Origin of the sequence: Endozoicomonas sp. NE40 (assembly GCF_040549045.1) — a bacterium.
Classification (GTDB): domain Bacteria; phylum Pseudomonadota; class Gammaproteobacteria; order Pseudomonadales; family Endozoicomonadaceae; genus Endozoicomonas_A; species Endozoicomonas_A lisbonensis.
In genome coordinates, this window is the sequence record NZ_JBEWTB010000003.1 from 1 (window position 1) to 87,477 (window position 87,477).

Sequence of the window (87,477 nt, forward strand, 5' to 3'; positions counted from 1 at the left end):
TTTGCAGTTAGCCAGGGTTCTCCCGGGTAAGCCTGTTCGTACCATTGCCGGGGAGTCTGACCACTGACTTTGATAGCCTTGGCACACTCCGCCAGCACCTTATCCCAGTGCTTTTTCTTAGCCGACATCAACAACCACTCCTTATCCCAGATTAATCCGGTCTAAAAGCTGCTGATAACGTTCATTCAGCGCACGGTTATCACTCTCAAGGGTCTGGTTGCGACTCTCCAGACTGGCTATCTGATCCCGCTGCGAACGGATAACAGATTCCAGCCCGTTAATACGGCTCTCAAGGTTCTCAATGGTGCGTTGTGATGACGATTTGATGGTTTCTAATTGTTCTTCCAGCTCTTTACGCAGCATGGAAGCAATTTCATTGTGTCGCTGGACGGCTAACAGTGCCGATTCGTCACGGATGCGACTGGCTTCAGCCTCCACAATGGGCTGCTTTAGTCGTTTAGTCATGTGCGTCCAGAAGCCGGAAACGCCGACACCAATAGCCACACCCATGCCCGTCATTTGGACGGGTGTAGCCGGTAAAGAAAGTAGTTGGGAAAGGAAGTCCATAAATAAGCCACTGATCTCGAATCAGGGCTTATTTGATGGGGAGTGTGGTGGGTTTGCTCTTAAATAAAATTATTGATGCCGGATCGGGATGATTGCGCTATGACGATCCGGCCAATCTGGCGCTCTACATGGTCGTCAACTGAATCAGGAAATTCAGCATTACTGTCACGAAGCCATTTCGCCTCAGCTTCCAAAACAGCTATTTCCTTTTGAGTTTCTTTGAGCCTGATTCCATTTTTCTCTCTCTGCGCTGTTACTTTGTTGTAGGCACACAGAATGTCATCAATTGGAGCGGAGTCGTATAAGAGGTTATGAAGCTCGTCCAGATTAATATTGTGATCTTTAGCCACTGGTTAGCCCGTCCTGATATTCAAGATATTGCCAAACAGCTCGGGTTGCCATTGTGTCCGCAAGAGCCCTGTGTGCAGTACCTTCCCAGCGATAACCAATATGACGGGCGGCGGCGGTCAGCTTTTGCCAACGGTAATCATCACGATAGTCATCCCACTCGCCATAGTGCCGAGAATATTTCAGCATACAGCACTGCACACTCTTTGCTGCTTTAAGCTCATCTTCCAGGAACATGCTGTCGTAACCGGCGTTGTAAATAATTACATCATGACCGGCCACCAGCTCATGTATTTTTGACCGAATATCGTCGTATGCTGGAGCATCCTTAACGTCATTAGGCGATATGCCGTGTATAGCCTGAGCTTCCGGCCATGCTGTTGCTCGTACCGGTTTAACCAGTGTGTTCAGCAAGGTTTGATGGTCATCAATGATGGCAATCTCAACAACCTCATCACTGTGATTCAGGCCTGTTGTTTCAGTGTCGATGTAGACGGTCATATTACTAACTTTCCTCAAGCACCAGCGTTTCCGGTGTGACTTGCTTCCCAACAAACGATTCACGCACAAAGACAATGCGGGAACCTGGCGTCATATCCTTGTATTCACCCTTGTAATAGCGTTCATGGGTTAGCTGTCGGTAATGGAATGACCGCATGTGATCTTTGGGGCTGGATTGTTGTTTGCCCACCAGCCCAAACGTTTTGGGAGAGTAGTTACCCTGAATGACTGGCTCGCCCTTTGATTTTGCATACCGTGAAGGGAATCCCGCTTTCAAGGCGGACGGTTCAGCTGCGGTATAAATAATTAGAGCGGCCACCAGCTTAAACAGCCGGTATTGCTGTTCCAGTTCTTGATCGGTCAGGCCGAAGGTTTGAACGCCAGACTTCTTCTGACCGGGTTGTGGTTGCTGCAATGAAAAATTGCCGCCAGATGAAGCTATCGCAAAAAACTCATCAACATTTTTCGCACTCACCGCTTGAATGAAGTCGTTCAGCTCAAAGGTCAGCTGCATGGTCATCGTTGTGGAGTAAGTAATGGTGATGGAGCGTGTTTGTGGTTTATAAACCGTTATGCCCTTTCGGTTGCCAAGGCTGTCCGTCACTATGACATCCATGGTGTGATCTGGCTTTAGTCCGTCGCTGTCCAGCTTCACGCCAATCGACTTATCCAGTACCTCACTCCACGTCTGATAATTCTGCGTAAACTTACCGATACTGACCAAACAGGACGGCATTACATAACCATCAATGCAATAGCCTTTAGGTGTGGCTAACACGAACTCCATGCTATCTTGCGGGATAAAATCCCCATTCTTCACGGAATACTTTGCCTGATATAAACGATCCAGAGCATCAGCACTTTCAGGAAAAACGATATTGCGGTCGTGGCTATAAATCCAACAGTACTCATTGAAAGCCTGAACCGCATTAATAGCACTTAACAGAGCCCTGATATCTTTGGCTTCGTGGTACATTGCCTGATAGATGACGGACAGGGCTGTAATGTGCTTTTCCTTTTCTGTCTTACGCCCTTTCAACAGATCAGGCATGAGCTTTTTAACGGTTAAGACACCCTCATCAATAGCACTGCTGTAAACGTTATACAGCTTGCGTTTACTCGACTTCATTCTGGTGATGACTCCTATTTTTTATCTGTCTTCATTGACTAAGTTCTATTTTTACAGCTGCTTTAACTGCGTCCACAATCCGGCAAAGATAAACGTAATCAGGGTTATCAGTGGTTGGTAGCTCTTCCCACCATTCATCCCCATAAGCGATAAACAACTCATCAACAAGAAATGGCAGTGATTCACGATTAATTCCAACACCTATTTTTTTACCTACCTGCTCATAATCAGTAATCGTGCTGTCGATATTCGATAACTTGCCTGCCAGATAGTAGCGGTCGCATGAATCGATAAATTCTGCAACCGAATCACACCCCATTGCTCCCCAGTAAGCAGTCCAAGCCTCACCGAAGCAATCAACGGTTAACTTGCCTCGCTGATTGCCTAAATCCTCAGTGATGAATGTTACCGGGTCTAACCGTTCCAGATCGGTGAGTAACCTTTTAGTCACTTTGCTTTCTGTGATTTTCATAGCTCTACTGCTTTATATCTTCTACACAACAGAGTTTGCTTTGTTGTGCTCGTCCAGAGTATCTACAGCTTGTTTAAGCTGCTTATGAGCGGCGGCAGTGCGCTCTTTGTGGATGCCCTGGTAGCGGATCAGGGTACGGGCTGCCCAGTGGACATCGTTATAAAGGGCTTCACGCTCTTTCATGCGTACAAGGTCAGAGTTTTCTCCGCTCAGCTCTGACATTTTTTTATCAATGGCTCGCAACAGGTAACGGTCACATAACGGATTGCCTTCAGGCTGGAATAGCCATTCGCCCAGTTCGGTACGGACGATATTACCGACTTTACGATCATCAGGAAGCATGACGGCATAGCTGTTTGATTCAGTGCAGTGAACAAACTCAGCGATAACTGTCTTGTAATATTCGTCACGGCTTGCTGTCCACACGTCATACGCTGCGTGAAACTCTCCTGACCACAGTTCGTGTACTGCTGCTTCAGCGGTAATGACAACAAATCGGCTGTCTCTGGCACGATATAGCACCAGACCGGTGGGTTTGAAATTGTCACCTTTCAGGCTCAACTCGTTGTAGTTGTGCTTGCTAATTGCGCTAACCGGCTTATCGATGACCAGACGGTTATCATGCTGGTCGGTCAACAGTGTGCCAAATGGCATATATCCATGCTCTTCACACTTAAAGCGGGCCTTTTCGCTGGCCTCACGTCCAATCATTTAATTCTCTCTCTCACGACAAACTGGCTCGAATTTGCTCTAACTCTTTTTGATAGCGATTCATTGATCGCCCATAGGGCTTATCTGGATGCGTATACACCAGCCAGTAACCTAATAAATCCAACAGACCATCAGGCATATCGGTTGGTTTACTACTCCTCCAGGTATCAACGGCCGGTGGGGTTACACTGCAAATCTCTGATATTTTGTATTTGTCCAACTGGTGCTTTTGCATCAGTACTTTCAGGACTTCGCCATTAGTAGCCATATTTGCCTCCACATAAGCAAAAAGGAGCCGGATTATAAAATCAGGCTCCCTATGACTAGCTCTTAACTTTTGGAGTCAATCCAGCCTAAAACTGACTTCAGGGCGTGCGCCTTGAAGGTCATGTAAGCGTATTCTCTTACATGGGGAACCAGCTCTGCGGGAATCTGCTCACTTAACTTTAAGTTACGAACTCGGTTATAATTGATAACTGTCACGGGTGGTTTCTCCTATTTTCTACTTCGTGATGCGTAGATGCGGGACGGCAATCCCTCTCTACACTTGCCTTTCGGGGGTGAGTCGCTTCATTTCCCCGAAAGGCAAAATCATTATAACCAAATTAGTAAATTTTACAAATTATATTTGTAAATATTATTAATAACTATTACTCCTACCCCTCCCAGAATTCCTCTGTACTCTTGTCCGCATATTGTTGCGGTGCTGCCTGTTGCTGATAGCCGCCTGCCTGATTAGGGTTCGGGTCTAACAACTGGATATCCCTGGCATTAATCTCTGTCGTGTAGCGATCCATGCCCTGTTGATCCTTCCATTGCCGGGTTTGTAGCTTACCCTCGACGTATAATTTAGAGCCCTTGCCGATCATCGGCGCCAACACCTCGGCCAGCTTCCCGATAACAACAACCCGATGCCATTCAGTACGATCCTGCCGGTTGCCCGTCTGCTTATCGATCCAGCTTTCTGACGTTGCCAGGTTGAAGTTCATAACCGGCGTGCCGTTGGTCGTCGCTCTCAGCTCTGGTACGTTGCCGGTATGTCCAATCAGAAATACCTTATTTACGCCTCTACCCATCTTCAGACTCCCCGGCAGCAAACACCTGGCGCATAACCCGGCAAGTAGTCAGGTACGCTGCAAACACCACCAGCACCGCAAGGCAATAGCGATACAGTGGAACGCTTCCCGTCGCAAACAGGCCAACAGAAGCCAGGACAAACAGGCAGTAACCGAGCCAACTGTTATCCGCCATCCATTTCAAAACTCTTAACACTCAGACTTTCCCTTAATTAACCGACTTAACTCTTTACACTGTTTTCGCACTTGTCCGAGTATCATGGCGTTGGCTCCAGTCACGACAATGACCGTCATTGCCAGCACGCCACCAGCGACCTTACCCATTTGCCAACCCGTTACTACGGTATAGATCAGCCTGAGATACAGGGCGCTGTTTACCACGCACAATGCGGCCACCAGCCTATTCACAAACAGGATTGACCGCATTGAAGAAAAATATTTAACGATGCCTGATCTGATCATCTTCGCAGAACTCAATAAATTGCCGCTGAAATTCTCGCCAGTCAGACCACGACTGCCTGAAAATTAACACGGCATAGGTCAGGGTCGGGATATACAACAATGCAAGACAGAAACGGATTGCCTGCTCCTTTGGGCCGACGACTTCAATGAATACAAACAGCTCCACCAGCAACAGAATGACTGTCGTACCCAGCACAGCGGCGAGTACGACGAACAGCAAGCTAATTATCTTTAGCTTTCTTAACTTTTTTTGAAGGTCGTGCAAAACTGGGTAGCTCCTCTAAAGTCTTTTTCAGGTTTTGACGGGCTTTAATGCGCTCCTGGAATGCCATGAAGAAGCCAACCGTTGCTAACAGGTAAAAAGCTCCCATAATCAGCTGACCTCCAATCTCGGTGACATCGGTAATATCCTGCTTTGCGATGCCCACCACGGCCAGCGAGGTATACAGCCCCATCAATACGCAGCCTGCCAGGTTTATGTTGTTCAGAATGTTGCTTCGTCTTGTTTTCAGATACAGCTCATACATACGGTTATGCCCTGTTACCTCTGTTTTGAAACCACTCAAGGGCTTCGTTAATTAATTCGTCTTCCCACCAGTCATCAATTTCCCGCCTCCGATGGCGGTCGTGGTAGAAGGTTGGCCCCAGGTAGCTGTGCCACTCCATAAACACACGTCTTCCGTCTGCTAGTGGCAACCGGTAAAACGGATTGTTAACGCCACAGACAATGGCCCGGACTCTGCTGGACTCAACATAAACACAACCCATTAACTCACCTCTAAACCCCTGTACCTGAGCACTGCCACAAGATCGTCCAGTGCTTCACCGTTATTCACCATCTTGCTGTCCGCTTTGACCACCAGCCAGCCCTGAGCGGCAGCGGCGTTATATTTGCGACAGTCACCGTTATAGCCTGTTGGCGTTAAGTGCCGTGATTTCTGTTTTACGCCGTTTTTGTATTTGCCGTGCTGGTATGTACCACCCTCCACTTCCAGGGCTACTTTCTGCGTTTCCCAGGCAAAATCGAACCGCCACCCTCTGACAGGATGGAACCGTAATTCTTTCGTTGGTGGTGGAATCTTTAACGCTTTGAGCTGCTGCTCCATAGCTGATTCCAATTTAGACGGAGAATAAAGCTGTTTGAGCGTGTTTTTGGGCTTTTCCTGAGCCTTACCCTTGCTGTAGCAGTAAACGCTGCTCTGGCGCAGTTTTTGGAACTCTGCTTCCGTTAATCTCACACGACCTCAGTGCATCGTTTCCGTTTTTGTATGAAAACGACGCTCACCGCATTTCTGACACTTCGATTCATAGTGGACGACACTGGGTTCGTATTCACTGCGTCTCTGGCTACCCTTTACTTCGATGAACGGACAGTCACGCAACAATCCACCCGCTTTGGAGCAAAATGCTTTACTGTCAGTCTGGTAGGCGGTCAGGGCATCGCTGATAGCCTTTACCGCCTGCTCCGGCGATTCGGACTGGATGGATTGGCCGATCATGTAAAACAGGCACTCAACCTGTTCATAGTGAACATCAGCCATATCGGCCGCTTGCTCCAGACCGGATATGGTTCCGGTGCGCACTTTGCCGGAGTCGCCTTCGGTAGCCGTTACATTGGCGAACCTGCCAGCCAGTGACCGTATCTCATTACCCAGCTTTGACGGGCTCATGCGTGCAGTCTCCTGCTCATAACGTTGTGTACCCATGCGCCAAAGCTGGCCTCCACCTTGGCATTCCGGGTAGCTACCCTGGACCGACACAGTTTTTTCATCAGCCCTGCCGCTTCAGCGGCTTTTGTCGGGGCAATCTGCAGCTGACAATCAGGCTTTACCAGTAACACCTCATTGCAACCGGAACACAGGAACATTTCGCTCGGGTTATGTTTGGCTGACTGGACGGCTTTGCAGGTTGGGCAACGTCCGGCTCTTACTTTTGGCACTGCTGCTCTCCTAACCTGGCTACGGTTTTTTTGGCTTTGAACTGCTCTTTCAGCCAACCGCTTGCGAGTAGCTGGTGACAACTGGCACACAGGAAGCTGTCGCCGCCGCCCACGTAATCAACAATCTCACGACAACCCATACAGGTACGGGCTGCTTTCAGAAAGCCCGGGTTGCTCTCAACACTCACCCGGTAATAAAAATCGGACACAAGACTCTCTCAGTAATTTGCTAACTGTCAGGTAAACAGGATTTCAAATGGTCAGGCCGCCGCCTTCAGGGATCGGCTACTTGATTTTTTGGGAGCCACCAGCCGTGACCAGTCACCAATCAACAACACCGCACAATCCTCCGGACAGGGATTGGGAAATTTGTTGAACAGTGTTGCCGCTTTGCGCTTCACCCATGAAGTTTTCGGACGCACCACACCTTTTGGAAGCCAGCCGCCTTCGTCGTCCAGCATTTCCTTCATCGTTTCACATAACGCCCAGGCAAATTCAGCAAAATCTGTCTCAACAGCGGGAACGTCTTTTTCAGTAGTAGTTGTAGTAGTGTTTCTTCTTTGGTTTCTATCTTTGGTTTTCCTTGTCAGTGGTGACAAGGGGGTCTTGTCAGTGGTGACAGGGGGGGGTGTCACTGGTGACAACCACGACATCCTTGTTTTTGCTGTAGCGCAAGTCCTCATTTGTCATGCCCGAATCGTCCTCTTCACGACCCTCAAACATGACCACAACAACGTTTGATGTTTGAACCTTGGTTTCATCGTCATCGCTGCGCTGTTTGTAGCGCCTGTAACGGGCGACCAGGTTCTTTGCTTCGAGCCGTGCGATTAGTCGGGAAACGGTGCGAACGGAAATACCGCACTTATCAGCGATCTTTTCACGACCATGCCAGGACAGACCGTTATCACCGGCACGGTCAGCCAGATAGAGCAAAACATTCAGGAGATTACCGGATAAACCTTGATTCCAGGCCCAGTTGGTAGCTGCTACGGACATTACTGCACCTCCTGTAAGTGTTTGTTTTCTAAACAATTCAGGTTTAAAGCAGGTTTTTTCGTAGTTTTTTGCGTGGGCGATGGTTGCCCTACAGAGGTGTGATCAACTAACATAGTAGATACCTTCTGGGTGTAGGCAGGGCATAAAAAACCCTACCCACGAAGTTGAGCAATCAACTTCAGGTTAAAAGGGGCGGTGTGCTGACCAAATCGCCAAATTTTCTCAGCACATCGCTTGTTACTCTTCCGCTTCTTCAGCGAATCCCTTTTAGCCTACCACTAAATTCATTTTCCTATCAAAAACAAGTGTCAATCTTTTGACCGCTGGTACTCGGTCATCTGGTCAACGTTTACCGGTTGTTCTGCCGGGCCTTCCAGCCCGTTAAACGACAGGCACACCTTATCGAATATTTCTGCAACGACCTGGGCGTTAATCAGCATTTCAGCATGAAAGCTCTCGTCGGTGGTTTCAGCTTCTAATGCCGGTTCTGTCACTACGTCGTCCAGATGAATGCGCTTGATGTAAAGCTCACTGGTCAGGACAAAGCTGCATTTGTGCATTATCAAAAGCTCAAGCTCTGAAACTTTCATGCCAGACTCTATATGCTCGATCACGGCACTGCTGGTAACGTCCTCGTTTTTTACTGTTACAGCACTGTTGTCGATGTTCAGCTTACAGTTGTTTCCTAAAATCATGGACTCAGGTGCTTGCATGGTCAGCCAGTTAGTCATAACCGGCTCAGGATGACTCTTAGTAACCGGCAGAGCGACCGGCAGAGAGCCACAAGACAGACGCAAGGTTTTGATAAACAAATCTGCCTGTTTGTTGCTGCTGGCTGCGACCACCAGCAAGCCCTTGTTTGGCAAAATCAGCCCGTAAATCTGCGTAGTGACCGGTAGCACGTTGGGAGCCGTTACAGCCATCACGTCGTCGCTGATTTGCTGCTTCTCAGCCCTGAAAATCTGTCTGTCCTGCTCTTGTTCCAGCACCGCCACACGGCGAGCCACTTCCTGTTTGACTGCCTTGCTGTTGATTGGGCGTTCCTGGTGCTGCAGACACAGTACAATGGCGTCGTTACTGATCGGCAGAGCAAGAAAGTTTTCACTGGCCTTGCTGGGTGGAACCCAACCGGTGCTTTTCAGGTCGAAAGCATTACACTCAACGAACCGCTTTTCTTTCAGACCTTTAACCATTGCCAGAAGATCAAAGTCTTTCTGGAAGCAATAAATTCGTGCGTTTTTGAACAGCATTTTCTTAACTCTTAAATTCCGTGTTGTAACTCATGTTTCAATAACGCTAATTCAATGCGCTTAATTCTCAGGTTTAAATTTTGATTCGTCAGAACGTTGGTAACTGATTGAATTTCTTTTTCCAGCAAACGTTTATCTTTTGTCTTTTTTCTTGCGCCAGGCAAAAACAACGTACTGTGCTGCTGTAACACGGTTATATGCGGAGAGCTTTCATCAATGTGTGCCGCTTCGACGGTCAACCACCTGTACGCCTCGGGGTTGTGCCGCTTACAGTAACGGTGCAGGGCTTCTCTGCACTGGATATAGTCCATTGCAAATGCCGCTGAGGTGTCAACAACCTTCGCCCCTTTCAGAATCGTCTCAGCAATTTCCCGCTCTTTATCTTCATCAACAAAACCCGGCATACGAAACCCCAATTGAATATTACGGACTTTCATACCCTCCCCTCCGCAAGACGCAACTATGCAACAGCGATAATAATCACTCAAAGAATTAAACGGTTTGGATTGATTAAATACTGTTGAACAGTCGTATTTAATTAACGAGATACAGGATACTTCCTTGTCAGGCTTTCCTTAAACTGTTGATGTTACACGTATATCAATAGCGCATACTGAACGAACTTATTTCCGATAAGTATATGATGTTTTTCGATAGGTGTTAGCCTTCAGGTTCTACGGGGTGGTTACTCGGTTGCCGTAACGTTTGCCGCCCTTTTTGTCGTCAACTACGGCATCTGAAGCCCACTGGAACGGAATTGTACGTTAAGGCGTGTCCACTAAGTCGATTTGGAGAAAAACTGTCTATTAACTACCCGAAAGCGATTAAATAGGCAGCATTCCAGCCCATTTTCAGGTGTCTACGATGTTTTGAATTTGTGGAGCCTGAGAATGCGACGCTGGATATAACATCCTGCTCTATGCCTTTATTTCCGTGGCTTGCAGTAGAGTGGCACTATCCCTCAAATCCACTAACGTACAGTTTCGTTCCAGTGGGCTATAGATGCCACTACGGACCAGGGCGGCAATGGTCAGGAAAGGTTAACCAGTAGCTCGGTCAACCTTTCCAGCTGTTCACTCATGCTCTGAAGCTGATCTTTCTGCTCATCCACCAGCTTCCTGAGTTCCTTCACCTCAAGTAACAGCTCAGGTTCATCAAAGAGTGACGATTCCAACCGGGACAGATATTCAGAGTTAATGGATCGCCTGTTGCGTGTAGCACTTTCCTGCATTTGATCAATAACATCCTGCGTTAATCGCAGAGTCAGGGTGGGCCAGTGACGGGACATAATAGTTTCTTGCAAATAATACGAGTCTCCATTGTCCAGACTTACTACGAATTTAAGGTATACATACTGTATGTATACGCCTGCATGATCTGGTAAGGTCTACCAGACAATTCAGGCTGAAATATTACCGCTTTAACCGCAACAATAATAAATGAAAAACCTTTTGTTTTAAGGGCTTAACTTAGAATTTATTTGTAAAATTTATTTGTAAAATTTATTTGTAAAATTTATTATACCCCTGAAGCGACAGCCAAGATAGGTGTACTCATGGGGTCTATTATTTCGCCCTGCATACAGGCGTTACGAGACGCTAAACAACAATTTAACGAAATAGCGTTAGCTCAAAAGCTGGTCACATTTAGCGAAGAGGCACACTTTGCCAGAGAGCTGATCAGGGCAAGCGTTCCGGGGGATATCAGCAACCCCAGGGATCAGCGGAATGCCCGGTACTGCCTGTACCAATGCACCCCGGATTCTATCCGCAATGCGATAGTGTCAGTGGCCGCCGTAGGCTTATCGCTTAACCCTGTACTAAAACAGGCTTATCTGGTTCCACGCTGGAACAAAAAGAAACGGATTCTTGAATGCTGCCTGGAGCTGAGTTGGCAGGGAATGATTAATTTAGCCAAGGAGGCCGGCGTTATTGAGTATTGCGCCGCTGAGCAGGTCTACGAGGAGGACATTCAAACCGGCTCGTTTGTGTACCAGGGGGCTCTAAAGCCTCCTGTTCATCAGGGTAATCCGTTTTCACCCACCCGGGGGAAATGTGTCGGTGTTTACTGTGTCGCCGTATTGCCCGGCGATAAATACATAACCACCGTCATGAATCGTGAGGAACTGGACATTATCGCCAGTATGTCACACAGCTCTGTCAGGGATACATGGCAGGGCGAAATGGATAAAAAATCCGTCATCAAGCGTGCTTTCAAAACATGGCCCAAACCCCGCAACAACCTTCAGGTTAATTCCCTCCACCAACTGATTAACCACGGACAGGTAAAAAATTTTTTAAGAGTGCCGGACGTTGGCGCTGTGTCAGATTCCATTGTATCGAACGATTCACCAGCCAGGTTAGCCCACGACGCCGCTAGTCCTGCAAAAACGCAATGGAATAACCTGGTGCAAAATGGGCTCAATGACTCATGTTTAACACCAACAGACTTACAGCAAACTTCTGCAACTACCAACGTCGTCACTTTAAGGAAATGATGAAAGGCTCTCTGTCACATTTAAGCGAAATGAAGCCAATCCCTTACCGGTCAAGGAAAGAGGCACAAAATCGCTACGCTTACGCTGAAGTGGCTTAATTCAGCGCATCAACCGCACTTCGGTACGGTTTCGGAACGGCCGCACTCAGGCCGTTCCGGTCAAACCATTCCATTACCCTGACTGGGTTGGCTTCCCGCATACTGGTGACACCAATCGCATCACGCAGTTTTTCCCACGTCCACCGGCGCAGGTTATGAGCGGCGGCCTTATCAAACCACTCCCTTGCTTCCGTGACCGTAGTGACTCTTTTGCCGTAGTGCAGCAGGCAGGACAGCTCACCGTTCTGGTGCTGTTTGCGGTGTACTTCAGACGCCAGGGGAACGCCGGAAAACAGCGGTTTATAGCCGATGCCACTGTTATACGCCCGTCTAACGTGGGCATACTCTACCGGTTCCTGCTTGGTAACGATGCAGGCCTGTAGCCTGGTCCATGCCTGATAGTCATCGTCATGACCCAGAGCGGCGGCCACTGTTGGCAGTTGCATAACACCGCTCTGGTACAGGGCTTTTGCCAGCTGGCCGTAAATGGGTGGTGCTTCCAGTTTGGCAACGGCAATTTCTTCACCGGGAGACACCGAAAAACCCGGGTAAACGATGACTTCTATTTTCAGCTTGCCGCAGGGCTGTTTTAAAGCGTGTTTTACCCGTCCCAGTGTTGCACGCTCATTCGTTTGTGAATCCATCACACAAGATATCCCTGGCTGCTTTACGGGTATTTTCACTGAGCTTGTAGCGTCTCACTATACGGGCCTTGTCGCATGAGAAGCTGAGTTCGTGATGCTCACAGTCCGGGTCTGTACGCAGCTCCCCAATGGGTTCCACTTCATACACATCGCCCTTTTTCACACCACTGGCGTACATCAGTGCTGCACCGTACTGGGTCGTGACGTAAACCTGGTTCGCATCATGGTGGTGGTTGCCAAACTCGCCCATGTGCTTTGCGCCGGTAATCGACGGCGGCAAAATCATCTGTCCCGGCTTCATGCCACCTTTGCCACCGTGCCAATAAACTTTATTGCTCAACGTCCATTACCTCCATACAGGCTTTCTTTGCAGCGGCCAGAGAAACACCGGCCACCAGCGCAATACTTTTCTTACTGGCGACTTTCAAGTCCCAGGCTGAATACGTGACTTTACCCGCCAGGCGAGCGACCGATAATTGAAACCGGCCACACTCTGAACGGGCATAGTACTGATCTTTTTTGATGAACTTCATCAGTAGGCGGACAGTTCTGGCACGCTATCCATGGAGCCATAAACCGGGTCGATGTTTTTAGACATTTTCTGTCGTTTGTACTCCCGCTCTTTCTTCCATACCTGGTCGTCGTTGACCGTGTGTGTCTGACCATCGCCAAACAGCTGAGTTACAGCACGATCCATACCCGAGGCAGAATCCAGCACAGCCTTAAAGCCGTTCATATCTTCCGGTTTTTCAGCCCTTGCCAGGCTAATCAGTTTTTCAGCGTCAAACGCCAGGCTGCTCTTTACGGCAAATTCTCGCAGCATATCGTCACGACGGTCGGCGCTGTCGTGGATCGCCTGCACCTGGTCCTGTAATTCCCGGTTAAGTTTTCGTTGTTGAATCAGCTCAGCCTCAATGCTGGAGATTTCATCCTGATAATCAGACAATTCCAGGGCGGTTGATGACCACCAGCTTTGCAAGCGTTCCTGAGCGGCTTCCGGCTCCAGGCCGCACGATGTCATGTTGTCGAGAATCATAGCCTCAGAGACGCCATCGCCATCGGCAGAGTCCAGCACATAGCCACGGTTCTGAATAAAATTAGGGTTGGTCACATAGTCAAAGCCGAAAATCTTATCGACCAGGGTACGACCGATACCTTTGGCGCCATTACTTGCCCAGGAGAAACCGCCGACACGGCTTTTGTGCAGACCAAGCAGGGTTTTGCCTTCCTCGTTGTCCAGAACCTCCTGAGTGTGGCTGATGTTACCCTCGTCATCGATGGTCAGGTCTGTGGTGACGCACGCCGGGATCGCTTTAACGACGGCTTTTTGTCCACCACCCAGATTGACCGATTCAACCTCGCCAAGGTCGAGTTTACCGGCGAGGGATCGCAGACCATGACCGACATAGCCAACAGCCTCACGCAGCTTTATGCGCTCCTGAGTAAAGTCACTGTTTACCGCCTTTTTGATGTTGTCCAGGATATAGCCCCGGTCAATGCCTGATGCTACACGTCCATTGTCGAATATATTGAACGTGCAGCTAATTGTTTCCAGTGCCTTACTCATTTTCAAAAACCTCTGCGATGCACTTATAAATCAGTTGTTTAATCTTTTCGTCTCCCTCCCCAAGAGCCGAGTCCATTAAGGGGTCGTCATAGTCGTCATTGCCTTCAGTATTCGCTTTGTTGGCATTGATCATGGCCTTGAATTTTTCTTCATCGACTTTCATCAGGTCAGTAAATATCCAATTGAAGAATTCGGGCTTGTTAACGGTCTGTAGTTCCTGGTCCAGTAGTTGAATCAGACCGGCGACAGATGACGCAAAATTGATACGGGATTCCCTGGCGTCTGCTTCTTCTCGTTCGATGGCGCTGTTCAGGCTGTTAAACATGATGCGCCAGGGCTTTTCCCCGTCCGGGTAAACCTTGCCGTGTTTAGCGGCGACGTGAACTTTGAATAGTTTGTCCAGCCCTTCCAGCATGGCGGTACGGATAAGGTTGGCTTTGATGGCTGCAAGGATACTGACCCGGAAAAAACCGCCTTCGCCGAGGCCACCGGACATATCTTGCGTGTAGCCCATCAGTGATTTATCAACGCCAAGAGCGGCACATAGACGACTGGTGTGGTATTCAATATCGGCTATTGCGGTGATATCGACGGTGCTGTCTTCGGTGTGTATTTCAAGGCGGCCACTGCCGGTACTGGCAATGGGATACATTTTTGTATCAGTGGTGCTTATGTAGCCTTTGCGCAGTGCTTGTGCGGCACGATCCTGTGTTGTGCGCTTGAACTGGTCTGCGATGGCGTTGAAATATTGCGCCGCTTTTTTCGGGTTGTCTTTGCCGATATTGACGCCGACAAAACGTTCTTTCTTACTTGAATTACGACGGGCGGCGTTTATTGCGATTAACGCCTCTTGCAGGTCTATCCACGGACTGTACGCACGTAATACAAGACTGGAGCCGTAATCTTGTGTTTCGACAGGCGACTCTGACATAAACTCATCGTCGTCTATGTCAAACAGCTCGCCATTCAGGCGCATGGGTTCGGTTTTATCGGCAACAGCGTATTGCGGGATTTTGAAACCAATAAACTTCCATGGTTCCATAAGTTTGATGTTGCCCCGCTTCTCTACCGAGCGCTGGTGTTCGCAGGTGTACCCAATCAGCTGACCGGCTCGCTCAAACTCTTTAACGTGGGATGGATGCGTGTAGTAGTCGTGCCGGACGTGGACTACCCCCTCGCCCTGCTTAACGTAGGGTCGAATGTAACTGACACCGTAAAGTGCTGCCTGGTAGGCCCAACGCTGGATATTGTTGTTCACCAGGTCTTTGAAGGTGTTGCGCAGGTCTTCGACGATGGGATCATCAGCATCGGATACACTTTCGATGAATATGATCTCACCGGTATCAGTCTTTGCTGACAGAGCGTGAGACAGGTGCATCTTGATCGCTGAATCAATGGTGCTGTCATGACTCATGTACGAAAGCAGGTCGTAGGCAAGCTGTCGGAACGTCGGGCTTTCGTGAATGAACGCACCCAGCTCCATGATCAGGCCACTGGCAGAGTGGACATCATCGTTATCCGGACGACCTCCGGGCAGGAATGGCGTGATTGATCCGTGTGAGCTGCTACCCTCTGGCAGACCCGCCGCTGATTCCGGGTCTTCTTTTTTCCAGCCGCTAAACAGTCGTCCCAGCAATCCGGGCTTAATGCCTGGACTGCCGTTTTTTTGCTCTTCCGTTTTCGTTTTTGCCATGCCGACACCCTAAAAATTAAGGGCATTGTCGGGGGCTTGGGTCGGGATATCCTTTAAATAAAATTTTTAACGGGCATCAAAAGTACATCATTTTTCAATGTTAAAACGTGTTTAAAAACTTTATAAAACTTATAAATAATGAAACTTAGTATAAACTTGATAAGTTCATGATGACTTTATGATGTAAATAAATTTATTAATGATATTTTTAAGTTTGTTTTTACTAAGACAATGGTTTAATGTGTCGATAAACATCATGCTTGTGATGTTTTAGTTAAATAGGAGATTTTAAAAAATGGCTAACAAACAAGCCGCTCAGCTCGTCGTGGTTGATGAAGGGTCACGTCAGGTTAAGGTTTGCTGGCAAGATGCAGACGGGAAAATACAGACGAAAGTCATCCCCTCAAACGTGAACGACCAACAGGAAGGAAACGACTTCCTGGGCAACCCGCACGACTCCAATTACCTGATCAAGAACAACGAAGGCACTGACGTTAATTACTTTGTCTTTGACTTTGAAAGCGTGCTTGACCGTGTTGACACCAACACCGAGCGGTATCAGGTTAGCCATGCCAACCGGGCGCTGGTACATGAGGCACTGCGTCAGGCTGGCTTTGAGGGCAAACCGGTAGAAGTGGTCTGCACGTTACCGCTGAGCCAGTTTTTCATTCACAATGGTCAGGGCCGCCGTGATGACAGCCGCATCGACGAAAAGAAAAAGAACCTGATGGGCGAAATCGCCAACGTGAACAGCATTCCAGCGGCAAAAATTACAGACTGCCGGGTGGCTCCCGAGTCTATTTCTGCCTGGTTTAACCTGCTGTTTAAGGATGATCTGACAGTTGACGCTGAAAAGTACCAGGCCACCAGCGTCCTCATTGTGGATATTGGCGGCACAACCACCGATATCGCCATGATCAACGGCAAGGGACACCCCACCAGTCGTAAGACGGAAGATGTTGGCGTGTTCAACGTGATTGATCGCATTCGTGAACTGCTCCCGAGCAAGATCAAGGACGTTAAAACCATCAACGATGTGCAGATGGAAAACCTGCTGCGTACCGGACGTTTCCGTAACCAGGACGTGCAAGCCATCATCAAGGAGGCTGTAAGGCCAATCCAGACCAAACTGGTCGCCGCAATGGACAAGTTTGAAAAAGACTCTATGAGCCTGGATTACATTGTTCTTGTGGGTGGTGGCGCTGCATTGTTCGGACAATCCCTGTCAGACGAATATGCTAATAGTGGTAGTCGGGCTAACGTGATTCTGCCTGAAGACGCCGAATTTTATGTCGCTAAAGGCATAATGAAATCCGAACTGTTCCAGTTAGCCCAGAAGGCTAAAACCCCCACTGAGCAATCGACTGAAACAGCCTGAGACTGAATGATCATGAGTACTACCTCTTACCAGAAAACCATCACCCTGCGTAGCAATCACAGTGCTACTGAAAAAAGGGCGGCACAGCTTATGCAGAGGGCTGAACAAGGAAAGTACGGAGAGCCTACGGTACTCATGAGGGAATGGATACAGGCCGGCATGATCCTATCGGAGTTGGGTCATGGGCTGGTCGGTACGCTGATCTCTCATGATTCGGCCGGTCTGCTGGAAGGGTTAAGCCCGAAGGAAAAAGCAGAATACATTTGTCGTTTAATGGAAAATACGCCCTGGCGTGACATTCCACCAGCACCGCCTGTTGAAGCGGTTGAAAAGCCTGTTGTTAAGGCTGCGGTAACGACTGAAGAGCCTGCACCCACAGTAAAGGCGATAAAGGTTGCGCCTCCTACCCCGGCGACTGAAGAGGTAGAAATCGACGTGTCACAGATCGCATCCTTTACCACCTGACCAAAATTCTATTTTAGTTCCCACATGGCCGGCTCCGATTATTCTGAGTCGGTTTTTTTTACCTGTTGAATTCCCATGGCTCAGATACTCAAACCATCCCAACGCCAGCCGGTCAAATGCGCTAAATGTAATACCAGCGGAACCATCAGGGGCAGTCTTGGCGATGTTGTCTGTCCTGACTGCCTTATGGTTGGGTACACCAATCCAGACGGCACGGCACTGGATGACAATGACGCTGTTCGGTTGCTTAAAAAGGCTGAGATTTACTACAAAGCGAAAGCGGACAAAGCCGAAAAGAAGCTACAGACGCAAGAGAAGCAGTTTAAAGAGCTGAAGGATAAGATGGATCGTATACGGTCATTGGCGGCTCATGACCCCGGGGTTTATAAATCGGATGGTCAGGGACGGGTGTACCACGGTGATTGACCATGGTACACCTCAAAAAATTCACAGTTTCATGATGACAGCCAGACGGTCACGGTGAATATCGTCCTCACCCCACAGCCACTTAGCCGCCTCATTAAGCTCCGAGCGGTTACGGATCAGGTCGTAACTGTGCTTTGTCTGGTCGATTCGGCCAGCTTCAAGCCCTTTACTGATCGCCATAGATATCAGCTTGCGCCACATTCTCCGGCCTTCCCTGGTCTGCTCTGAGTCACTGACAACAATATTGTATTGCTCAATCAGGAAATCAAAAAAGACGGTTTCGACAAGACCATGGCTATCGTCACCGGCATTGGTTTCGATATCACGCCAAATCATAATCTGCCGTACCGGGCGGCCATCGTTCGGTATGTCCAGCTCTACCTTGTCAATGGTGTTGGAGTACAGGATGGTTTCAGATTCATGATCCAGCAAAGCAATCAGCAACTCATACTGACACTCCGGCGCACGAACCAGCTTCAGCTCATGGTGCTGACTGGTCAGCTTAAACGCCACATGGGATAACAGGTTTTCCCCCGTCAGAGCGTTAATGCGCTGGTATTCTTCGTGGTTCTGTTCCGGATCGTAGAGGTGTTCAAACAGCTCCTCAGAGTATCCATCCGGCAGCAGGAAAGGCATCGTCTTGTCCATCCTTGAATAGTAGTACTTCAATGCCAATATTGCCCGATACCGTAAGTACTAACAAGGTTTCCGGTCTGTACGGTGATTAAACCGACTTTCCACAACAGACCGGCTTATACAATCGCCCGTTTGAATCAGGACTATGCGCTATGTGTGAATGTCAGGTTTGTGGCGAGCCAGCTACCCATATTGAAGTCGATTACTATCATGATTTTGCCGGGTATGGTCATTACTACTGCGAGAAACACGCTTTCCAGGATGGCAGGGAACAGTGTGGCTGTTGTGAAGATGTGGGCTATGAAATAGAAGTCGGTGACGATGAATTTCTGCCGACTTACGCCCCCGGAAGTATTGACGGTGATGGATGCTGCTCTGAGCACCCATGAAACCGTGGTCAGCTTGTAGAAAGTAACACAGCCCCATTAGTGTTGGGGCCGCTGTATTGAATTCAGACTACCGACTTAACCTGCAGCTTTGCCTCCATATCCGGGTCTTCGACACAGACCTTCTCGGAGTCGCCCTCTTCGTCCACCAGCCAGTGAACATTCGAATCCTGTAACCCGGTATCCCAACGGCTTCGGGAGTAAACAAAGGCGGCGGCCAAGTCCAGAGCCGGGTTGTCGTAGCTCATTTTTTCTAACCAGTCACTATCAACCGTATCCCCAAAGCTGGAAACATTGTTTTCATCGGCTAGTAACTGGGGCTTGATTAACCACCAGTACACGCCGTATGACCGGTATTTTTTCGGGTCTGCTTTGATTAGCTGAGCAATCGTATTCAGGAAGGTTTGACGCCAGGCATCGACCGTCTGACCGTCCATTCCCTCTTCGACTAACGCCTGTAGCTGCGCTTTTTCTGGTTTTTGATACATCATAAAAAATCCTTTAAACCCCCGAGATTGCTCCCGGGGATTATTGCATTAAGCCGCTCTCAATTCTTCAATCAGCTGATCAATGTCGGCATCGGACTTGCCAACAACCCACCATTTACCAATCAGCTCAGGAGTAGGGTCTTGAATAAACTGAGCGCTCCATTTAGCTTTTGACTCTTTGTTATCCTTAAACAACTTGGCGGTTCTTCCGTCAAAACCGTCTTGTGACTCAAGGAAAATACTGCCAGCAGGTACAGAACCCTGTTGTTTTTTAGATTTCCATTCACCTTTACGCTTAAACTTTTTAACTTTGCTCCATGAAACAGGACTATCGACGACTCTGGCCGTGATCTTCATATCGGCCAGGCTGCCTATCTGGGCATCACTTAAAAAGCCAGCCTTGGCCGGTTTACGGGCGTCTGAATCGTCAGGCAGGTCAATAGCAGGCTCTTCAGAAGCGTTACCGTTGTAATGATAATAACTACCACTCACCTTCTCAAAGTCTGGATGCTCGTCCAGGGCTTCACGGATATCACTGCGGAATGATTCCAGCTGATGACTGTCCCGCAATTTATGACGAACATCTGTTGCCCTGATTGAATCGCCACGCTCTACCGCAAGAGCAACGGCAGTGGCTATAACCTGCTCTCTGGTCGCCTCCGGAAGCTCTTCGACCTTATCTACGATCATACCGTCACTGCCGATCATCATATCGTCAGACTGTTTCACAGCGGCGATGATGCGATCCTCACTAACCAGGTATTCATCTTCCAGGGCGATCAGGACTCGGGCCGGATAGGTCACTCCGTTTGAATCAGCCCTGTTTTGACGAATCAGCTCTAACAGTTTTTCGTCACTGACCTCGGTCTTAACGCCTATTTCGCTGATGTGCTTGCCAAACTGGACGGGCTTATTACGTTCGCTGAAACCGGTCTGGTACAGGATCATTGACGGGTCACTGTTAGCGTACTGCTTCGCCTCGTCTTCAGTCGCAAACGTCCGACTGGTGTAAGCGTGCGAGTTGGGCTTACGGTTTTTACCCAGGGTAATGTATTCGGCCTCGCTGAATTGACCGTCTCTCACCTGGTCCGTGTAAAGTGAGCGCAGAGCCCAAAGATTTTCGCCCCATTGCTCCGGTGATACAGCTCGCTTTAAATCCTCGACGTGTTGCGGGTTTTCTTCATCAAAAACAGGGAGCGATTCAACTTTTAACGCAGTCTGTCGCTTCCCCTCCAGAATAGCGGCGTTTTTGCGTTTCTTTTCCGCCTCGATGACTTCCATCTTTTTCCGATGCTCTGTCTTCAGGCTTTGATAGACCTCTCCTACCCATTTTTTAATCTGGATGATGTTATCACCCTGGTCTGTCGCTGATTTTTCCATGGGTGACAACAGAGTGTATTCATTGCTAAAGCCGAACCTCTTGCCGTCTACTGACTCCGGATCATTCCAGTCGATATCGGTATGCTCTGCCTTGTGGGCTTCCCAGGCTTTCATTGCAGCACTTTTTACGTCCAGTTCAACAGCCTGTTTGCCATAGCCTTGCACCTCTTCCTTGCCTGTAAAAAACAGCTTCAGAATTTTGTCTGAGTATCCATTGAGTCCATCACCTCGCATTTTTTCAATCAGGATATCGGCTACTTCTTTTTTCAGCTTTTCATCCTGCAAATCAGGCCATACCAGACGGTCAAAAGAGGCTAGTTCAGGGTTGCTCTCAATGAACAGCACACCCTTTTCGTCACGGTAAAGTGCCGGGTTAGCGTGATCATAAAACACCCCTTTATGACCATGAGCCAGAAACATTTCTCTGTCCATGGATGGCAGCTCGGTATACCGGATATCAGTACGCCCCTGCAACTGCTTGATTTTAACCTCATCAGCGGTGCAGTTGGTCAGGTTCATTCTGTCGTATGGATAGACCCCGAAAGGAATATGCCACAGCCCGTTGTCAATTTGAGTTCTGCCGCCTCGCTTCAGGTTTAGGTCGTCCTGAGCCCCATAAGCTGACCCGGCAATGGTCTGCAGCCTGATCTTACGACTGATATTGTCAATTTCAGATACCTGGAACAGGCTCCACTTGTATTCCCAGTACTGGCCTTTGGCAACAAATACCTGAGTGCCGGGAATGTTATATACCTGGTCCGGTGTGTTAATCAGAGCCTCATCAAAAGGCAGATTGCCCCGGCTCTTGATATTCATCAGGTTGGATTTTGCCTGCTTCAGTTTGCTGTTTAGCTTGCGCTGTCTGTCCTTGTCGGTGAGACGGGACAGGTGCTTTTTCAGCTGCTCTAACCGCTTGCGATCCCGAACCTCTACCTTTGGATTATCCGCATATTCAAGATGCCTGTAGCTGGCATCAAAGAACTTACCTCTGTTTAGCGCACTCTCCAGCTGTTCTGATTCACGTCTGACATTAGTGATTAGAGCATGGTCAGACATTTCCATCAGAGCGGCTTGCGTCTTAACCAGACCAGACAGTTCTGAGTAAGCACGGTCACGTTCCTGCTTTGCCCGTTGTGCCTGAGCCTTAGCGATACGTGCGGCACGTCTCTGGGCCACCAGCTCCGGATCATCTTCAAGCAGGTCATCGTATTCGTTGATATCTTCAGACTGGGCTTCAGCGTTACCCGCTTCTTTTTCGTCACCATTCATCAGGCGATCCAGCCAGTCCGCTTTACGCTGCAGGATATCTAAACGACGCTCGTCCATTGATTGACCGTACTGGCTGCGAGCCAGGTAATAATAAACAGCAACCTCTTCAGCGGTGTTGCCTTGTCTCACGGCTCGACCGTTGCGCTGCTCGACACTGGCGGGATTCCAGGGCAGAGACGTGTGGTGGATTGCGGTTGTTCCCATCTGCAAGTTAATGCCGACCTCGGCTTTTTTGTTGCAGATGATGACCCTTGTTTCACCCTGGTTAAACTTATTGACGGCATCTTGTAGCTGAGGTTCTTTAGCGGTATCAGTACCGTTGATAAAGCCAATCTGGTTAACCTCCAAACCGTCCGTATTGTGCGCCAGAAAACGAGCCAGGCGGTGATGCTGGTTAATCTCTTCCGTGAAAATGATCTGCTTGCCGTTGTCTGCCAGATGCTTTTTAACGTTGGCGGCCAGCTTGTTGTATTTCGGGTTGCCGGGGTGTGTAACCTGCCCGATATCCAAATCGGCACTGTCGCCAATAGCCTGCTCGATATGAGATTCATACTCTTGCTGAATCACCAGTTCGACCATTCCACCCAGATCATTCACTTTCGCTTTTTTCTTGATGGTTACTTTGACTTCCTTATTTTCAACGTCGTCAAAGCGTTTACCCGTTACCTCTTTGGGCAGAGCCTTAACCATGGCGGCAACGGCTTTTTTAGTGCCAGCCGGGAACCGGAAAGTGATCTGTTTATGGAACAAATCCATATCCGTCATCAGGCGCTCCATATCACGCATGATGCTGAATACCGGACGGCCTTTTTTACTATCCTCATCGTTGCTGAATACTGCTTCCCGGGCTTCTTCCCGCAACATTTCAAACTGAGCCTGCTCGTCGTTATTGAGCTCTACAAACTCTCTGGACTCAACCGCTTTAGGGGCTGATCGGTCTTGCTTAGCATTGCTAAACACGTCTTTGGCTGTTTTCTGGTTGACGTAGCGATAATAGATATCCCTCAATGCGCCCAGGTTGGAAAAGCCCACCAGTGCCTCGACCGATTCTATCTTGCCCTTGATGTTTTCCCTGTCACGGCTTTCGGTCTTGCCGAACATTTGAATAAAGTCATCGGGGTTTGCGATACCCATGCGCTCGAATACTTCGATATCACTGACCAGAGACAGAGCGTTATAGACTTCCAGTGGCGAGTTAGTAATTGGTGTGGCTGACAACATAACCGCACCACGGCCGTTATTCTTGCCCTTCAGGTGTGCCATTTTAACCGCCATATCGGTCGCACGGTTGGACACTGACGGGTTGGACAGGTAGGCAATACGACCACTGGCACGACCGCCGTTGTATACGTTTTTGAATTCATGCGCTTCGTCAACGATTACGCTGTCAAAGCCCATATCCTCGTAATACGGCAATGCGCTATCTTTGCCCGTCCCTTCATCCCGGTATTTCTGGTTCAGGCGGGCTCTTTTTGCTGCTTCACGCCAGCCGGAACCGGAGGACTCAGATGTGGTGACTGAAGCCTCGTTTTTGAAGTTCTTGCTGGAAAGATACTTTTCAGCATTCTTTTCTTTGATCAGGTTTTTCGATACCCAGTCACCAGCATACTGCTCTACGGTATCCACTTTGACAGGGATTCGACCAAACAGCGGTGATGTCATGATGACAGACTTGATAGCGCTGGATGACGGGATAGACCACAGCTTTTGCTGAATGACTTCAGGGCCGTCTTTTTTCAGCTTGTCCCGGTACATCAGTTCGCCGGTAATCTTGTTTTTCTTATGCTCCCCGTTTTCAATGACCGGCTCCTGGACCGGCTGGCCATCTTCGCCCAGTTCAGGAGAGACGCCGACAATCAGCACGCCGTCCATGGACTTATACAGGGCTCTGGCTTCGTGATACCAGTTGGTCAGAACCGATTTAGGTACAACAGTACAGGTACGATTAGCCCGTCCCATTTGCTGATTATATTGAGCCAGTGCTAAGGCTGTGAATGTCTTACCTAAGCCGACACCGTGCGCCAGTATTCCCCTACCCTCTTCAGACAGTTGTCGTACTGCCTGGCACTGGTAATCATGGAGCTTAACACCATCGGTTAGCCCTTCAATTTCCAGGTTATCGCTGGAGTATTGTTTCTGGATTTCAGAATGATACAGCCGGTTATACTGCTCTTCGACTTCTTCCGAGTCAGGGTGTTGCTGTAACCATAGCGCAAACTGTTCATTCAGGCTTGCCAGGTTGGCCCGGTGTTCTGCTACCTTGCCCCGGATGGGTTCGCCGTTAAGGTAGTTCATGATCTGGTTAGGGAAACCGGTTTTCTTCAGACCGGAAAACCTGCCGCCCATACGACTGGTGTCATCGATTTCTGTCTGACCGGTTACATTGCCGTTTTCGTCGAACTGATCTTCAGTAATCGTGTATTTGAGATCGTCATAACCCAGCTCTTCCAGGAATTCGATAACGTACTGTTTATCAACCCAGTTATCAGCGATGGTAATGCGCAGGTCACTCAGCTTTTCATATTCCCGCAGGCTTTTCAGCTGTTCGATTTGATCCAGTAATTTCTTCTGCAGTCGTGGATCGTCACTACTGGCCGCCGCCAAGTTAAGCTGGTCAATCTTTTCGTATACATTGCCAGCCAGGTAATGAGCGTCGGGCAGTACCAGCCCTTCAGGAGTGATCGATATGCCTTCAAACTCAGCCACATCACCGATGGACTTCAGTGTTTTGTTGCCCTCATAGAGTTCTGCAATTTTTTCGACAGTCACCGGACGTTCACCGGCAATACTAAACAGATACTCAGCAATACTCTGGACGTTGGTAGCGTTGAAGCCTGCCGCTGAATCCAGTGTCATTTCACCAGAAAGGAAGTCATTAAACTCGCCTGCCGGGGTTTTAGCGTTGGCAAACTCGTTGAAGTAATGGGAACCCTGACCTCTGATTTTGATCTTGCGGTGCTTGCGGGGATCACCGTATTTGCTGTGCAGCCGCTCTACCAGTTGGCGGGATTCTGCCAGCTCTGCCGATACGTCCTGACCACTGTTGTTGCGTTCACGAATATCTGCAATTTGTTGACCTACCAGTACACCACGCAGGGCAAGACTGCGCTCTGACTCGGGCTGTAATGAGGCAAAATAGATGGCGTCTTTCTGGTTATCCGATAACAGTCGTGGGTATTTGCTTTTAATGGCGCCCAGCTGGTCATAACTCAGCTCAAGAGTGGCTTGCAGGTTGGACAAATTACTGCGAATACCTTCAATGGAGTCGGCGCCGTACTCGTCGGCACTGATGCCACCGGCGGTTTCGGTTTTGATGTCCACCAGCTCCCATTCACCGTCTTTCAGCTCATATTCACGGTCGCTGATAAAACGACGGTCGCCATCCTGGTAGAGCTTTGGTGATGGTTCAGCGGCTTCCAGAGAGGCCCAGTCAATGCGGGAATCAAATCGTTGCGCCAGAGTTTTACGCAGGCTTTTCAGCAGTGCCGGACGGTTGTCACGGCCTTTCAGCTCATTACCGGCCTTAACCGCAATACGACCGCCCCAGCCGCCGCCTTCAGCCCCGGCAATCCAGCGACTTCCGCTACCCTCAAACCACTTACCACGGATGAATTTTTCATACAGGACGTTGGTTTCTTTCAGGGTATCTTCAGACAGGTCATTGATCTTGTTAAACAGCTCTTCAGGGTGCTTTTGCAGCAGGATGACATCAGTCACAGTGCTTGTACCCTGGGCGTTTTTATCCCCGAATGTTTCTTCAGGCAGACGAACACCGCCCAGAAATTCAGCCTTATAGCTAATGGCCCGGCGAAACTTAATAAAACTGCCTTCGCCGGAAATAACCCGGTGCGGTACGATCAGGGCTATCAAGCCGCCGTGTTTAACCTTGTCTATTGCCCTATGGATAAAATAGCGCTCAATGTACTGCTCATTACGGTATGCCGGGTCATTGTCCAGATGCGCCGTTGTTCGACCTTTGCCAAATGGCACGTTACCGATAACACTGTCGTAGGTGTTGTCTTCTGTACGGGTGCAGACCTCTTCAAACGCAGCGTTAATATTATCCTCGTCAGGATGCAGCAAGGCATTTACGCCGGATGATGTGGGATCAAGCTCTACGGCAGTCATGATCGTGCCTGGTCGTTTAGTGGCACTGAATACACCACTACCCGCCGATGGCTCCAGCATATTGCCGTTAGCAAAGCCGTTTTCTTCCAGCATATCCCACAGACCCTCGGCTATCGGGGTGGGCGTGTAATACTCGCTTTGCTGGCCGTCAATTTCACCATCCAGACCGCCACGACCGGAGTACTGCACCAGTATTTCACGTTGTTCGTCGCTCAGTTCAGCGGGATCATTAACCGAATTAACAATGTCACGGGCCTTGTCGTTGAGGGTTTTACGGTTTTTCTGACCAAATGCCTTCAGACCGAATTCAGGGTTCTGGAACCCATCGTTCAGACGTTTTTTACTGGAACCGTCGTCTTTTGCCGCTTCAGCGGCATTCAGAGCCTCCCAGAACACCGTTTTAAGCTCTGCCATACTTGTGACCGCTTTTAGCCGATCACGCAATGACGGGGTGCTGGCGTCGTCTAAAACGATATCCTGAGTGTTGTTTGTTTTTGGACGCAGCTCATTTTTATAGTTTCCCGGTGTGCCTGCCAGAATCTCCAGGCTAAAGGCATCGGTCGTGGTAAACGTGTAATGGACTGACTGAGGTGCAATTCTGTCCGGATTTGTCGCCAATACGCCAAATGGGGTGTAGCCATTGCTTTGAATGTAATTCTTTACAGCTCTGACACTGGAAGGATCACCGTTGTAATCAGCTTTTGCGGCTTCGTGCCAGCTGGACGGTATCGTGACCTCAACGGGTGTTCCGTTGGGTGCGGATATGGAAAAGCGGAACATAACTCACCTGATTGTGAACGAATCGGTGATTGTTCCGCCCTTGCGGGTGAAAAGCGGTTAAAAACTTTTTTAACCGGACAACAGCCCTGCCTGATACCACTCCGGCAGTGAGCCCTTAGCAATAACAGCCGGGTCTTTACCCATGTTATTCAGCAATACTGACTGCCTGGCTTCCTCTTCTGTCAGATGCCGCCCCGTTGGGCCACGGTCAATATATTCGCCGTTTTCATGGTCAATCAGCCGCCCTATGCGCTTGCGCTCTTTGTTGAACTTGACCATGGCATAGCCGAATTCTTTACGGCCTTCGATGTAAGTAAAATACTGCCAGTACTTGCCGCCATTGATATCGACGGGAACCCTCTCTTCCTGCCATTTGACGGTTTTAGCCAGCTCATTCAGTTCGCTGTAGAACGCCTGACGTTTGCTGTACTCCCTGTTTTCACGCTCCAGACGGGCCTTGTCTTCATCGGTGACGCCCAGAATGACGCCAGTCACAAGGGCAACAAATTGTGGATCGCTGACAGCCAGCTTTGCCAGGTCTTCAGGGTTGGCAAAGTACTGTAAACCCATGCTCAGCACTTCACTGGCCTGGTGCTTATAGACTTTCCCTACATACGGGTGGATGTAATGGTCTGGCAGTGCCACTTCATCGGTATCGTAAAAGCCGCTACCGGTTAACTCCCGCAAAGATACAGGCTTGGGACTTTCTGCCTTTGTATCCCTGTAGTGATGTGATGCTCGCAGAATGGCATCGTTGCCCCGCTCAATAATATGGCCCACCTCATGAAACAGAATTTCTTTGTTGAATGCAGTACCGGGGAATACCGTGTAATGACGGGCATAGCTTCGGGCTTTGCCTTCAGTATCCATATTGAACAATGGCACACGTCCCTGCATGAGCTTATAGAGCTCAGCCAGGTCTTTACGCACCTCAGCCACCGGATAACCGGCACGCTTCAGCTTACCCACCACGGAAGAGCTGAATTTAATCTTGCGAACAAATTCCTTAGCTTCTTTGTCTGTAACGGGAGACTGGTCGTGTATTTGATCAATCAGCTCTTTTGCTTTAGATACCGTATAACCTCCGGCAAAGCCAATAGTATTATCACCAGCCAACGCATCAGACTGCGCAGCCTCAGCCAGCTCTGCCAGCGGCTTAGAGACAGGCTTAACGCTGTTTAAAAAACGGGTGTAACAGCTTCTTGAAACGTCGCAGGTTTGACCTACCTGATATTCGTAAAGCTCTTTAGTGAGGGACTTGTACCGTTCTGCCGATGCGCCTGACAATCGTTCAATCAGATCATGCTCAGGCATTTCCGGGTACATGGTTTTCAGCTTTTCAACCAGTGAGGTAAATTCACCTGCAGCGGTAATGCGCTCAAAGGGTTTTGCGTTGGAGTCCATGATTTTAAATAAGTCTCTTCCCCTGCCGTAAGTTTCGCCAGCGGGATCATCCAGCAACCGCCAAAACACAGCTTTCAGCTCATCCAGTGATTTCACACCTTTGAGCTGAGTCTTTGCTTTGGTTGCCCGGTCCAGGATAAAACCACTGGCAGCAGGGTCAACTACTGCCAGATCGGTCACTTAACTAATCCCCCTGTTGAGCAGGTATCCGGATACGGCGTCAATACCTTCCGACAGGGTAGCGATACCCCCGTCCACCAGCTCCGTCACCTTGTTAATGAAAGGCGCAGGGCTCAGGGGATACCAGTCATCTGACTTCAATTTTTCCAAGTCAGTTTTTTCCGTTACTTCGGTTTTTGTCTCTGGCTCCGGTTCAGGTTTGGGCTTACTGCCGACTCCCAGCAAAGTCCGTATTTCAGCCAGGCGCTTAACGGCATTGATTTTGGCAATGGGGTTGGTGCTGGATTTAACCTGCTTCCGTAGTTTGGCTGATTCAGTCACCAGCTTGATTTTCTCAAGGGCTGAAACACTCATCAGACTGCACCCTCCGCCGCTTCAAGCTCCATGATTTTCGCAACAGCCTGGTCAATCAGGTCACTGTATTGTTCTGCCGTGCCGTTGGCTTCAAGCTCTTCGCCTAACTGGGTCAGGGCGTTGGCGCTTTCCATAAAGTCGCCGGTTTCGCCTGCAATGATCTGGTTCAGGATGGATTCTGGATTGTTACTGCTATCAACTTCAGCCTTTACCGAATTACTATCAGGCTTTGTGTCTGATTCAGACAACAAATCAGATTCATTACTTTCCATCATTGCAATCAACTTTTTATGCTGCTTGTCAGCTACCCGGCTAATCGCATCGTGCTCTAAGCGTTTAAACTCAGCATACCGCTTAGTCCCGCCAGCACTACCTCCATCAGCCATATACTCCAGGCTACCGCTTTTTGTGCCTTCTTCCGTTTCAATAACACTCAATCGCCAGGCATCAATAGTTTCCGGCAGATCAAAAGCCTGCTGATCACGCTTTGAAACTTTGGTTTTTTCAGAAATGATTTCCGACTTAAGGAGGCTCTCCCCTTCATCCAGAGGAACCGGGTTTTTCGCCTGATAATTCACTAACATTCGGTCATGCAAAATTACGTCAAACTCTTCACCCTGAAACTCTTCCTGTTCAGTTTTTGGCTTTGCTTCAGGCTGCTTTCGCTCACTGTTTCTATGGTCAATCAACAGTTTTCGTAAGTCTTCGACAGAGCCGTGGTCATGCCATATTTTTCTCAGAGCAATACCCTGTCTGTTTCTTTTATGACCGAGTGACCTGGACGGTAAAACCTTTAGATATTCCTCTAATGCAGGCTCGTAGGTGTCCCCATCGCCCTGGACGACACTGCGCAACAGCACTTTACTCTTATCGTCTTCCGGTGAGAGCGCATAAGCCATTATCCGGCTTGTTACGTCATAAATTTCATCTTCTGTGGGGTTGTTGCTGTGTTTTTCTGATTCACGGCGCTCGGACTGAATATTGTGGTCAATCTTTGCGAAATAGTAATAGTTTTTCTCTTTGCCGTAGTCGGCGTAAGGATCACCCCAGCTATCGTTATACTGGTTGCCAATGGCTTCCAGCCGGGACAGTAATGCGGTTGCTTCCCTGTGATAAGAATTTGTGCCTCCCCTGAAAACGTCGCCATCCGGGTCTGCCAGATAGTCAGGATTCCAGAGCGGGATTGACTCAGGCAGGTTGGTGACTGTCAGGTTTATAGATTTGCTTCTGCCGGGTTCTGTTCTAACGCTGACTTTCAATCCACTGGGCAACTTACCGCTTTCGGTATCGTCTTTGACCTGTTTACGAATCAGGGCTGCAATGTCTTTCCTTTCCAAGCCTTTCGCTTTATCCAGGTTTTCACCGAATTCAGGCAGGTCACTGGTGTCGGTAGCGGTTTTGAAGCGGGAAACAAAGTCACGGATATCCGTACCTACCTGGTCCAGCACAGACTTGGCTGAATCCATAATCAGGCCATCAACAACCGGATAATCTTTTTCAAACTGACTGTCTTTGTAGTCAAACGTCATATCATGGGTGTTATCACCATGATACGTCGCCTTCAGGATGAAACGTGTGCCGTCTTCACTCATTTCAGGTTGCTGGACATAGACCTTACCTGCACCAGTGCGGATAACGACACTGCGACCAGCCTCGCCGGGCCTGGCTTTATAGTGGGTTTGCAGGTGGGCAAAGATGCGCTTCCCGATCTTTACTTCAGGACGGGCGTCATTTTCAGCCTGACGGCGTTTTAGTGCTTCTTCTTCGACCCTTGCATACAGGTGATAGCCAAAGTTGCCGTCATAACCCTGTTCTTTTGACCACTTAACGATATCCTCGATGTAGTTGGAATTGCGGTACAAGTCCACCAGCTCATCAGTGATTTCAATATCGTTGACGCCTTCGGCTTCAGCTTTACGCTTGCCCAGCTCCCGCAGTTCTGCCCGAATGTTTTCATGGGAGTACTGTTTTTTCAGGTCGATATCTTCCTCAAGCTGAGCCATACGGGCATTCAGGTATTCAAGGCTTCCATCGTCTGTTAACTTCGGGCGACGTTTGATTTGAACACCGTGGCGCTCTTCAAACTTGTCAAACTTCAGGATTTCACCGTTATAACCGGTTACTCGTTGTGTGTCATGATCAACTTCGTGGATGGTGACAGTCTGACCGTTGATGTCCATATCACCGACTCTCAGAGTGACTTCGGCCGGCAGTGATCCGGTGATTACCAGGTCAGACAGTCGTGAGACAATTTCATCAGGATTGGAAGAGCTAAAGCTCTCAATGTAGCCAGCTCCGTCATATATCCCTTTAGCCTGGATAAGGCCGGTGTTGTCTACAATGATGTCACCAAAGCACTGCCCTTTCTTACCCCTTCGGGTCTGACTGGTTATGCTCAGCTCGTTGCCATTCTGGTCAACGTCCCAGCCGGAGCGGCTAAGACTGGATGCCAGGTCGGTCGCAATCTGGATAGGGTTGATGATTCGGTTGTCAGACGCAGAGCCACCGGCAATTTCCAACAGCTCTTCCAGCTCATCAAACATTACCACGCTGAAGAATGCCCTGGTTTGTGCCAGCTTTTCAGCCACGTCATCCGGAAAACCACCAGCCACAAACAAAGCCTTTACCTCATCCTGAAAGATGGTCGGCCACATGGAGGTATTACCGGCTTCCCTCATGCGGTCAAGCATACCGTCGATGACGTTAGCAATTTCTTTTGCAATGGGAGTAAAGAACTTAACCGGGTCGTCCATGAAACGATCAAACCGCTCGTACAGCTCGTTATCCGGGCGGCCCCCTTCAGGTGGCAAGACTTCTTGATGGTTTAGAACCTTGGCAAGAATCTGATCACCCTGGGTATATACGTCAACGTCTTTATACATTGGCGCCATTTCGCCCAGACGTTTAAGGTGTGAAACCCGAATCGGCTCCTTGGCTTTTGCCATATCACGGATCGCTGTCAGCGCTGATACAGCCTGGTCGCCGCTGAAAGTACGCTGACTGATGCTATTTGCCCACTTGATCAGCTCGTTACGCAGCCAGTACAAAGACTTGCTAGTACCCTTCACGTTCTGACCCATAAGACCGGCCAGCTTAGCCATACGAATCAGCTCTTCACGGTCAGGGCCTTCATCCTCAAGGTGTCCGGGGTTTTTACCCTTCAGGCTGTTATACAGGCTGTAGGTGTTGCGTAGGCGCTGATCGGTATCAGCCGCTTTCTCACCCTTCCGTTTCTGGGATACGCCAAGAACCTTGGCATACAGCCTGCGCTCTTTTGCCGTGATCTTGTCGGAATTCTCCAGTTTTGCCAGCTGGCTCTTAACGCCATCTACGTCAGCCATTGGCATTGGCGTATCGTCTTCTACCTCTTCCTCGATGCCTTTTTTCCATTCGATCAGGGCAGCACGTTTCTGTTCCAGACTGACCGCTCTGGCAAAGTGGCGGCGCTCTGTGTCCGGCAGCTCGCTTCGGGACGGCGTTAGCCAGGGCTCAATATTGCGGGATAGCCAGCCATTAACAGTGATTTCACGGCCGGCACTGGAAATTACGTCTTCTTTGACGCCAACCAGTTTGCTTAATGCCGGAACCGTTAACGAATTCAGGTCAGAAACCAGCTGTGATTTAGCGGCAGTGTACTCATCCAGAGTAGCCAGGTACTCGTCAGGAGTGGTGTTTTCCAGGCTTTGCCCTTTGGCTCGGGCCGACCACTTTTCCATCTCTGCTTTCAGTTCAGCAACATTGTTGTTAGCGGCTGACTTTGATTGCTCAATCTGTGCGAGCAGGTCTGCATTGCGACCGTTCCACTCTTCCAGCTCAACGGTTAGCTGAGTCTTTTTACCTTGTTTTTTTTCTGTCAGGGTGTCCAGTTCGCCCACTTCATCAGTCAGCACATTGATACGGCTATCCAGCACTTCCACCAGCCTTTCACTGGCTTCCAGGTTGTCTTTCTGCTCCTGACGCTCTTTGTTTCTGGCCTGGAACCGTTCGCTATTTTTAGTCACCAGCTGAGTCACACGACGGGCAACCGTCTGCAGTGGAATATCCTGCATGATGCCCTGTTGGGTCATTTCCGGGGCGACGATGTGGGTGATATCTCTTTTGTTTAACAGCCAGCGATATGCAATCAGAAAATCATTCGGACGGATTCGACCATCGGCGTCAGGGGCATGAAAAACGACACTCACCACCTGACCATCGTTAAACGGGAATTGTACCGTTACCTGGGCAAAGCCCCCTGACCGGCGAGGATCACCAATAACAGGCTCGTCTGTGATCTGGTTATCGTTGGGTAATGCTCGGTTGAATGCCCTTGCAAGAGCCGCCATCTTACGGGGGAACCTGTTACCGTATTTGGCGGTCACTGCGTCCATGATCATTTCATCCGTGATCAGTACGCCAGGGTTATAAGCGGCGTCCAGCACATCAACAGGAGCGGTTTCAGTTAAAAGGTCAGGATCGCCATCATTGACCATCGTGTAAAATGCGTCACGTAATTCAGACTCAGAAAAACCGGCTTCTCCCAGCACGATTTCATGAGTGAGACGGATTCCATTCATTAAGCAGGCCTTATCTCATCAAAAAAATGGGTAGGCGGCATAATTTCAGCCGGACTACCCATTTGACGATTAAAATAAGTTTTTGCAGGGAACGGGCAAGAATATCAGCTCGCCCAGTCCTCAACCTTTAAAGCAAATGTGAGCTTGTGGAACGCCTGGTCATTGGTGACAAGAACAGTTCCAGAAGAGTGACTGTGTGCGGCAATTAGCATATCCATGCAGCCGAGCGACTTCCCCTTTGACTCAATCAGGGTGCGAAATTCGGCGTAGCCTTTCGCTTCGTCAAAAGCCCACGGCAGCACTTCTATTCGTGAGAGAAAATTTTCAACCAGGAACGGCAGCTTTGATTCTTTTGGTAGCTTTGCAGCCCCTTTGAGCAATTCAGCAGCCGTGATTGAAGAGACACAAACCGAACCGGCCGGAGCATCCTTCAGCCGCTCCCTGACTGATTCGACATTCCCTTTGATGATGTAACTGGCTGTATTGGTATCAAGCATATATCGCTTCAAAACAACTCCCTCGGTTGCTCAATATCATTATCCCTTTCAACCATAAACTCATCAGGCACTCCCGCTTTATCAGCAAGAGCAAAAAAGTCATCCCAGTGCCCGGCTTTTGCCGATATGATGACCTCGCCTGTCTCCTCATCACGCCTTATATAAACTTCGTCCCCTTCAAAGCGGAACTCTGCAGGTAGTCTGACGGCCTGGGATCGACCATTCTTGAAGAGCTTTGCTGTTTGCCGCATTTTGATAACCTCCATTTGCCTTACCCTCTGATATATACCGTAGTATATACCAGAGAGTTTGACAAAAATCCGGTCGATTAAGCGGCCAGCCGCTCACCATTTGCCTGTACCAGCTGCGCCATACGACGGCCAACTGTCTGCAGCGGCATATCACGCATTTCGCCCTGTAGTTCTGCTACTGGCGCAACCGTCTGTGTGACATCACGTTGGTTAAGCATCCAGCGATAAGCAACAGGTTGATCACCGGTATGAACACGCCCGGTATTGTCGGGTACATGGAGTACCGTGCTGATGGTCTGACCGTCTGCCAGTGGCAGCTGAACCGTCACATTAGAAAACCCACCAGAGCGGCGGGGTGTGCCGATGACAGGTTTATCAACGATTTGTCGGTTCTCAGGCAGGTTCAGGTTAAACGCCTGCTTCACTATCTCAGCAAGACGGTTGCCACCTTCACCAGCAACAGAGTCCAGAATGAAACTGTCTGTTTCTGCTTTACCGGGGTTGTAAGCCGAATCCAGCACGTCAACAGTGGTCGGTTGCTGGAGCCATTCAGCCCCTTTACCTTCTTCCAGCCAGGACATAGCAGCATCCACTTGCAGCGGACTGAATTCGTCGTCTGTTGTTGCCTGACTGGTTAAACGCATACCGTCAAAGTATGGGTTAAGCCAGAATTGAGTCGCACAATCAAACAGGCTGGACTGATTAGCAGCCGCTTCACGACGTTGGTTGATATCCTGAAGTATCTGCTCCGGACTGATATCAAAGTCATCACCAAACAGGGTATCGTCCACGGTTTCACGTCTTGCCTGATCGGCGTAGGTGATCAGTGATACTGCTATCTTGTCACGACCAATAGCCCGGGTCAGTTCCGGATTGTGGAATAACTTGATCAGCTCATCTGTTACCGGGTCAGGCGCAGACAACATATCAGCCTGGCTCAGTAATTCGCTGATGGCTGTACGGTTCTGCCGTGCCTGGCTGACCTTTCCAGCGGCTTCAGCAATCTGTGTTGAGATATCAAAGTCTGCTTTTACCCGTCCTGCTTCAACGTCTCTTTTCAGCTGCGCAATCGCCGGGGCAGCGTCCACCAGCGCACCCGAAATAGACTTAACATTGTCGTCTGTTGATTCGGTGATACGTGACATCACTGAGGGCGAACCGTAGGCAGCACCTAACAGGGCATTACGGATACGAGCCACACCAGACTGAGACAGACCACCATGAGCGTCCAGCAAGTCACCATGTTCATTGACTGGCAGCTTGCCAATAAACGACCGGACAAACTGGTTATTGGCGGTTGCGGTAATATCACCACCTTTGAAGTCAGACAACATGGCTTCGTCAATCATTCTGGCATCAGAAAGACCCTGCTCCGTTGCGCTCATTTTGCTGACCGTCATCTGGTTCGCTTTTTTCGTGAACAGAATCCGGTCATCCTCTGACAGGTCAGTGGTACGGCGACGGATAAGCATTTCACCCGCTTTTAAATCCAGCCCGGTCGCTTCCTTAACCGCCTTGGCATAGCGACGATGCAACAGCTCATCCTTAACAATCTCACGCATAGCCATGGTGCGGCCATTGCCCGATTCAACGAGATTGTCATGGCTGACGATTGGAGCGCCTGTATCGGCGGTAGGCGCATCTAACAGCTGATTCGGGTCAAAGTTCCGGATGATGCTGCGAATTTGCTCTTTTGATGACTCCCGGGTTCTGTCCCTGGGCTGCAAGCTCTGGTCAAAGTTATCCTGATCAGACGTAATCAGCTGATCAATAGCCACCACTTCCAGGCGGGTTTCAATTTCCATATCTTGCGCCCGAATATTGCGGGTATTGGAGCCCCTTGGGCGCAGGTTTGCCAATGCCCGGTTACGATTCTCCAGACTAGCAAGGTCAAGCCGCATCTGGTCGGCTTTTGCCTGGTATTCGTGGGCATCTTCTTCAAGGATATCGATTTCAGACTGTAGCTTGTTACTGCGCTCGCTCAACTGCTCAATCAGTAGCTCTGATTCCTGGACCGCTTTACGCTGTTGGGCTACCTGTTCGGACTGGGCGACAAACCTGGCACTGTTGCGGTGTACAAGCTGCATAACACGACGGCCAACGGTTGCCAGTGGTATATCTTTCATCACGCCACGCTGAGTCATTTCAGGGGCAACAACATGCGTCACATCACGTTTATTTAACAGCCATCTGTAAGCAATCAGAAAATCACCGGACTGTATCCGGCCGGCACTATCCGGCGCATGGAATACAATGCTGACCGTTTGACCGTCTGATATCGGTATCTGGGCAGTAACAGTCGCAAAGCCACCAGCACGGCGAGGTTTACCAATGATCGGCTCCATGACTTCCAGCTTATCGGACTGTCGGGACAGCACCCGGGCGAGAGCTCTAACGGTGCGAGTAAACCCATTCCCATATCGGGACGTTACAGCATCCAGGATCATCTGATCAGTTAACAGCTCACCGGGGTTATAAGCGGCGTCCAGCACATCAATGGATTCGGTTTCAAACAACAAATGCTCATCGTCTGAGGTCAGGCTCTCCATGATGGAATTAAGCCGCCTTTCAGTGAATCCAGCCTCATCAAAGACAATTTCAGGGGTTAATCTGGCACTTCCGAGCGAATTAAATTTGTAATTTTTATTAATTTCGCCTAGTATCTGGGTTGTGCCGCTCCCATGCTGGGTTAGGAAGTCTTCGGATGCCCACGGAAACCCAGAATGCGTAGAGCAGGAGAACACATCGGCTTGTCCGGTGTTCCCATGTAGGCTTAGCCGCCCACCTGCTTCATCGGCACTTACCTCACTACTGCTTTCGTAAATAAACTCACTTGCTTGTGGGCTTCCTGCTTTTTTCCATTTTTCAATAGCTTTTGGCATTAACTTTTCGTGGTAGCTCTTATGCTCCTCGAATGCAGTTACAATCCAGTGATCTCTGTCGGGTACTTGTCGCCTCTGTCCTTTTTGATCTTTTTTGCCTTTACCCTTTTTTTTCTTACGTTTATCCCTTTCTTCATTCGCTTGTTTGCTTGGGACACTCACAGCCATTCGTCCATCTAGGGAGTTTTTAGCCAGAACAACAACATTATCACCCAGTTTTATTTCTAAGTTTCTGGCATCAGGAGCACTGATTTCACCCTGAACAAGCACCTGAATCATTTTGTCCAATACGTCCAGACCGCCATTATGGCGTACCTCATCCATATAGGTTTTTTCCCAGTTTCTTTTCGCAAGAATATGCGAAATGCCTGCACCAGGCTGAAACTTAGGCGCTACTCCTGGGCGACCGAAAAGAAAAGCAATCCATCCATTCCCCTTAGCTCTTGGATTAAAGTCCTTATCAAGCTCCCTTCTGTAAACTCCAAACAGCTCGTCTCTGTATGTACGAATGACATTTCTAAGTAAGCGTTTCCCCTCGGTAATATTTTGTTGCCTTAATGTCTGCTCAGCAGCACTGTCAAAAAAATCCTCCATCACGCAGCCTCACCCAACGATACCAGTTCACTCTGCAGGCGCTCATTCTCTGCCTTGGCTTCTTCAATCTGACCGGTCAGGGTGCTGATTGATCCCTCGTTTTCGCTGACCTGGGCAGACAGGGTTTGCTTGCGCTCTTCCAGTTCGTTGACGGTTTGCTGCAGCTCTTCTGCCTGTTGCTGGTACAGGACAATACGGGCCTTTGCACTGGTGCGTGCGACGGTTGCCTTATCCACTTTTTTCGGGGCTGTTGCACGACGACGGCGAGCTTTTTGGAATTGGCTTGAGTTGGCTTTGACACGGTTGCTGATCTCAGCAATAGCCGCTTTCAGATTATCAACTGCCCTGACCGGGATAACTCTGGAATTCAGACGTACCTGGAATACAGCCCCTTCAGACGTTGCCTGCAGCACCACTTGCTGACCATCGGCAATATTGAATGTTGCCCGTTTTGTGGGGACGCCAGACTGACGGCGTACACGGTTATCGGCATCGATGCTGGTGACAACCAGGCCGTTAGATTCAAACTCTTTTTTGACCTTGCTCAGGCCTTTCTCGTTAAAGTTTTTGAAGTCGAAAGAAAGGTAACGTTGATTAGCCATCATGGCCTCCATACAGTTTTCAGGGAGTGTATGGAGGCTCTGGCTGCGGGGCTTTTAAATTAATTTTTCAGGCTGTGCCAGTTCTGGCAGAGCAGCAATAGCACCTTTGTTTGAGGTCAGATCGTCAAGCCTTCTTTCCAGCTCATCGACCCTTTTAATCATTTCAACCTCTCGGGTAATCAGTTCGATAACCGTTGTTTCCAGGCTGGCGAATACCGGCGTGGATATCAGCGGAACCGGATCGATGTTATTGATCATTTCAGGCGTTACCGCTGTGGCGTCTGAAGGGATATCAACGACAGCAAGGGGGCAATGCCCGTCACGTAATTTTACCTCGTCAACCGCCTTGATCGTGACCATGGTCACTTCTTTCAGCCGGTAGTCCACTTCCAGCACGACAAACTGAGCTTTACCCGGTGTCAGGGTGATGGATTTTCTAACGCCTTCGGGCATTCTGGAATTAAGGGAAAAGCCGCCGCAATCGATGACAGCCACACTGTCCTCATTGATGCCTCCTACCTCAACCTGAAAACCGCCTTTGTCAGACGGCCAGACGTGAAATCCCTGGTAAACACCTGCAGGTATCACCCGGTTGAATTTGCGGTTGATCGTCGCACCAGACAGATTCTCACGCCAGGCAGTATCAACTCGTAAATCGTTCTCAGGCTGTTGGGGCCAGTTCTGCACAAGACTCATCAGGCGGCCTCCGGCAGAAAGGCAATATAGCCGTTAAGGTGCAGAGCCTCTGAAGGTGTCACATAGTCGGGCAGCTCAACACTGATCGCTACTAAATCGCCATCCTGATCATACAGACCGGTCACACTGAATTTTTTTGCGTCATCAACACGGTCGTTTGGTGTCATGCGGATCAACAAACGGCCGTCAGTGTAAATAAAGTCATCTGGACTTAGTTCTTGCCGCCACCACTCATCAGGCACTTTATCAGTGTCGTCAGGAATCTCTTTTATGGTTGGCGGCTCAGTACTGTCGTCGATAAAGCCATAGCCCAGGCCAAATTCAGCAATAGTGAATTTATTCCCGAGGCCAGAAGCACCGAGGGCTGATTTTTCGTAAAATTTCGGCAGCAATTTTGCTTGTTGCCAGGTGGTTTCTGTCTGGTTTGGCATCAGGTCAACGTACCATCGTAATGAAGATCAATAGGACTGAAATCACAGGGAATCTCGTCAAAGCCCATGTACTCCCTGGGCGGTCGTGGTTCGGTGTGATCAAAATCGGTCGTGCGGTGAATGTCGGCATCCTGCCAGGCGGGTAGACGTGAATGGATCGCTACAAACTCATTGGTGATTTGTCGTTGATTCAGTTCCCAGCTCAGGCGGTCATGAACCCAGTCGATATACAGCAGGAAAAGTTCGCCGTCGTAGACAATGTGTACCGGCTTAACCTTGTCAATTTCAGACCTTACCAGCTCAACAAAGTCCTCTTTTGCCAGGTCCGGGTACACTTGCTGCATCTGGCGATAATCGACCCATAGACGGCCACGGCTTGTCATCATGTAATCGTCCAGGTTGCCCCGGGCAATTTCTATTTCTGTCTGTGACCGCAGGTTGTCGTAGGTGTATTCAGCACCCAGCAGGCAATACATGATCTCCCAACGGGCGTGAAGCTCCGGAAAGTTCCGGTCCAGGATGGAATTGATAACAGAGGCGGCATCCTTTTCGTGTATTTCCCGGGTTCGCCAGGCGACAGCAAGGGGCTTCTGGTGTTCTGCCATTGGCAGAAACACATCAAAAAAATCACCCAGCTCAGACAGACGCCGGTCAATGTCATCAGAGTGCGCTGTGAACAGTGATTTTGAGGCGTCAAGGCGTTCCGCTTCAGGGAAAAAATAGGTGTCCCAGAACTCCTCTATCACGCTGGCAAGCTCAGCCCATACAGGCGCATCCTGCCTGTTTTTAGACAATCGCTCGACTAACCATTTTTTCACAATGACACTCCCGCACTAGATTGGTCGGGAGTGTATGGGGAGGGTTACGGGCAAAGTATTAAAAATAAATTTAATACGTCAGGGTCAGGCGGTTCATGGATTCATCAAGGTCGATGAAAACCATCTGGTTCAGTTTTTCCGGCTCGGTCATGCCTTCCAGATCGATATACAGCTCCTCCTGGTTGGCAAAGATATCCAGATCATTCATGAGCGGGTATAAATCCCTGATCAGACAGACTGATTTACGCTCTTTCCAGCTGGCGTCCTTGCCGTAATATTTAACCAGGCAGTCAGATATCATCTGTCGGGCTGTTTTAAGCCCCACTGAGCGTTTTAACCGTCCGGTGATAGCCACTACATAGTCAATGTCTTCCCGCTCGTACAGGGTGTATTTGCGGTTCAGACGGGGCAGACTGTCCAATGACTCCTTAACCTTGGTGGATACATCAGGGTCAGCAGGATCGTAGCAGCAGACAAAAATGTTATTGATGTGTGCCATATCAAAGTGACCCACCATTTCCTCCATCTCCTGTTCACCCCAGACCTTCAGCCACAAGATGCCGGGATGATGGCGACGGATGAAAAATTCAAAATCATCGCTCCATATAACACTGTCGTCGTATAAGACGTTGTACTGTGCGTTCCGGGCAATATCATCTGTAGATTCAACGTTCCGACCACCTGTAATGGTGTCCGCTGATTCAAACTCTACGCCCCTGGCAACAGCCGCTACGGGACTCAGCTTTTGACTGGGCATGAGGGATGTTTCACCCTCAGTGATCCACATCACTACTTTGATGCTGGCATTGGCCGGCGGCATACGACCAAACAAGCCATTGCCGAACCGGATGCCTATCTGTTCCAGATGGTTGTAAAACTCGTCGTATACATGATCTTCAGCGCCGGAGTTGCGGAACATTGGGCGATACTCCCACTCTTCCAGACCTGCACCTGAATCAACAAATACCGATAGCTCACTGACCTTGGGTGACAGCTCCCTGGGCAGTAATATTTCAAAGAATGGTTTCTGCTCTTCGACCAGGTACAGCTGGTCGGTGTAATCCAGCTGCAGCGCCGGAACGTCAGCCTCTTCCCCTGCTTCAATGATGACCGGCTCAGTCAACAGGTACGGGCGCTGTTGTTCGTCAACCACCTTGGTTAAATCCGGTAAGCCCTGCTCGAATTCACTGCGATTCAGAACCCGGATCATGCCACTGGAAGGGGTTGGCTTACGAGGCGTGTAAAGCCGGTCTTCCGAATGTGCGAGGGTGCTGGAACGGTTTACACACGTTGATAGGTACTGCTCCTGTCGTGTGCGTTCCAGTTTGCGGAACGCCGCTTCAATAGCAAGGTTCTGGTGAGTGTTCATTGCCTGCAACAGCTGAGAATCAGCCAGGGCGGCCAGTTGTGGGCGTTGGCGAACCAGCTCAATAAACTCGGCTCGGGTCTGCTCTTTTGATTCGTAAAAATCCATTAGTTTTCTCTGACCTTCTGGTAACTGCTACGCATTTCACCGCAAATCTGACAACGCTCCAGCACCAGCTTGATATCGGGTTCCAAAGGAGCCTGAACGTGCTTAATCACAACAAAGGGACAGTATTTTTTTACCCGTCCGGCGTTCGGGCAGATCGCTTGGTGGTTATCCATCCGTCAAACCTCCTACAGTGACCGTGACAGTCCCAAACTGGTGCAATAGCGTGACCATACATTCATGAATCGATTGCCAGGATACCCGCACACCACGGATGCTGATGCCTTTCAAATCCATACGCAGCTTTGGAATTAATGTCATTTCCATCATTGCCTCTGTGTCACTTCCCTCAGCACTGAACTGGAAATACTGGTGATTGCTACCCCATTCAGGTTGATCTGCAATAGTGCCGACCGGGTTAGCGAACCAGTCCCGTATACGGTTGTTTAATGCCTCTGCCTGGCTGTGGGTTTTAATGCCCTGACTGTCCAGCCCTAACAGGTAATCAAGTTCATTCATCAGATATGGTCGTATGCGATTAATGTCAGTAATGCGTCGTCAAACTCTGTGGGGATGTCCATCGGGCTATATCCGGGCTGCATAGGCGGCATGGTGTTCCGGCTGGCTTTTTCGATGGCTTTAGCCAATTTCTGCTCGTCGAAATAAGCCTCAATGCTTTCTTTTGTGCCTTTGCCCTGTTTCTGGCTGGGCCGTGACTCTTTGGAAGCAGGAGGGTTGCTAACGATAGGTTGTGGTGGTTTTGGCGGTTTGATCTGGGTGACTTCAGATTCAATGATCGGGGAGACTGCCGCCGCCTCAATGGTTTTTTCAATGTCTTGCGGGTCTGCGACTTCAATCAGGACAGTCGGTAACGGAGCAAGCTCTACATGACTTTGGGCATCACCCACTTCACCCTCTGTTTTTTCCTGAAATTCAGCTATTCCGGTTTCCTGGGTAACGGATTGATTCAGGGTGTCAGATTCTTGTGAAACTGAGGATTCAGACAGCTCTGAAGCCGAATTATTCTCGGACTCTTTGATCGATGACTGAATATCAGAAACGTGCTTTTCCAGCTGACTGGCTGTGTCTGTGGTTTGCTCCTGATTTTTTTCGGTTGTATCAGTTTCCTGAGAAACTGGAAGCAGCCCGTTAGCGTCCTGCCAGGCGTTATAACGCTCTCTTGACGGGGTTAGCTGGTCATCCTGATAAGGCAGTCCCATACCGGCAGACAACTGCATTGTCCGGATATCTTCAGCCGCTCGCTGTTCCTCAGTCAATGTCCTGTATTGCCGGTCAGCCTGCTCCTGTATAACAGAGTTTTCCAGCTCATTACCGGATTTATCAGGGTTTAGCAGCCCCTCATACTGGCTTATGCGCCTTAACTGGTCTAACTCAGTACCAGACAGCTCTGATAAGCTGGATTCGCCACTTTCGACTCTGGTTTTAAGCTCCTGGGCTGAAGTGGTTTGTTCTGTTTTTTCAGATACCTCTGGGTCTTCTGTAGTGCTATGCTTTCGGTCGTTCAGCTCTTCTTTGATTGACTGTCGAAGCTCATGGGCTTCACCAGCTTTTACAGGGTCTTCCCGCCATTCTGAAAGAGACGGCTTTATGTGATCCTTCATCACATTTAACTCGTCATCAGACAACTCTGACAGGGTGGATTCGCCGCTTTCAATTCTGGTTTTAAGTTGCTGGGCTAAATCTGCTTCGCCTATCTGGTCGGATTTTTTATCGCCCCACCAATTACCGCCTTTTTTTCCCAAAAACAGGCCAGCAGCACCACCTAAAGCCCCCACTGCTAACGCACCTAATGGGCCAAGAAGCATCCCTGCTTTCGCTCCTGCCGCTGCACCAGCAATAGCGCCACCAGCCGCCCCCCCGATGGTACTGTCTTTTTTTACCTTTTTTTGTTCTTCAGTTAATTCTTCATCTTCATCAATGGACTTAAAGCGGCGAACGATGCCAACTATACCTGCCGTAGCCGCACCTGCAGCTGTGGCGAGAACACTGGCAATTAATCCTGATTTGCCATTAAAACCACCACCAGAGCCACCAGCACTGCCTTTGAGTTTTTTCAGCTCTTTTTGTTGAGCCTTGTGTCGCCTTTCATCAGCGGCAAGCTGTTCATCCAGTTTCTCTATCAGCTCGTCGTTTTCACGGTCTTTCAGTGCAGCCGGTTCAGGCTTTAAAGTCGTCAGTTTTTCCGTGAGACGTGCGAATAAACCACTGGACTCCTTACTGTTACGGGTAGTTTCCGTCTGTAGCTTTTCAATGCTGTTTTGAGTATTGGTTAACTCTTCACTGGCGTTGCTTCCCTGACCGGACACATTACGCAAAGCCCTCGCCGCAATGCGAACTGTTTTTCTGATCTGTTGAGGGCTGTTTGTGACCTTGCTTTTTACATTGGAAGCCAGCTGTGAACGGTACTCTTTACCCCGTATTCTCTGGGATTCATCCACTGAGAGCATCTTGCCATTGTCGTCTCTCAGCTGTTTTTTTGAGTCTTTGCCCCGTAGCTTTTTACCAAAATCAAGAATGCCTTTAATAGGCTTCCAGTTTGCCAGTTTACCCCCGACTTTTTTGGCGCCCTTGGAGTCAACGAACGTCTCTTTTAATTCCTTTGCAGCGGCATAGTAAGAACCTCCTGTGGCAGCAGCAGCAGAATCCGACGCACCTTTTTTGTCGATAGCCTTTCCGGCTTCAAGCGGGTTAATCGCTGATGCCAGTCCGCCCATTTTTTTTATGAACTGACCTTGCTGTTTAGCCTGCTCTTTCTCTCGCTGTTCTTTTTGTACCAACGCACTTTTAGGTAATGGCTCAGCGGCTTTTGCTTCCGGTTTAATCTCTTTTATTTTATCCAGATACTCAGGCTTCAGCGTGGCTGTACCAGGTTCGACAGTACGCCCTCTGGATGTTGTAACAACCGGTTTTTGAGTCAGTTTTTCATGCCCAGAATACTCTATTGATGGCTGAGTAGTTGCAGGCTTACCGGGAACCACATCAGCAGTTGTTATTAATGCTTTCTCATTTGGACTTTTTTCACGACGGCTTTTGTTCTTTTCCTGACTGGCCGGCAACCAATTTTCATTGACTACCTGGACCACGGACGGCGAAGCTATGGGTTGTGGTGCTGGTTGCTGATTGATGGACGCGCTGTTCTTATTCGGTGATAAATCCGCCTGTTTCATCACAAACGGTAAATCTGAAGTATTCTTACCAATCTGTTTCACTAAAAGCGGCAAAACCGAGGTATTAAGCTCGATCTGTTTCAGTGAATCAGCAATATCGTCCGTTGGCTTCAGCTCATTATCCCGCTCCTGAATAGCGTTATCAGACGCCAGACGGAACGAATCAATTTCTATTACGGCATTACGATCCGGCATTTTGGTGCTTCCGTTTTAATCCTTCATGGAGTTTCAGAACCAGTCGCTTTGGTTGGTTTAGCAGACCGCCTAATGTTTGATTACCAAACAGACAAAGATTGTTAATGATCACGCCCCAACTGGCAGTGCTATAGTCCTGGAATGTAATGCTGATACCGAAAGGGTAACTGCAGAGCAGTTGTTACCTCCCTGTTGTCCGGGCATTGGTGCGGTGGTGTGGTTAACAGAATCCGACCGTTAGACACTGTTGATTGCAGGCCGTGAGTCATTTCTTTTTGCAGGGCCGTAACATCATCCCTAAGTTTTTCGTACCGGCTGATAGGTAAACCGGCCAGCACTTCACGGACGTTAGCCCGACGTTTTTCATCGTCTTTTTCCAGGTCATTAGGCTTAGTCAGTTGCTCTGCCAGAGTTTCAAAGCGAATAACAGCCGCCTGGCGACGATAATCGTTACTGTCAGGCTTCAGGTCTGTGAGTACCATGCGTAGCTCTTCCAGACGCTCCAGAGCCTCACCACTCAACGGCACAACCCGCCAACCATCCAGCTCCCGGTATGGCCTGCCTTTCATTTCCTGATAGTTTTCAGCAAGTAGCTGTAAATCAAAATTGTGAACGTGAGGCTGTTTGCAGTGTGGGCAGTCATAAGGTATCGACAAGATTCGGTCATTTAGCGTATGCAAGGCATACCAATACAGCGCAAAACGGCGGTCGTCTCCCGTCCACTGGGCGCTATTGGAATACTGATCTGGCGACTGGGTAGCATTCAGGAACGACGTGGTTAACGCCTCTTCGTGATTCGGAGAGACGCCGGACAGCTCCATGGCTTCCATTGCCGTCATTTCACGGAGCTGGATTTTTATTTCCGGGTTACTGGGTAGGCTGAAGGGTGCTAACACTGATCTTATCCATCACTAACATCATCAGCGCAGTGTGATCATCTTATGGGGCAAAGACTCTTAATAATTTTTTTTGAAATTTGTTGACCGATTTAAAATCAAATACCAATATTAGGTATATATTGGTATTTATACGATGCGGGAGAAAAATATGGCTAAAAACACCAGCATAACCTTGGGAAATCACTTCGACGGGTTTATTTCAAGTCAGATTGAAAGTGGTCGTTATGGCTCTGCCAGTGAGGTTATTCGTGCTGCCTTACGACTCTTGGAGAGCAATGAAACAAAGCTAAACACTCTTAGGAATCTCCTCATAGAGGGAGAGGAAAGTGGCACTGCCAGTTACGATTACAATACTTTTATCAGTGAGCTGGATAGCGAAAATAACGAATGAAGACGTTTGTTCTAACTCAGAAAGCAAAAAGCGACCTGAAGGAAATCGCAAAGTTCACTGAAAGTCGGTGGGGGAAAAAGCAAAGGAACTTTTATTTAAAGCAGTTTGACGATGCTTTCCATTTACTTGCAAGACAACCGGAAATAGCCAAGTCTTGTGATGATATCAGGGATGGCTACTTGAAATTTCTTCAGGGGAGCCATGTAATATTTTTCAAACTGATAACTGAAAAAAAGATAGAAATTGTGAGAATTCTTCACAAAAATATGGATATAGATACCCGCTTGAATAGTCCTTAAAAAAGGGGCAAACGCCCCTTTCAATATCAGGCTGAGGCGAGTTTGGGAGAGTGTATATACGAGGCGTCCACATATTCACTGAATACTTGTAGCACCTCATCAGTACTGACTTCCAAGCCCTGCGGATTAAAAACAAACGGTGTGCCGTAGGTTTTTAGAATTAGACTGCTCGTATAACCATTCAGGTAATGTTCGGGGTTGTCTACGTGAATAGCTATCTGTTTCTTCACTACGCTGATTTTTGTCACTTTAGACCAGGGAACAAACCCGCCTTGTACCGCCACTAAAAATCCTGACACCCCATCTTCAGCAAAAACAAGAGCAGGAACTTTTGCAAAGAGCTTTCGTGCCTGAAGAAAAACGTGATAACCACAAAAGAATAAGCAAAAAAGACCAATCAGTCCATCAACCCATACTGCAAGCAAAACAGCTGAAACAGCCACCAGCCCTATCATGACGACTTTGGTTTTGTCGAAATTAATCACTTTTTTCTGACTCATAAAATCCCTACATTACTTTCCGAAAATGGCAAAAACACAGGGCAGCAGCCAGATTTTGAAAACTGATTAAATTCTTATCACTTCCCTGTATGGCGAAATATACATGCCGGTGAAATCAAGTTAAGTAGCTATAAGTACCTATGCTGTATACAATAGATTCCATTGAATACAGTATAGGTGATTGATTATGTCTACTTCTGCGAGAACCGTTCGGCTAAACGATGATATGAGTCAGGCTGTTGATGAAATAGCCAGAATATGCGGTCGTGATGCAAATTTTGTTATGAGAGAAGCCATTGAAGAATATGTAAAGCATCATGAATGGATTATTAAAGAGACACAAAGGCGCTTAACGAAACTTGAAAATGGCGAGGGCAAACTCGTTTCACACGATACCGTTAAAGACTCCATCCTTAAACGAATTCAGAGCAAAAATTGATGAATATTTACTGGATGGAAGAGGCTGAATATGACCTTAACCACTGGCTTGACTACATGGCAATACGTAACCCGGAAGCGGGTAACAGGATCGCTGTAGAGGTGCTGGAAGCTGTTGAAAGCCTCAAAGAAAACCCGTTAAAAGGTAGAGTTGGCAAGGTTCACAACACAAGAGAGCTGATTATTCCTGACAATCCTCTCAAGGTTATTTATACAGTCGAAGAAAGCCTAATCAGTATTATGTTTGTCCCTCACCAACGACAACGATGGTCGTCTATTCAGAACTGACAAAACCATCAGGAGAAATCAGGATTCTTCGCCCACTTCACAAAAGCAGTCTGGCAATGACTATACCGGTTGCAATCGAAAAAGGTACTAAGGCTATAACCCCCAAAATGAAAAACCTTTCAATTTTCTCACCAGTCAAGCTGGTTTTCTTAGCTTTGTTGTCAGTCATTGTCTGAAATCTAGCCCTATATTGCCCACATTGACACCTGTAACTTACCAGGTTACGCTTATATTGTCTTTTGATACGGAGGTGTTCATTGATAAAGACATTTAAGCACAAGGGTCTTAGAGTCTTTTTTGAAACAGGTTCAACCAAAGGAATTATGGTTTCTCACAAAGACAAGTTAAGGCGAATTCTAACCCACCTTGACGCTGCCAGTAGAGTGGAAGATATGAACTTTCCAGCCTACAGGCTTCACCAGCTGAAAGGTAATTTGGAAGGCCAATGGTCTGTTACGGTGAATGGGAACTGGCGTGTTTTCTTTAAATTTAAAGATGGTCACGCCTATATCGTCAACTACAACGATTACCACTAGGTAGCACATGGAAAGGTTGTTGCAGCAGCCTTTCCTACCTATGAAAGAGAGTACCATATATGAACATGCACAACCCAGCACACCCGGCAGAAATCCTGAATGAGGAGTATATCAAGCCTCTGGGATTAACAATCACTGAAGTCGCCAAGCGCCTCGGTGTTACTCGCAAGGCGGTTTCTGAGCTCATCAATATGAAAACAGGCATCAGTATTCCTATGGCTTACAGACTGGCTAAAGCCTGTAACACAACACCGGAACTGTGGATTAACATGCAGGTTAAATATGATCTGTGGCAGAACCGTGACATTGATGTCAGTAATGTCAGTTCACTTGCCTGATATGAATTGAGAATGGAAGGCCTGAACCACGGGCCTTCAAATCATTAAACCGAAAACTTCTGCACAAACCTCACCGGAAACTCTAGCAAGCCACCGTCTGCCTCATAGCTTTCTGTGATATCGCCCACCAGCGTCGGGAATATTTCCCACTCCCTAGCGTCGTCTTTCTTGTGCGTTATCTGTCCGTTTTCTTCAATGAGCTGGTAACGGGTACATTTGCGCAGGTAGTTACTTTCAAGGTTAACTGTTGCCCTGCCGTTGGCTGGGCTGTGACCGCTTCCATTGATTACTTTTGCAATCCACGCCGCCATCCAGTTATAGACTCTTCTGTCCTGGTTATCCCTGACCGTCATAGACAGCTCTACAGGCATTGACCGGACGGGCATAGTGATAACACCAGCCCCGACGTTTTTCGTCTCAGTCTCGACCTCTAAAGCCCCGTAGGTGATGTCCTTTACATAGATCGAAAGGTCTTTTGGTGGGTTTGCATCGTCATTTGCGTTAGAACTGCCATGAAAAACTAACTCCCATTGCCACTGTTGTTGGAAGCGGGTCTTAATGGCTGTGTTCACCATATCGCACCGCAACCGGTTTAAATCTTTCCTGGCGGTTGATACACCCAGAGCCATCAGAACCACCCTGATATAGAAATAGTGGGCAGGAAGCTGTGTTCTTCTTCCATCGCTGTTTCAAGGGCATCCAGTTTTGCCTGAGTTTCACTGGCTTGCGGTATGGCATCAACCGGCAGTTTTGCCGCCTGGTTCGCCTGACGCAGCCGCTCATTATTTTGCAGCTCAATCAGGTGGTAAAGGTACTGCTCAATCAGGCCAATGGACTCACCCGGCAACATGCCGCTATCCAGTGGCAGATGATTGATATCCACCACAAAATCGACTTTGTAAGGCGGTTCACTCCAGCGGTTAACATGAGTGACGTTTATCATCCCTTCACGGTTAATCATGCTTTTGTGATAGTTGCCTTTACTGTCGTGTACCGCAATCAGCTGACTGAAGAATGGCGGGACTTCCACCCCACCATTCACCACGTCATCAGCGGACAAATACAACGAACCACTACTACCGGCTTTATCCTGGTAGCGGCGCATGGCGAGCTTTAGTAGTCCTTCCAGCTTCTCCGGTTCCAGGAGCAAAACGGCGAACCGGTCACAGACGGCTTGTAGTAGTTCGTTTGGTGTCACTGGTTAGTATCCTTTTCCAGACAGAAGCTCAGCCCAGTTGTATCGAATCGTGCCAGATGGTTTAACGATGGCAGTACGATCCTCAACACTCAGGTCAGTGGCGTCCAGCTTGATAAAGCAATGGGACAGCCGGAATCTCAGCGGTTCCACACCATTTGGCAGAGACTCACAGATCAGCTTCAGCTCCAGGGTCAGATACTCTTTTTTGGCAACCGAGTCACGGATCATTTCCAGCACAGCACCAGATATCACTTCTTTGAAAGTGATCGACATTTCGCCGCTGTTGTTGTACGACCCCTGTTGTGTGAATTGCACACCGAGAGGCGCAAAGGTTTCAATCTCTTCCCTGGAGAAAGCGGGAATCTGGGTTGCCTGCACCAGGGTTGAAAACTTCTCTTTGCCTTTGATGATCAGCTCAAAGTTACTACTGACCGCACCTTCACCCATGGCAAGGTGTTGGTCATACGCTCTTTTCAGGAGCTTAATATCGCCCTTTGCATTTGCTATAGACATTTACTACCACTCAATAAATTTCATCGATGTTCAACAGGGTTTTGGTGGAAACTTCAAGGGAAACGTCAGCAGACAACAGGTAGCCATCAGGGGACTTAGGGCCGTCCAGCGGTACAGATACCGACTGAATAATGCAACGCTCATAGATGACAGTCCGGCCAATATTCAGAATGACCTCGCCGGGAATTCGCCCCGTAGCATTTCCATGCTCATCATCACTGGACTCTCCCCCAAACTGCTCTTTAACCTTGTCCCATACCGCCGTTGCGCTAATCGGTAACGCTCCTTTAAGGTCAGGAGCCTGCATTCGTTCCAGTGCCGATATGGCGCCTTCTACTTCGTTGGCAGGGTTATCCCTGGCATAAAGGGTCAGCGTTATGCTGAAGCTGTGAGGCTGGTTGCCTGACCAGATTTGAGTACTGGAGAGCGTTGTTTCAGTGGTCAGTCCGGTTTCGGCCTGAAGCAAACCACCGGACTTCTGCAACTTGTTACCTACTGAGTCACCCTGAAGCGGTTGCGACCAGTTAGCCTGGACCGACTTACTGGTTCCTTCACCAATAACTCCGACAACGCAGGTGTTACCCTGCATGATCCATACTTTGTGATATGGCGAAAGCCGGTCATCGGTGACGCCTAAAACGTTCTGAGGTGGTTTACGCCATATCAGGTTTGCCATGGATCACATACCCCGTTGCTTACGCACACGCATGGATTTTTTGCGGGAGCGGCGTGCAGAGCTGTTATGAGCCTTGCGACGGGCTTTCTTCAAAGCGGCCCGCTGCGCACTGGTACGGCGCTTTTTACGCAACGGGCGTTTTTTGATTTGCACCTTGCCATTACGCACGACCTTGCGACGGGCAGAGTCGGTAATCAGGGAAGCGGACACCGCAAAGTTGCCAATCAGCTCCTCATCACTGCTCTCACTTTCTGCCATTTTCCCTGACAGATGCTCGCCCAGAGATTCAGCCGCATCGTCAGAACCATCGATAGCCGCCGCTACCTGCGATTCACTGCCGCCCAGTTGTGCCAGGGCGTCAGCAGTCGTCGAGCGCAGACCGTCGTAGAAGTCCTCTTCCAGCTCATTGCCTTCACCGTCTTCGTCGTCTTCAGACGCCAGGCCGGCAATCAGGTCATTCAGATACTCAGCGCTGTAATCACCGTCTTCGATCCAGGTCAAAGCTACGGCCATACCAGTCGCTCGCAGCTCTTTTTCGCCCATATCGTCAACAGCAGCATCCATTACATGCTGTGAGACTTCTTCGTCCTGTTTTTTTGGCTGGCCGTACCCGGCGTAAGGGCTCCAGTCATCTTCCGGCACAAGCGAATTAAACGCACCTACGTCCATTCTGAACCTCCTTACTTGATTAAAATGGGTTGCATGGCAATACGACGGCCGACGCCGGTCACGCACACAGCGATGGTCACTTGCCACAGATCAAGCTCTACCTGCTCAATCATGATCTGGTAGGGTTCGTCGCCATCTTCCGGGTTGCGAGGTGTCACCAGAGCACCGGACTGCACCCGGGCATCACAGATGTCACGACACATATCAAGCAAAGCGCCTTCAGTCAGACCGTCTGGCTCAAATTTGACAATACGGGCCGCTTTTACGAACTCATGACTGATGTCGTTCAGCACAGCACCCACATGCTCAAAACGCAGATAGTTTTCAGCGTTCCAGGTGGTCAGGCAGTCACCGATCACCGCACCGTTATTGACCGGATTGATTCGGGCTGCAGCCAGCTCAGCAGGTTCTACCTGATCGGTGTAATGCAGTGGCTCAACACCACGACGACCCACTACACCACGGTTATCACCGGCATTGGTAAAGTGCGCACCACGCACGTCAACACGACCTGTTGGCGCAGTCAGACAGCGACCTTTACCGGCTGTAGCCGTACCGGAAACACCCCAGATGGATTTACCACCAAACCATTCATCGTTAGCCCGATACGGGTAGTGGTAGCCCTGGCACAGGTAGTTATTGATCTGGGCATCACGAATCCACTCAATCGCCGCCTTTTCGGTCAGGGCCGGCGGGATGTCATAGCGGAATTGCGCCAGCTTACCGGAAGCAATGTGCAGGTAATCAGCGATTACGTTAGCGTCATACTGACCAGCGGCGAACATCAGATCGATATCCAGCTGAGGCGCACCGAGCATGGACCAGGCTTTTTTAAAGTCGTCGGCTTTTGGCTTGCCGCCGTTGGTTCCACCAGCGAATTCACCTTCCACCTTGTCCAGACTGGATACACTGGCATTCAGGGCAACAGCGGCACGGAAACGACTGCCACGCTCTTCCAGCAGGGCCGGCAGGTACACAGTACGGTTTTCGTCGTCTTTATCGTCTTCTCCCAGACCCGCCACAAAGGACTCATTTGGGATATTGACGAACTCGCCGGAGATTTTTTCCTGAAACAGAATGCTGAAACGGCCTTTATCAGCATCAACATTGCTGATCACGACACGACGGTTATCACTGGGATCACCATCTTTCGGCCAGACTGCCAGAATTGCACCGTCAGCCAGCTTCACGTCATTACCGTAAGGCAGAGCCTCGGTTACAACGTCCATATCTTTATCGGCCTGGGCTTTTTTCTGGGCTTTTTTACCAGCCGGTTCACCGCCGCCAGTAGCAGGTTTCAGCTGAATAACCGGATACTTGGCATCAGACGCAATAACACGCACCAGGGTTACACGGTCACAGCCTTCCAGTGCGTCTTTAACGTGACGCATACCTTCAGCCTCAGCACCGTGAGACATTGGCAGAGGCTTACCACACTTGTCTTGCCAGTTTGCCCGGGTAACAGTGAACGGCTTGCCCACTTCACCCCGACGCATAACAACCGCTGTTGCCGCTGTTACGCTGAGGTCTGTCGCAAGGGAAAAATTGTTATCGATTGGCGGCAGGACGTATACGCCCGGAGCCGCCGTTACTACGCTCGGAATCATTAATAAACAGGCTCCAAAAATGGATATTTATCCAACAGTCGTTTAACAATCGTCTGAGGGGCTTCAGTGACCGACGATGTGCTTTGAGGCACTACATCAATGCGGTATTTGCGGGTATGGAGGCTGATTGCCAGACTGCCATGATTGGTAATGGCCCTGATAAGAGGCACAGAACCACCATCACCCGGTACTCCATCTTCACCAGGGCGGCCGCCAGGGGAACCGTCATCACCAGGTACGCCATCTTCACCCGGCACACCTTCATCCTCAGTGACTACAGGGTTTTCAACGGATGCCTGATCATCAGTCACATCAGTATCTTCGACTTTTTTGGCGGCAGGCTTGCGGGTACTGGTCGCTTTTTTCTCGGTTGGCTTCTTTGCCATACTTCACTCCCGATAGCGGGAGCCCCGTAAGGCTCCCTGTACCTGATTAGATGCTGTTCAACACTTCATCTTTGGCAACCAGACGCAGCTTGCGGAAGTACTTGCGACCCAGGTATGGGTGCAGGTCACGATAAGCCAGCTCATAGAGCGTGTTTTCGTGGCGCAGATTACGCAGGATTGGGTGGGCATAGTTGATAGCGGAAATCGCATCAGCACCGACATAACCGGCGTCACCATGGGAACGGCCTTTCGCATAGCAAAGGATCGCCCACGGATCGTCCATGAATGGATCTTCTTTCAGGTCATAACCCCACAATTTACCGACGTAATGCGGTTGTGGAATATGGCGATAACCCGGCGCACGTTGGAAGTGTGGCGCACCAATAGACTTCAGCAGCGCAGCGGCTTTCGGGCCACAAACCATACCCACCAGACCGGAGGTTTTGGTTTCGACCATCATTTCCATGCTGATGTTTTCCAGCGTCTCGGCCAGGGCTTCGTAGTGGTCACGGAAGCTCAGACCCACCGGAATGCTGCGACACCATTCATGCTCACCGCTCACGAAGAAATACATATCGTTCAGACGACGACGGTCTTTTTCAGCAGAGAGCAGGTTGCGAGCGTTCTGCAGTTGCATGGCGTTCAGGTCGAGGTTGAATTCTCTCTTTGCGCCAAACGCCGCTTGGATGGAAGCAGAGGAAGCCAGGGCGGACTCATGCGGGTACAGGGTCCAGGACTCCATCTCGTGATCGATCATCGGGATCAGCTCAGGCTGAGATTCGATATTCACGTCAAACGCCACATGAACATCAATGCCAGTCTTGATCGCCTCACTGAAGTCGATAATGATCTTACCTTTCTCGTAATCCACAGTACCGGTTACGACCACGGTGCTACCACCCTGGGAGAACTGACCAATCAGCTGACCGGAGCCGGTATCTTTTGCCACAACGTTACGGTCAACGTACACACGCACACGACCGGAATAGATTGGCATCACACGACCTTGATCAGCCTGGGTGCTGTACTCAAATCGCTTATCTTCGCCGTTACCAGTACCGGCGAGGCGGCGCTGATCCAAAGTCGTGTATTGACCCATAAAATCAATATCAATGCGGTCGCCTTTTTCCAAATCACCGAATGTGCTGCCTGCACGACGATGGATTCTGAAAATTTCAGACTTGTCATAATTAGCGGGGATATGGGTGATCATATCCGCTGTGACGGACATCAGCATTGTCGGAACAACCAAGGCGACTTGATGGTTACGTTTGATCAGACCATCGCTGACCGACATTGAGCCCTGAGTGTTGGAGCCTGCGCCTGTCGCATTGTCCATGATCTCTTTCAGACCGTCAGACTGAGGGTTCAGCATGTTTTCGACGGTGTGCATGGCTGATGCCATCATTTCGTCAGATGGCAGGTGTCCGTGTTGTTTCTCGTAGGCACGAACAGACTGAGCCGCCAGACCCGCAATGAAGTCACGACCTTCGCCAGCGGCATCAAAAATAGAATCTTCGGCTTCGGCTTTGATGTTGTCAGAGCGAACAGCAGAATCGGTGATGAATTCGCCACGATCCTGATCTACCTGGGGATCAACCAATACACGACGGAATTCTTTGGCACGCTTGGCGATTTGATCCAAACGCTGTTGGTACTTATCCATTACAGACTACGACTCCATTGGAATTTGTAGCCTGTAACGGTATTGAGGGCAGGTAAACTTGTACTTTAAATAAAATTTTTGGTCGGGCTTTTTTTCTAACTGTCCACAATATCCTTGATTTCATCACTGGCAACAGAGTCAAACACCATCGCCAGACAGGGGTCATCAGCCCAGTCACCCAACAGGGATGACAGAGCAAAATTTTCCAGACCGCCATCTAAGATGCGCTGTGCGTTCTGCTCATGCTCCATAAACTCACGCAGTTTGTCGCCGGATATACCCAGCTTGTCCAGCTTATCCATCAGCCTTGCCAGTTTACTTGAGTCCAGGTTGCCATCGTCATCAACCACTGATTCAAAATCACCGGTCATATCGTCGGCGTCACGCACCAGGTCATCGACTTTATCCTGACCAATACCACCAATAGAGCCAAGGGCCTCTAATACGCTGTTACAGCTACCGCTTCGGCCACCGCTGGCCTCGTCATTAATCTTGATAGCCACATCAAAACGGGCTACAGACTGCGTTAAATTACCGGTCATAGAACCGGCATGAGACACCAGATCACCACTACTTTCTGACACACTGCCTGATATTTTTTCTAGTTTTTCTTCCAGCTTTTCCAGCTCGGCAATATCCGGGCAATCACAAGGGTCCAGGATGTGAGGGCAGTTCTTTTTTGCCCGTTCCATGGCTTCATCCATCAATTCCTGCAAGAGCACAAACTGATTATTCAGGTCGGTGTTACCCGCTGATAACGGGTTGCTGATTGCACCCGGGTTAGCCAGGGCCTTATACAGGGCTATCTGCTTAGGATCGTTAAACATTGCTGTCCTTAAAGGGTGTGAAGCGGATCGCCACCAATCAGCGTTTCACCGCAAGATGCTACAGAACCGGCATTACAGACCGCACGACCATTGATCGTGTGCCGTGATTGCCCGGTATTGGTGACAGAGCCGTGAGGGCTTTGGTTACTGGACGTTGGGATATGCGTCCCCAGGGTATCGCCTACGCAGACAACAGCTACGCCATTAACGGTATGCAGTGATTCCCCGACAATGGTGGGTCTGGGCAGGTAACTGCCATGGCCGGAGGTCATGGTTTTGCCCACTACACAAATGGTCATCCTAGCGTCTCCACAAATCTCGGTGCTTTAACGGTAAACGGTGCGCCTGATACATTGTTGATGCCACCACCGGCATCGATGTTAATGCTACCGGAGGCTTTCAGATCGATATCACTACCCGCTTCCAGACTTACCCCTTTGCCAGCATTCACCATGGCATCACCATCGACATTAATTTCAGCATTGCCTGACAGTACATTGATGACCAGAGAGCCGCCTGATTCTACTTCGGTACTCTCCCGGGAGGAAAAGAACGCACTGTTTTCAGAGTGCAGGACGGTATGCCCCTGCTCTGATATCTCAAACGCCGTGCCAGTTGCCCTATGGGTAATGCGATACACGCCAGGGCGCTCGGTTTCGATGACAATGCCGTGTTGACTGTCCACCCGGCTTTCGTGGTACTCGGCAATATCCGGCACTGGCTCGTTACCGGTACGCTTATGCTCTATGCGCTTTTCGCCATCCCAGGCTTCATGTGGCAGGTTTGGCTTATAGTCCGGGTTGTGATGGATAGAGCCTACAATCAGCGGTCGGCGGGTATCGATTTCGCCGTGGGTTTGATGGGGGAAATGTACCCACACATAATCACCAATATGACACGGCTGGAAATAGCCGCTATTGGTTCTGGCGCCCACTGGCAGCAGGTAATCCGCCCAGGGCAGGTCGGCATCAGGAATATCGTCCATCATACCGAATACACGCACCCTGACCCTTAGTAATCCTTCCGGATCATCATCACAAACGATTGCCGCCTCATGGTACAGGCGCTCATTATTAGTTAACGGTAACAGCACAATAAAAACTCTAAATCAGTGACTCGGGCAGAACACCCTTAATGCGACAGTGGTACTTTTGAAAGGTGTACTGGTGCGCTACCGTACCTATGACTATTTTCTCCGGCAGGGATTCCAGCAGGGGACTTTCCAGATTTTCCCGGTTCCAGGTAATGCTGATTGCCAGCCCGGAACTTAAACCACCCTGACCGTGCAGAAACGCATCCAGCACCGGAACCGGCAGAGTCGCCATGTTGTTCAGCGTCAGCGAACTGGTCAGCCCGGTAAACTCAGCCGGATAACCCTCTGTGCCACTGGACTCAATCAGTCCATCTGCTTTGTGCCAGCCGACATAATGACGGGCAGACTTGTCACGCAACACGTTATGCGCACTGATCTGGCGATATGCGCCCAGCTGGAAACGTTGCCGGTTATCGTTGTAGTGATAGTCAAAGGCAGAATCAGCATTAAACAGATCATCCAGCGGCTTATAAATCAGCTTGCCACGACAATAAAACGCTACACAGCCCTGCTCTTTTGCCATTTTCCTGATCAACCCTGACGGTCGTTTACCCGGCAACAGGTGATAAGGCTCCACGACCGGCGGTTCTGCCGCATCAATGTCAATATCCGGTACTAATTCAGACAGTATTTGCCGTGCCGTCATATCAACAAAAAAGCGGCCCGTATCAGCCGGTTGCTTTAAGGCATTAACGACACTGGAAAGGCAATTCAGCGTTAAAACATCGTCCTCACTGACAGGCGTGCTGAGAATGTCAAAGTCTTCTGTCAGGTGCATATTGTCACTGACATAAGGATCAGCCAGAGTCGCACGAATAACACCACCCTCACTAATGCCAACGTCCTCACGGAAAACGCCCTCGTAATCATTCAGCCGAACAATGAGCTTGGGGCCTGACAGATCAATGGTTTCAATGTAAACCAGACTTTTCAGGAACCCGATATCAAGCTCTTGTTCGCCGTCGTCATCAATGTACGTCAGGCTTTGAACAAATATGGATTCAGCCATGTACGTGACACCCGTCAAAGCAGGGGTCTACAGACAGTTGCCAGCGAATCGAATCAGGTACGGTAACACTCTCGCCGTACAAAACAGGGGCCTGAACTTCGTATTCACATTCAAGGGCAAACAACCGCTGTTCGTTTTTGGGCAAGCTGACAGAAGTCGCCTGAAAGGTTTGTGGGTCAAATATGGTGCAGTCCATCTGCATACGCTCACCCGCCACGTCGTAAGGAACCTGGAACTTATGACCACCCTGCTTGGTGTTGGCGATTTTGAAATACCAAGCCATTGCCATACGCTCAACCGTTGGCTTATCCGGCGCAATAAACACGACTTTATAGGTCAGGTTCATCCTGACCATGCTCAGCATTGTGGCGTTTTCAAGATTTAGATCGTAAACCGTATCACGCAGCACCAGATTACCCGCCTCCGGATCAGCACTCGCCATGGACAGGTCACGGTAATAGTAAACGGCAGGCAAAGTTGCCTGATTGTAATCCCGCTTGCCTTCAGACTCCGCCTGTTTCATGTACGCCTGCAGATTAGCAACGAACTCTTTCGGCTCCAGGAACTCACCCCGGAACACTTTATCCTTGCCATCCCTTTTCATGAATTGCTGAAAGTGCCAGGAACCATGACCGCCATCCACCTCACGGAACGCATCCAGTATGCGAGCACCAAAGGCAAAATCAACGGCGGCCAGTTCTGACACATCGTTTTTGGATTTAATCATTGCGGGTAGCGCCTTTGGGTTTGCGGTTGAAAAGGCGCTTGCCCAGCTGAATAGCCAGTTTGAGTAGTAGCTGTTTTTTCATAAAAAAATACCCTGAGAGCAAAACTGTCAGGGTATCTGGGCTTATGAATAGAAGTTACAAAAATGTTTTTTTAAACCACTGGAGCTTGCTCAGGCTTAACACGCTCAGGGTTTCTGGCACGGATAACACACTGGGGGACTTTCGGCCATACCCAGTCATTTGAATGCGTGTAGTATTGCGGCAACTTCCGAAGATCATCACGGTAGGTCAACAGCTCGAAGAAATCTTTATCCGACAAAAAACGATTAGTTTTCATGATACGGCGCTCATTCTCACGCATCACCATCCAGTCAGTTTCATCCAGATGTTTATCCCGCTGAGCAACCAAACGCTGGTAGCGTTTCTGCTCGTTGTCTGCAACGGGACTAAGTGCAAACTCTTTCTGCTTTTCAAAATCATCCAGTATTGGCTGATAACGAGTATAATTACGAGTTTCCTCCGGCTCTTTATCACCTTTGAAAGTAACAATGCCGGACTCCCCTAGCCATTCAAAAGTAGACACGTTTCCCGGGACATCATATTCACTCAAATCCCAACCAACAGTCACGCCATCAACTGTGACAATATGTTCAACTAAGTCAATAAAGAAGTGCATAAATATACCTCAACTGAAAAACAGTCAAGGTACTGATCAGCTATGCAGGCAACATTTAAAAATAAATTTAAAAGCCGCTACAACGCCATTCACATACTGCGGGTGATCCGCTGTCGCCTTCGAGCCTTTCAATACACTTCATTTCAAGTACCTTTTCAGAAACAATGGAATAGCTGAACTGATCGCTCCCGAAAGGCTTTAGCTCGACTTCGTAATCTGTTGAAAAAAACTTAACGGGTAGGTGGGCTTTTATGGAGTCGCCTATAGCAGTCCCCCAACACTCCTTATAGCCGTCGTTAAACACCTTGAAGTTTGTACCCTCTTCTACAATGTATTGACCTTCTTGAATCGAATCCAAAAGCCTGTGATCAATCGGCAGACACCAATTTTCACCGTCAAAAACTTCTGTTACCGTCCCGTATTCAGAGTTTTTAGGCCTCATGACACCGTATGAAACGCGCCAGTCCTGCAGATCATCACCATCATAAACTCGACTGTCAGTAATCAGCACCTCTGAGTTCATGTGCCTTAGATACCGGCCAGAGTTTTCTCGGGCCTGCTCGTTATCAAGAACACGCTCCCAGTTCTGACCAAGATCATAGCTGATCTCTATATCATCCAAGTCCTTAACAATTGTCCTTTCAGCTAAGAATCGTGCAACACCATAGCCGTCCCAAGTCCCAAGATTAGGATTACGACTCAGCTCAATATCTCTAACCAATTTCATACTTGAAAGTTCCCACACCAGCATACGAGTCCGATCAGAGTACATAACATAACGGTCATTCATACTGAGTGCGCCATGTCCTCTGTAAACCAAACCGCCACCGTCAGAAGGTTGCTCAGGTCTAATCATACGCCAGCCAGAACTCGATCCGGTAGAATTGTATATAAAATGCGTAAATGAAATTACACTCGTACTATCTTGATCCAAAAGGGAAGACCCAAGGATAGCAATTTGGCGATTTTTATAACTGGTAGGATGGATAAATAAATCATCTTGCCTAACATCATCGGGAACATATCGACCAGTCTCAGAACTGCGGGAAACATTACCACTGGAGGATATTGTTAACCTGTAATTTCTGTCCTGAGACATATTTTCCCGTACTTTTTTTGCCAAAACCAAGATGTTGGAATTAGTTGTAAACATAACTACAACGTTTTGGATACCACCTAAACCAAGTGCGTAGTCCCTCCACCGAAACGGTGTTGATTCTAAATCAACATATTTCAAATGCCGACCTTGTTGATAACAAAGAAAATGCTTATGTATGAATACGGGAGAATTAGCATGAGAGCATGTTTCGTTTATATTGTGCAGAGCTTTCGTTCCTGCTGGAAAACTACCTATTTCAGTCCATGTGAGGCCATAGTTCCCTGACCTCTCTACGATGCGAGGAGCGTTGTTTGTAACCCTGTAAAGATAATTCTTATAGCTTACATAATTATAATAAAGCTCCATGCGTGTTCGCTCTCGATGAAAAGTAATTTTTTCACGTTCATCCGTATCTTTCAGAGCAAATTTTGTATGGTGTAGGTCGCCCCTATTCGCTGACGCAGGCTTGTCATAATCAAATGTTGTGCGTACATATACCGAATCGTGGTTATGGTTACTGCTGGCATAACCGCTGTGCGTATGGTCAGTTTTTGAGTACACAGAGTCGTGATTATGACCGCTTGTTGCAAAGCTCGATGCCGCTTTACCATCCAGCTTGGCAGAGTCCGACGCCTGGGCTGTTTTACCCAGATAGTCATTGTCGTGGTTATGGTTACTGCTGGCATAACCGCTGTGCGTATGGTCAGTTTTTGAGTACACAGAGTCGTGATTATGGCCGCTTGTTGCAAAGCTCGATGCCGCTTTACCATCCAGCTTGGCAGAGTCCGACGCCTGGGCTGTTTTACCCAGATAGTCATTGTCGTGGTTATGGTTACTGCTGGCATAACCGCTGTGCGTATGGTCAGTTTTTGAGTACACAGAGTCGTGATTATGGCCGCTTGTTGCAAAGCTCGATGCCGCTTTTCCATCCAGCTTGGCAGAGTCAGACGCCTGGGCTGTTTTACCCAGATAGTCATTGTCGTGGTTATGGTCTTCAGGAGAAGCGCCAATTTCCTCCGAGGATGGCTTATCACCTTCATGGTAGATTTTCCGAAAAGGTTTCCAGAAACCCGGATCAGAACTTGAGTTATGAGCAGAACGCCAGTACAAGCGATGGCTATTACTGTCTCCCAATATTTGAATCATTCTAGTGGTTGAAGAGCCCGCTTTAACAGTCAAAACTGTAGTGTGACTCGTCGGCCATCCGTTATTAGACCCACTCGTAATATTTCCAACAGACAACCCCTGTGGGTAGTCAGCTGCGCTATCTTCTGGTTTTTCTGGCATTTCGTACCAAGGTAGAGCGCCGTTCTCAACTCTCAAATGACCAGAAATTGTATCTCCAGACTTTTTGACCAGATCACTATGTTCGTGTCCCGTATCAGATTTCTTGTTTAACTCTCCCTGAAGACCGTCAACGTCGGCTACTTTCGGCTTATCCAGCGTGCTAAAAAACTTGCCCCAACCTCGCCAGTCACCGTTTTGGTAGTCTTTACTTCTGAACCATACCTCTGTGTTCACGGTCGGTGACAGAATTTGGAACATTCTGGTTCCACCATCGCCAACGGCCTGAAAACCTATGGCACGATTACCAGTTGGGTTGGCCCCTCCATTTGTCCCATCAATAAAACCTCCTCGCTCGGGGGATTCATTGACAGAACCGGCTATCATGCCTCGGGTATTAGTACCGTGGTTAAAATGTCTTGCGTCTTTACCATCGACCTTGCCAGTATCCGCAGCTTTAGCCGTTTTTTGCAGGAACTTATCGTAGACTTCATCTGATGAAATACTGGCCTTATCTTGAACCTTATAGAACTTATCAAGGTCCAGGGAATACACCAGACTATCGCCTTTCTCATAAACTTCGCTGGATTTTGTAGAAGCATTGGCAATGTGGGTTTCTTCGCCCACTGTGCCGCCGATCTGGACGTGCCAGATAGCTGAGTATTCAGGCTTATCCGGATACTTGCCAGAGCTGAGATCAACGCCGCCCAGGTGTTTAAACTGACCGACAATACTGGCATTCAATTCGTCGATTTTATCTAAGGCATCTTCAGCTTTTTCTATGCCTTCTGTACCCTGCTCATAAGCCTGCCTGACGGCGTTAGGGGTTGCTGATTCTGTAGTGCTTTTGCTATCAATTGCGTCGTTTAATTTGCTGACACCGGTCAATTCGGTTGTTGCAGCACGCACCGACAAAGTACGGTCGGCCGTCAGATCACCGCCTCCCTGTAATGGTGCTGTCGTATTGATTTTCCGATCAATTGGAGCCTGCTGGACGTTATCAACGTTACCCAAATCCAACTGTTTTTTATCAAGGTTATGGGGATTGTCCTCGTTACCGTGGTGCGCTTCCACTTCACGAACGAGCGAATCAAATGAGTAGCCTTTTCTGGACACGTTTTAAGCCTGTAGAACGACAATTTAAGCCGAACCTACAGGCGGATAAAACAGGGAGCAGTTAAATTATTTTTTAACCCAGCGTCATAGCCTGGTAACTGTTTAGCGGTTCCAGATAAACCCGAAAGTCAGCGATATGCCCGAAAAATCCGGTAGAGCCGCCACTATTGCCGGAGTAACCGATGGCAATCCTGTTTGGTGTACCCGGGTTAGTATCAGGTGTGACTCTCTCATCTACAAACAAGCCATTAACATACGCTCTTTTGGTGTTTCCTGAGCCATGGGATACCAGAGTGAATGAATTGGTTTCAGTGATATCGTCAACATGGAAGCCACAACCAGAGCTGTCCGTATACCAACGGATATGGTTAACACTGGACGTTGAATTTCTCCTGAGCAGGTTGTAGCTGTAGCCAGGCACACCAAAAAACGCCATTGAATGCCCTTCATAACCAGCCAATAGCGACCCCTTCAGGTGCATGGTGTAACCGTGCGGCGTCCAGTTATTTTCTACGTCAACGTCCAGATAGTCCGGTTGTCTGGTAGCGGCTGTGTCATCGGTTTCAATCAAGGAACTGGCGAACGGCAGAGCTTCCCACTGATGACCGGCACAAGTGAATGAGCTTTCACCATCAGGCTCGCTGTCAGCCCGACCATCGATATACAGCCACACCTCGCCTTTTATGGTTTTAAGTCGTTCAGGGTCAGGCGGTGTGTAGGTGACTGATACCCGTTTCCAGCCTTCAGCCAGATAGTCGAACTTAAACGGCAGATCGCCTCCGGTAATGCGCTCTTCCGTTGCAATATCAATCACAATATCCGCATAAAAAACTGAATCAGAGGCAAACCGGAACCGGTACTCGTTATAGTCATCTTCTTTCACAAACAAACTGCAGGTGATCGCTCCATCTTTCGTGCCTGAAAGGTCTGCCGCCACCGCCCGGTAAAGTCGCTTTGTTCCTTCTGCTTTCGGGGTGACAATGGCGATATTCAAGTCACCAAACTGACCACCTTCCTTGATTTCAACATTGGCAGACTGCCGCCATTCACCGGGCTTATTGCTATAAGCACTGTGGTTGGTGCTGCGCTGTTCCACCAGATAGCCTTTTTTTTCAATACGCAGCTCGTCCACACCTGCCCGTACCGGATAGCCTGATTTATTGACGTAAAACCCCGGACTGTTTCGACGGAACTCTGTCCCTCCAAACCCTTCCCGCAAGTGGTGATCACTGGTCAACGGTAGCCATAGATCAGGGTGCGGAACCGCATAGCGATGGTGGTTATCAACGTGATCCCTGAACTTGTCCGCCGCCTGGTAAAGCTGTTCAAATTCTTTTTCAAAGTCAGCGATTAATGCCTCAACGGCATCAACCAATTCTTGCATGTATTTGGGCAACGGGGGGAGTGAGCCAGCGGGAACTATGCCACCAGCAGAGACAAGATTTTTCAAGTGATGTCCTGTTTATTCATCGGCGTTGCACCGACGTTACAAACAGAGTTACAGGCAGGCTTTTAAAGTTTTTTTTGTCTGGCTCCCTCAGCAACACCAGACAATGACTGTTTAAGCCGTCACTGAGTCATTCAGCAGCTCAGTCAGATGCGCACACAGCAACACCAGATCACCGGTTATCTCTGTTGCGGTATCCAGCTCCGGACGCATTTCTGAGATTTCCGCCTCATTGCTTTCAGCAAGGGACTTTGCCGCTTCAGCCGTGGTTTTAACACCACTCAGACCCGTTGCCGTGGCATAGAAACTTGCCGCCTGACCATTCAGCTTGGCAGAGTCTACAGCCTTGGCAGTAATACCCAGATAATCCGCATCATGGTCGTGGTCATCGTCAGACTTGCTATCCAGCTTATCCTGTAGTCCCGTTACATGACCAATGCTGTGATTATGGGACTTGGCTGCATAGTCGTCGTCATGGTCATGACCCGCAGTAGCGAACGCACTGGCTGATTTACCCTGCAACTTGGCAGAGTCAGCCGCCTGCTCATCCTTTTGCAGGAATTTTTGGTAGACCTCATCCGATGAAATACTGGCTTTATCCTCAACCTTGTAAAACATATCAAGGTCCAGGGAATAAACCAGGCTATCGCCCTTCTCATAGGTTTCACTGGATTTTGTGGACGCATTGGCAACGTGGGTTTCTTCGCCCACTGTACCACCTTCCTGCACATGCCAGATGGCTGAATATTCCGGCTTGTCCGGATACTCACCACTGGAAAGATCAACGCCGCCAAGGTGTTTAAACTGACCGACGATACTGGCATTCAATTCGTCGATTTTGTCTAAGGCATCCTCAGCTTTGCTGTTAACCGTGCGTACCGCTGTGGCAGACGCCGATACTTCCGAGCTGTTGGTGGTTACACTGTCAGTAATATCCCGCTGTGTATCCGTAAACACGGCGTTGGCCGGTACAGACTTCCCAACAGTTTTACCATTCACCGTGTCGGCGTCGTCTGCCGCTGTAGCACGATCCGCTTTCTTTGCGCTCTCAGCCTGAGCAGTAATACCCAGAAAACGGTTATCTGCTTCTGTTTTCGAGTAGGCGCCTACGTCACCGGCACTATGGGAGTGATCCAGCTTTGAATAACGCTCATCGTGGTTATGGATGAATTCATCGTGGGTATGATCCGCATCAGAATAGGCAGATGGCAACTTTCCGCCCAGTTTGGCGGAATCAACTGCTTTTTCATCCTTACCCAGCTTACCGGCAACCGCTGTTGCCAGATCACTGATATTGCTTTCAAAGGCCTTAATGACCTTGCTTACTGCGTCTACAAGCTCCTGGAGATAAGCCGGTAATTCGGGCAAATCGCTCTCTAAGAGTTTGTTTACGAGGTTTTTCTTGCTCATTGACAGCCTTTCCAAGTGTGTCGTTTAAATCAGAGGTAATCTGGACTAAAGCGGTTTCGATGTGTTCAAACTCATCGGTATGAACATCAACCTGTGCCTGTAGCCTTTCTTCCGTCTCCCTCAGTTCCTTGCGGGTTGCGGCGGATTCAATCACCTCCGCAACCCGGTCATCGACGTATTTCGTCGTGGTTAAGTCTTTAAGTTTGGGGGCAGTCATTTGCCAATTGATCACCTTTGCGTTTCAACTCAGCCCATCGATGCCCTACCTGGTGCAGTTCTTCCGATTGCAGAATCAGCTTACGGGCCACACCTAAGCAGGCTTCTGTTTCTGACGCCTGACAGGCTGTAAGCCCTTCAGTAACAACTCCCATTGCCTTAATGATCGCCTGGACCGGATTCAACAGACCGGGAGCCGCTTGCGCCTCCTGCAGAGTGACCAGTAAGCCATTCAGTGCCGTCACCTGCTCTGAAATTTCATTTTTTACTGTGTTAATGGCATCAGCCGTCATGCTTGATTGCTCCAAGTGTTTCAAACAGATTCGTTACCCGCTCAATGTTTTCAGACGCCGCTATAGCCTGGTTGTTTAGCGTCTCTTCATTGAGCAGGTCATCAAGGGATTTTTCAGGGACTTCAGTCGGGGTATCCACGCTGGAATCAGCGATAGCCTGAGCGGCTTTTCTCAGCTGTGGCTCGTGGTCATACAAATCAATGTCCGTTGGCATTTCTGCATCGGAGTGCTTCAGATCATGGACAAAATCAGCCATGACCGAATACTTACGACTACCGGCAATTGCCTGCTTGTTAAGGGTGTCTTCGTCAAGGTCATCATCCATGCTGATCATCGGTGTAGGTTCCCGCATGATGTCCAGGGCATCATCGGACGGCACTGCGTCCACCAGCTTCGCCAGCTGATCTTTCAGACCTTGCCCTAATGGTTTCGGTGTCCAGGTTGGCATTCCATCCTCATCGTAAATAACGTCGGGTAGCGTATCGATCCCCTGCGCAAACGGCATCAGAACATGCACTGATCCCGCCTGACCGTTAGCGCCAACGGGTTCCGATTTCAGCACGTACAGCAAGGTCACTTTTACCCGGTCTGCAGATACCTGCTCTTCAAACCAGACGACACTTTGTTCCGGTACATTGGGTTCTTTCAGCACAATGGATACCGGTTCGTCCATGTGATCCAGTTCCCCGAAGCCATAAGCCAGTGATAGCCCAGGGTGATCGTTAGGCAGCATTATCGCTCTGGACACTACCGGGTCAGCAAAGGAAATAGTTTTTTCTCTCGCTTCCAGGTTGCCTACCGGGTCAGGCATATCAACCGTTGATTCTGTGTCGTCTATCTGGGCCTTGAATACCAGCAGGTCAAAGCCTGTAGGCGCCTGGTCAATGATCTTTACCAGGTCTTCCGCTACCTGGTTCGTGACGGGTAAATGGTTTCTGGCAGTAATCGCCATGCTTACAACTCCTGAGCCAGTTTTTTCACGGCGGCTACGCTCATGTTGTTGATGTCCGCCACTTTGGCGTAAACCGTTGAGGCCGGCATGTTATACATACGGGCAAACTCCAGCTGATTCTTAAGGTCTGATTTAATGGCAGCGGTTTTACTGGGCTGTTTGGATCGCACCGCCTTCTGGGCCTTGTGTTTCTGGACAGCCGATTTAGCTTTACGAGCCATAGCATCAGCCTCTTTCTGCAGGGCCTTTTCACGTCGGGCAACTTCCCGCTCTTTTTTCCGGATCGCTTTATCCCGTTGATCCAGCTCTTTCGCTCGTTTCTTCAGAGACGCCCGTTTTTCGTTTGTGAGCTTACGAAACTCTTTTTTGGAGTCTTTACCCAGTTGAGCCAGAAAACGCTTCTGTACCTGCTCCATTTGCTTCAGGGTGGCTTTTGCTTTCTCCTGGTTGATCTGTCCAGGGCGAGCACGGTCGAGCTTTTTTAAATCCTTTTTGGTCAGATACTTAGTGCGTGAATCCGAACCAAAGCCAACCTGTTCCGCCTGGCGTTTCATTTCATTGGATAAAACGGCCTGGACAGTCGGGGACATCAACGCTTTGAAGGTCTTTAAAACATGCTTGCAGCAACAGCCAACGCCTTGAGGGTTGCGTATTTTGGGAAAGTCTTTCTCAAAAGGTCTTAATGAAAAGCCGCCGACGTTCGCAATGTATCGATACCAGTACTGGTGACGACCACAACTGCAGTCGAACTTAACCGCTCCCTGACAGGCTTTTTTGACCGCTGACAGTGGTGTCCGCATCCCGGTCATTGCCTGATTCCACCACATCAGCTGTACCCGTACCTGGTGCCAGTCGGCGTCGTATTTTTGCGAGGCGGTGACGACAAAGGTCAGGGTATCGCCGTGTACCCGGTATACTCTGGCAGACTTGATCTCTTCATTGGCTCTTTCAATATCAACCGGCAGGGAAGCGGCCACCAGCTGAGGCATCGTGACGCCGACGTGTTTGTTATATTGCCGCTCTAACCGTTGGCGGGTTTTAGAGAAGGCTTTGAGGTCATCAACCGTGAAGGGCTCGCCGGTTTCTTTCTGACCTATGACGACTTCAAGGTTGGCCGGCAGCTTGCCTGACCGGATAGCGTTACGGATCGTCCCCGGCGACAGTGTACGCTGTGCTTCCCGTCTTTCGGCGTTCGCCAGCTTGCGAAGTTCCGTAAAGTGTTTATTGACCTTTTTGAAGTCCAGCCCTTCAAAGGGATTCTTCCCTGACGCCTGACCGGGTAACTCTATCTCAGCCATGCGTTACCCCTTTGCCAGCAGTCGGAAAAAACTGGGCAAGCCGGAGCGGGTTGTCCGGGGCTTTTCTTGATCGATCCTGATGGTGTGCCTGACGGTGCGCACTGGTGCAGGTGGCTCCAGAACTTCCGGCGTCACCACGTCGGCTCTGGTGACAATAGCGCCGTCTTCATCACTCAGCTCTGACCAGTATTTCACTCTCTGCCGCAACCACACGACAGGCGGCAACGGTATGGCAATACCCGGCGCCAGGCTTTGCCGGTAATCATCCAGCCCGGCAGCGACAGCAACAACGGACTTGAACCGGACACTCCCGTAGTAGCGTTGGGCTATCAGGTCAGGTCGCAGAACCTCATCAATGGACACCTCCCATCGATCCCAGTCGTCTAACGGCCGGCGTATTTCGGCATACAAGCCGCTACGGTACAGCGGGTCAGCAATATTCAACGGGTCTATCTTGGCAATGGCCTGCATCACTGAAAGCCCCCGTTTGCGTTGCGGGACGCTATCACGGCTTCAATGGTGCGCAGTGGTTTCGGCTTATCCGGTGTACCGCCAATGTATTTAAAAAACTCCTGCAGGTACTCGTCGGTTGGCGGATTGAAAAACTGTGCAGCCAGTACGGCCAGTAACATTGACCGATGGTAGCCAGAGAACCGGTCTGGTTCGATGTCATAGCGGTTACGGCCTTTCTCGTCCTGCTCCACGTTGACGACGTTGCCCGTTAACAAGTGACGTTCCAGCCCGGACGCTACCACCAAATTACCGTGACGATTACCGGACGTGTCGCCCATGGCGGTCAGGGAGTAGTACAGGTCAAAGGCGATGTTTTGATAGGTGCGCTTCTCTTCCGGGTCGATATCGTCAAACAAGACTTGAGAGCCGTACTGGGAAAAGAACGCTGTTCCCCTTTCCTCTACAAGGACGATAAAGCCGCTCTCAGCGTTTTTTTTGCATTCCTGCTCTAACGGCTTGCGCCAAGTGCCAAAAAGCCCTGAGACGGCTTCCATGGACTGTATAACCAGTGCCTCGCCATTATACGCAGCCATACACTTGACCCGCTGTGACCCTAACAGCGAGACAGTGAATATTTTCTTGATGGATGGATCAGACATACACTGCCCACTAATTTTGAATCAGCGGCTACCGTATGCCCGTATCTCGGCATTGACTGTTAAATAAAAAATTTATGGATAAACCCAGTGGTCAGCTCTGCCTGCAGGCATCCCATCGCCAGAGCCACCAGGGCAAACCGTTTATTGAAAAACGTTCGTCTCGGGTAGCCCAGGGTAACAACCAGCATGGAAGTCAGCAGGGAGTATTGCAGGACTCCCAGAAAGTTAATCGCCTGACTGGGTAGCACGCTCCGCCTCCTGAAGGTTTTGCCAGACGGTTTCCAGTTCCGGACCAGGCAGAGTCATCCAGGTCTGAAAGGATTCCTGCCCGTAGGCCTGAGCAATCAACTGTCGTATAGCTTTCGGTTCAATCCTGCCGAAAAGTACCTGCTTCAAAGCATCCAGTAACTCGGGAGCCATCCGGATTAACTGACTGTTGGCGTCTGCTCTGCCGTCAGTGTGGCTGTAGTACGGGTTGTTATGGACTCTGCCAATAGCGGGATCGTAGTAGTTGCCTGGCACTGATTCACCGGCAACCGGAGCAACCTTCAGTTCGGCTGAGCTGTTTGTATCTTCATCGGGGTGAATGCCCCAGGGTGCGGGGGTAGGTGGTGTTGGTATCACAGGTAGCTCCAGACAAAAAACTGAAGCTAACCGGGATTAGTAGCTGATTCTCGTAAAGGTTTTTTTTGGCTCGTGCTCAACAAAATAATTATCTAAAGGTGGAAAGATTTGGGGTAAAACGTAGAAAGATCGATGGTGTTTTCCACCTTAATGTCTACAGATTACCTTTAAAGCTCTACATTATTTGTCAAAAGTAGAGCTTTTCTTTGAGAAAATGGCGAATTTAGTCAAGATGGTCTGCCAATACACAAGACGAACAGGTTTTTTGTAGACCTTTCAACAAACCGATAATAAAGCCCTATCCACAGCCTTATCCCCTGAAATTGTGGATAAGTTGTAACCGACTTATATATGTTCGCCTGCTACAAACTGAAAACAATGTATAGCCCTAAGTGTTGGCTCTATATGTATATCCAAAAACTTGAACCAACAAACTGACAGAGTCGTCCTGTTTGTTCTTGTTTTTCTTGTTTTTCCTGTTTTTCCTGTTTTACCCTTCCCTACAGCCCTTGCTATCCGTGGGCTGTAGGGATTAAATGCAGGTGACTATGTCACTTAAAGCAGGTGACTATGTCACTTAAAGCAGGTGACTATGTCACTTAAAGCAGGTGACTATGTCACTTAAAGCAGGTGACTATGTCACTTTCATTAAAAAAACAGTAGGAAACAACGAGTATTTTTATTATTCTCGTTGTTTAGAGGATTTTTACACGGTATAACTGGGATGTCTGAAATAAATACGGATGATTTAGTCGTCAAAAGCAATGAGCTTATAGAAGGACACTACAGGCTGTCCGCTGCCTCTCAGAAAATCGCAGCGGCGTTGATAAGCAAAGTAGACCCAAGAGGGAAAGGCCCTCTTCCTGAGTTTCAATTTTCTATACCTGAGTATGCGAAGTTCTTCGGGTTAACGGAATCCGTTGCTTATAGAATGATCAATAAAACGACTCTTGAGCTAAAAAAAATAACAATCACGCTCAGAAAAAGAAACAGTATGGATTTCTTACACGCAGGGCTTTTTTCTTATTGTCATTATTCTGAAAAAGACAGAGTCGTTGGTTTTAAATTTGAGCCCTTGATGGAAGCTCATATAAGGGATTTTGCACAAAATTTTACCCAATATCAGGTTAAACAAATCCGCAATATTAAGTCAGGTCACGCTATAAGGCTTTATGAGCTTTTAAGAAAGTCACACCCGATGTCGGCAAATAATGGGCAAAGTTTTCTTACCGTTGACCTTGATGAACTAAAAAGAATACTTGGCATTGATCCCAAACACTATTCAAGATTTTTCGATTTCAAAAAAACAATTCTTATCCATAGTCAGGATGAAATGAAAGAGAAAACTGATTTGTGCTTTGATTTTGAAGCCATTAGGGTTGGTCGGAAAGTAGGAAAAATAAAGTTTGCCATTAAGCATAATCGCTCTTTTAAAGGGGTGGTAGAGAGTCATGATGTGACACCCTTAGAGCTGACACTGGAAGATCAGCTTAAAGCATATTTTCCTAATAACATTCTTACGCTGGTTCAAAATGAGTTCGACAATGATCGTATTGAACGTAACCTGAAATACGTTCAGGAACAGCAAGCTATGGGAAGCGTAGAGATTAATCACCCTGGAAAGTATCTACTTAAAGCTATCAAGGATGATTACGCTAAGCCTCCAGAGTCGAAAAGCACTATTGATCGGCTTCTTGATACAAGCTGGGATATTGATGGTGACTAGAGATTACCTGTTAATGACTAGTTTTGAATCATTAAACTAGTCATTAACAGGGCATATAAAAGAAATTGTCATAAAAATTAATCAACCAGACTGCCATCGAAGAAAGGCCGCTACATGGTGAGGATAACCCCGGCGAATCTTCTCCAGTTCCGGGGCATCTGCCATCTTCATCAGGTCAAACAGTGCCGACATAAAACCGAGTTCTCCCCGCTGCCAACGCTCAATGTAGACATCAATAATCAGCTCTATGCGCTGATCGACGATACTGGTGGTCATGGTACTGCTCCGGCAAAAATGACCACTGTAATGACTACTGTAAGGTGAGATAATTGATATTGTCCGCCAGAATGGGAACCACATCACTATTGAACCCGCCTTGGTTAGTGGCTTCTGCCGGAAAATGCCCCTAGAAAACCAAACGCTTAAGGTTCCTTTTTCTTTGGCTTTTTCCTGGCTTCCTTCAGTTCAGCTTTTGCCTGGTTCAGTTCTGCCCGGGTAGTGTCCAGCTCCTTAAGCGTTGCCTGGTAGGCTTCATCGTGCGTCGCTTTCTGCCGTTCCAGCTCTTTCATCTGCTCCGCAATGGTGGCGTGGTCGGCGGTCAGGGTAGAGAGCTGCTTGGCTTGGGATCGGTTCAGGGCTTCAGACTTCTGTAGCGACCCTTTGGTGCTTTTCAGCTCGGTTTCAGCACTGGCCTGTTGCTTCTCCAGAACGTTAATTTCCTTCAGGTAGTCACGCTCCCTGTCGGTCCAGGCTGTTTTATCCTCTTCCAGGCTGGTGATTTTGCCCTGTAGTTCTGTTTTCTGGGCTTCCAGTTCATCGCAGCGTTCACCCCTCCGGGTCAGTTTGTCCTCCAGCTCAGCAATAACAGCGGCACGCTCTGACAGATTGATGTTCAGCTGGCTGACCTGCTCTGACAGCGTTGTCCGGGCGGTTTCAGCGTCTTTCAGAGCCGCCTGCTGTTGGCGCAGCTCGGTCGTGCGGGTATTCAGTTGTGTTTTGAGGTGTTCAACCTGATTTTGTTCTGCCTGGTAGGAGTCGTTTAACTGCCGATAATGCTCTTTAGCGCTTTTTATCCGTTCTTCCAGCGATGCCAGTTTGCCTACCGCCTCAAACTTGTATTCGGTCAGGGTCTTTATTTGTTCTGCCTGGTTGCTATTGGTCGTGGTCAGGTCATTGACCTTGGCCTGCAGCTCATCCTTTTCTATGCGGATCGTGGATATCAGCTCTTCGTCCAAAGTCTTATCCTGACGGGCTTTTTCTTCTACGGCCTCAACTTTGTGGCTGGCTTCCCGCTCGGCATCGGCCCAGTATTCCTGGAGAATGCGATCACCCAACCGCTTCAGGTTTTCAGGCACAGCGATATGCTGCACCTGCTTCAGCTTCTTCTCCCGGCGATAGTCACGCACCACGAAACCAATATCGGTCAGGGAGCCATAGCCGACGTATTTGCGAATATCCTGGTGAGTGAAGGTGATGCCCTCCATATCGAACTTTTCGCACGCCTCCCAGGCCTTATGCCGGAATGCGTCTTTGGCTTCCCGGCGCTTACGCTCTATGGGGCTTTCCTGGATACTGATTTCTTTGCTTTCACTCATGTTTGCCAACCGTTTTTATTGCTTCATTAGTGGTTTGCGCCCTGAAGTCCGTAGTTATTACGGATCAAGACATACCGTGTTTGTTGTTAGTCTCTACGGCGCTTATACGCAACTCGCAGAGTGTATTCGTGCATCAGGGCAACCCGTTTACGTGTTTGATACGGTGCGGCAAGCTGGTCGCCCTGAGTTGTCGCTTTGTTCGTGTATAGTCGTGGTCAGTACGGGGAATGCGGACAAGCCTGGCTGACAGTGTTTATTTTGCATCTCAAATAAATGAATGAACACTGGGCTATGTCAGCCAGGCTTTTCCCTATTCTCAGGCTGCTTGCTTTGCCTGCCTTTTCTTAAAATCCCGTTTTTTTAAATCCAACGCATTCAATACCCGATATAGATTCTGGCGAGTCCATTTATATCGTCCTCTGGCTGTTGGTACGCCTGACTCATTCAGAGCATCAACTATGTCATTAACCCGGAAGTCCGCCTTCAGATAACGCTCCAGTATCGGGCGTAGTGATGCCAGCCACTTACGGGAACGCTCCTGACACTTCTGCACCCCGGCATAGACCTTTTTATTGTGTGTCCCCAGTGGTACGCCTTTTTGCTTAAGAACGTCCAGGGCGAAGATAGTACGCTTTGAGATTTGTTCGACTTCTTCCTCTGCCACAACCGCCCTGATGTTGAATTCCAGCCGGGAGACGTTGGGCATTTCCATGATATACATCTGCACGCCAGAGTCCCGCACGCCGGTCAGAAAGTGGACGTTACGGCCCAGACGATCCAGCTTGTAAACAATCAGTACCGCCCGGCCCTTGCCGTTCGGGTCAAGCTCTTTGGCAAGGTCCAGGGCGGCCAGTACTTGCGTCCTGAATTTGGTGCGGGAGCCCTTACCGGATTCGATGTCTACAAACTCCTGGTAAACCTCCCAGCCTTTTTCTTCACACAGGGCGGCCACTGCCCTTTGCTGGCCTTCCAGGCTAAGCCCTGACTCCTCCTGTTTTGAGGTACTGACCCGATAATAGGGTATGGCGTAAATGGGTTCACTCATGGTCAATCCTTAAGGGCCACCCGAAGGCGACCGTATTTCTCTCTCGGTTATGCGTCTAAGAGCATCAATAGGGGCTTGGCCTGCAAAACCGCTTTTACGTTGAGTTTTCTCAAAACTCATACAGATAGGCGGAATTGAGAAAATGCATTTGAGATGGGTTTTCGAGAACCTGAAGCCCAGTGTTTTCGGGGCTTAGGATGCAGTGAAAGACGCTATCTCAAACGTTGGGAATCGAGAAGTCAGCATGAAAAATTCCCGTTATTTATACGACGATAACGACTTATTGGTTTTTCTTTGCAGATCAGCAGGTTAGGGCGCTTTTCTGACGTGTTGGCCTTTTTGCAGGCCGAGGCCCCAATAAACTATGTCGGCTTTCCCACATGGCGTTGATAGCTTCAGCATCGGTTTCAAACCCTGTTTTGTGTATGAATGTACCGCTTTCAGGCATATCCTCATTCCTGATAAAGCTAATTACATACCCCCTAAATCCTGCATTGCCTATAGCTCTATCTTTATAATAAAAAACACCCGCACAACCCATGGGTCTATGTTGCCGAACTTCTATCTTGAATACTCCATCGTCGTATTCTCCTAGATTGGACAAATCATCATTACCCACGGCATTCAGAAGCTCTAATATCTTTTTATTCCTATATGTTTTATTCACTTCAGTTACTTCCTTAATTTATGCAGCTGCGTCGGGTTGCTGGATAAACTGAATCGGGTTTTCAAGGGAGATAAACCCGGCGTTGAAAAAATTCCTTTCCGGGGTCAGCACGTCGTATCCGGCCAGTTCGGCAAAACCGGCTATATTGGTGGGTAGTTCTGCACTGTTCCGGAAGTGGCGGCGGCTCATCATCCGGCCACGGTGATAGGCACGCATCAGGTTGTTGGCTAACTCTGGATTGTCAGCGATGGTTTTGACGGTGAGTTCCTGCCCCTTTCTACGGACGGCAATGACCCTGCCGGTCGGGGACACGCACTCAACCTTGATGGAATGGGAAACAAAATCCCACAGCCAGTGGGGGGAACTTTCTGAAACGATCTTGTTGTTCTGGAGCACCAGTGATGCCCTCGGGTCGTTCAGTGAGTAGAAAACCTCGGAATAGTTCTTTTGATTGGTCGTCATCTGACCATTCTCCTATTTAGTGTCGCTTTTTGGGTGTGATTGGACGAATAACGCCCAATGTCACAAACAAACATTGCTCGGCAAAGCAAATGTCACAAACAGACTGTACCACGCTTAGGTAAATGTCACAACTAAACACCCGTTTACTTGTGACATAACGAAACTAAAAACCTATTAGATATCTCAATATGTCAATATAAAACCAGTAATTTCATATAATGAATATTTTATATAACTAATAATTATATATTTTGTAATTTGTAATACAGATTACAAAAATACAAACGCAATTAAGAATCAATGATTTTTAAGGTCAAAAAAAACCGCCCTGAAAAGGCGGCTTTAATGAACGGGCGGCAAAACGCCCATTCCCCTCGAAAAGTTCACGCTGTACTGTTTGCTTTGAGCTGATCCTCTGACGTGTACCGGTAGCCATGTTTTTTCAGCAATCGCTCTATATCTATTTCATTGGGAGACTCAGCAACAAAATCGCCGTAGTAGTAGGTGGCGCCCAACTTGTGCATCAGCTCTTTCATATCATCGATGTAGTTGGCTGCTTCAGCTAACTGAACTGACAAGTGATTAGCCACGCTATCGTCCTCAACAACCAGGTAAACGCAGTTGGCTGCTTTTCGTAATTCTTTTGTGTTCATTCAGATTTCTCTTTTCCTGCTAACTCATGCCTGATACTGGCTACCCAGTCGTCAGTAATCTTTGCGGCGCCCAATAGTTCGATATAGTTGGTGTAGTCGCCATACCATTTTTTCATCAGCTTTGCGTTCTTGCGCATTAACTCAGCCTGTTGTGCCAGGCCATAAAGGAGCATCATCTTTTCGTGTCGGGTTCGGTGCTCTTCCAACCCTTCCTTACAGTAAGAGCAGTACCACGTACCATGGTTAGGCGCTGCGGGGTCTTCAATGAAGGTATCCGGCCACTCTTCTCTCGGATAAAACCGTGTAGCGCCAATCCATTCATCCAGATCAAACTTACTGGGGTCTTTCTGTTTTGAATCGTGGGTATGTGGCGCAAGTCCATACTGAGGTAAGCAAGGATCGCCGTCAGGATCGGTGCAATGTTCACATGCCATATCGATTAGCCTTTATTCAGTAAATCCAATAGCCCAGTATCGCAACGACCTAAATAGAACTTACTTTCTTTAGCCCAGAGTTCACCGCTTTTCAGCATTACTGTTAAGCTGGTTTTGTCATAGCCGCCTGTAACACCTGCGCTTGCGGGTTCAATCATCTTATCCAAAGTGGACACATCAACCTTTTTCTCTATGTCGTAATTTTCATCACAACCAAGGGCATTGTTTATATATTCGCTTTCAGACCAGTGAACGATGATTTCTTTGATGTCATCCAGGCTTTTAACTTGATTCATTTGCAACCTTTTGAACTCTCTTGCCCAGCCAGTTCATTACTGACGTAGCCATACTGCTCGCCGAGTTAAAACGAATCCGGTAAGGCAACCGCACGAACAAACCACATAGTACCCTGCTGGAGATTGGTTTTAGCCAGAGCAAGGCATCGTCTTGATTCCTGTATTTGTTCTTCAGTTAGCCCGTCAGTCGGAGCGAAACGCTGCTGACTCTCACGTAAAGCACCTACCTGGTTAAGCAACTCTTGTGTTTCTTCAGCGTGGGCCTTGATCTTATTCATCAGGTCAATTTCTTTTTGACTAAGGTCACGGTAGCCTTTGATTTTCGTGTGTTGGTCTTTCATTGTGTAAGCCCTTGTATGGCAGTCGTTTAAGGAGTGTTTTTGAGGCAAAAAAAACCGCCGTGTATGTGGGGGAAGGAGGAATCCACACGGCGGGGGAATAAAGTTAAAAACTCAGCAAACCAACTACGTCGCCCGGAACAAACGCTTTATGCTGAGGGAAGGGTATATAAAGGAGTCATGCCCCGAACGACGCACGACCATTAGGCAACAGTTTTTTCAGTCCGAACAGGAAAAAAACTTTTTAGGCTCTTGCTGGAGCAACTTTTCGTTCCATTGGGCATTTGGCACTTTATTTTGTGTGCGCAAAACTCCCCCTGTTAACTTGGAAGTGGTTTCGAGACATATCCGACCAAACGACCACTACAGCATACCCTTTGCTTTCAGCCACTCCCCGACCTCAGCATGAGAGAAAGTTTTCTCTTCTCCTGATTCGATACGGGTCTGGGCTTCCATAGACTGCTGATACAGAGCTGCCTTCGCTGCCATAGGTGCTGAGGGTGCGACCATATAGATATTATCAGCCTCTATATCTTGCGGTGCTGGTAGGGGCTCCCCTTCCAGCATGGTCGCCGCTATCAACTCGTCCAGGCAGTCTACTGCTTCACACAAAGCCTGTTGCAGGGTTTTCCCTTCTGTCGCACCCCAGCCAAAGCAAGGAAACTTAACCAGGTAGCTGTTTTCGCATCTGGTAATGTAAGCAGGATATTGAAGTTTCATTTTTTCCTCCGTTCTTCATCCAACTACCCTACCACGGCCTAAAAAATAATTTAAAACACCATTTTCAGGCGCTCTGCAACAGTCCCCGCTTTTACGGGGACTCCCATGACGCAACTGATACACGGCGACTGTCTGGAAAAGATGGCCACCCTGCCCGATGGCTCTGTAGACCTTATTCTGGCTGACCCGCCCTACGGCACGACTCAGTGTAAATGGGATGTCGTTATCCCGCTGGAACCGATGTGGGAACAGCTGAAACGGATCATCAAACCCAATGGCGCCATTGTCATGACCGCTGCGCAGCCATTTACCACTATCCTGATCGCCTCCAACATGAAAATGTTCAAGTACCATTGGGTGTGGGACAAGAAAGCTGTAACCGGCTTCCTGAATGCCAAAAAGCAACCTTTACGCAGGGTGGAGGACGTTTGCGTTTTCTATAGTAAGCAGGTGTCCTATAACCCGATCATGACGGTCAGGGGCAAGCCCAAAAAGAAAGTAACCAGCGGCCAGAGTAGTGTTTATGGCAACTTCAGCCGTAAAGAGGCTTTTAATAATGTGTATTACCCGACGCAGATCATTGAGGCGACAAGTAGCAACATGCACATACACGACGGTCGTTGGCATCCTACCCAGAAGCCTGTCGCCCTGATGGAGTACCTGATTAAGACGTACACCAGTGAAGGAGAAACGGTGCTGGACTTCTGTATGGGCTCAGGCACGACTGGTGTCGCTGCTGTCCAGACTGGAAGGCACTTTATCGGCATTGAAAGGGATGGTGACTATTTTGGTATCGCCCGGGAGCGGATCAGCCAGGCGAGCGTAACAGCTGAGGCGGGTTGATGGATTCTTGTACGGCTCAGCTACCTGACACTAAATAATACCAGTAGTAAAATACTGGTATCAAATGATACTACTACCGGTAGTTTATCTTACCGGATGGAATGGTGCAACCGGTTTCAGATACCCAACCGATACCGGCTGCACCAAAACCGTCAGGCACTCGCCTGCAGTCCGGCCATCATTTCCCGGCACGCTATCGCCAGTGACAAAGCCCGGTTGCCATAAGTGACAAACGAATAATCCCGGGTGCGCTGGCGGCGACGACCATGGTGGTCTTCCATCCAGCTGGCCCGCCAGCCCGCTGCCTCACCCTTGCGGTTCTTGAACGGGCAGACCCCGACAATGCCCGAGGCACTGCGCACCGTTGGGCGGGTGCGGGGCTTGAACCGCCCTAACCGCTGCAATTCAGGCAGTGACAGTTCATACTGTCGTGCGGCCAGATACGCCTTATACAGACTGCCATGCTCTCTGGCACTGAAATAGGTCTGCTTGCCGTGGCGGCCACCTTCCCAGACCCGGACACATTGGGCCTGGTGGTTAATGCTCAGACGGGGCTCTAACTCACTCATCAGCTCAACCTGATATTCAACGTCGGTTGCCAGCGTAGTGGCTGGGCGGCGTAGGGATTAAACGGGCGGCGGTTGTCGTTTTCTTCCTGGTCCGGTTCCGGTTCGGCCGGCGCAGTGACCTCGGCGCCCATGCCGTCTAATAAGTCGATCAGCTTCACCATGGCCTGATCACTCAGAAAAGCGGTGTTCTCCGGCATGTGCTTTTCAGCAATGATCTTGATCCCGGCAATTTCAATCCGGCGAAAACGGGGCTCCGGCTGCTCCGGCAAACCCTCACGCAGTTGCCGGACAAATTCCAGTGTGTCAGTCATCGGTATCCAGCTCCCGGGAACAACGGTCAAGGGCATCCAGGTAAGCGGCGGTGTCCTCGCCCTGAATCACCACCACGGCAGCAACGGGCTGCTTTTCACTGCCGTCCTGATCCTTGTAAGCGGCCACGGACAGCGTTCCCACGCCTTCATCCAGCATTGTTCCCACCACCTCACTGAGGGGCTGCGAACCCTTCAGGCTCAGCAAGCATTCAAGACTCATGCTCTGACTCCTTATGCTCTTCCGGCGCATACTCGTCCAGCAACGCATGAAAGCGGCTGTTAAATTCCGAATAACGCTCTTCGTCGGTACTGCGCAGGCGGCACATCGTCTTGATCAGCTCATTGACGTTGAGCATCAGCACGCATTCGGAGACTGTGCCTTTAAAGCCGTTCAGTTCTTGGTGGTTAATTAATGTGGGCATCATTAAGTCAGGATAAAGGGGAAAACAGGGGAAGCCGCCACCGGCTGAATGACGGTGACGGTATGAGCGGTTGGCAAACACTCATGGGGTTATTTTGGCAAAAAACCGACAGAGCGCAATGCGAGCAATAGCGTATTGCGGCAACGGCTTCTAGCAGAACACACAGAACTTGTCGGGCGGTATGTAAAGCGACACCTCGCCGGTTTCCGGGCAGATAATCTCCTGGGGCGTGCGGTCATACACACTGTTGTATTTTTTCAGCTTGCCCGGATCGCTGAATACCTGCTCATAGGTTCCCAGTACTTCCAGGTGTTCCAGACTGGCGAGCGTGTCACGGCACTGCTGACCCACCAGCCGTACCAGTGCCAGGGTTTTATCAGCGCCCTTGCCGAGTTTTTTCAGTACCGGGGTCTTGGTCAGGGACAGCTCCGGCTTGCCTTCTTCGTCAACGTGGTCATGAACGGTTAATTCGATGCGGAACGTGTCCAGATCGGGGCAGAAGGTTACAACGTCTTCGTACATTACAGAGTCCATGGTGAGGGTCAGGCGATGGATTTGATTTGTTTGGCGTTCAGGGCTTGATGCCAGATTTTGACACCCCTCACATGCCCAAACATTGATGAAACACCTCTGCCTATATCTAAGTAAGCAGGAGCGTAATTTCCTTCTGGCAGATATGACGACTCAACCTTTATATCGCCATCAAGAGCTAAACGTGCCTTTGACGATCCTACGGATAAGGTAAATCGGTGTTCTTGTGTATTGTCGAACGATATAGGTGTTCTATTATTTTGCCCCCAGATAAAGGATTTTGCGCCTGATGATGTATAGGTAAGCCCTGTTATTGGTGCTCTCCAGGACACAGGTCTACTAAATGAATTAGAGGTATAGCCAAGAAGAGAACTGCAATGGCTTATTGTGAAGTCACCAAGATAATTCGGGACATTGTTTGCATAGGTGACACTAAGTTGGTCAGTTACTCTGGTTGCTGGTTCGCCTTCGGTTGGTATATAACTAGAGGGAAATGGTAATTCTTCAAATTGGTAACAGAAAGCTGCTACATGATCTCCTATAGTTGCTGAAGTACCTCCACTAGGGTTATTCCTGTCAGTGGCATAAATGTCAATAGAGCCTCTATCTTCACTAGACTCTAGTGAAGTTTGAGTAGCTGTGATGCAGAGAATATTATTTTTAATTTTAACCACATCATAGGCTTCAACTGTGGCTAATAAAATCTCTTCTGTCTCTAAATCGTATACCACATATTTATTTAACCAGTTCCCTGAAAATCCAAATTGAAGCCTGATAGCTCCTAAATCTATTGATGTGTTATCTAAGTCTATAAATGCTGTAATAGAATACTTAGTGTTGCTTTTTATACCTCTGTAAATCACGCTCCCAGCGATGATATTAGACTGACTATTATCCCGCTTTTCCATGATAGGAGCAGGATTATTTAAAAGTAGTTTTTCAGTGTAAGCCACTAGCTCTGATCCGTTATGAACTCTAGGCTCTGTGGAGTTTTCTAATAAATTTGTACTCTGTCCTTCAATCAATATCCCTTCACGCTCAAATCTCGGCTCATGCTCCTCAGCCAGAGTCAGGACTCCTGACTTATTGATATAAGTAGCTTTTGACGCTCTGGTAAATTCAGTAAAACCAAACCCCTCTTTCAAATGAATATCAGAGGTCAAAGGCAACCAAACATCAGGGTGCGGTACAGCGTATTCCTGATGATTGTCTACGTGATAATTAAGGTCTTTGACCGCTGTCGCCAGCGCATCATATTCTGAGTTAAACCGGGCAATCAGGGCTGCTGTAGCGTCCACCAAATCCTGCATATAGTCAGGCAATGCGGGAACGGTTCCGGAGGGTATTGAGTGGCCCGCAGGCGTTTGATCTTGCAAGCTGTTGTCCTGTAAACGTCATTGATAGACGGACGTTACAAACAGTCGCAAAGTCGGGCAGTTAAAGTTTTTTTTAAAAAAAAGCCGGTCTGAAAGAAACAGACCGGCCAATCCTATCTACGTCAACGACCGTCGAGAGAGGTCATCAAGTCATTACCAGATTACAGGGAAGTAATTAAAGGTGCGGCTATCTTGCACACCTTTTGATCATGACGCCATAGGCAATTAAACTCACTGCCATTTTTCTGAGTAAGCACGATGGATATTTTCAAGCGGCAAGAATTAGTGTTTGGTGAGCTGGCTGCATGCCTACGGGACTTCACCCCCACAGTCACCAACTATTTAGACCTGTGTCACCTGTGTCTGCTGTATAACGCTCGGCTGGCAATGAAAATCATGGATTTTGAACACCTGATTAAGCTACGACTGACGTATGTGGTGTTTATGTTTAACTTCGTGCTACTGGCTGGATTTATCAGCCTGATCAATACCGCTTGGCCGGCAACGATCCCCAGTCAACTCCACCTGATCAGTACAGTGATACCGCTGTGTGTTGCCCTGTTCCTGTTCATTCAGGCGTTTAAGCTGCACACCACCATAGGATTCCGGCAACAGGAAGCATTAGACATCCTGGACAGGATCGACATCGTGAAAGGGAAGCTAAGGGAAAACGACAAGGACGCTGACGTGTGGTTGGCTGGATACATCAAACAGGAATTGATTCATCTGGGCGTGATGCACCCAGCAACAGAACTAAAAAGCCCGATACGATGATCGGGCTTAAACTGCATGGGAATGGATAAGACTAAAAATCAATCAAGAATAGCTTTGGCCTGAGCATTCAGGACATCTGTCACCCACTTTGACAGATGCTTATAGCCTTGCTTTTTTGCAGCGGCTTCCCATTGTGCCTTATGCTCTGGCACTGCTCTTTGTCGGAGCCAGTCTGTCGCAGGAGCGTCAAACCGGACACCGTTCTGATTACCCTCCGGCGCTCCCCTTTTAACCTGCTGTTTTGCCACTTCAGTTGCCCGTAAAAACCAATATACCGCCGATAAGAAAAGCTGTTAAAACAGCCAAGCCCAAAGGTATGACGATGTTGTGAAACCAATTTTTTTGAGTAAGTTTCATAATTGCTTGTCCCATTGATCGTATCCGTAACATATATGTTATTGTAGATAGTGGAGGGGAAACCCCTCCATACTAAACGATTTTCTGAATAAGTTCTGAAAACCAGCTCCAGAACTCTTTTATCTCATTCATCCAACCAGCTATTAAAGCCGCTAAACTGCCAAGATAAAGGCTAAACCGCTTTGCTCTGCTCCATCGTCCCTCCTTGTTTTTAGGCTTTAGGTTTAACTGTTCTTCGTACCATTGGATTTGCAAATCCAATACTCGTTCCTGCTTATCTGCAATTCTTTGCGCTTGCAGTTGTTGTTCTTCGGTCTTATCCATACCGCCCTCACTGGCTAACGTGATTCTTATTATACTGACCTATTTGGTTGTTGCAACAACTAAATAGTAATATTTACAAATTGAAGCCACAAAAAACCCGACACTAAGGTCGGGCTTTCCTGCAATTCCGCTTAACTTTCCAGCTTCAGCGGTGATACCTCTATCTCCACGTCTGGCAACTGCTCAAACGCTGGCAATTCCGTACACCTGACGTTTCGCACGTAGTTTTTGAAGTTCAGCTTTTCGATGCCAGGCCAATAGTCATTAGTCCACTGTGGTTCGGCTTCCAGATTCAGGCTGATACAGGTATCAATACGATCCTGAATAGCGTCTGCTGGTAACGGCATACCCCAGTCGATAAAAGCCACAATAACGGGTAACAGTAACAGCTCTACACCCATGCTCACTCTCCTTTTGATGAATGAGCCTGCATTATTTCGGGCTTCAGCCGGTCATACCCCTAAAACAAATTTTCAGAACTCTACAAAATATGCCCCAAACAAATGCCAACGATTGCAGCCACAAACCCCATTAACAGCATCTTTGTAGCGGGTGATATTTTAAGTTTGTTCATGATCCCTCCGTTGGCCTCAAGTATATCTCTTTTAAGCGGCTCCCAGTGCTTCATTAGCCCAATCCAGTTCATCACTACCAGCATCACCACCAGCAACCCCAGCGGGGATATAGTCCACCAGCTGTGCGAAACAGTAGGTATCGAAAATATCAGGGGATTTAATGCCGTCACTGCGCATCTGTTCTTTTGACTTCAGTTTCCATTGTCCGTACTCATTGAAGCTGTACGGTATCCTGACAAACTGTTCTATGGTTTTTTCACGGATAACCGGATCACCAGCGTACAACCCTAACCTTCCGTCTCTCAAAGCTTCCATCGTGTAGACTGCCGCCATAGTACGCTCATTGGTGAAACGCTTTTTAGCGGCTTTAGAGTGCGGTGGACGACCCCAATGAATTCGCACCACGTTCAGTCCCAGCTTTTCAGCTTCCTGTGCCATCGACAGACCATAGCCGTCGCTGTCGATGCCAAATGTGATATTCGGGTAACTGGGTGCGATGTCATGGCAGTAACGGGCAAACTTAACAGCATCAACACCCCTTGCCATTTCCATAACCAATACCGGCTCGATAATTCGCTCGCTATCCATACCCGACACCTTACAGATATGCAGGACGGATGAATCCCGAGCCTCACCACCAGCTACGTCACACAATGCCAGATAGCCCCACTCGTCTTTATGCTCTATCTGGTGCTTAAAGCCGCCATCGACCAGCTTACGGTTAATGAGATAACCAGATAAATTATCCGGAAAAATGCCCCTCACTTTGATGCAGTACTCCGGACTATCCACGCCGCCATACTCTGCCCTTTTCTCACGGATAAACTTGTCCGTAACAAAGGGTGATAATTCACTGTTAAGAGCCAGTGCCGTGTATATGCCGTTGGGATTATTGGCTGATTTCTTCAGACGGAAATGTGATTCGTAAAAGTGTCCGGTATTTCGGGTGGGCTGACTGAGCATTAACATACGGTTGTTTGCTTCCGTTAAAGCGCCTCTCATGACCCCCATCGCTTTATCAGAAACACCACTCGCCTCATCAACCACTATTAAATAGTCCGCACGGTGATTACCCGCCAAACTCTCCTCGTTGCCTTTGGAGCAAGTTTTACCCATGATCTGCCAGACACCTTTAAAGCCTTTCAGGTAAAACGACTGTGACGTAATAACGCCATAAGGCTCTAACCACGGGTGTACTTCGCAAATCTTTGACCAGACCCGTTTAATGTACGCAAAGACGACGTTTCTCACCTGATCAATGTTATTGGCGGTTAACATGATCAGGCTTTCACGGTGACAAAGTAAAAACCACAGCACCAAGCAGGCTGTTAAATGACTCTTACCCGTTCCGTGGCCGCTGGCTACACTGACATTAGCCCCGACCGGCGTCAGGGCTTCAATGATGTCTACTTGCTGATAACTCGGATCGAAGTCGCAAACATCAACGCACCACAGTAGCGGGTCTTCCTGAAAGCTCGCTGCAAAGTCTTCATAACGTGGATCATGGACAATGGTTCGGTTCTTTTTTTTCGCCATTGCTACATGCCCATATCTTCATTCAGGGCTTCCAGCTCTTTTTCACGGCGTTTTAGGAACTCTTCCCGCTCCTGTCGTTTACGCTCACGGATTTCAGCGGCTTTTCTGGCAATATCGTCTGCGCTTACACCACCACCCTCGAAACTTTCTTCTGCTTCTGTCGCAAGCTCGACCTTGACCATGGCGGCCAGTGTGACCGGTAGCGGTATTAACAGGGCTTCCAGCTGTAGACCGGCTTCAATGGCGGTCAGATCACCGCTATTAAGTTGGGTAATGACAGTTTGTGTATGCGCTTGCTGGTCAGCTTTACTAAGCAATGGACTTTGTAGCAGATCATCCTTTTGCTTCATTAGCTGCGCTACTCTGCCCAGTAGACGGTCAATGACGTTATCTACGTCCGGTATGGAGCGTTTGGTTTCCTCCTTACCGCCTTCAGACCCCACCTCACGGTTAAACTCAGTAACCGGCAGGGACAGAAAGGCATCCTTGTTTTCATCACCACAATCCTTTCGTATCTGGTCGTACTCTTTCTGTTTTTTGATTGCTCTGGCAAGCTGCATCCTTGCCACTCTCAGCTCATAGTCAAGGTGGTCTATCTCTGCTGCTTGATCCCAGATCGCTAAATCTTCATCAGAAAAAAAACGGGAATAGATACCGTGCGTTGCTGCGTTGCTATTCCCTTTCGGTGCGCCGCCAGGGGGTTCACGACGACCACCCCGCCGTGATGGAGCAGTTGGAGCAGTTTTCTTAACTGGAGCAGGTTCAACCGGAGCAGTTGGAGCAGTTTTTTTTGCTACAGTTCGGGGGGTTGCCCGTGGCTTTGGTTGTTTCGGGGATGCAGGGGGAGCAGTGGGGACTGCTCCAGATGGGTGCTCTCCTTCCGCACACTGCCGGTTGTATTCTTCAATTTTCGGCTTGCGCAGGTATCGC

The 87,477-nt window shown here is 48.9% G+C and carries 106 protein-coding genes; 15 read left to right on the forward strand and 91 right to left on the reverse strand.

The features are described 5' to 3' along the window. Positions 1–141: 141 nt before the first annotated feature. The 9 genes from V5J35_RS23720 to V5J35_RS23760 form a co-directional block, all read right to left on the reverse strand. Positions 142–567 (reverse strand): hypothetical protein, encoded by a 426-nt coding sequence (locus tag V5J35_RS23720; protein WP_354011504.1) that lies wholly within the window; start codon positions 565–567, stop codon positions 142–144. 59 nt (positions 568–626) lie between these two features. Next, on the reverse strand, positions 627–917 hold the full coding sequence (locus V5J35_RS23725) for a hypothetical protein (protein WP_354011503.1): 291 nt from the start codon (positions 915–917) through the stop codon (positions 627–629). Continuing rightward, on the reverse strand, positions 910–1,416 hold the full coding sequence (locus V5J35_RS23730) for a 3'-5' exonuclease (RefSeq protein WP_354011502.1): 507 nt from the start codon (positions 1,414–1,416) through the stop codon (positions 910–912). The genes V5J35_RS23725 and V5J35_RS23730 overlap by 8 nt, the downstream gene beginning before the upstream one ends. Positions 1,417–1,420: 4 nt before the next feature. Further along, complete coding sequence (locus V5J35_RS23735) at positions 1,421–2,545, reverse strand: hypothetical protein (protein ID WP_354011501.1); 1,125 nt, start codon at positions 2,543–2,545, stop codon at positions 1,421–1,423. 31 nt (positions 2,546–2,576) lie between these two features. After that, positions 2,577–3,017, reverse strand: a complete 441-nt coding sequence (locus tag V5J35_RS23740) for a phiTE_072 family protein (RefSeq protein ID WP_354011500.1) — start codon at positions 3,015–3,017, stop codon at positions 2,577–2,579. A 21-nt stretch (positions 3,018–3,038) separates the two neighbouring features. Then, positions 3,039–3,728, reverse strand: a complete 690-nt coding sequence (locus V5J35_RS23745) for a hypothetical protein (RefSeq protein ID WP_354011499.1) — start codon at positions 3,726–3,728, stop codon at positions 3,039–3,041. 13 nt (positions 3,729–3,741) lie between these two features. Further along, positions 3,742–3,996 carry a hypothetical protein gene (locus tag V5J35_RS23750; protein WP_354011498.1) on the reverse strand — a complete coding sequence of 85 codons (255 nt, stop codon included), beginning with the start codon at positions 3,994–3,996 and terminating at the stop codon, positions 3,742–3,744. Positions 3,997–4,384: 388 nt separating this feature from the next. Continuing rightward, positions 4,385–4,804, reverse strand: coding sequence for a single-stranded DNA-binding protein (locus V5J35_RS23755; RefSeq protein WP_354011496.1), 420 nt, complete (start codon positions 4,802–4,804; stop codon positions 4,385–4,387). Continuing rightward, positions 4,797–4,979 (reverse strand): hypothetical protein, encoded by a 183-nt coding sequence (locus V5J35_RS23760; protein WP_354016534.1) that lies wholly within the window; start codon positions 4,977–4,979, stop codon positions 4,797–4,799. Before V5J35_RS23760 ends, V5J35_RS23755 begins: the two co-directional genes overlap by 8 nt. 71 nt (positions 4,980–5,050) lie before the next feature. On the opposite strand from V5J35_RS23760, the gene V5J35_RS23765 reads away from it, so the two are divergent. Then, positions 5,051–5,224, forward strand: a complete 174-nt coding sequence (locus tag V5J35_RS23765) for a hypothetical protein (protein WP_354011494.1) — start codon at positions 5,051–5,053, stop codon at positions 5,222–5,224. Positions 5,225–5,243: 19 nt separating this feature from the next. On the opposite strand, the gene V5J35_RS23770 is transcribed toward V5J35_RS23765, so the two are convergent. The 12 genes from V5J35_RS23770 to V5J35_RS23825 form a co-directional block, all read right to left on the reverse strand. Then, the gene (locus V5J35_RS23770; RefSeq protein ID WP_354011493.1) at positions 5,244–5,486 is read right to left on the reverse strand and encodes a hypothetical protein; all 243 of its coding nucleotides are present in this window, start codon (positions 5,484–5,486) and stop codon (positions 5,244–5,246) included. Position 5,487: 1 nt separating this feature from the next. Continuing rightward, complete coding sequence (locus V5J35_RS23775) at positions 5,488–5,793, reverse strand: hypothetical protein (protein WP_354011492.1); 306 nt, start codon at positions 5,791–5,793, stop codon at positions 5,488–5,490. 4 nt (positions 5,794–5,797) lie between these two features. Continuing rightward, positions 5,798–6,034: a hypothetical protein gene (locus tag V5J35_RS23780; RefSeq protein WP_354011491.1), complete on the reverse strand. Its 237-nt coding sequence runs from the start codon at positions 6,032–6,034 to the stop codon at positions 5,798–5,800. Continuing rightward, positions 6,034–6,504, reverse strand: a complete 471-nt coding sequence (locus tag V5J35_RS23785) for a hypothetical protein (RefSeq protein WP_354011490.1) — start codon at positions 6,502–6,504, stop codon at positions 6,034–6,036. Before V5J35_RS23785 ends, V5J35_RS23780 begins: the two co-directional genes overlap by 1 nt. Positions 6,505–6,510: 6 nt before the next feature. Continuing rightward, the gene (locus V5J35_RS23790; protein ID WP_354011489.1) at positions 6,511–6,936 is read right to left on the reverse strand and encodes a hypothetical protein; all 426 of its coding nucleotides are present in this window, start codon (positions 6,934–6,936) and stop codon (positions 6,511–6,513) included. Further along, on the reverse strand, positions 6,933–7,205 hold the full coding sequence (locus tag V5J35_RS23795) for a hypothetical protein (RefSeq protein WP_354011488.1): 273 nt from the start codon (positions 7,203–7,205) through the stop codon (positions 6,933–6,935). The genes V5J35_RS23790 and V5J35_RS23795 overlap by 4 nt, the downstream gene beginning before the upstream one ends. Next, entirely contained in the window at positions 7,193–7,414 is a 222-nt protein-coding gene (locus V5J35_RS23800; protein WP_354011487.1) for a zinc finger domain-containing protein, read from the reverse strand. Before V5J35_RS23800 ends, V5J35_RS23795 begins: the two co-directional genes overlap by 13 nt. 51 nt (positions 7,415–7,465) lie before the next feature. After that, positions 7,466–7,840, reverse strand: coding sequence for a hypothetical protein (locus V5J35_RS23805; protein ID WP_354011486.1), 375 nt, complete (start codon positions 7,838–7,840; stop codon positions 7,466–7,468). Then, positions 7,815–8,201, reverse strand: a complete 387-nt coding sequence (locus tag V5J35_RS23810; protein ID WP_354011485.1) for a helix-turn-helix domain-containing protein — start codon at positions 8,199–8,201, stop codon at positions 7,815–7,817. Before V5J35_RS23810 ends, V5J35_RS23805 begins: the two co-directional genes overlap by 26 nt. Before the next feature lie 308 nt (positions 8,202–8,509). Then, positions 8,510–9,451 carry a recombination-associated protein RdgC gene (rdgC, locus tag V5J35_RS23815; RefSeq protein ID WP_354011484.1) on the reverse strand — a complete coding sequence of 314 codons (942 nt, stop codon included), beginning with the start codon at positions 9,449–9,451 and terminating at the stop codon, positions 8,510–8,512. Between the two features lie 11 nt (positions 9,452–9,462). After that, a complete protein-coding gene (locus tag V5J35_RS23820) occupies positions 9,463–9,888 on the reverse strand; it encodes a hypothetical protein (RefSeq protein ID WP_354011483.1) in 426 nt (141 codons plus the stop codon). A gap of 593 nt (positions 9,889–10,481) precedes the next feature. After that, a complete protein-coding gene (locus V5J35_RS23825) occupies positions 10,482–10,739 on the reverse strand; it encodes an Arc family DNA-binding protein (RefSeq protein ID WP_354016535.1) in 258 nt (85 codons plus the stop codon). A 267-nt stretch (positions 10,740–11,006) separates the two neighbouring features. Here V5J35_RS23825 and V5J35_RS23830 point away from each other — a divergent pair, with 267 nt between their 5' ends. After that, positions 11,007–11,948: a RecT family recombinase gene (locus tag V5J35_RS23830; protein ID WP_354011481.1), complete on the forward strand. Its 942-nt coding sequence runs from the start codon at positions 11,007–11,009 to the stop codon at positions 11,946–11,948. Between the two features lie 94 nt (positions 11,949–12,042). Here V5J35_RS23830 and V5J35_RS23835 read toward each other — a convergent pair whose 3' ends face one another. Genes V5J35_RS23835 through V5J35_RS23855 form a run of 5 tightly spaced genes read right to left on the reverse strand, consistent with a single transcriptional unit; the run spans position 12,043 to position 15,950 of the window. Further along, on the reverse strand, positions 12,043–12,690 hold the full coding sequence (locus V5J35_RS23835) for a hypothetical protein (protein WP_354011480.1): 648 nt from the start codon (positions 12,688–12,690) through the stop codon (positions 12,043–12,045). After that, positions 12,671–13,030 carry an NAD(+)--rifampin ADP-ribosyltransferase gene (locus V5J35_RS23840; RefSeq protein ID WP_354011479.1) on the reverse strand — a complete coding sequence of 120 codons (360 nt, stop codon included), beginning with the start codon at positions 13,028–13,030 and terminating at the stop codon, positions 12,671–12,673. The genes V5J35_RS23835 and V5J35_RS23840 overlap by 20 nt, the downstream gene beginning before the upstream one ends. Further along, positions 13,020–13,223: a hypothetical protein gene (locus tag V5J35_RS23845; RefSeq protein WP_354011478.1), complete on the reverse strand. Its 204-nt coding sequence runs from the start codon at positions 13,221–13,223 to the stop codon at positions 13,020–13,022. The genes V5J35_RS23840 and V5J35_RS23845 overlap by 11 nt, the downstream gene beginning before the upstream one ends. Next, positions 13,223–14,257 carry a hypothetical protein gene (locus tag V5J35_RS23850; protein ID WP_354011477.1) on the reverse strand — a complete coding sequence of 345 codons (1,035 nt, stop codon included), beginning with the start codon at positions 14,255–14,257 and terminating at the stop codon, positions 13,223–13,225. Before V5J35_RS23850 ends, V5J35_RS23845 begins: the two co-directional genes overlap by 1 nt. Continuing rightward, a complete protein-coding gene (locus V5J35_RS23855) occupies positions 14,250–15,950 on the reverse strand; it encodes a portal protein (protein ID WP_354011476.1) in 1,701 nt (566 codons plus the stop codon). Before V5J35_RS23855 ends, V5J35_RS23850 begins: the two co-directional genes overlap by 8 nt. A gap of 295 nt (positions 15,951–16,245) precedes the next feature. On the opposite strand from V5J35_RS23855, the gene parM reads away from it, so the two are divergent. From parM to V5J35_RS23870, 3 genes are all read left to right on the forward strand, one after another. After that, on the forward strand, positions 16,246–17,328 hold the full coding sequence (gene parM / locus V5J35_RS23860) for a ParM/StbA family protein (protein WP_354011475.1): 1,083 nt from the start codon (positions 16,246–16,248) through the stop codon (positions 17,326–17,328). 12 nt (positions 17,329–17,340) lie between these two features. Then, on the forward strand, positions 17,341–17,793 hold the full coding sequence (locus V5J35_RS23865; protein ID WP_354011474.1) for a hypothetical protein: 453 nt from the start codon (positions 17,341–17,343) through the stop codon (positions 17,791–17,793). Positions 17,794–17,868: 75 nt separating this feature from the next. Further along, the gene (locus tag V5J35_RS23870) at positions 17,869–18,219 is read left to right on the forward strand and encodes a hypothetical protein (protein ID WP_354011473.1); all 351 of its coding nucleotides are present in this window, start codon (positions 17,869–17,871) and stop codon (positions 18,217–18,219) included. 21 nt (positions 18,220–18,240) lie between these two features. On the opposite strand, the gene V5J35_RS23875 is transcribed toward V5J35_RS23870, so the two are convergent. Continuing rightward, positions 18,241–18,855, reverse strand: coding sequence for a hypothetical protein (locus tag V5J35_RS23875; protein WP_354016536.1), 615 nt, complete (start codon positions 18,853–18,855; stop codon positions 18,241–18,243). A gap of 152 nt (positions 18,856–19,007) precedes the next feature. On the opposite strand from V5J35_RS23875, the gene V5J35_RS23880 reads away from it, so the two are divergent. Continuing rightward, positions 19,008–19,244: a hypothetical protein gene (locus V5J35_RS23880; protein ID WP_354011471.1), complete on the forward strand. Its 237-nt coding sequence runs from the start codon at positions 19,008–19,010 to the stop codon at positions 19,242–19,244. Between the two features lie 62 nt (positions 19,245–19,306). Here V5J35_RS23880 and V5J35_RS23885 read toward each other — a convergent pair whose 3' ends face one another. The 17 genes from V5J35_RS23885 to V5J35_RS23965 all read right to left on the reverse strand — a co-directional run bounded on the left by V5J35_RS23885 (position 19,307) and on the right by V5J35_RS23965 (position 46,301). Continuing rightward, positions 19,307–19,732: a hypothetical protein gene (locus tag V5J35_RS23885; RefSeq protein WP_354011470.1), complete on the reverse strand. Its 426-nt coding sequence runs from the start codon at positions 19,730–19,732 to the stop codon at positions 19,307–19,309. 45 nt (positions 19,733–19,777) lie between these two features. Next, the gene (locus V5J35_RS23890; protein ID WP_354011469.1) at positions 19,778–27,286 is read right to left on the reverse strand and encodes a helicase-related protein; all 7,509 of its coding nucleotides are present in this window, start codon (positions 27,284–27,286) and stop codon (positions 19,778–19,780) included. A gap of 69 nt (positions 27,287–27,355) precedes the next feature. After that, positions 27,356–28,870 (reverse strand): hypothetical protein, encoded by a 1,515-nt coding sequence (locus tag V5J35_RS23895; protein ID WP_354011468.1) that lies wholly within the window; start codon positions 28,868–28,870, stop codon positions 27,356–27,358. Continuing rightward, the gene (locus tag V5J35_RS23900; protein WP_354011467.1) at positions 28,871–29,224 is read right to left on the reverse strand and encodes a hypothetical protein; all 354 of its coding nucleotides are present in this window, start codon (positions 29,222–29,224) and stop codon (positions 28,871–28,873) included. After that, positions 29,224–33,780 carry a defense against restriction DarA-related protein gene (locus tag V5J35_RS23905; RefSeq protein WP_354011466.1) on the reverse strand — a complete coding sequence of 1,519 codons (4,557 nt, stop codon included), beginning with the start codon at positions 33,778–33,780 and terminating at the stop codon, positions 29,224–29,226. Before V5J35_RS23905 ends, V5J35_RS23900 begins: the two co-directional genes overlap by 1 nt. Before the next feature lie 104 nt (positions 33,781–33,884). Next, positions 33,885–34,277 carry a type II toxin-antitoxin system VapC family toxin gene (locus tag V5J35_RS23910; RefSeq protein ID WP_354011465.1) on the reverse strand — a complete coding sequence of 131 codons (393 nt, stop codon included), beginning with the start codon at positions 34,275–34,277 and terminating at the stop codon, positions 33,885–33,887. An 8-nt stretch (positions 34,278–34,285) separates the two neighbouring features. After that, positions 34,286–34,543 carry an antitoxin gene (locus tag V5J35_RS23915; protein ID WP_354011464.1) on the reverse strand — a complete coding sequence of 86 codons (258 nt, stop codon included), beginning with the start codon at positions 34,541–34,543 and terminating at the stop codon, positions 34,286–34,288. Between the two features lie 62 nt (positions 34,544–34,605). Next, positions 34,606–37,734 (reverse strand): defense against restriction DarA-related protein, encoded by a 3,129-nt coding sequence (locus tag V5J35_RS23920; protein WP_354011463.1) that lies wholly within the window; start codon positions 37,732–37,734, stop codon positions 34,606–34,608. A gap of 269 nt (positions 37,735–38,003) precedes the next feature. After that, entirely contained in the window at positions 38,004–38,609 is a 606-nt protein-coding gene (locus V5J35_RS23925; protein ID WP_354011462.1) for a defense against restriction DarA-related protein, read from the reverse strand. Between the two features lie 51 nt (positions 38,610–38,660). Further along, complete coding sequence (locus V5J35_RS23930) at positions 38,661–39,302, reverse strand: hypothetical protein (protein WP_354011461.1); 642 nt, start codon at positions 39,300–39,302, stop codon at positions 38,661–38,663. Then, entirely contained in the window at positions 39,302–39,733 is a 432-nt protein-coding gene (locus V5J35_RS23935; protein ID WP_354011460.1) for a hypothetical protein, read from the reverse strand. The genes V5J35_RS23930 and V5J35_RS23935 overlap by 1 nt, the downstream gene beginning before the upstream one ends. Next, positions 39,733–40,551 carry a hypothetical protein gene (locus tag V5J35_RS23940; protein WP_354011459.1) on the reverse strand — a complete coding sequence of 273 codons (819 nt, stop codon included), beginning with the start codon at positions 40,549–40,551 and terminating at the stop codon, positions 39,733–39,735. The genes V5J35_RS23935 and V5J35_RS23940 overlap by 1 nt, the downstream gene beginning before the upstream one ends. Before the next feature lie 70 nt (positions 40,552–40,621). After that, positions 40,622–42,025 carry a baseplate J/gp47 family protein gene (locus V5J35_RS23945; RefSeq protein ID WP_354011458.1) on the reverse strand — a complete coding sequence of 468 codons (1,404 nt, stop codon included), beginning with the start codon at positions 42,023–42,025 and terminating at the stop codon, positions 40,622–40,624. Then, entirely contained in the window at positions 42,025–42,198 is a 174-nt protein-coding gene (locus V5J35_RS23950) for a hypothetical protein (protein WP_354011457.1), read from the reverse strand. The genes V5J35_RS23945 and V5J35_RS23950 overlap by 1 nt, the downstream gene beginning before the upstream one ends. Continuing rightward, entirely contained in the window at positions 42,191–42,541 is a 351-nt protein-coding gene (locus tag V5J35_RS23955) for a hypothetical protein (RefSeq protein ID WP_354011456.1), read from the reverse strand. Before V5J35_RS23955 ends, V5J35_RS23950 begins: the two co-directional genes overlap by 8 nt. Further along, positions 42,541–45,405: a hypothetical protein gene (locus V5J35_RS23960; RefSeq protein ID WP_354011455.1), complete on the reverse strand. Its 2,865-nt coding sequence runs from the start codon at positions 45,403–45,405 to the stop codon at positions 42,541–42,543. Before V5J35_RS23960 ends, V5J35_RS23955 begins: the two co-directional genes overlap by 1 nt. Positions 45,406–45,533: 128 nt before the next feature. Continuing rightward, positions 45,534–46,301, reverse strand: coding sequence for a hypothetical protein (locus V5J35_RS23965; RefSeq protein ID WP_354011454.1), 768 nt, complete (start codon positions 46,299–46,301; stop codon positions 45,534–45,536). 151 nt (positions 46,302–46,452) lie between these two features. On the opposite strand from V5J35_RS23965, the gene V5J35_RS23970 reads away from it, so the two are divergent. Both V5J35_RS23970 and V5J35_RS23975 read left to right on the forward strand, forming a co-directional pair. Continuing rightward, complete coding sequence (locus V5J35_RS23970) at positions 46,453–46,695, forward strand: type II toxin-antitoxin system ParD family antitoxin (RefSeq protein ID WP_354011453.1); 243 nt, start codon at positions 46,453–46,455, stop codon at positions 46,693–46,695. Then, complete coding sequence (locus V5J35_RS23975; RefSeq protein WP_354011452.1) at positions 46,692–46,994, forward strand: type II toxin-antitoxin system RelE/ParE family toxin; 303 nt, start codon at positions 46,692–46,694, stop codon at positions 46,992–46,994. Before V5J35_RS23970 ends, V5J35_RS23975 begins: the two co-directional genes overlap by 4 nt. A gap of 26 nt (positions 46,995–47,020) precedes the next feature. Here the strand turns inward: V5J35_RS23975 and V5J35_RS23980 are convergent, their stop codons facing one another. Then, positions 47,021–47,494: an STM3941 family protein gene (locus V5J35_RS23980; RefSeq protein ID WP_354011451.1), complete on the reverse strand. Its 474-nt coding sequence runs from the start codon at positions 47,492–47,494 to the stop codon at positions 47,021–47,023. 187 nt (positions 47,495–47,681) lie between these two features. Here V5J35_RS23980 and V5J35_RS23985 point away from each other — a divergent pair, with 187 nt between their 5' ends. The 4 genes from V5J35_RS23985 to V5J35_RS24000 all read left to right on the forward strand — a co-directional run bounded on the left by V5J35_RS23985 (position 47,682) and on the right by V5J35_RS24000 (position 49,094). Then, positions 47,682–47,933 carry a CopG family ribbon-helix-helix protein gene (locus V5J35_RS23985; protein WP_354011450.1) on the forward strand — a complete coding sequence of 84 codons (252 nt, stop codon included), beginning with the start codon at positions 47,682–47,684 and terminating at the stop codon, positions 47,931–47,933. Further along, positions 47,933–48,220 (forward strand): type II toxin-antitoxin system RelE/ParE family toxin, encoded by a 288-nt coding sequence (locus tag V5J35_RS23990; RefSeq protein ID WP_354011449.1) that lies wholly within the window; start codon positions 47,933–47,935, stop codon positions 48,218–48,220. Before V5J35_RS23985 ends, V5J35_RS23990 begins: the two co-directional genes overlap by 1 nt. 257 nt (positions 48,221–48,477) lie before the next feature. Next, the gene (locus V5J35_RS23995; RefSeq protein WP_354016537.1) at positions 48,478–48,756 is read left to right on the forward strand and encodes a type II toxin-antitoxin system RelE/ParE family toxin; all 279 of its coding nucleotides are present in this window, start codon (positions 48,478–48,480) and stop codon (positions 48,754–48,756) included. Between the two features lie 59 nt (positions 48,757–48,815). After that, entirely contained in the window at positions 48,816–49,094 is a 279-nt protein-coding gene (locus V5J35_RS24000; protein WP_354011447.1) for a HigA family addiction module antitoxin, read from the forward strand. A gap of 44 nt (positions 49,095–49,138) precedes the next feature. Here the strand turns inward: V5J35_RS24000 and V5J35_RS24005 are convergent, their stop codons facing one another. From V5J35_RS24005 to V5J35_RS24125, 25 genes are all read right to left on the reverse strand, one after another. Further along, on the reverse strand, positions 49,139–49,723 hold the full coding sequence (locus V5J35_RS24005) for a hypothetical protein (protein ID WP_354011446.1): 585 nt from the start codon (positions 49,721–49,723) through the stop codon (positions 49,139–49,141). Next, a complete protein-coding gene (locus tag V5J35_RS24010; RefSeq protein ID WP_354011445.1) occupies positions 49,723–50,292 on the reverse strand; it encodes a hypothetical protein in 570 nt (189 codons plus the stop codon). Before V5J35_RS24010 ends, V5J35_RS24005 begins: the two co-directional genes overlap by 1 nt. A 3-nt stretch (positions 50,293–50,295) precedes the next feature. Beyond that, complete coding sequence (locus tag V5J35_RS24015) at positions 50,296–50,805, reverse strand: hypothetical protein (RefSeq protein ID WP_354011444.1); 510 nt, start codon at positions 50,803–50,805, stop codon at positions 50,296–50,298. A 10-nt stretch (positions 50,806–50,815) separates the two neighbouring features. Further along, a complete protein-coding gene (locus V5J35_RS24020) occupies positions 50,816–51,481 on the reverse strand; it encodes a hypothetical protein (RefSeq protein WP_354011443.1) in 666 nt (221 codons plus the stop codon). Positions 51,482–51,484: 3 nt separating this feature from the next. Then, positions 51,485–52,150 (reverse strand): hypothetical protein, encoded by a 666-nt coding sequence (locus V5J35_RS24025; RefSeq protein WP_354011442.1) that lies wholly within the window; start codon positions 52,148–52,150, stop codon positions 51,485–51,487. An 11-nt stretch (positions 52,151–52,161) separates the two neighbouring features. Then, positions 52,162–53,757 carry a hypothetical protein gene (locus V5J35_RS24030; RefSeq protein ID WP_354011441.1) on the reverse strand — a complete coding sequence of 532 codons (1,596 nt, stop codon included), beginning with the start codon at positions 53,755–53,757 and terminating at the stop codon, positions 52,162–52,164. Continuing rightward, positions 53,757–54,143, reverse strand: coding sequence for a hypothetical protein (locus V5J35_RS24035; RefSeq protein WP_354011440.1), 387 nt, complete (start codon positions 54,141–54,143; stop codon positions 53,757–53,759). Before V5J35_RS24035 ends, V5J35_RS24030 begins: the two co-directional genes overlap by 1 nt. A gap of 46 nt (positions 54,144–54,189) precedes the next feature. Then, entirely contained in the window at positions 54,190–55,809 is a 1,620-nt protein-coding gene (locus tag V5J35_RS24040; protein WP_354011439.1) for a hypothetical protein, read from the reverse strand. A 95-nt stretch (positions 55,810–55,904) separates the two neighbouring features. Continuing rightward, a complete protein-coding gene (locus V5J35_RS24045; RefSeq protein WP_354011438.1) occupies positions 55,905–56,636 on the reverse strand; it encodes a DUF7217 family protein in 732 nt (243 codons plus the stop codon). Between the two features lie 8 nt (positions 56,637–56,644). After that, positions 56,645–56,935 carry a PAAR domain-containing protein gene (locus V5J35_RS24050; protein ID WP_354011437.1) on the reverse strand — a complete coding sequence of 97 codons (291 nt, stop codon included), beginning with the start codon at positions 56,933–56,935 and terminating at the stop codon, positions 56,645–56,647. After that, complete coding sequence (locus V5J35_RS24055) at positions 56,932–57,729, reverse strand: phage baseplate assembly protein V (protein ID WP_354011436.1); 798 nt, start codon at positions 57,727–57,729, stop codon at positions 56,932–56,934. The genes V5J35_RS24050 and V5J35_RS24055 overlap by 4 nt, the downstream gene beginning before the upstream one ends. Positions 57,730–57,739: 10 nt before the next feature. Continuing rightward, positions 57,740–58,738: a hypothetical protein gene (locus V5J35_RS24060; RefSeq protein ID WP_354011435.1), complete on the reverse strand. Its 999-nt coding sequence runs from the start codon at positions 58,736–58,738 to the stop codon at positions 57,740–57,742. Then, positions 58,731–59,465, reverse strand: coding sequence for a hypothetical protein (locus tag V5J35_RS24065; protein ID WP_354011434.1), 735 nt, complete (start codon positions 59,463–59,465; stop codon positions 58,731–58,733). The genes V5J35_RS24060 and V5J35_RS24065 overlap by 8 nt, the downstream gene beginning before the upstream one ends. A gap of 152 nt (positions 59,466–59,617) precedes the next feature. After that, positions 59,618–60,142: a tail fiber assembly protein gene (locus V5J35_RS24070; protein ID WP_354011433.1), complete on the reverse strand. Its 525-nt coding sequence runs from the start codon at positions 60,140–60,142 to the stop codon at positions 59,618–59,620. A gap of 67 nt (positions 60,143–60,209) precedes the next feature. Further along, the gene (locus tag V5J35_RS24075) at positions 60,210–63,641 is read right to left on the reverse strand and encodes a tail fiber protein (protein ID WP_354011432.1); all 3,432 of its coding nucleotides are present in this window, start codon (positions 63,639–63,641) and stop codon (positions 60,210–60,212) included. A gap of 73 nt (positions 63,642–63,714) precedes the next feature. Beyond that, on the reverse strand, positions 63,715–65,025 hold the full coding sequence (locus V5J35_RS24080; RefSeq protein WP_354011431.1) for a phage head spike fiber domain-containing protein: 1,311 nt from the start codon (positions 65,023–65,025) through the stop codon (positions 63,715–63,717). A 177-nt stretch (positions 65,026–65,202) separates the two neighbouring features. After that, positions 65,203–66,456 (reverse strand): hypothetical protein, encoded by a 1,254-nt coding sequence (locus V5J35_RS24085; protein WP_354011430.1) that lies wholly within the window; start codon positions 66,454–66,456, stop codon positions 65,203–65,205. After that, entirely contained in the window at positions 66,398–66,715 is a 318-nt protein-coding gene (locus V5J35_RS24090; RefSeq protein WP_354011429.1) for a hypothetical protein, read from the reverse strand. Before V5J35_RS24090 ends, V5J35_RS24085 begins: the two co-directional genes overlap by 59 nt. Further along, positions 66,696–67,007 carry a hypothetical protein gene (locus tag V5J35_RS24095; protein WP_354011428.1) on the reverse strand — a complete coding sequence of 104 codons (312 nt, stop codon included), beginning with the start codon at positions 67,005–67,007 and terminating at the stop codon, positions 66,696–66,698. Before V5J35_RS24095 ends, V5J35_RS24090 begins: the two co-directional genes overlap by 20 nt. Beyond that, entirely contained in the window at positions 66,997–67,959 is a 963-nt protein-coding gene (locus tag V5J35_RS24100; RefSeq protein WP_354011427.1) for a hypothetical protein, read from the reverse strand. Before V5J35_RS24100 ends, V5J35_RS24095 begins: the two co-directional genes overlap by 11 nt. A 2-nt stretch (positions 67,960–67,961) precedes the next feature. Further along, positions 67,962–69,257 (reverse strand): hypothetical protein, encoded by a 1,296-nt coding sequence (locus V5J35_RS24105; protein WP_354011426.1) that lies wholly within the window; start codon positions 69,255–69,257, stop codon positions 67,962–67,964. A gap of 3 nt (positions 69,258–69,260) precedes the next feature. Next, on the reverse strand, positions 69,261–69,731 hold the full coding sequence (locus V5J35_RS24110) for a hypothetical protein (RefSeq protein ID WP_354011425.1): 471 nt from the start codon (positions 69,729–69,731) through the stop codon (positions 69,261–69,263). After that, on the reverse strand, positions 69,728–70,303 hold the full coding sequence (locus V5J35_RS24115) for a hypothetical protein (protein ID WP_354011424.1): 576 nt from the start codon (positions 70,301–70,303) through the stop codon (positions 69,728–69,730). Before V5J35_RS24115 ends, V5J35_RS24110 begins: the two co-directional genes overlap by 4 nt. 125 nt (positions 70,304–70,428) lie before the next feature. After that, positions 70,429–70,617, reverse strand: coding sequence for a hypothetical protein (locus V5J35_RS24120; protein ID WP_354011423.1), 189 nt, complete (start codon positions 70,615–70,617; stop codon positions 70,429–70,431). After that, entirely contained in the window at positions 70,595–70,993 is a 399-nt protein-coding gene (locus V5J35_RS24125) for a hypothetical protein (protein ID WP_354011422.1), read from the reverse strand. The genes V5J35_RS24120 and V5J35_RS24125 overlap by 23 nt, the downstream gene beginning before the upstream one ends. Before the next feature lie 724 nt (positions 70,994–71,717). Between V5J35_RS24125 and V5J35_RS24130 the strand changes: the two genes are divergently transcribed. Next, complete coding sequence (locus V5J35_RS24130; RefSeq protein ID WP_354011421.1) at positions 71,718–72,719, forward strand: replication initiation protein; 1,002 nt, start codon at positions 71,718–71,720, stop codon at positions 72,717–72,719. 81 nt (positions 72,720–72,800) lie between these two features. Here V5J35_RS24130 and V5J35_RS24135 read toward each other — a convergent pair whose 3' ends face one another. The 10 genes from V5J35_RS24135 to V5J35_RS24180 all read right to left on the reverse strand — a co-directional run bounded on the left by V5J35_RS24135 (position 72,801) and on the right by V5J35_RS24180 (position 78,929). After that, a complete protein-coding gene (locus tag V5J35_RS24135; RefSeq protein WP_354011420.1) occupies positions 72,801–72,995 on the reverse strand; it encodes a hypothetical protein in 195 nt (64 codons plus the stop codon). 146 nt (positions 72,996–73,141) lie between these two features. Next, positions 73,142–74,314 carry a DNA-binding protein gene (locus V5J35_RS24140; RefSeq protein WP_354011419.1) on the reverse strand — a complete coding sequence of 391 codons (1,173 nt, stop codon included), beginning with the start codon at positions 74,312–74,314 and terminating at the stop codon, positions 73,142–73,144. Between the two features lie 316 nt (positions 74,315–74,630). Next, entirely contained in the window at positions 74,631–75,359 is a 729-nt protein-coding gene (locus tag V5J35_RS24145; protein ID WP_354011418.1) for a recombinase family protein, read from the reverse strand. A gap of 301 nt (positions 75,360–75,660) precedes the next feature. After that, complete coding sequence (locus V5J35_RS24150; protein WP_354011417.1) at positions 75,661–76,026, reverse strand: hypothetical protein; 366 nt, start codon at positions 76,024–76,026, stop codon at positions 75,661–75,663. 18 nt (positions 76,027–76,044) lie between these two features. Next, on the reverse strand, positions 76,045–76,488 hold the full coding sequence (locus tag V5J35_RS24155) for a hypothetical protein (protein WP_354011416.1): 444 nt from the start codon (positions 76,486–76,488) through the stop codon (positions 76,045–76,047). A 383-nt stretch (positions 76,489–76,871) separates the two neighbouring features. Next, positions 76,872–77,141: a hypothetical protein gene (locus tag V5J35_RS24160; protein WP_354011415.1), complete on the reverse strand. Its 270-nt coding sequence runs from the start codon at positions 77,139–77,141 to the stop codon at positions 76,872–76,874. After that, the gene (locus V5J35_RS24165) at positions 77,138–77,575 is read right to left on the reverse strand and encodes a hypothetical protein (protein ID WP_354011414.1); all 438 of its coding nucleotides are present in this window, start codon (positions 77,573–77,575) and stop codon (positions 77,138–77,140) included. Before V5J35_RS24165 ends, V5J35_RS24160 begins: the two co-directional genes overlap by 4 nt. A 5-nt stretch (positions 77,576–77,580) precedes the next feature. Next, complete coding sequence (locus V5J35_RS24170) at positions 77,581–77,871, reverse strand: hypothetical protein (RefSeq protein WP_354011413.1); 291 nt, start codon at positions 77,869–77,871, stop codon at positions 77,581–77,583. A 65-nt stretch (positions 77,872–77,936) separates the two neighbouring features. Then, the gene (locus V5J35_RS24175; protein ID WP_354011412.1) at positions 77,937–78,212 is read right to left on the reverse strand and encodes an Acb2/Tad1 domain-containing protein; all 276 of its coding nucleotides are present in this window, start codon (positions 78,210–78,212) and stop codon (positions 77,937–77,939) included. A gap of 360 nt (positions 78,213–78,572) precedes the next feature. After that, the gene (locus V5J35_RS24180) at positions 78,573–78,929 is read right to left on the reverse strand and encodes a type II toxin-antitoxin system HicB family antitoxin (RefSeq protein WP_354011411.1); all 357 of its coding nucleotides are present in this window, start codon (positions 78,927–78,929) and stop codon (positions 78,573–78,575) included. A 105-nt stretch (positions 78,930–79,034) separates the two neighbouring features. Here V5J35_RS24180 and V5J35_RS24185 point away from each other — a divergent pair, with 105 nt between their 5' ends. After that, positions 79,035–79,772 carry a DNA-methyltransferase gene (locus V5J35_RS24185; protein ID WP_354011410.1) on the forward strand — a complete coding sequence of 246 codons (738 nt, stop codon included), beginning with the start codon at positions 79,035–79,037 and terminating at the stop codon, positions 79,770–79,772. Between the two features lie 152 nt (positions 79,773–79,924). On the opposite strand, the gene V5J35_RS24190 is transcribed toward V5J35_RS24185, so the two are convergent. The 6 genes from V5J35_RS24190 to V5J35_RS24215 all read right to left on the reverse strand — a co-directional run bounded on the left by V5J35_RS24190 (position 79,925) and on the right by V5J35_RS24215 (position 82,981). Further along, entirely contained in the window at positions 79,925–80,341 is a 417-nt protein-coding gene (locus V5J35_RS24190; RefSeq protein WP_354011409.1) for a hypothetical protein, read from the reverse strand. Beyond that, positions 80,341–80,652, reverse strand: a complete 312-nt coding sequence (locus V5J35_RS24195) for a hypothetical protein (RefSeq protein WP_354011408.1) — start codon at positions 80,650–80,652, stop codon at positions 80,341–80,343. Before V5J35_RS24195 ends, V5J35_RS24190 begins: the two co-directional genes overlap by 1 nt. Beyond that, positions 80,645–80,872, reverse strand: coding sequence for a hypothetical protein (locus V5J35_RS24200; RefSeq protein WP_354011407.1), 228 nt, complete (start codon positions 80,870–80,872; stop codon positions 80,645–80,647). The genes V5J35_RS24195 and V5J35_RS24200 overlap by 8 nt, the downstream gene beginning before the upstream one ends. Next, positions 80,862–81,077, reverse strand: a complete 216-nt coding sequence (locus V5J35_RS24205; protein WP_354011406.1) for a hypothetical protein — start codon at positions 81,075–81,077, stop codon at positions 80,862–80,864. Before V5J35_RS24205 ends, V5J35_RS24200 begins: the two co-directional genes overlap by 11 nt. Before the next feature lie 147 nt (positions 81,078–81,224). Further along, entirely contained in the window at positions 81,225–81,596 is a 372-nt protein-coding gene (locus tag V5J35_RS24210) for a hypothetical protein (RefSeq protein WP_354011405.1), read from the reverse strand. Positions 81,597–81,616: 20 nt separating this feature from the next. Beyond that, positions 81,617–82,981, reverse strand: a complete 1,365-nt coding sequence (locus V5J35_RS24215; RefSeq protein ID WP_354011404.1) for a phage head spike fiber domain-containing protein — start codon at positions 82,979–82,981, stop codon at positions 81,617–81,619. A 258-nt stretch (positions 82,982–83,239) separates the two neighbouring features. Here V5J35_RS24215 and V5J35_RS24220 point away from each other — a divergent pair, with 258 nt between their 5' ends. Further along, positions 83,240–83,755, forward strand: a complete 516-nt coding sequence (locus V5J35_RS24220) for a hypothetical protein (protein WP_354011403.1) — start codon at positions 83,240–83,242, stop codon at positions 83,753–83,755. A 38-nt stretch (positions 83,756–83,793) separates the two neighbouring features. Here V5J35_RS24220 and V5J35_RS24225 read toward each other — a convergent pair whose 3' ends face one another. From V5J35_RS24225 to V5J35_RS24245, 5 genes are all read right to left on the reverse strand, one after another. Beyond that, the gene (locus tag V5J35_RS24225; protein ID WP_354011402.1) at positions 83,794–84,003 is read right to left on the reverse strand and encodes a hypothetical protein; all 210 of its coding nucleotides are present in this window, start codon (positions 84,001–84,003) and stop codon (positions 83,794–83,796) included. A gap of 181 nt (positions 84,004–84,184) precedes the next feature. Further along, positions 84,185–84,436: a hypothetical protein gene (locus V5J35_RS24230; RefSeq protein ID WP_354011401.1), complete on the reverse strand. Its 252-nt coding sequence runs from the start codon at positions 84,434–84,436 to the stop codon at positions 84,185–84,187. Between the two features lie 131 nt (positions 84,437–84,567). Further along, complete coding sequence (locus V5J35_RS24235; protein WP_354011400.1) at positions 84,568–84,837, reverse strand: hypothetical protein; 270 nt, start codon at positions 84,835–84,837, stop codon at positions 84,568–84,570. A gap of 204 nt (positions 84,838–85,041) precedes the next feature. Then, positions 85,042–86,547, reverse strand: coding sequence for a hypothetical protein (locus V5J35_RS24240; RefSeq protein WP_354016538.1), 1,506 nt, complete (start codon positions 86,545–86,547; stop codon positions 85,042–85,044). A gap of 2 nt (positions 86,548–86,549) precedes the next feature. After that, the coding region (locus V5J35_RS24245; RefSeq protein ID WP_354016539.1) for a hypothetical protein at positions 86,550–87,477 on the reverse strand (928 nt) is incomplete at its 5' end.

Coding starts and splice junctions, on each gene's coding strand:
- V5J35_RS23720 (WP_354011504.1), bottom strand. CDS start 567: ATGGACTTCCTTTCCCAACTACTTTCTTTACCGGCTACACCCGTCCAA.
- V5J35_RS23730 (WP_354011502.1), bottom strand. CDS start 1,416: ATGACCGTCTACATCGACACTGAAACAACAGGCCTGAATCACAGTGAT.
- V5J35_RS23735 (WP_354011501.1), bottom strand. CDS start 2,545: ATGAAGTCGAGTAAACGCAAGCTGTATAACGTTTACAGCAGTGCTATT.
- V5J35_RS23740 (WP_354011500.1), bottom strand. CDS start 3,017: ATGAAAATCACAGAAAGCAAAGTGACTAAAAGGTTACTCACCGATCTG.
- V5J35_RS23745 (WP_354011499.1), bottom strand. CDS start 3,728: ATGATTGGACGTGAGGCCAGCGAAAAGGCCCGCTTTAAGTGTGAAGAG.
- V5J35_RS23750 (WP_354011498.1), bottom strand. CDS start 3,996: ATGGCTACTAATGGCGAAGTCCTGAAAGTACTGATGCAAAAGCACCAG.
- V5J35_RS23755 (WP_354011496.1), bottom strand. CDS start 4,804: ATGGGTAGAGGCGTAAATAAGGTATTTCTGATTGGACATACCGGCAAC.
- V5J35_RS23760 (WP_354016534.1), bottom strand. CDS start 4,979: ATGGCGGATAACAGTTGGCTCGGTTACTGCCTGTTTGTCCTGGCTTCT.
- V5J35_RS23775 (WP_354011492.1), bottom strand. CDS start 5,793: ATGTATGAGCTGTATCTGAAAACAAGACGAAGCAACATTCTGAACAAC.
- V5J35_RS23780 (WP_354011491.1), bottom strand. CDS start 6,034: ATGGGTTGTGTTTATGTTGAGTCCAGCAGAGTCCGGGCCATTGTCTGT.
- V5J35_RS23790 (WP_354011489.1), bottom strand. CDS start 6,936: ATGAGCCCGTCAAAGCTGGGTAATGAGATACGGTCACTGGCTGGCAGG.
- V5J35_RS23810 (WP_354011485.1), bottom strand. CDS start 8,201: ATGTCCGTAGCAGCTACCAACTGGGCCTGGAATCAAGGTTTATCCGGT.
- rdgC (WP_354011484.1), bottom strand. CDS start 9,451: ATGCTGTTCAAAAACGCACGAATTTATTGCTTCCAGAAAGACTTTGAT.
- V5J35_RS23820 (WP_354011483.1), bottom strand. CDS start 9,888: ATGAAAGTCCGTAATATTCAATTGGGGTTTCGTATGCCGGGTTTTGTT.
- V5J35_RS23825 (WP_354016535.1), bottom strand. CDS start 10,739: ATGTCCCGTCACTGGCCCACCCTGACTCTGCGATTAACGCAGGATGTT.
- V5J35_RS23830 (WP_354011481.1), top strand. CDS start 11,007: ATGGGGTCTATTATTTCGCCCTGCATACAGGCGTTACGAGACGCTAAA.
- V5J35_RS23835 (WP_354011480.1), bottom strand. CDS start 12,690: ATGGATTCACAAACGAATGAGCGTGCAACACTGGGACGGGTAAAACAC.
- V5J35_RS23845 (WP_354011478.1), bottom strand. CDS start 13,223: ATGAAGTTCATCAAAAAAGATCAGTACTATGCCCGTTCAGAGTGTGGC.
- V5J35_RS23850 (WP_354011477.1), bottom strand. CDS start 14,257: ATGAGTAAGGCACTGGAAACAATTAGCTGCACGTTCAATATATTCGAC.
- V5J35_RS23855 (WP_354011476.1), bottom strand. CDS start 15,950: ATGGCAAAAACGAAAACGGAAGAGCAAAAAAACGGCAGTCCAGGCATT.
- parM (WP_354011475.1), top strand. CDS start 16,246: ATGGCTAACAAACAAGCCGCTCAGCTCGTCGTGGTTGATGAAGGGTCA.
- V5J35_RS23865 (WP_354011474.1), top strand. CDS start 17,341: ATGAGTACTACCTCTTACCAGAAAACCATCACCCTGCGTAGCAATCAC.
- V5J35_RS23870 (WP_354011473.1), top strand. CDS start 17,869: ATGGCTCAGATACTCAAACCATCCCAACGCCAGCCGGTCAAATGCGCT.
- V5J35_RS23875 (WP_354016536.1), bottom strand. CDS start 18,855: ATGCCTTTCCTGCTGCCGGATGGATACTCTGAGGAGCTGTTTGAACAC.
- V5J35_RS23880 (WP_354011471.1), top strand. CDS start 19,008: ATGTGTGAATGTCAGGTTTGTGGCGAGCCAGCTACCCATATTGAAGTC.
- V5J35_RS23885 (WP_354011470.1), bottom strand. CDS start 19,732: ATGATGTATCAAAAACCAGAAAAAGCGCAGCTACAGGCGTTAGTCGAA.
- V5J35_RS23890 (WP_354011469.1), bottom strand. CDS start 27,286: ATGTTCCGCTTTTCCATATCCGCACCCAACGGAACACCCGTTGAGGTC.
- V5J35_RS23900 (WP_354011467.1), bottom strand. CDS start 29,224: ATGAGTGTTTCAGCCCTTGAGAAAATCAAGCTGGTGACTGAATCAGCC.
- V5J35_RS23905 (WP_354011466.1), bottom strand. CDS start 33,780: ATGAATGGAATCCGTCTCACTCATGAAATCGTGCTGGGAGAAGCCGGT.
- V5J35_RS23910 (WP_354011465.1), bottom strand. CDS start 34,277: ATGCTTGATACCAATACAGCCAGTTACATCATCAAAGGGAATGTCGAA.
- V5J35_RS23915 (WP_354011464.1), bottom strand. CDS start 34,543: ATGGAGGTTATCAAAATGCGGCAAACAGCAAAGCTCTTCAAGAATGGT.
- V5J35_RS23920 (WP_354011463.1), bottom strand. CDS start 37,734: ATGGATGAGGTACGCCATAATGGCGGTCTGGACGTATTGGACAAAATG.
- V5J35_RS23925 (WP_354011462.1), bottom strand. CDS start 38,609: ATGATGGCTAATCAACGTTACCTTTCTTTCGACTTCAAAAACTTTAAC.
- V5J35_RS23930 (WP_354011461.1), bottom strand. CDS start 39,302: ATGAGTCTTGTGCAGAACTGGCCCCAACAGCCTGAGAACGATTTACGA.
- V5J35_RS23935 (WP_354011460.1), bottom strand. CDS start 39,733: ATGCCAAACCAGACAGAAACCACCTGGCAACAAGCAAAATTGCTGCCG.
- V5J35_RS23945 (WP_354011458.1), bottom strand. CDS start 42,025: ATGGATTTTTACGAATCAAAAGAGCAGACCCGAGCCGAGTTTATTGAG.
- V5J35_RS23950 (WP_354011457.1), bottom strand. CDS start 42,198: ATGGATAACCACCAAGCGATCTGCCCGAACGCCGGACGGGTAAAAAAA.
- V5J35_RS23955 (WP_354011456.1), bottom strand. CDS start 42,541: ATGAATGAACTTGATTACCTGTTAGGGCTGGACAGTCAGGGCATTAAA.
- V5J35_RS23960 (WP_354011455.1), bottom strand. CDS start 45,405: ATGCCGGATCGTAATGCCGTAATAGAAATTGATTCGTTCCGTCTGGCG.
- V5J35_RS23970 (WP_354011453.1), top strand. CDS start 46,453: ATGGCTAAAAACACCAGCATAACCTTGGGAAATCACTTCGACGGGTTT.
- V5J35_RS23975 (WP_354011452.1), top strand. CDS start 46,692: ATGAAGACGTTTGTTCTAACTCAGAAAGCAAAAAGCGACCTGAAGGAA.
- V5J35_RS23980 (WP_354011451.1), bottom strand. CDS start 47,494: ATGAGTCAGAAAAAAGTGATTAATTTCGACAAAACCAAAGTCGTCATG.
- V5J35_RS23985 (WP_354011450.1), top strand. CDS start 47,682: ATGTCTACTTCTGCGAGAACCGTTCGGCTAAACGATGATATGAGTCAG.
- V5J35_RS23990 (WP_354011449.1), top strand. CDS start 47,933: ATGAATATTTACTGGATGGAAGAGGCTGAATATGACCTTAACCACTGG.
- V5J35_RS24000 (WP_354011447.1), top strand. CDS start 48,816: ATGAACATGCACAACCCAGCACACCCGGCAGAAATCCTGAATGAGGAG.
- V5J35_RS24005 (WP_354011446.1), bottom strand. CDS start 49,723: ATGGCTCTGGGTGTATCAACCGCCAGGAAAGATTTAAACCGGTTGCGG.
- V5J35_RS24015 (WP_354011444.1), bottom strand. CDS start 50,805: ATGTCTATAGCAAATGCAAAGGGCGATATTAAGCTCCTGAAAAGAGCG.
- V5J35_RS24020 (WP_354011443.1), bottom strand. CDS start 51,481: ATGGCAAACCTGATATGGCGTAAACCACCTCAGAACGTTTTAGGCGTC.
- V5J35_RS24025 (WP_354011442.1), bottom strand. CDS start 52,150: ATGGACGTAGGTGCGTTTAATTCGCTTGTGCCGGAAGATGACTGGAGC.
- V5J35_RS24030 (WP_354011441.1), bottom strand. CDS start 53,757: ATGATTCCGAGCGTAGTAACGGCGGCTCCGGGCGTATACGTCCTGCCG.
- V5J35_RS24035 (WP_354011440.1), bottom strand. CDS start 54,143: ATGGCAAAGAAGCCAACCGAGAAAAAAGCGACCAGTACCCGCAAGCCT.
- V5J35_RS24040 (WP_354011439.1), bottom strand. CDS start 55,809: ATGGATAAGTACCAACAGCGTTTGGATCAAATCGCCAAGCGTGCCAAA.
- V5J35_RS24045 (WP_354011438.1), bottom strand. CDS start 56,636: ATGTTTAACGATCCTAAGCAGATAGCCCTGTATAAGGCCCTGGCTAAC.
- V5J35_RS24050 (WP_354011437.1), bottom strand. CDS start 56,935: ATGACCATTTGTGTAGTGGGCAAAACCATGACCTCCGGCCATGGCAGT.
- V5J35_RS24060 (WP_354011435.1), bottom strand. CDS start 58,738: ATGGCTGAATCCATATTTGTTCAAAGCCTGACGTACATTGATGACGAC.
- V5J35_RS24065 (WP_354011434.1), bottom strand. CDS start 59,465: ATGATTAAATCCAAAAACGATGTGTCAGAACTGGCCGCCGTTGATTTT.
- V5J35_RS24070 (WP_354011433.1), bottom strand. CDS start 60,142: ATGCACTTCTTTATTGACTTAGTTGAACATATTGTCACAGTTGATGGC.
- V5J35_RS24080 (WP_354011431.1), bottom strand. CDS start 65,025: ATGCAAGAATTGGTTGATGCCGTTGAGGCATTAATCGCTGACTTTGAA.
- V5J35_RS24090 (WP_354011429.1), bottom strand. CDS start 66,715: ATGACTGCCCCCAAACTTAAAGACTTAACCACGACGAAATACGTCGAT.
- V5J35_RS24095 (WP_354011428.1), bottom strand. CDS start 67,007: ATGACGGCTGATGCCATTAACACAGTAAAAAATGAAATTTCAGAGCAG.
- V5J35_RS24100 (WP_354011427.1), bottom strand. CDS start 67,959: ATGGCGATTACTGCCAGAAACCATTTACCCGTCACGAACCAGGTAGCG.
- V5J35_RS24105 (WP_354011426.1), bottom strand. CDS start 69,257: ATGGCTGAGATAGAGTTACCCGGTCAGGCGTCAGGGAAGAATCCCTTT.
- V5J35_RS24115 (WP_354011424.1), bottom strand. CDS start 70,303: ATGGCTGCGTATAATGGCGAGGCACTGGTTATACAGTCCATGGAAGCC.
- V5J35_RS24130 (WP_354011421.1), top strand. CDS start 71,718: ATGTCTGAAATAAATACGGATGATTTAGTCGTCAAAAGCAATGAGCTT.
- V5J35_RS24135 (WP_354011420.1), bottom strand. CDS start 72,995: ATGACCACCAGTATCGTCGATCAGCGCATAGAGCTGATTATTGATGTC.
- V5J35_RS24140 (WP_354011419.1), bottom strand. CDS start 74,314: ATGAGTGAAAGCAAAGAAATCAGTATCCAGGAAAGCCCCATAGAGCGT.
- V5J35_RS24145 (WP_354011418.1), bottom strand. CDS start 75,359: ATGAGTGAACCCATTTACGCCATACCCTATTATCGGGTCAGTACCTCA.
- V5J35_RS24155 (WP_354011416.1), bottom strand. CDS start 76,488: ATGACGACCAATCAAAAGAACTATTCCGAGGTTTTCTACTCACTGAAC.
- V5J35_RS24160 (WP_354011415.1), bottom strand. CDS start 77,141: ATGAACACAAAAGAATTACGAAAAGCAGCCAACTGCGTTTACCTGGTT.
- V5J35_RS24165 (WP_354011414.1), bottom strand. CDS start 77,575: ATGGCATGTGAACATTGCACCGATCCTGACGGCGATCCTTGCTTACCT.
- V5J35_RS24170 (WP_354011413.1), bottom strand. CDS start 77,871: ATGAATCAAGTTAAAAGCCTGGATGACATCAAAGAAATCATCGTTCAC.
- V5J35_RS24175 (WP_354011412.1), bottom strand. CDS start 78,212: ATGAAAGACCAACACACGAAAATCAAAGGCTACCGTGACCTTAGTCAA.
- V5J35_RS24180 (WP_354011411.1), bottom strand. CDS start 78,929: ATGAAACTTCAATATCCTGCTTACATTACCAGATGCGAAAACAGCTAC.
- V5J35_RS24185 (WP_354011410.1), top strand. CDS start 79,035: ATGACGCAACTGATACACGGCGACTGTCTGGAAAAGATGGCCACCCTG.
- V5J35_RS24190 (WP_354011409.1), bottom strand. CDS start 80,341: ATGAGTGAGTTAGAGCCCCGTCTGAGCATTAACCACCAGGCCCAATGT.
- V5J35_RS24195 (WP_354011408.1), bottom strand. CDS start 80,652: ATGACTGACACACTGGAATTTGTCCGGCAACTGCGTGAGGGTTTGCCG.
- V5J35_RS24200 (WP_354011407.1), bottom strand. CDS start 80,872: ATGAGTCTTGAATGCTTGCTGAGCCTGAAGGGTTCGCAGCCCCTCAGT.
- V5J35_RS24205 (WP_354011406.1), bottom strand. CDS start 81,077: ATGATGCCCACATTAATTAACCACCAAGAACTGAACGGCTTTAAAGGC.
- V5J35_RS24210 (WP_354011405.1), bottom strand. CDS start 81,596: ATGTACGAAGACGTTGTAACCTTCTGCCCCGATCTGGACACGTTCCGC.
- V5J35_RS24220 (WP_354011403.1), top strand. CDS start 83,240: ATGGATATTTTCAAGCGGCAAGAATTAGTGTTTGGTGAGCTGGCTGCA.
- V5J35_RS24230 (WP_354011401.1), bottom strand. CDS start 84,436: ATGGATAAGACCGAAGAACAACAACTGCAAGCGCAAAGAATTGCAGAT.
- V5J35_RS24235 (WP_354011400.1), bottom strand. CDS start 84,837: ATGGGTGTAGAGCTGTTACTGTTACCCGTTATTGTGGCTTTTATCGAC.
- V5J35_RS24240 (WP_354016538.1), bottom strand. CDS start 86,547: ATGGCGAAAAAAAAGAACCGAACCATTGTCCATGATCCACGTTATGAA.